The sequence below is a fragment of the Paracoccus sp. SSK6 genome (assembly GCF_039770665.1).
Taxonomy (GTDB): domain Bacteria; phylum Pseudomonadota; class Alphaproteobacteria; order Rhodobacterales; family Rhodobacteraceae; genus Paracoccus.
In genome coordinates, this window is sequence record NZ_JBDPNJ010000004.1 from 55,911 (window position 1) to 169,128 (window position 113,218).

Annotated in this window: 101 protein-coding genes, 2 tRNA genes and 1 riboswitch (2 of these 104 only partly in view); of the genes, 41 read left to right on the forward strand and 62 right to left on the reverse strand. The window is 67.2% G+C overall.

Annotated features, from left to right (window positions below; all coding sequences use genetic code 11):
- The 11 genes from iolD to AAIL68_RS04570 form a co-directional block, all read right to left on the reverse strand.
- On the reverse strand, window positions 1-1,819 hold the 5' portion of the coding sequence (gene iolD, locus AAIL68_RS04520; protein ID WP_347138360.1) for a 3D-(3,5/4)-trihydroxycyclohexane-1,2-dione acylhydrolase (decyclizing). It extends 20 nt beyond the left edge of the window; 1,819 of the gene's 1,839 nt are visible here — the first part of the coding sequence; the start codon lies at window positions 1,817-1,819; its stop codon lies beyond the left edge, outside the window.
- A gap of 62 nt (window positions 1,820-1,881) precedes the next feature.
- Complete coding sequence (gene iolC / locus AAIL68_RS04525) at window positions 1,882-3,804, reverse strand: 5-dehydro-2-deoxygluconokinase (protein WP_347138361.1); 1,923 nt, start codon at window positions 3,802-3,804, stop codon at window positions 1,882-1,884.
- A gap of 21 nt (window positions 3,805-3,825) precedes the next feature.
- Window positions 3,826-4,611: a TIM barrel protein gene (locus tag AAIL68_RS04530; RefSeq protein WP_347138362.1), complete on the reverse strand. Its 786-nt coding sequence runs from the start codon at window positions 4,609-4,611 to the stop codon at window positions 3,826-3,828.
- Between the two features lie 3 nt (window positions 4,612-4,614).
- Window positions 4,615-5,631, reverse strand: a complete 1,017-nt coding sequence (locus AAIL68_RS04535; protein ID WP_347138363.1) for a Gfo/Idh/MocA family oxidoreductase — start codon at window positions 5,629-5,631, stop codon at window positions 4,615-4,617.
- 8 nt (window positions 5,632-5,639) lie between these two features.
- Entirely contained in the window at window positions 5,640-6,536 is an 897-nt protein-coding gene (locus AAIL68_RS04540) for a sugar phosphate isomerase/epimerase (RefSeq protein ID WP_347138364.1), read from the reverse strand.
- Between the two features lie 96 nt (window positions 6,537-6,632).
- Window positions 6,633-7,562, reverse strand: coding sequence for a substrate-binding domain-containing protein (locus tag AAIL68_RS04545; protein WP_347138365.1), 930 nt, complete (start codon window positions 7,560-7,562; stop codon window positions 6,633-6,635).
- A 63-nt stretch (window positions 7,563-7,625) separates the two neighbouring features.
- A complete protein-coding gene (locus AAIL68_RS04550; protein ID WP_347138366.1) occupies window positions 7,626-8,645 on the reverse strand; it encodes an ABC transporter permease in 1,020 nt (339 codons plus the stop codon).
- A 13-nt stretch (window positions 8,646-8,658) separates the two neighbouring features.
- Window positions 8,659-10,197 carry a sugar ABC transporter ATP-binding protein gene (locus tag AAIL68_RS04555; RefSeq protein ID WP_347138368.1) on the reverse strand — a complete coding sequence of 513 codons (1,539 nt, stop codon included), beginning with the start codon at window positions 10,195-10,197 and terminating at the stop codon, window positions 8,659-8,661.
- A 62-nt stretch (window positions 10,198-10,259) separates the two neighbouring features.
- Window positions 10,260-11,201, reverse strand: coding sequence for a sugar ABC transporter substrate-binding protein (locus AAIL68_RS04560; protein ID WP_347138369.1), 942 nt, complete (start codon window positions 11,199-11,201; stop codon window positions 10,260-10,262).
- Window positions 11,202-11,451: 250 nt separating this feature from the next.
- Window positions 11,452-12,480 (reverse strand): LacI family DNA-binding transcriptional regulator, encoded by a 1,029-nt coding sequence (locus AAIL68_RS04565; protein WP_347138371.1) that lies wholly within the window; start codon window positions 12,478-12,480, stop codon window positions 11,452-11,454.
- An 80-nt stretch (window positions 12,481-12,560) separates the two neighbouring features.
- Window positions 12,561-13,571, reverse strand: coding sequence for a LacI family DNA-binding transcriptional regulator (locus AAIL68_RS04570; RefSeq protein WP_347138372.1), 1,011 nt, complete (start codon window positions 13,569-13,571; stop codon window positions 12,561-12,563).
- Window positions 13,572-13,677: 106 nt separating this feature from the next.
- Between AAIL68_RS04570 and AAIL68_RS04575 the strand changes: the two genes are divergently transcribed.
- From AAIL68_RS04575 to AAIL68_RS04600, 6 genes are all read left to right on the forward strand, one after another.
- Window positions 13,678-14,625: a TIM barrel protein gene (locus tag AAIL68_RS04575; RefSeq protein WP_347138373.1), complete on the forward strand. Its 948-nt coding sequence runs from the start codon at window positions 13,678-13,680 to the stop codon at window positions 14,623-14,625.
- Window positions 14,622-15,794, forward strand: coding sequence for a Gfo/Idh/MocA family oxidoreductase (locus AAIL68_RS04580; protein ID WP_347138374.1), 1,173 nt, complete (start codon window positions 14,622-14,624; stop codon window positions 15,792-15,794). Before AAIL68_RS04575 ends, AAIL68_RS04580 begins: the two co-directional genes overlap by 4 nt.
- A gap of 81 nt (window positions 15,795-15,875) precedes the next feature.
- Entirely contained in the window at window positions 15,876-16,067 is a 192-nt protein-coding gene (locus AAIL68_RS04585) for a hypothetical protein (RefSeq protein ID WP_347138375.1), read from the forward strand.
- Between the two features lie 111 nt (window positions 16,068-16,178).
- Window positions 16,179-16,601 carry a YsnF/AvaK domain-containing protein gene (locus AAIL68_RS04590; RefSeq protein ID WP_347138376.1) on the forward strand — a complete coding sequence of 141 codons (423 nt, stop codon included), beginning with the start codon at window positions 16,179-16,181 and terminating at the stop codon, window positions 16,599-16,601.
- Complete coding sequence (locus AAIL68_RS04595) at window positions 16,591-17,574, forward strand: YsnF/AvaK domain-containing protein (RefSeq protein ID WP_347138377.1); 984 nt, start codon at window positions 16,591-16,593, stop codon at window positions 17,572-17,574. The genes AAIL68_RS04590 and AAIL68_RS04595 overlap by 11 nt, the downstream gene beginning before the upstream one ends.
- Before the next feature lie 250 nt (window positions 17,575-17,824).
- On the forward strand, window positions 17,825-19,315 hold the full coding sequence (locus AAIL68_RS04600) for an HWE histidine kinase domain-containing protein (RefSeq protein ID WP_347138378.1): 1,491 nt from the start codon (window positions 17,825-17,827) through the stop codon (window positions 19,313-19,315).
- Window positions 19,316-19,473: 158 nt separating this feature from the next.
- Here AAIL68_RS04600 and AAIL68_RS04605 read toward each other — a convergent pair whose 3' ends face one another.
- Window positions 19,474-19,812, reverse strand: a complete 339-nt coding sequence (locus AAIL68_RS04605; RefSeq protein ID WP_347138379.1) for an HNH endonuclease — start codon at window positions 19,810-19,812, stop codon at window positions 19,474-19,476.
- 90 nt (window positions 19,813-19,902) lie between these two features.
- Here AAIL68_RS04605 and AAIL68_RS04610 point away from each other — a divergent pair, with 90 nt between their 5' ends.
- Entirely contained in the window at window positions 19,903-20,763 is an 861-nt protein-coding gene (locus AAIL68_RS04610; protein ID WP_347138380.1) for a hypothetical protein, read from the forward strand.
- 59 nt (window positions 20,764-20,822) lie between these two features.
- Here AAIL68_RS04610 and AAIL68_RS04615 read toward each other — a convergent pair whose 3' ends face one another.
- The 10 genes from AAIL68_RS04615 to AAIL68_RS04660 all read right to left on the reverse strand — a co-directional run bounded on the left by AAIL68_RS04615 (window position 20,823) and on the right by AAIL68_RS04660 (window position 41,287).
- Window positions 20,823-21,347 (reverse strand): PRC-barrel domain-containing protein, encoded by a 525-nt coding sequence (locus AAIL68_RS04615; protein WP_347138382.1) that lies wholly within the window; start codon window positions 21,345-21,347, stop codon window positions 20,823-20,825.
- A 159-nt stretch (window positions 21,348-21,506) separates the two neighbouring features.
- Window positions 21,507-21,638 (reverse strand): hypothetical protein, encoded by a 132-nt coding sequence (locus tag AAIL68_RS04620; protein WP_347138383.1) that lies wholly within the window; start codon window positions 21,636-21,638, stop codon window positions 21,507-21,509.
- The gene (locus tag AAIL68_RS04625) at window positions 21,625-22,284 is read right to left on the reverse strand and encodes a hypothetical protein (protein WP_347138384.1); all 660 of its coding nucleotides are present in this window, start codon (window positions 22,282-22,284) and stop codon (window positions 21,625-21,627) included. The genes AAIL68_RS04620 and AAIL68_RS04625 overlap by 14 nt, the downstream gene beginning before the upstream one ends.
- 20 nt (window positions 22,285-22,304) lie before the next feature.
- Window positions 22,305-28,757, reverse strand: a complete 6,453-nt coding sequence (locus tag AAIL68_RS04630; protein ID WP_347138386.1) for an RHS repeat-associated core domain-containing protein — start codon at window positions 28,755-28,757, stop codon at window positions 22,305-22,307.
- A 22-nt stretch (window positions 28,758-28,779) separates the two neighbouring features.
- Window positions 28,780-31,656 (reverse strand): leucine-rich repeat domain-containing protein, encoded by a 2,877-nt coding sequence (locus AAIL68_RS04635; RefSeq protein ID WP_347138387.1) that lies wholly within the window; start codon window positions 31,654-31,656, stop codon window positions 28,780-28,782.
- Window positions 31,653-33,698, reverse strand: a complete 2,046-nt coding sequence (locus AAIL68_RS04640; RefSeq protein ID WP_347138388.1) for a hypothetical protein — start codon at window positions 33,696-33,698, stop codon at window positions 31,653-31,655. Before AAIL68_RS04640 ends, AAIL68_RS04635 begins: the two co-directional genes overlap by 4 nt.
- A complete protein-coding gene (locus AAIL68_RS04645; protein WP_347138389.1) occupies window positions 33,695-35,041 on the reverse strand; it encodes a hypothetical protein in 1,347 nt (448 codons plus the stop codon). Before AAIL68_RS04645 ends, AAIL68_RS04640 begins: the two co-directional genes overlap by 4 nt.
- Entirely contained in the window at window positions 35,038-38,865 is a 3,828-nt protein-coding gene (locus tag AAIL68_RS04650; protein ID WP_347138390.1) for a hypothetical protein, read from the reverse strand. Before AAIL68_RS04650 ends, AAIL68_RS04645 begins: the two co-directional genes overlap by 4 nt.
- On the reverse strand, window positions 38,862-40,181 hold the full coding sequence (locus AAIL68_RS04655; protein ID WP_347138391.1) for a hypothetical protein: 1,320 nt from the start codon (window positions 40,179-40,181) through the stop codon (window positions 38,862-38,864). The genes AAIL68_RS04650 and AAIL68_RS04655 overlap by 4 nt, the downstream gene beginning before the upstream one ends.
- The gene (locus tag AAIL68_RS04660; protein WP_347138392.1) at window positions 40,178-41,287 is read right to left on the reverse strand and encodes a hypothetical protein; all 1,110 of its coding nucleotides are present in this window, start codon (window positions 41,285-41,287) and stop codon (window positions 40,178-40,180) included. The genes AAIL68_RS04655 and AAIL68_RS04660 overlap by 4 nt, the downstream gene beginning before the upstream one ends.
- 382 nt (window positions 41,288-41,669) lie before the next feature.
- Between AAIL68_RS04660 and AAIL68_RS04665 the strand changes: the two genes are divergently transcribed.
- The 3 genes from AAIL68_RS04665 to AAIL68_RS04675 all read left to right on the forward strand — a co-directional run bounded on the left by AAIL68_RS04665 (window position 41,670) and on the right by AAIL68_RS04675 (window position 44,262).
- Window positions 41,670-42,179 (forward strand): ferritin-like domain-containing protein, encoded by a 510-nt coding sequence (locus AAIL68_RS04665; protein ID WP_347138394.1) that lies wholly within the window; start codon window positions 41,670-41,672, stop codon window positions 42,177-42,179.
- A 93-nt stretch (window positions 42,180-42,272) separates the two neighbouring features.
- The gene (gene nadE, locus AAIL68_RS04670; protein WP_347138395.1) at window positions 42,273-43,346 is read left to right on the forward strand and encodes an NAD(+) synthase; all 1,074 of its coding nucleotides are present in this window, start codon (window positions 42,273-42,275) and stop codon (window positions 43,344-43,346) included.
- The gene (locus tag AAIL68_RS04675) at window positions 43,339-44,262 is read left to right on the forward strand and encodes an NAD(P)/FAD-dependent oxidoreductase (protein WP_347138397.1); all 924 of its coding nucleotides are present in this window, start codon (window positions 43,339-43,341) and stop codon (window positions 44,260-44,262) included. The genes nadE and AAIL68_RS04675 overlap by 8 nt, the downstream gene beginning before the upstream one ends.
- Window positions 44,263-44,355: 93 nt before the next feature.
- Here the strand turns inward: AAIL68_RS04675 and AAIL68_RS04680 are convergent, their stop codons facing one another.
- Both AAIL68_RS04680 and AAIL68_RS04685 read right to left on the reverse strand, forming a co-directional pair.
- Entirely contained in the window at window positions 44,356-44,514 is a 159-nt protein-coding gene (locus tag AAIL68_RS04680) for a hypothetical protein (protein WP_347138398.1), read from the reverse strand.
- A 71-nt stretch (window positions 44,515-44,585) separates the two neighbouring features.
- Window positions 44,586-44,798, reverse strand: a complete 213-nt coding sequence (locus tag AAIL68_RS04685; RefSeq protein ID WP_347138399.1) for a hypothetical protein — start codon at window positions 44,796-44,798, stop codon at window positions 44,586-44,588.
- Between the two features lie 15 nt (window positions 44,799-44,813).
- On the opposite strand from AAIL68_RS04685, the gene AAIL68_RS04690 reads away from it, so the two are divergent.
- Window positions 44,814-45,356, forward strand: a complete 543-nt coding sequence (locus AAIL68_RS04690; RefSeq protein WP_347138400.1) for a sigma-70 family RNA polymerase sigma factor — start codon at window positions 44,814-44,816, stop codon at window positions 45,354-45,356.
- A gap of 52 nt (window positions 45,357-45,408) precedes the next feature.
- Window positions 45,409-45,570, forward strand: coding sequence for a hypothetical protein (locus AAIL68_RS04695; RefSeq protein ID WP_347138401.1), 162 nt, complete (start codon window positions 45,409-45,411; stop codon window positions 45,568-45,570).
- 3 nt (window positions 45,571-45,573) lie between these two features.
- Here AAIL68_RS04695 and AAIL68_RS04700 read toward each other — a convergent pair whose 3' ends face one another.
- Window positions 45,574-46,146, reverse strand: coding sequence for a response regulator (locus AAIL68_RS04700; protein ID WP_347138402.1), 573 nt, complete (start codon window positions 46,144-46,146; stop codon window positions 45,574-45,576).
- Between the two features lie 271 nt (window positions 46,147-46,417).
- Between AAIL68_RS04700 and AAIL68_RS04705 the strand changes: the two genes are divergently transcribed.
- From AAIL68_RS04705 to AAIL68_RS04715, 3 genes are all read left to right on the forward strand, one after another.
- Entirely contained in the window at window positions 46,418-46,648 is a 231-nt protein-coding gene (locus tag AAIL68_RS04705) for a DUF2934 domain-containing protein (RefSeq protein ID WP_347138403.1), read from the forward strand.
- Window positions 46,649-46,827: 179 nt separating this feature from the next.
- A complete protein-coding gene (locus AAIL68_RS04710; protein WP_347138404.1) occupies window positions 46,828-47,313 on the forward strand; it encodes a DUF4142 domain-containing protein in 486 nt (161 codons plus the stop codon).
- Window positions 47,314-47,317: 4 nt separating this feature from the next.
- The gene (locus AAIL68_RS04715) at window positions 47,318-48,217 is read left to right on the forward strand and encodes a patatin-like phospholipase family protein (RefSeq protein ID WP_347138405.1); all 900 of its coding nucleotides are present in this window, start codon (window positions 47,318-47,320) and stop codon (window positions 48,215-48,217) included.
- 126 nt (window positions 48,218-48,343) lie between these two features.
- On the opposite strand, the gene AAIL68_RS04720 is transcribed toward AAIL68_RS04715, so the two are convergent.
- Window positions 48,344-49,573, reverse strand: coding sequence for an FAD-dependent oxidoreductase (locus AAIL68_RS04720; RefSeq protein ID WP_347138407.1), 1,230 nt, complete (start codon window positions 49,571-49,573; stop codon window positions 48,344-48,346).
- Between the two features lie 277 nt (window positions 49,574-49,850).
- On the reverse strand, window positions 49,851-50,315 hold the full coding sequence (locus AAIL68_RS04725) for an Lrp/AsnC family transcriptional regulator (protein ID WP_347138409.1): 465 nt from the start codon (window positions 50,313-50,315) through the stop codon (window positions 49,851-49,853).
- Between the two features lie 110 nt (window positions 50,316-50,425).
- Here AAIL68_RS04725 and putA point away from each other — a divergent pair, with 110 nt between their 5' ends.
- Window positions 50,426-53,821, forward strand: coding sequence for a bifunctional proline dehydrogenase/L-glutamate gamma-semialdehyde dehydrogenase PutA (gene putA, locus AAIL68_RS04730; RefSeq protein WP_347138410.1), 3,396 nt, complete (start codon window positions 50,426-50,428; stop codon window positions 53,819-53,821).
- A gap of 91 nt (window positions 53,822-53,912) precedes the next feature.
- Here putA and AAIL68_RS04735 read toward each other — a convergent pair whose 3' ends face one another.
- Together AAIL68_RS04735 and AAIL68_RS04740 are read right to left on the reverse strand one after the other, a co-directional pair.
- Window positions 53,913-54,698 (reverse strand): pyrroline-5-carboxylate reductase dimerization domain-containing protein, encoded by a 786-nt coding sequence (locus AAIL68_RS04735; RefSeq protein ID WP_347138411.1) that lies wholly within the window; start codon window positions 54,696-54,698, stop codon window positions 53,913-53,915.
- Window positions 54,699-54,770: 72 nt separating this feature from the next.
- The gene (locus tag AAIL68_RS04740) at window positions 54,771-55,403 is read right to left on the reverse strand and encodes a TetR/AcrR family transcriptional regulator (protein ID WP_347138413.1); all 633 of its coding nucleotides are present in this window, start codon (window positions 55,401-55,403) and stop codon (window positions 54,771-54,773) included.
- A gap of 149 nt (window positions 55,404-55,552) precedes the next feature.
- Here AAIL68_RS04740 and hpbA point away from each other — a divergent pair, with 149 nt between their 5' ends.
- Entirely contained in the window at window positions 55,553-57,589 is a 2,037-nt protein-coding gene (gene hpbA / locus AAIL68_RS04745; RefSeq protein ID WP_347138414.1) for an N-methyl-L-proline N-demethylase HpbA, read from the forward strand.
- 20 nt (window positions 57,590-57,609) lie between these two features.
- Here the strand turns inward: hpbA and AAIL68_RS04750 are convergent.
- From AAIL68_RS04750 to AAIL68_RS04795, 10 genes are all read right to left on the reverse strand, one after another.
- Window positions 57,610-57,685: transfer RNA gene (locus AAIL68_RS04750), tRNA-Phe, on the reverse strand.
- Between the two features lie 39 nt (window positions 57,686-57,724).
- Window positions 57,725-57,922 (reverse strand): DNA gyrase inhibitor YacG, encoded by a 198-nt coding sequence (gene yacG / locus AAIL68_RS04755; protein ID WP_347138415.1) that lies wholly within the window; start codon window positions 57,920-57,922, stop codon window positions 57,725-57,727.
- Window positions 57,922-58,971 (reverse strand): ribonuclease E/G, encoded by a 1,050-nt coding sequence (locus tag AAIL68_RS04760; RefSeq protein WP_347138416.1) that lies wholly within the window; start codon window positions 58,969-58,971, stop codon window positions 57,922-57,924. The genes yacG and AAIL68_RS04760 overlap by 1 nt, the downstream gene beginning before the upstream one ends.
- On the reverse strand, window positions 58,968-59,561 hold the full coding sequence (locus tag AAIL68_RS04765) for a Maf family protein (protein WP_347138417.1): 594 nt from the start codon (window positions 59,559-59,561) through the stop codon (window positions 58,968-58,970). The genes AAIL68_RS04760 and AAIL68_RS04765 overlap by 4 nt, the downstream gene beginning before the upstream one ends.
- A gap of 25 nt (window positions 59,562-59,586) precedes the next feature.
- Window positions 59,587-59,805, reverse strand: a complete 219-nt coding sequence (gene infA, locus AAIL68_RS04770) for a translation initiation factor IF-1 (RefSeq protein WP_036716789.1) — start codon at window positions 59,803-59,805, stop codon at window positions 59,587-59,589.
- A gap of 86 nt (window positions 59,806-59,891) precedes the next feature.
- On the reverse strand, window positions 59,892-60,953 hold the full coding sequence (locus AAIL68_RS04775) for a FliM/FliN family flagellar motor C-terminal domain-containing protein (RefSeq protein ID WP_347138418.1): 1,062 nt from the start codon (window positions 60,951-60,953) through the stop codon (window positions 59,892-59,894).
- A 62-nt stretch (window positions 60,954-61,015) separates the two neighbouring features.
- A complete protein-coding gene (locus AAIL68_RS04780; protein ID WP_347138419.1) occupies window positions 61,016-63,688 on the reverse strand; it encodes an ATP-binding protein in 2,673 nt (890 codons plus the stop codon).
- Window positions 63,678-63,959, reverse strand: coding sequence for a hypothetical protein (locus AAIL68_RS04785; RefSeq protein ID WP_347138420.1), 282 nt, complete (start codon window positions 63,957-63,959; stop codon window positions 63,678-63,680). The genes AAIL68_RS04780 and AAIL68_RS04785 overlap by 11 nt, the downstream gene beginning before the upstream one ends.
- A gap of 6 nt (window positions 63,960-63,965) precedes the next feature.
- Window positions 63,966-64,322, reverse strand: coding sequence for a response regulator (locus AAIL68_RS04790; protein WP_347138421.1), 357 nt, complete (start codon window positions 64,320-64,322; stop codon window positions 63,966-63,968).
- Between the two features lie 76 nt (window positions 64,323-64,398).
- Window positions 64,399-65,658 (reverse strand): short-chain fatty acyl-CoA regulator family protein, encoded by a 1,260-nt coding sequence (locus AAIL68_RS04795; protein ID WP_347138422.1) that lies wholly within the window; start codon window positions 65,656-65,658, stop codon window positions 64,399-64,401.
- Between the two features lie 175 nt (window positions 65,659-65,833).
- Between AAIL68_RS04795 and AAIL68_RS04800 the strand changes: the two genes are divergently transcribed.
- The 5 genes from AAIL68_RS04800 to AAIL68_RS04820 all read left to right on the forward strand — a co-directional run bounded on the left by AAIL68_RS04800 (window position 65,834) and on the right by AAIL68_RS04820 (window position 70,928).
- Window positions 65,834-67,231 (forward strand): short-chain fatty acyl-CoA regulator family protein, encoded by a 1,398-nt coding sequence (locus tag AAIL68_RS04800; protein ID WP_347138423.1) that lies wholly within the window; start codon window positions 65,834-65,836, stop codon window positions 67,229-67,231.
- Window positions 67,232-67,420: 189 nt separating this feature from the next.
- Window positions 67,421-68,716 carry a M23 family metallopeptidase gene (locus AAIL68_RS04805; protein WP_347138424.1) on the forward strand — a complete coding sequence of 432 codons (1,296 nt, stop codon included), beginning with the start codon at window positions 67,421-67,423 and terminating at the stop codon, window positions 68,714-68,716.
- On the forward strand, window positions 68,706-69,200 hold the full coding sequence (locus AAIL68_RS04810) for a polymer-forming cytoskeletal protein (protein ID WP_347138425.1): 495 nt from the start codon (window positions 68,706-68,708) through the stop codon (window positions 69,198-69,200). The genes AAIL68_RS04805 and AAIL68_RS04810 overlap by 11 nt, the downstream gene beginning before the upstream one ends.
- Before the next feature lie 155 nt (window positions 69,201-69,355).
- Window positions 69,356-70,204 (forward strand): fumarylacetoacetate hydrolase family protein, encoded by an 849-nt coding sequence (locus AAIL68_RS04815; RefSeq protein ID WP_347138426.1) that lies wholly within the window; start codon window positions 69,356-69,358, stop codon window positions 70,202-70,204.
- Between the two features lies 1 nt (window position 70,205).
- Window positions 70,206-70,928: an SDR family oxidoreductase gene (locus tag AAIL68_RS04820; RefSeq protein ID WP_347138427.1), complete on the forward strand. Its 723-nt coding sequence runs from the start codon at window positions 70,206-70,208 to the stop codon at window positions 70,926-70,928.
- Between the two features lie 260 nt (window positions 70,929-71,188).
- On the opposite strand, the gene AAIL68_RS04825 is transcribed toward AAIL68_RS04820, so the two are convergent.
- From AAIL68_RS04825 to AAIL68_RS04840, 4 genes are all read right to left on the reverse strand, one after another.
- Entirely contained in the window at window positions 71,189-71,983 is a 795-nt protein-coding gene (locus AAIL68_RS04825; protein WP_347138428.1) for a DUF2189 domain-containing protein, read from the reverse strand.
- 68 nt (window positions 71,984-72,051) lie between these two features.
- Window positions 72,052-72,546 (reverse strand): pantetheine-phosphate adenylyltransferase, encoded by a 495-nt coding sequence (gene coaD / locus AAIL68_RS04830; RefSeq protein ID WP_347138429.1) that lies wholly within the window; start codon window positions 72,544-72,546, stop codon window positions 72,052-72,054.
- Between the two features lie 75 nt (window positions 72,547-72,621).
- The gene (locus AAIL68_RS04835; RefSeq protein ID WP_347138430.1) at window positions 72,622-73,083 is read right to left on the reverse strand and encodes a CBS domain-containing protein; all 462 of its coding nucleotides are present in this window, start codon (window positions 73,081-73,083) and stop codon (window positions 72,622-72,624) included.
- 57 nt (window positions 73,084-73,140) lie between these two features.
- On the reverse strand, window positions 73,141-74,052 hold the full coding sequence (locus AAIL68_RS04840; RefSeq protein ID WP_347138431.1) for a LysR family transcriptional regulator: 912 nt from the start codon (window positions 74,050-74,052) through the stop codon (window positions 73,141-73,143).
- A 96-nt stretch (window positions 74,053-74,148) separates the two neighbouring features.
- On the opposite strand from AAIL68_RS04840, the gene AAIL68_RS04845 reads away from it, so the two are divergent.
- A complete protein-coding gene (locus tag AAIL68_RS04845; RefSeq protein WP_347138432.1) occupies window positions 74,149-75,648 on the forward strand; it encodes a CoA-acylating methylmalonate-semialdehyde dehydrogenase in 1,500 nt (499 codons plus the stop codon).
- 51 nt (window positions 75,649-75,699) lie between these two features.
- On the opposite strand, the gene AAIL68_RS04850 is transcribed toward AAIL68_RS04845, so the two are convergent.
- Both AAIL68_RS04850 and AAIL68_RS04855 read right to left on the reverse strand, forming a co-directional pair.
- Window positions 75,700-76,272: a VPLPA-CTERM sorting domain-containing protein gene (locus AAIL68_RS04850; RefSeq protein ID WP_347138433.1), complete on the reverse strand. Its 573-nt coding sequence runs from the start codon at window positions 76,270-76,272 to the stop codon at window positions 75,700-75,702.
- Window positions 76,273-76,328: 56 nt separating this feature from the next.
- Entirely contained in the window at window positions 76,329-76,568 is a 240-nt protein-coding gene (locus tag AAIL68_RS04855) for a hypothetical protein (protein ID WP_347138434.1), read from the reverse strand.
- Window positions 76,569-76,578: 10 nt separating this feature from the next.
- Here AAIL68_RS04855 and AAIL68_RS04860 point away from each other — a divergent pair, with 10 nt between their 5' ends.
- From AAIL68_RS04860 to AAIL68_RS04880, 5 genes are all read left to right on the forward strand, one after another.
- On the forward strand, window positions 76,579-77,709 hold the full coding sequence (locus AAIL68_RS04860) for a carboxylate-amine ligase (RefSeq protein ID WP_347138435.1): 1,131 nt from the start codon (window positions 76,579-76,581) through the stop codon (window positions 77,707-77,709).
- Window positions 77,710-77,786: 77 nt separating this feature from the next.
- Window positions 77,787-78,932, forward strand: a complete 1,146-nt coding sequence (locus AAIL68_RS04865) for an acyl-CoA dehydrogenase family protein (RefSeq protein WP_347138436.1) — start codon at window positions 77,787-77,789, stop codon at window positions 78,930-78,932.
- 2 nt (window positions 78,933-78,934) lie between these two features.
- A complete protein-coding gene (locus tag AAIL68_RS04870) occupies window positions 78,935-79,942 on the forward strand; it encodes a 3-hydroxyisobutyryl-CoA hydrolase (protein ID WP_347138437.1) in 1,008 nt (335 codons plus the stop codon).
- Window positions 79,939-80,805 carry a 3-hydroxyisobutyrate dehydrogenase gene (gene mmsB, locus AAIL68_RS04875; RefSeq protein WP_347138438.1) on the forward strand — a complete coding sequence of 289 codons (867 nt, stop codon included), beginning with the start codon at window positions 79,939-79,941 and terminating at the stop codon, window positions 80,803-80,805. The genes AAIL68_RS04870 and mmsB overlap by 4 nt, the downstream gene beginning before the upstream one ends.
- An 87-nt stretch (window positions 80,806-80,892) precedes the next feature.
- Window positions 80,893-81,204, forward strand: coding sequence for a hypothetical protein (locus tag AAIL68_RS04880; protein WP_347138439.1), 312 nt, complete (start codon window positions 80,893-80,895; stop codon window positions 81,202-81,204).
- Window positions 81,205-81,221: 17 nt separating this feature from the next.
- Here the strand turns inward: AAIL68_RS04880 and AAIL68_RS04885 are convergent.
- Window positions 81,222-81,295, reverse strand: a tRNA-Gly gene (locus AAIL68_RS04885).
- 41 nt (window positions 81,296-81,336) lie between these two features.
- Entirely contained in the window at window positions 81,337-81,789 is a 453-nt protein-coding gene (locus tag AAIL68_RS04890) for a nucleoside deaminase (RefSeq protein WP_347138440.1), read from the reverse strand.
- A 109-nt stretch (window positions 81,790-81,898) separates the two neighbouring features.
- Here AAIL68_RS04890 and AAIL68_RS04895 point away from each other — a divergent pair, with 109 nt between their 5' ends.
- Window positions 81,899-83,542, forward strand: a complete 1,644-nt coding sequence (locus tag AAIL68_RS04895; RefSeq protein ID WP_347138441.1) for a pseudouridine synthase — start codon at window positions 81,899-81,901, stop codon at window positions 83,540-83,542.
- A gap of 159 nt (window positions 83,543-83,701) precedes the next feature.
- Here AAIL68_RS04895 and AAIL68_RS04900 read toward each other — a convergent pair whose 3' ends face one another.
- On the reverse strand, window positions 83,702-83,878 hold the full coding sequence (locus tag AAIL68_RS04900; RefSeq protein ID WP_207102221.1) for a hemin uptake protein HemP: 177 nt from the start codon (window positions 83,876-83,878) through the stop codon (window positions 83,702-83,704).
- 116 nt (window positions 83,879-83,994) lie between these two features.
- Window positions 83,995-84,906: a zinc ABC transporter substrate-binding protein gene (locus AAIL68_RS04905; protein WP_347138442.1), complete on the reverse strand. Its 912-nt coding sequence runs from the start codon at window positions 84,904-84,906 to the stop codon at window positions 83,995-83,997.
- An 87-nt stretch (window positions 84,907-84,993) separates the two neighbouring features.
- Here AAIL68_RS04905 and AAIL68_RS04910 point away from each other — a divergent pair, with 87 nt between their 5' ends.
- The 6 genes from AAIL68_RS04910 (at window position 84,994) to AAIL68_RS04935 (ending at window position 88,607) form a co-directional block, all read left to right on the forward strand.
- A complete protein-coding gene (locus AAIL68_RS04910) occupies window positions 84,994-85,491 on the forward strand; it encodes a Fur family transcriptional regulator (protein WP_347138444.1) in 498 nt (165 codons plus the stop codon).
- The gene (locus tag AAIL68_RS04915; RefSeq protein ID WP_347138445.1) at window positions 85,488-86,255 is read left to right on the forward strand and encodes a metal ABC transporter ATP-binding protein; all 768 of its coding nucleotides are present in this window, start codon (window positions 85,488-85,490) and stop codon (window positions 86,253-86,255) included. Before AAIL68_RS04910 ends, AAIL68_RS04915 begins: the two co-directional genes overlap by 4 nt.
- On the forward strand, window positions 86,255-87,037 hold the full coding sequence (locus AAIL68_RS04920) for a metal ABC transporter permease (RefSeq protein ID WP_347138446.1): 783 nt from the start codon (window positions 86,255-86,257) through the stop codon (window positions 87,035-87,037). Before AAIL68_RS04915 ends, AAIL68_RS04920 begins: the two co-directional genes overlap by 1 nt.
- A 192-nt stretch (window positions 87,038-87,229) precedes the next feature.
- The gene (locus tag AAIL68_RS04925; RefSeq protein WP_347138447.1) at window positions 87,230-87,439 is read left to right on the forward strand and encodes a hypothetical protein; all 210 of its coding nucleotides are present in this window, start codon (window positions 87,230-87,232) and stop codon (window positions 87,437-87,439) included.
- Window positions 87,440-87,558: 119 nt separating this feature from the next.
- Window positions 87,559-87,957, forward strand: a complete 399-nt coding sequence (locus AAIL68_RS04930; protein ID WP_347138448.1) for a hypothetical protein — start codon at window positions 87,559-87,561, stop codon at window positions 87,955-87,957.
- A 374-nt stretch (window positions 87,958-88,331) separates the two neighbouring features.
- Window positions 88,332-88,607 carry a hypothetical protein gene (locus AAIL68_RS04935; protein ID WP_347138450.1) on the forward strand — a complete coding sequence of 92 codons (276 nt, stop codon included), beginning with the start codon at window positions 88,332-88,334 and terminating at the stop codon, window positions 88,605-88,607.
- A 3-nt stretch (window positions 88,608-88,610) separates the two neighbouring features.
- On the opposite strand, the gene AAIL68_RS04940 is transcribed toward AAIL68_RS04935, so the two are convergent.
- The 3 genes from AAIL68_RS04940 to acs form a co-directional block, all read right to left on the reverse strand.
- The gene (locus AAIL68_RS04940) at window positions 88,611-88,973 is read right to left on the reverse strand and encodes a response regulator (RefSeq protein ID WP_347138451.1); all 363 of its coding nucleotides are present in this window, start codon (window positions 88,971-88,973) and stop codon (window positions 88,611-88,613) included.
- 69 nt (window positions 88,974-89,042) lie between these two features.
- Window positions 89,043-90,839: an MFS transporter gene (locus AAIL68_RS04945; RefSeq protein WP_347138452.1), complete on the reverse strand. Its 1,797-nt coding sequence runs from the start codon at window positions 90,837-90,839 to the stop codon at window positions 89,043-89,045.
- 194 nt (window positions 90,840-91,033) lie between these two features.
- A complete protein-coding gene (acs, locus tag AAIL68_RS04950) occupies window positions 91,034-92,989 on the reverse strand; it encodes an acetate--CoA ligase (RefSeq protein WP_347138453.1) in 1,956 nt (651 codons plus the stop codon).
- A 215-nt stretch (window positions 92,990-93,204) separates the two neighbouring features.
- Between acs and AAIL68_RS04955 the strand changes: the two genes are divergently transcribed.
- Entirely contained in the window at window positions 93,205-93,681 is a 477-nt protein-coding gene (locus AAIL68_RS04955; protein WP_347138454.1) for a pyridoxamine 5-phosphate oxidase, read from the forward strand.
- 38 nt (window positions 93,682-93,719) lie between these two features.
- Here AAIL68_RS04955 and AAIL68_RS04960 read toward each other — a convergent pair whose 3' ends face one another.
- The 4 genes from AAIL68_RS04960 to queA form a co-directional block, all read right to left on the reverse strand.
- On the reverse strand, window positions 93,720-96,014 hold the full coding sequence (locus AAIL68_RS04960; protein WP_347138455.1) for a glycosyl hydrolase family 28-related protein: 2,295 nt from the start codon (window positions 96,012-96,014) through the stop codon (window positions 93,720-93,722).
- Window positions 96,015-96,203: 189 nt separating this feature from the next.
- Window positions 96,204-97,595, reverse strand: a complete 1,392-nt coding sequence (gene lpdA, locus AAIL68_RS04965) for a dihydrolipoyl dehydrogenase (protein WP_347138456.1) — start codon at window positions 97,593-97,595, stop codon at window positions 96,204-96,206.
- A 68-nt stretch (window positions 97,596-97,663) separates the two neighbouring features.
- Window positions 97,664-98,926, reverse strand: coding sequence for an MFS transporter (locus AAIL68_RS04970; protein ID WP_347138457.1), 1,263 nt, complete (start codon window positions 98,924-98,926; stop codon window positions 97,664-97,666).
- Between the two features lie 10 nt (window positions 98,927-98,936).
- The gene (queA, locus tag AAIL68_RS04975) at window positions 98,937-100,052 is read right to left on the reverse strand and encodes a tRNA preQ1(34) S-adenosylmethionine ribosyltransferase-isomerase QueA (protein ID WP_347138458.1); all 1,116 of its coding nucleotides are present in this window, start codon (window positions 100,050-100,052) and stop codon (window positions 98,937-98,939) included.
- Window positions 100,053-100,169: 117 nt separating this feature from the next.
- Between queA and AAIL68_RS04980 the strand changes: the two genes are divergently transcribed.
- Window positions 100,170-100,463 carry a (2Fe-2S)-binding protein gene (locus AAIL68_RS04980; RefSeq protein WP_347138459.1) on the forward strand — a complete coding sequence of 98 codons (294 nt, stop codon included), beginning with the start codon at window positions 100,170-100,172 and terminating at the stop codon, window positions 100,461-100,463.
- Entirely contained in the window at window positions 100,411-100,896 is a 486-nt protein-coding gene (bfr, locus tag AAIL68_RS04985; protein ID WP_347138461.1) for a bacterioferritin, read from the forward strand. The genes AAIL68_RS04980 and bfr overlap by 53 nt, the downstream gene beginning before the upstream one ends.
- 142 nt (window positions 100,897-101,038) lie before the next feature.
- Here bfr and AAIL68_RS04990 read toward each other — a convergent pair whose 3' ends face one another.
- The gene (locus tag AAIL68_RS04990; RefSeq protein WP_347138463.1) at window positions 101,039-101,713 is read right to left on the reverse strand and encodes an HAD-IA family hydrolase; all 675 of its coding nucleotides are present in this window, start codon (window positions 101,711-101,713) and stop codon (window positions 101,039-101,041) included.
- Window positions 101,714-101,829: 116 nt separating this feature from the next.
- Between AAIL68_RS04990 and glmU the strand changes: the two genes are divergently transcribed.
- Both glmU and glmS read left to right on the forward strand, forming a co-directional pair.
- The gene (glmU, locus tag AAIL68_RS04995; protein WP_347138464.1) at window positions 101,830-103,173 is read left to right on the forward strand and encodes a bifunctional UDP-N-acetylglucosamine diphosphorylase/glucosamine-1-phosphate N-acetyltransferase GlmU; all 1,344 of its coding nucleotides are present in this window, start codon (window positions 101,830-101,832) and stop codon (window positions 103,171-103,173) included.
- Window positions 103,173-104,990 carry a glutamine--fructose-6-phosphate transaminase (isomerizing) gene (gene glmS, locus AAIL68_RS05000; protein WP_347138465.1) on the forward strand — a complete coding sequence of 606 codons (1,818 nt, stop codon included), beginning with the start codon at window positions 103,173-103,175 and terminating at the stop codon, window positions 104,988-104,990. The genes glmU and glmS overlap by 1 nt, the downstream gene beginning before the upstream one ends.
- Window positions 104,991-105,260: 270 nt before the next feature.
- Here the strand turns inward: glmS and AAIL68_RS05005 are convergent, their stop codons facing one another.
- Together AAIL68_RS05005 and AAIL68_RS05010 are read right to left on the reverse strand one after the other, a co-directional pair.
- Complete coding sequence (locus tag AAIL68_RS05005) at window positions 105,261-105,734, reverse strand: 6,7-dimethyl-8-ribityllumazine synthase (protein WP_347138466.1); 474 nt, start codon at window positions 105,732-105,734, stop codon at window positions 105,261-105,263.
- Window positions 105,735-105,808: 74 nt separating this feature from the next.
- Window positions 105,809-105,940: riboswitch (FMN riboswitch) on the reverse strand.
- Between the two features lie 37 nt (window positions 105,941-105,977).
- Window positions 105,978-108,926 carry a PAS domain-containing protein gene (locus AAIL68_RS05010; RefSeq protein WP_347138468.1) on the reverse strand — a complete coding sequence of 983 codons (2,949 nt, stop codon included), beginning with the start codon at window positions 108,924-108,926 and terminating at the stop codon, window positions 105,978-105,980.
- A gap of 165 nt (window positions 108,927-109,091) precedes the next feature.
- Between AAIL68_RS05010 and AAIL68_RS05015 the strand changes: the two genes are divergently transcribed.
- Window positions 109,092-110,756, forward strand: a complete 1,665-nt coding sequence (locus AAIL68_RS05015) for a thiamine pyrophosphate-dependent enzyme (RefSeq protein ID WP_347138469.1) — start codon at window positions 109,092-109,094, stop codon at window positions 110,754-110,756.
- 266 nt (window positions 110,757-111,022) lie between these two features.
- On the opposite strand, the gene AAIL68_RS05020 is transcribed toward AAIL68_RS05015, so the two are convergent.
- The 3 genes in view from AAIL68_RS05020 to tatB are tightly spaced (each overlapping or abutting the next) and all read right to left on the reverse strand, a layout consistent with a single transcriptional unit that may run on beyond the window.
- Window positions 111,023-111,880, reverse strand: coding sequence for an ATP-binding protein (locus AAIL68_RS05020; RefSeq protein WP_347138470.1), 858 nt, complete (start codon window positions 111,878-111,880; stop codon window positions 111,023-111,025).
- On the reverse strand, window positions 111,877-112,725 hold the full coding sequence (gene tatC / locus AAIL68_RS05025; RefSeq protein ID WP_347138471.1) for a twin-arginine translocase subunit TatC: 849 nt from the start codon (window positions 112,723-112,725) through the stop codon (window positions 111,877-111,879). The genes AAIL68_RS05020 and tatC overlap by 4 nt, the downstream gene beginning before the upstream one ends.
- Window positions 112,726-113,218, reverse strand: the 3' portion of a protein-coding gene (gene tatB, locus AAIL68_RS05030; protein ID WP_347138472.1) for a Sec-independent protein translocase protein TatB. 14 nt of this gene lie beyond the right edge of the window; 493 of the gene's 507 nt are visible here — the last part of the coding sequence; the start codon falls outside the window, past its right edge; its stop codon occupies window positions 112,726-112,728.

Sequence of the window (113,218 nt, forward strand, 5' to 3'; positions counted from 1 at the left end):
GGGCGGCGTTTTCCAGATAGGTCTGATAGGCCTCGCGCAGCCGGTCCGTGCCGCCCACGGCGGGCACGGCCACGTCCCACCAGTGGCCGGCCTCGTCCGTCAGGCCATGGGCGGGGCCGTCCTTGGCGGTGGTGTCGATCACGATCACCGTGGGGATTGGGCGGTTCCGCGCGGCAGCGATCTGCGCCTCAAGCTCGGCGATGCCGCTGGCCTTGACGGCATGGGCGCCCATGGAGCCCGCATGGGCCACATAGTCGATCTGCGGCTGGTCCTCGACGTTGCAGTTTGCATACAGGTTGTTGAAGGGTTCGCCCCCGCAGACCTGCTGCAGGCGGTTGATGCAGCCGTAGCCCCGGTTGTCGGTCAGGACCACCGTGAAGGGGATCCGCCGCATCACCGCCGTGGCCAGCTCGCTGTTGGCCATCATGTAGCTGCCGTCGCCCACGAAGCAGATCACCTCGCGGGAAGGCAGCGCCAGCTTGATCCCCATGGCGCCCGCCACCTCGTAGCCCATGCAGGAATATCCGTATTCCATGTGGTATCCGCCCTGCGCGGGCTGCCACAGAAGCTTCAGCGCGCCGGGCATGGTGCCGGCGGCGCACATGGCGATGGCGTCGGGGGCGGCGCGTTGGACGGCGCCGATTACCTGGGCGTCGTTGGGAAGGTCGTTGCCCGGTGCGGGCGCGGCGCAATGGGCATCGACGGCGGCCAGCCAGGCGGCGCGCGGGGCGGGGTCGAACGCGGCCGTGTGGTCGCCAAGCGCCGCCGTCAGCTTCTCCAGCGCCACGCGGGCGTCCGACACCAGCGGCACCGCGCCATGCTTGGCCGCGTCGTATCCATGGACGTTGATCGACACGAGCTTGGCATCCGCCGCGAACATGGTCCGCGAGCCGGTGGTGAAATCCTGCAACCGCGTGCCGACGCCGATCACCAGATCCGCGTCCCGCAAGACCGCGTTGGCGGCGGCGGATCCATCCACGCCCGATGCGCCGAAGTTCATCGGATCGCCTTGCGCCAGCGCCGACTTGCCCGCCTGCGTCTCGGCCACCGGGATGCCGTGGCGGGCGGCAAAGGCCGACAGCGCCGCTTCGGCCCCGGAATAGATCACGCCCCCGCCCGCGACGATGGCGGGGCGTTTGGCCGCGCGGATCAGGTCCGCCACCTCGGCCAGTTCCTGCGCGTCGGGTTCCGGGCGGCGGATGCGCCAGATGCGTGGCTCGAAGAAGGCCTCGGGCCAGTCGTATGCTTCCGCCTGCGTGTCCTGGCAAAAGGCGAGGCAGACGGGCCCGCAGTTCGCCGGATCGGTCATCACCCGCAGCGCGCGGGGCAGCGCCGTCAGCAGTTGCTCGGGCCGCTGGATGCGGTCGAAATAGCGCACCACCGGGCGGAAGCAGTCGTTGGCGCTGACGGTGCCGTCGTCGAAGTCCTCGACCTGCTGCAGGACGGGATCGGGGCGGCGCGAGGCGAAGACATCGCCCGCGATGAACAGCACCGGCAGGCGGTTCACATGGGCCAGCGCCGCCGCCGTCACCATGTTGGTGGCACCCGGCCCGATGGAGCTTGTCACGGCATGGGCGCGGCGGCGCTTGCTGGCCTTGGCATAGGCGATGGCGGCATGGGCCATGGTCTGTTCGTTCTGGCCCCGCCAGGTCGGGAAGGCGTCGCCGATGCCGTGCAGCGCCTCGCCGATGCCCGCGACGTTGCCATGGCCGAAGATCGCCCAGCAGCCTTCGACGAAGCGCTCGCCATCTTCCGTCATCTGCACCGACAGCCAGCGGACCATGGCCTGCGCCGCCGTCAGCCTGATCGTTCCGCTCATCCCTGCACCTCTTGCCTGTTCCGTCATGGCGGAGCCCGTGTCGCCCCTGCTCAGCGGCCGGTTCATGCCGCCACCTGCGCGCCCGCGCGGGCCTTGTCCCAGATGCCGCAAAGGCGGCCATAGCGCCGCGCCATCTCGGCCACGGCCTCCTCATCGGTCAGGTCGCCGTCCAGCCAGGCGCGGGCCACCGCGCCGAAGATGGTCCGCCCGACCGCAAAGCCCCGCACCAGGGGATAGCTTGCGGCGACCGCGAAGCTCTCGGCCAGTTCCGCCTCTGGCGCATCGAGGCCCAGCACCACGATGCCGCGGGTGTTGGGGTCGTTCTCCTCGATGGCGGCGATGGCCTTGCGCCAAGCGACAGGCGAGGTCATCGGCTCCAGCTTCCACCAGTCTGGATACACGCCAGCCGCATAGAACTGCCGGATCAGCGTGGCGGTGGTCTCGTTGTCCACCGGGCCGACCTTCGACGGGATGATCTCCAAGAGGAACTCAAGGTCGTTGCGGCGTGCGGCCTGGAACAGGCGCTTCACCGTCTCCTCCTGCCCGGCGCGCATGGCCGCGTCGTCGTCCGGGTGGCAGAAGCACAGAACCTTGACCACGTTCTCGCGCGCCCAGCCTTCCAGGCCGCCGCAGTCGAGGCCCAGGTCCGGCTCCAGTTCCAGCGGCCGCGATCCGGGCCATTCGGCGGGCCGCCCGATCCAGAGGCCGGTGCCGGATGCCGCGTGCAGCGCGTCCCGCCCGATGCGGTTGTCGCAGAGGATGCCGTATCCCGCCTTGCCGCCCTGCACCTGCAATGCGGCCTTCAGGCACAGCTCCTTGAAGGCGCCGCCCTTTTCCAGCGTGTAACCCGGCATCTGTTCCAGCTGCATCCGGTGGTCGAAGGCAAAGACCCGCATCGTGGACCAGTCGCCCCCGGTGCGCCGCTGGCGGTTCGTGGCCCAGTGGACCTGTTCCAGTTCCGCGTCATTGCGCAGGTCGGGGCGGATGACGCCGCGCTTGAGGAAGAACTCCAACTCGGCCAGCGAGGGATAGGCGGGCGTGCAGCCGTGGCGGCTGACGGCCAGGGCGCCGCAGGCATTGGCGTATTCGAGGGCCTTCGGCCAGGGCTCGCCGTCCAGCCAGCCCTTCATCAGCCCGGAAAAGAAGCCGTCGCCCGCGCCAAGGACGTTGAACACCTCGATGGGAAAGCCGGGGCCGGTTTCGCCCTCATCCAGCGTGTCGGGAATGGCGCCGGTGAAGGCCACCGCGCCCGCAGCACCCCGCTTGCAGACCAGCGTGGCCGGCGTGATCGCGCGCACATTGCGCAGCGCCGTGATGGTGTCGGTCGAGCCGCCCGCGATGTGGAACTCCTCCTCGGTGCCCACGATCAGGTCGAACAGGTGCAGCGTCGCCTGCAGCCGGGCCGTCACCGCCGCGCTTTCCACGAAGCGGCTTTCGCCCGCGCCATGCCCCGCCAGACCCCAGAGGTTCGGGCGATAGTCGATGTCGAGCGCCGTGCGCGCGCCGTGCCTGCGGGCCAGTTCCAGCGCCTTGATGACGGCGGCTTCCGTGCGGGGATGGCTCAGATGCGTGCCGGTCGCCAGCACCGCGCGGGCCTCGGCGATCAGCGCCTCGTCGATGTCGTCCTCGCAGAGCGCCATGTCCGCGCAGTCGGCCCGATAGAAGATCAGCGGGAACTGCTCCTGATCCCGGATGCCCAGGATCACCAGCGCCGTCAGCCGCTCGGGATCGGTCGCGACGCCGCGCACATCCACGCCCTCGCGCACCAGCTGCTCGCGGATGAAGCGGCCCATGTGCTCGTCGCCCACCCGCGTGATGAGGCCCGAGCGCAGCCCGAGCCGCGCCGTCCCGCAGGCGATGTTGGTGGGGCTGCCGCCGATATACTTGCGGAACGACCCCATGTCCTCAAGCCGCCCGCCCACCTGCGCGCCATAGAGATCCACGCCCGCGCGGCCAATCGTCAGAAGGTCAAGGGTCTTGGTCATGGGATCGGTCCTTGTCTTGGGTCAAAGCTGCGCGGAAACGAAGGCCATGCTGTCCTTCAGCGCCCCCTTGGGGTCGGCGGCGTCGTGAACCTCGGGCGCGAAGGGCTCGAAGCTGAAGGGGCCGTCATAGCCCGCCTCCAACAGGGCCCGGATCTGGGGCAGGTTTTCCAGCCGGTCCTGGTCATCCACCAGCACGCGATGCGCGTCCAGCATGTCGGCCACCGACACGTCGGGATGGATCACGCCCGAGATATGGACGAGGCCGGTCCAGTTCGGGAAGAGCTCGGTTTCCCCCGCCAGATGGTGGTGGAAAGTGTCGTGGACCAGCTTGTAGGTGCCCTCGCCCCCCGCCGCCTGGATGGCGCGGATCGCCTCGGCCTTGGTCCGCAGGGACGAGATCGGGAAGCCCAGCGGTTCCACCAGCCCGGTCAGGCCGCGCGTGTCGAGGATCGTCTTCATGGCCCGCAGCGCGCCCACCGTGCGGTCGAACTCCACGGGCGTGCCGTCGTTCAGCGGGCACATGACAAGCGCCTTGGCCCCGCAGGCGGCGGCATAGTCGGCCATGTCCTCGGCCCGCGCGGGCAGGTCGCCCGCCCAGACATTGAAGGGATAAAGCGCGTTGATCGAGACGATGGTGACGCCCGCCTTCCCGGCCTCGGCCTTCACCTCGGCGGGATCCCAGGTGCCGACGATGTCGGGCAGGTCGTTGCGGATCTCGACCTCGGTCGCGCCAAGCGCGCGGGCGGTGGCGAAGAAGTCGGGCAGCGACAGTTTCGGCGCGGCGATGTGGTTCAGGGCAAAGCGCATGGATCAGCCTTGGGCGTAAAGGGCGGGGCGGTCGGGATAGGTGATGGCGATCATCTCGCCCTCGGCTTCCTGCGCCTTGACGCAGGCGTCAGAGGTGACAGCGGCCATGTAGCCATCCCAGGAGGTCGGGCCGGATGCCGTGCCCTGCGCAGCGGCCTTGAGGAAGTCCTGCAGTTCCACGTCATAGGAGGCCACGAAGCGGTCCTTCCAGTCGGTCAGGATCGGGTTTTGCAGGCTGGCGTTCAGGCGCGTCTGGATGGCCATCGGCTCGGGCAGTTTCGCAATGCCGTCCTCGCCCACGACCTCGCACTGGATGTCGTAGCCGTAATGGCAGTTCACGAAGATCTCGGTGTCGATCACCGTGCCCTTGGCCGTCACCAGCGTCACGATCTGCGGGTCGCGCAGCTTCGCATGGCTGCGCACGGCAGAACGCGGGAAGGTCACGCGGGCCGAGACATAGTCGTCGTCCAGCAGCCATCGGAACACGTCGATCTCGTGGATCAGCGTGTCGTGGATCGCCATGGGCGTGGTATAGGCTTCCGGCACGGTCGGGTTGCGATGCGCGGCATGGACCATGATCGGTGCCCCGATCTGCCCGTCCACCACCTTCTTCAGCGCAGCGTAGCCTTCGTCGTAGCGGCGCATAAAGCCGACCTGCACCAGCCGCTTGCCGTGCGCCACTTCGGCATCGACGATGCGCTTGGCGCCCTCGGCGGTCGTGGCCAGCGGCTTTTCGCAGAAGCAGGGCTTGCCGGCGGCAATGGCGGCCAGGACATATTGTTCATGCGTCGCGCCCCAGGAGGTGACCAGCACGGCATCGACCTGGTTGGATGCGATCAGGTCCTCGCCCGTCTCGAAGACCGTCGCATCGGGGGCGATGTCGGCGCGGGCGGCCTCGGCAGAGGCGCGGTTCACGTCCGACAGCGCGGTGATGGTGCCGCCCGACAGCACCTGGTTGATGCGGCGCGCATGGTCGCGGCCGATGGCTCCGGTGCCGATGACACCAATTCTGACGGTCATGTTGGGTCTCACTTCCAGTATTTTTCGACGTAGCGTTTGGTTTCCGACAGCATGTATCGGGCGCTGTCCTCGGCGCGGTCTTCCCAGGCGAAGACGCAGTTCGACAGCACGCCGTCGAACTTCATGTCGGCCAGCGTGGCGAAGAAGGTGTCCCAGTCGATCTCGCCCTGGCCGAAATCGGTGTGCTGGTGGACGCGCACCTTCGATCCGGGCGGGTTGACGATGTATCGCAGTTGCGAGGACTTGGTGTGGTCATAGGTGTCGGCAAGGCGGACATGTTCCAGCAGCCCTTCGGTCGCGCGCAGGTTCGCCACCATGTCGGGGCCGTAGAAGAAGGTATGCGGCGCGATGAAGGAGGCGCGCACCATGGGCGAATTGATGGTCTTGATGATGTCCACCGCCGGGGCGATTTCCTCAAGCCAGTCCTCGGGGTGGGCCTCCAGCGACAGCTTGATCCCCTCGCGTTCCAGGATCGGCACCAGCACGTCCATGGCGCGGAAGAAGGCGCCTTCGCAGGTCTCGGGGCGGTGCAGGCCGGAACGGTCGTTCAGGCTGCGGTCGGGGCTGCCACCGCGTCCGAATTCGCTGACGAACAGGGGACATTCCAGTTCCACGGCGAATTCGATGGCGCGCTTCCAGTTGTCGATCGCCACCTCCCATTCGTCGGGATAGGGGCTGGCCCAGCGATACATCGGCTGGATCGAGGCAAGGCCCACGCCGGTGTCGCGCAGCGCCTGCTTGAAGCTCTTGATCCGCTCTGGATACAGCTTCGGACGCGTCCACCAGGAAAAGAAGTCCGGGCGGGGCGACATTTCCACATGGTCATAGCCAAGCTCGGCCACCTTGCGGACGGTATCCTCCAGCGACAGGTGGCGGATCATGTGCGGGTCAAGCGTGTGTTTCATCGGGCGTCTCTGGAAAAGGTTCGCGAGGGCGGGACAGTGGGTGCCCCGCCCTGCCCTTGCCGCCATCCGCGGAGGAGAAACGGACGGCGGGCAGGATCATTTCTGGTAATCGGCCATGTTCTCGGGCGTGACGGGCTCGAAGGGGATCCAGTGTTCGGGTTCGATCTTTTCGCCCGCAGCGGCGGCGACGGCGGCACGCACCGCCTGCTCGCCCTGCCCCGTCGCGTTCTGATAGACGGTCACGTCCATCTGCCCGGCCTCCATCGCGGCAAGCCCGTCGGCGGTGGCGTCGATGCCCGCGATGACGATGTCGCCCTTGCCGGTGGTCGCGGCCAGCGCCTGCGCGGCACCGATCGCCATTTCATCGTTGTTGGCGACGATGGCGTCGAATTCCAGGCCCGCCGTCATCCAGGACGTGACCAGATCCTGGGCCTGCACGCGGTTCCAGTTGGCGACCTGCTTTTCGATGATCTCGACCTGGCAGTCAGGCTGGGCAAAGGCCTCCTCGACCATCCGGGTGCGCACCAGGGCCGCGTGGTTTTCCAGGGGGCCCATCAGGATCACGGCCTTGGGATTCTCGCGCCCTTCAAGCGCCTTGCAGACGGCTGCGGCCTCCAGGCGGCCCGCGTCGGTTTCCTGCGATCCGACATAGCCCGTGCCCTCTGGCATCCCGGTGTCCAGTTCGGCGGGCGGGTGATTCACATAGACCAGCGGAATCCCCGCCCCGGTCGCTGCGGCGGTGATGGCGGCGGTGCTGTCGCCATCGACCGCGTTCACGATGATCGCATCGACGCCGTTCGCCACGAAGTTCTGCACCTGGTTCAACTGCTTGGCCACGTCCAGTTGGGCATCCTCGACCGACAGGGTGACGCCTTCGGTCCGCTCGGCCTCGGCCCGGATGCCGTTCAGAAGGATCGTCAGGAACGGGTTGTCGAAGGAGGTCATGGTGACGCCGATCCGGGTATCCGCCATGGCGGGGGCGGCAAGCGTCAGGCACAGAGCGGTGGTGGCGATCAATCTGGTCATCGCGGTTTCCTTGTCGGACAAGAGGATGGGGGGGGCGGCCCGCGACGCAGGCCGCGCGGTGTTTCAGTTGGTCTTGCGGCGCTTGCGCTGCCGATGCACATCGGCCACCACGGCGGCCACGACGATCGCGCCCTTGATCATCTCCTGGTAGTAGGCGTCGAGCCGCAGGAAGGTGAAGCCCGAGATGATGACCCCGAAGATGATCATCCCGATGGCCGTGCCCAGGATCGAGCCCCGCCCGCCGTTCAGCGACACGCCCCCGATCACCGCCATGGCGATGGCGTCCAGTTCATAGGCCAGCCCCATCCCGGCCTGCGCGGTCTGGCCGCGCGCCGCCACCACCATCCCGGCAAGCGCCGCCAGCATGGCTGCGATCACATAGACCTTGACCAGGTGGCGCTCCACGTCGATGCCGGACACGCGGGCAGCCTGGGCATTGGCGCCGATGGCATAGGTGAACTTGCCATAGCGGGTGTATTTCATCGCCACATGGAAGATCGCGGCCACGATGATGAAGATCACCACCGGCATCATGCCCGATCCGATCCAGGCGAAGCCCTCGGTCGGGAAGCTGACCGGCTGGCCCTTGGTGTACCACTTGGCGAAGCCGCGCACCGTAACCATCGTGCCCAGCGTGGCGATGAAGGGCGGGATCTTGGTGTATGCGATCAGCCAGCCGTTGACGAAGCCCACGATGGCCCCGCAGCCAAGCCCGATCAGCAGGGGCACGATCATCGGCAGGTCGGTCAGCGCCGGATAGACCGCGCGGGCATAGGTGGAGACCTGGGCGAAGGACATCGCCACCATCGCCACCGCGCCCACCACGGACCCCGAGGACAGGTCGATCCCCCCCGAGATGATGACCTGCGTCACCCCCACGGCGATGATGCCGATCACCGACACCTGCAGGATCATGATCTTGAGCCGGTTCCAGGAAAACAGGAAGGACTGGCCCTGGAAGATCCAGCCCAGGATCTCGAACACAAGCGCGATGCCGATCAGGACCAGAAGGATGTTCACCTCGGTCGGCAGGCGGCGGGGCGGGCGCGCGGGGGCGCGGGCGGAAATGTCTTGGCTGCTCATGCAGATGGTTCCCTTACTTGGCCGCAAGCGACATGATCTTGACCTGATCCGCCTCGGCGCGGTCCAGGAAGCCCGACACATGGCCCTCGTGCATGACCATGATGCGGTCGGACATGCCCAGCACCTCGGGCAGTTCCGAGGAGATCATCAGGACGGCGACGCCCTGCGCGGCGAGTTCCGTGATCAGGCGGTGGATTTCGGACTTGGCGCCCACGTCGATGCCGCGGGTGGGCTCGTCCAGGATCAGGATGCGCGGCTTGGTCAGAAGCCAGCGGGCGATCAGCAGCTTCTGCTGGTTGCCGCCCGACAGGTTTTCGACCGTTTCCTGCAGGTTCGGCGTCTTGACGCGCAGGGTGCGGGCCATGTCCTCGGCCAGCCGGTTGACCTCATGCTGCTGGACAAAGCCGTTCCTGACATGGCTGCGGGTAATCAGCGCCGACTGGATGTTTTCCAGGCAGTCGAGCGTCAGGAAGCAGCCGGTTTCCTTGCGGTCCTCGGTCAGGAAGGCCATGCCGTGCGCCATGGCCTGGGCGGGGGTCTTGATGGTGACTTCCTGCCCGTCGATCAGGATCCGGCCGCTTTCGGCGGGATGGACGCCGAACAGCGCCTCGGCCACGTTCGACCGCTTCGATCCGACCAGACCGGCAAGGCCCAGGATCTCGCCCCGGCGGAGCGTGAAGGAGACGTCGTGGAAGACGCCGGGAAGCGTGAGGTTCTGCACCTCGAGGATCGTGTCGCCAATGGGGCAATCGACCTTGGGGAACATGTTGGTGATCTCGCGCCCCACCATCATGCGGATGATGTCGTCGCGGGTCACGTCGGAGGCGTTGTGCGTGCCCACATACTTGCCGTCGCGGAAGACGGTGAACTCGTCCGCGATCTCGAACAGCTCGTTCATCTTGTGGGTGATATAGACGATGCCGATGCCGCGTTCGCGCAGGTCGCGGATGATGGCGAACAGATGCTCCACCTCGCGCTCGGTCAGGGCCGAGGTGGGTTCGTCCATGATGAGCACGTCGGAATTGTGGGAAACCGCCTTGGCGATCTCGACCATCTGCTTTTGCGCCACGGTCAGTTCGCTGACCTGCGCGCGGGGGTCGAGGCTGATGTTCAGCCGCGCGAACAGGTCGGCCGTCATCTCGGCCATCCTGTTGTGGTCGATCAGGCCGAAGGCGCCCTTGGGTTCGCGCCGGATCCAGATGTTCTCGGCAACGGTCATCCAGTTCATCAGCGCCAGTTCCTGGTGGATCATCGAGATCCCCTGCTCCAGCGCATCCAGCGGCGAACGCAGCGCCACGGCCTGCCCCCGCAGCCGGATTTCCCCGGCATCGGGCTGATAGACGCCGGCGATGATCTTCATCAGCGTGGACTTGCCCGCGCCGTTCTCGCCCATCAGGGCGTGGACGGTGCCGGGGCGGATGCGCAACTGCACGTCGTCAAGCGCCAGCACGCCCGGAAACTCCTTGCGGATGCCGCTGATCGACAGGACGCCTTCGCTTTCGATGCTGGCCTTCACGCGGTCGATCGCCGCGGCCGTTCTTGGACTGACCATCGCCTGTCCTCCTCGCGATCCGATGATGCGCCGGGACGCCACCGCGCCCCGGCGCAAGGGCGTCAGTTCTTGGCCTGGTAATCCGCAAGGTTCGCAGGCGTCACCAGTTCGAAGGGCACATAGACCTTGGTTTCCACAGTCTCGCCGCGCGCCAGCTTCAGCGCCGTATCGACCGCACCCTGCCCCTGGCCCGCCGCGTTCTGGAACACGGTCACATCCAGGTCGCCCGCCTCCATCGCGGCCAGGGCGTCCTGCGTGGCGTCCACGCCGCCGATGACGATGTCGTCCATCGACCGGCCCGCCGATTTCAGCGCCTGGATCGCGCCGATGGCCATTTCGTCGTTGTTGGAAATCACCGCGTCGAATTCCAGGCCCGAGGTGATCCAGTTCGTCATCAGGTCGGCCGCCTGCGTGCGCGACCAGTTGGCTGTCTGCTCCTCGACGATCTGGATGAAGCCGCAATCGGGCGTTCCGATCACGTCCTTGATGTCCTGGGTGCGCATGCGCGCCGCCTGGTTCGACAGCTCGCCCATCAGCACCACGGCCTTGGCCTCGGTCTTGCCGGCTTCCTTCAGCAGGCGGCAGACCTCCTGGGTTTCCAGCGTGCCGGATTCCCTTTCGTCCGAGGCCACGAAGGCCTGCTTTTCAGGCAGGCTGTCCACGTTCACGGGTTCGCGGTTCACATAGACCAGCGGGATGCCCGCGTCGGCAGCGGCCTGCGACATGGCGACGGTGGCGTCGGTATCGACCGGGTTCACGATGATCGCGTCCACGCCCGAGGCCACGAAGTTCTGGATCTGGTTCAACTGCTTGCCCACGTCGTTCTGGGCATCCTCGATCTGCAGGGTCACGCCGTCCAGGCTGGCCGCGTGGTCCTGCATCCCGTTGCGCAGGACGGTCAGGAAGTTGTCGTCGAACAGGGCCATGGAAACCCCGATATTCTCGGCCTGGGCCGCCGTGCCCATCACCGCGCAGATCGCGGTCGCCGTCAGCAGTCGCTTCATGTCTTCCTCCCATTTGCGGTGCGCACCGCACCTTGTTCGTTACCGCCGCCAAACAGCGGGCCGCACGGGGCCGTCCTGCGAAAGCAGGGTCCGGCAGGTCAGGTCCTTGGCAGGCGGCGACGATTCTCCTCAGACCGTCGCAAGGGGAAGATCACGGAAGGCTGCCCTTCGGTCAATCACGGCATGATCCGCGAAACCATCATTCATGATGGAAAATGACGCCTTGCATGATGGTTTTACATCATGCGCGTCAAAGGCTTTCCGGCGTCCAGATCTGGAAAGGCAGGAAGCGTTGGCCGGGATTGTCCGTCAGCCCGTGTTCGCGGGCATGGATCATCAGGGCGATGGTTTCCTCGCAGACCTGGCGCAGGGGGGTGCTGATGACGACCGACAGGGTGCGGTCCTGCAAGGCCTCACGCGAATCCGGGGTCAGTTCGTTGACGACCAGGGTCACGTCGCCGGGCTTGCGCAATTCGCGCAGTGCGGCAATGGCGCCCTCCATGCCCCCACCCGCGCAATAGATGCCGACGATGTCGCTGTGCCGTTCCAGAAGTTCGGTCACGGCCTCATGGGTCAGTTGCCGCGTTTCCAGGTTGACCTGCGGGTTCAGCAGGTCGAATTCCGGCGCGTATTCGCGGAAATAGCTGCGAAAGCCGGTTTCGCGCAATTCATGGCCGTGAAAGCGGTGCCCGCCGATGAAGACCGCGACCTTGCCGGGCTTCCTGGCGATCTTGGAAATCAGCCAGCCTGCGGACCGGCCTACCTTGATATTGTTGGTGCCGACATAGCTTTCGCGCACGCCTTGGGCGAAATCCGACAGCAGGGAAAAGGTCGGGATGCCGCGTCCGCGCAACTCGCTGACGGCCGCCGTGACCTTGTGATGGTCCAGCCCCGTCGCCGCCACCGCATCGACCTTGCCCGCCATCGAGGCGAGCAGTTGCTCCAGTTCCCCCGGCAGGGTTGATTGCGCGAACCGCACCGTGACCCGCAGCCGGTGCGAGGTGACCTGCGCCGCCTGGTCCTGAAATTCGCGCGCGAAGTCCTGATAGAAGGGGTGGCGTTCCTTTTGCAGGATCAGCGCGACATGCAATTCGGGCAGTTCCGCCATCAGACGCGCGCGGATGGCATTGGCGCCATGGTATCCGATGCGCTGCGCGGCCTCCTGCACGCGCCGCGCGGTTTCCTCTCGCACCTTCAGGCGGCCGTTCAGCACGCGATCGGCGGTGGCAAGGCTGACACCGGCCTCGCGGGCCAGATCGGCAATGGTCGGACGGCGCATCGGCCCCCCTTTGGCTTGTGATGTGAACCGTCAGAGCCTTGAGGGTTTCACATCACGGGCAAGGGCGTCAAGGCGGAGTGTCAGACGCTTTCGGGCATGAAGATCTGGATCTCGGTCGCGATGGACCCGGCCTCGCCCTCCAGCCGACCGATCAGGCGGGCCATGGTTTCGACCGCCAGCCGCGCCTCCAGCACGGGCTTCTGGTCGATGATCGCCTGCACCTTGCGGGCTTTCAGCATCAGGCGGCGTTCGGGGGTCAACTCATGGGTGACGATGGCGATGGGGCGCGACTGCCGGATTGGTGCCAGCGCTGCGACCAGTTCCGAACAGCCGGTGGTGCACAGATAGATGCCCCGTAGGTCCGGGTTTGCCCGCGCCGCGCGCAGGGCCATGGCGGCGGCGGTGGCCTTGTTCTCGTGCGTCTCAAGCACGTCGCAGACACGGATGGCGGAGTGGCGTTCGGCCAGAACGTCGATGAAGCCGCCGCTGCGCGCGCCATGGCCCGGCATGTCGAAGCGGCCGATCAGGACCAGGGCCTCGCCCCCGCCCTGCCCGATCAGGTATCCCATCAGGTCGCCCGCCACGCGGCCCGATTGGCGGTCGTCGGGGCCGACAAAGGCGGCGCGGCCACGGGCGGGCACGTCGTCGGCCATGGTCACGACCGGGATGCGCGGGGGCAGCGATTCGATCGCCGCGACGATCTGGGGGGCGGCGGGCACGGTCAGGATCATGCCGTCGGCCCAGGCAGAGGCGCGGGCGATCTGGGCTGCGATGCGGTCGGGCTGCGCCGGGTCGATCTGTTCGACCTGGAACAGCAGGTTCAGGTCGCGGTGGATGGCGCGGGCCTGGTCGATCCCTTGGCGCAACTGGTCGTGGAAGGGATTGGACGGCGGCTGGATCAGGATGGCGATGCGCTTGACAGCCCTGGGCTTGATCACCAGGGTCCGGTCCAGCCCCAGGCGGCGCGCGGCCTGCAGGATCGCCTTTTCCTTGTCCACTGATACCCCGCCGCGCCGGTTCACCACCCGGTCCACGGTCGCCACCGACACGCCCGCGGCCTGCGCCACATCCTCCAGCGTCACTTTCGCCATGCTGTCCCCCTGCGGCGCGAGACTGGCGGATTGAGGGTTTCCCCTCAAGTCCTTCCTTCGCCTGCCGCGTCCTGCCGGATAATCCTGCGGGGGAGCGGAGGACAGCATGACCATCACCATCACCACCGCGCCCTGCTGCTGGGGCGTGGACGACGTATCGAACCCCAACCTGCCGGACTGGCGGCTGGTGCTGGAGGAAGCCGCAGCCGCCGGTTACGGCGGGCTGGAGCTTGGGCCCTATGGCTACATGCCGCTGGATGCCGAAGCGGTGTCGTCGGAACTGCGCAAGCGGGGGCTTTATGTTGTGGCGGGCACGATCTTCGACAACCTGGTCGATCCCGCCAATCGCGAAAGCCTGGAACGCCAGACACGCCAGATCTGCGCCGTGACCACCGCCCTGCCGAAGCCCCCGCTTGCGCCGGGCCAGCGGTTTCCCGCGCCCTATCTGACAGTGATGGATTGGGGCCATGACGCCCGCGATTACGCCGCCGGGCATTCCGACCGCGCGGTGCGGCTGGACGATGATGCGTGGGCGGGCATGGTCGCCAATATCCGTGCCATCACCCGCATCGCCCGTGACCATGGCGTGCGCGCCGTGATCCACCCCCATGCGGGCGGCCATATCGAGTTTGCCGACGAGATCGAGCGCATCACCCGCGACATCCCCGCCGAGGAAGCCGGGCTGTGCCTGGACACCGGCCATACCGTCTATGCCGGGATGGACCCGGTCGCCACGCTGGAAAAATACTGGGACCGGCTGGACTATATCCACTTCAAGGACATCGAGGCCGCGAAATTCGCCGAAGCGATGTCCCGCCGCATCCGCTTCTTCGATGCCTGCGCCGAGGGCGTGATGTGCCCCATCGGCGAGGGCTGTATCGACTATCCCGCCATCCTGGCCCTGCTGGACCGGCGCGGCTATGCGGGCTTCATCACCGTGGAGCAGGAACGCGATCCGCTGAACGCAGGCGGATCGCTGGCCGATGTCCGCAAGTCCCGCCGCTATCTGGAAACCGTGGGCTTTGCCCGCCCCGCCATGGAGACGACCCGATGATCAACGGCAACCGCCTGACGAAATCCGCGATCCGCTGGGGCATGGTGGGGGGCGGCAAGGGCAGCCAGATCGGCTATGTCCACCGATCCGCCGCCATGCGGGACGGGTATTTCGACCTGAAGGCCGGGGCCTTCGACCTGGACCCGCAGCGCGGCCGCGACTTCGGGGTGGAACTGGGCCTGGACCCCGACCGCTGCTATCCCGATTATCAGGCGATGTTCGCCACCGAAGCCGCGCGGCCTGACGGCATCCGCTGCGTGACCATCGCCACGCCGAACAACACCCATTACCCCATCACCAGGGCCGCGCTGCTGGCCGGGATCCATGTCATCTGCGAAAAACCCCTGACCTTCACCACCGCCGAGGCGCTTGACCTGCAAGCCATCGCGCAGGAGCGCGGCCTGGTCGTCGGCGTCACCTATGGCTATTCCGGCCACCAGATGATCGAGGAGGCCGCCCGCCTTGTGGCAGACGGCACCCTGGGCGAGATCCGCATCGTCAACCTGCAATTCGCCCATGGCTTCCACAGCGCGGCGGTGGAGCTGGACAACCCCGCCACCCGCTGGCGCGTCGATCCTGCCTTCGCCGGTCCCAGCTATGTCCTGGGCGATCTCGCGACGCATCCGCTGTATATCAGCGAAGTCATCTGCCCGCATCTGAAGATCAGGCGGCTGTTGTGTTCGCGCCAAAGCTTCGTCGCATCCCGCGCGCCCTTAGAGGACAATGCCACGGTGCTGATGGAATACGACACCGGCGCGGTCGGAACCTGCTGGACCTCGGCGGTGAACGCGGGCGCGATGCACAGCCAGAAGGTGCGGGTCGTGGGATCGAAGGGGTCGGTCGAATGGTGGGACGAACATCCCAACCAGTTGCGGCTGGAAATCCAGGGCGAACCCGCGCGCATCCTTGACCGGGGGATGCCCTATCTGCACCCGCAGTCGCTGGCCGACGACCGCATCGGCGCGGGCCACCCCGAAGGGCTGTTCGACGCCTGGGCGAACCTGCACTACCGCTTCGCGCTTGCGATCGAGGCGCATGAGGAGGGCGATCCGTCCCGCGTGGCCGACCTGCGCTATCCGGGCATCGCCTCCGGGGTCGAGGGCGTCCGCTGGGTGGAACATTGCGTCAGATCCGCCGACGCGGGCGGGGTCTGGGTCGATTACGCCTGAAAGGACGCGCCCGGCGCGCGGAAAGGGAACCATCGGGCGGCCATCCCCGTAAGGATCCAGATCGCTTACAGGAGATGGATCGTGGAAGAATACTGGATTTGCCGGCGCGACAATCCGCATTTCCGCCTGACGGAGGACGGGTCCGATTTCTCGACCAGTGCCGCGCCCATGGTGTTCGGCAGCCATGACGCGGCTTTCGACTACATGACGCGGGAAAACACCCGGCCGCCGCTGGAAGGAATGTCGCTGGAGATCGTCAGATCCGAGGCATGACGGAAAGGGCGCCGCCGGGCCGGGCGGCGCCTTTACGCATTTGCTAATCGCCCGTCGCGGAACGGATGCGCCCACACGGTCGTTTCTACCACGACCAGGGAAACGGGCACCATGACGGACGAACCTCATATCCTGCCGATCATGAAGGAAGAACTGTCGCTGTCCAAGCGGCAGCTTGTCAGCGGGCGGGTCCGAGTTAGCACGCAGACGGAATCCGTCGAGCAGATGCTGTCGGTGGACCTGTCCGAGACCGAGGTCGAGGTGGTTCGCGTCCCCATCGACCGCAAGATCGACCGGATGCCCGAGGTCGTGACCGAAGGCGGCCTGACGATCGTTCCCGTGGTTGAAGAAAGGCTGGTCGTGACGCGCGAGCTTTATCTGCGCGAGGAAGTCCATATCCGCCACATCGAGCGGCGGCAAACCCAGGAACTTCCGGTGACGACCCGCCAGCAGACCGTCCATGTCGAGCGCCTGCCCGCAGAGGAAGCGCCCGCAACCCATCCTATCGCAAAGGACAACCAAGATGACCTATGACAATGACCTCGGGACGACCGGCATGTCGGGTGGAACCTCGATCTCGGCCCTGTTCGACAGCCAGGCCGATGCCCAGCGCGCCGTGGACCGCCTGATCGGCCTTGGCGTTCCGCAGGCCCAGATCCGCATGGTGGATGGCGGCACGGACACCGACAGCACGGTCGCGCCCGCCGACCGCGAAAAGGGCTTCTGGGAAAGCCTGGAGGATTTCTTCTTCCCCGACGAGGACCGCTATACCTATGCCCATGGCCTGTCGCGCGGCGGTTATCTGGTGACGGTCAGGAACCTCGATTCCACGAACTACGAAGCCGCGCTCGACATCCTGGACGACGAGGGAACGGTCAACCTGGACGAGCGCGAGGCAAGCTGGCGCGCCGAGGGCTGGGGCGGCTACGAGGCCAGCCCCTATGCCGCCGGGCGGTCCACGACGACCACGGCAGGGTATTCGGACAGCGACTCCCTGGCATCCGGCACCTATACTGACACGGGCCGCGCCTATACGGACACGGGCGTCACGTCCGACCGCCTTGATGCGGACCGCCTCGCCTCGGACCGTCTTGAAAACGACGAGACGATCCCGGTGATCGAGGAACGCCTGCGCGTGGGCAAGCGCGACACCAGCCACGGCCGTGTCCGCGTCCGGGCCTATACGGTCGAGGAGCCGGTCAACGAAAGCGTCAGCCTGCGCGAGGAGCGGGTCGAGATCGAACGCCGCCCCGTGGATCGCCCCCTGTCGGCGTCCGACACCGCCTTCCGCGACCACACCATCGAGGCCGAGGAATACCGCGAGGAAGCCGTCGTGTCCAAGGAAGCCCGCGTGGTCGAGGAAATCGGCCTGCGCAAGACCAGCGACACGCGCGAGGAAACCATTTCCGACACCGTCCGCCGCACCGAGGTCGAGATCGAGGACGAGCGCGGCGGAACCGATAGGACGGGCCTTGACCGCACCGACATCGACCGCACGCGGGAGTGATCCGGTTTCCCGGCGATCCGGCTGTTGATAAAAGCTAAGGCCCGCCAAAAGCGGGCCTTTTCCTATGGACAGGCTTCGTTCCACGCGCAAAGGCGTGGGCGGGCCGTCCCTGCGGCAAGGATCCCGAATGGCTGGCCATGCAAAGGGACTCGCAAGTGCGGTCTTTCGCTTATAACGATGCATCCAGGTTGGACAGGTCCAGAACCGTCCCGACATGACGAGCCGAAGAATGGACGGATTGCGCAAGGCCATGATCCAAGACACCGGCCAGGTGTCGGCACTTCTGGGTGGCGGGGAATGCGGTGCCCTGCTGCGCGGGCTTGACTGGAACGACAATCCCCTGGGCCCGCCCGAGGAATGGTCCGACGAACTGCATGCCGTTGTCGGAATGGCCCTGGCCTCGGCCCAGCCGATGCTGATCGTCTGGGGGCCCCAGCAGATCACCCTGTACAACGACGGCTACGCGGCCATGTGCGGGCACCGCCACCCGCAGGCGCTTGGGCGACCGTTCAGGGAATTGTGGTTCGACATCTGGGACAGGATCCAGCCGATCATCGACGCGGCCTACGCGGGCATTAGCACATCGATGGACGACAGCGAATTCACGATGTATCGCAACGGCTATCCCGAAAAGGCGAACTTCGCGTTTTCCTATACCCCGGTGCGCAACCGCGCTGGCGAGGTGCTGGGCATGTTCTGCCCCTGCACCGAAACCACCGCCAGCGTCGCCATCCGCGATGCCGAACGCGTGGAACGCAGCGGCTTCCTGCAGGTGTTCGAGGTGGCGCTTGGCGCCGTCGCCCTGCTGAGCGGGCCCGATCACATCTTCCGCTTTGCCAATGCCGATTACCTGAAGCTTGTGGGGCACCGCGACGTGATCGGAAAATCCGTCCGCGCCGCCCTGCCCGAAGTCGTGGGCCAGGGCTTCATCGACATTCTCGACCGCGTTTACCAAACGGGTGAATCGCATGTCGGCCACCAGATCCCGGTCGAGCTGAAAAGCCATCCGGGCGCGGTCGCCAAGGTGCATCTTCTGGATTTCCTGTATCACCCGATCCGCGACGCCGAAGGCGCCATCAACGGCATCTTCGTCCAGGCCCTGGACGTGACCGAGCAGGTGGACGAGGAGCAGAAGCAGCGGATGCTGAACCGCGAGCTTGGCCACCGGCTGAAGAACCAGCTGGCCATGGTCCAGGCGGTCGTCAACCAGACCCTGCGGTCGGCCGAGGATCTGGATTCGGCCCGGCGGGATCTGAGCGAACGGATCCGCGCCCTTGCCGGGGCCCATGACATGCTGATCGAAGGCCGTGCCAGCAGGACCACGGTCGAGGAGATCGTCCGCAAGGCCCTGGCGCTGCACGATGACCGGGACGGCACCCGGATCCGCATCGAAGGCCCGGCGCTGACCATCGCGTCGCGCCCCGCGCTGTCGCTGTCATTGATCCTGCACGAGCTTGCGACCAATGCGACCAAGCACGGCGCCCTGTCCGCCGAGACGGGCTTCGTCACCGTCCGGTGGCAGGTCGCGCCCGCCGCTGAGGGCCCCGACCAGTTCGTCCTGACCTGGACCGAGGGCGGCGGCCCCCCGGTCACCAAGCCCGATCGTGTGGGGTCGGGGACGAACCTGATCAGCACGGGCCTGTCGGGCACCGCCACATGCGACGTGGCGATCGACTATGCCCCGGAAGGCCTGCGCTGCAGGATCACCGCCGATCTTCCCAGCTTCCAGAACGAGAACTAGGCACCTGGGCGCCCGGCAGGGGTTGGGGTGCTGCTCTTTCTGAACGCCCGCGCTCAGGCTCCTGACAAGCCGGTTCGCATCGACATCCGCCGGATCGGGCAAGTCCGAAAACTGTCCCCTGCCCGTCACGGAACAGCCCCGGTCAACCTTGCCGGCCTTTATCGCCTCTTGCGGCGGGTGCCGCCCGGGACGCGCGACAGGAATCCCGGCGGGCGGCGGCTGACCCATTCGGCGAAGGCGGCAAGCCGGGGATGGGCGCGCAGCGCCTCGGGCGTGTTGAAGCTGCGGGCGAGATCCTTTTCGCTGATCGCGGCATGGACCTCCTTGTGGCAGATGTGGTGCATCAGCACGACCGGACCCCTGGCCCCGCCCCTGGATCGCGGGACCAGGTGATGCAGGCTTTGCGGCACGTCGGGCGGGATCGGACGCAGGCAAAGGGGGCAGCGGGGATCGTCATCCATGCCCGCCATATGGGGATCGCCGGGGCGCGCCGCCATGGCCCGCAGCGTTCAATCTTTGTTCACCCTCCTTGAAATCCCGCCCCGCCTGTGGTCAGGCGGGCCAAACCACGCCATTCTTCGATTCCCATGAATGTTCTTGCTTCCCCCGCGCAAGCCTTCGTCCCGACCGATGGCCCTGCGCCGATTCTTGCGGGCTTTGAATGCGGCAGGCTGCACTGGAACGGCCACGACCTGCTGCATTCCACCAACCACCTGCCGGACGGGGCGATGGCCCATCACTATGCCGTGGCGCGGGACCAGGGCGTGGCGGGCGCGCGCGACGGGCTGTCCTGGCGGCACGACATCGCGGCGCGCGTCAAGGCAGTGCCCGAAGGCTTTCCGGTGATCTGGGATCTGGTCCATTTCGACGCCCCGCCCCGGCCTGCCCAGCATGCGGTAGCCTGCTGCATGGCGCTGCCCCCCGATGCCTGGGCGATCGCCGTCAACGAACCCTCGGTCGGGCGGCGGGTATCGGGCATGACGCCCAGGCGCGCGACGGACATGGCGCTGAAGATGATGGCGACCGCCGCCTGCCTGCCGGTGCGGCCCCGTTTCGCCACCTGCGATCCCTTCCACCACCTGCATCCCAATGTCTTCAAGGCGACCGACCGGCTGGTCGCCAGCGGCCATGTGCAGATGGTGGGCGTCAACTATTACCCCCACCACGCCATCGAGCCGCTGCACCGCATCCTGCGCGCGGTTGCCGACCGCTATCATCTGCCGGTGATGATAACCGAGACCGGCTGGCACCAGGGCCTGTCCGCCGCGCATCGCCGCTTTCCGCATGTGCGCGACCGCTGGAACTGGCTGGCCCATGTCCAGGCCGAGATCGCCCTGTCGGGCGTCCCCGTCGCGGGGCTGTGCTGGTATCCCTGGCTGGACATGCCCGCCTGGGACAACCCCGCCCATGGCCGCTGGCCCTGCGGCTGGCCGGGCCGCCAGGCGTGACCGCAAAAGGCCCGAGGCGCACATGCGCCTCGGGCCCAGATCGTTGCAAGGCCGCGGGGTCAGCCGCGATCGGGCCATTCGAATTCCGGCGCGTTTTCCAGCGCCTCGCGGTTGGCGGTGAAGACGATGAAATAGTCGTTTTCGGAATCGCCGTCGCGCAGCACCCGCAACTGTTCCATCGCCACGGCGACCGTTCTCTCGCCCATTCCCAGGAAGCCGCCGATATCCACCAGCACGGCCTTTACGTCGCCGGTGTCGCTGATGACCAGGTCGTTGATCTCGCCGATGTCGTCCCAGCCCTCGTCGATCTCGTTATAGGTCGCGGTAGTGTCCACGTCGGTTTCGGCGGCGTAAAGGCGCTTGCCGATAAAGGTTTCGGCCGACATGTCGGTCGGGGTCGCCGTATAGCCGAAGCCCGCATCCGCCGTTGCCGGTGCTGCCGTCGCCGGTGCCGTTGTCGTCGCGGCATCGGTGGCGGTGGTGGTTTCGGTCGTGGCAGGGGCGGCCGGTGCTGCCGTCGTTTGCGCCAGAACCGGGCCAGCAAGCATGGCGATCAGGGCGGTCGAAGTCAGAAGCTTGGTCATTGGTACCTCATTCAGCAAACCCGCAAGGGGAATGGCCTTTCAACAGGCAATGCGGGGACAAGGTTCCGACCTTTGGCGGATGGCGGGGCAAACCAATTCGTGAGCGGGCCTGTCCCGGCGCCTCGGCGCAGGCCGGATTCCGCACCTGCCAGACGGCTGTCAGCCAAGGTCGAACACCTGCTTCTGCCGGACAACCTGCACGCGGGCAGCGTTCCCGGCGGGCTCGGGCATCCCGCCATCCGCCGCATCGCCAAGGCGCCCAGCCCTTGCCCCGCCGTTATTCGCTTTCAAGCCGGGGCAGCCCGGAATAATCCTCTTGCCCGACCAGGAAGCCCAGGTCGATGGCGGCGGCAAGGAAGGCCGGATCGGCGGCCAGGTCGGCGAACTCGGCCTTCAGCACGCCGGACTTGTCGAAATAACGGTCGCGGAAGGCATTGCGGTCCAACCCGCGCCAGCCGGCATCCGCGCCGGGCTTGACCAGGCATTGTTCCAGCAGGGCCGGGTCGGCGCCCGTGGCGGGCAGGCGCGGGCGGGCAAAGTCGTCCGCCTTGATCCCCGGCACGATGCCCGCCGCGAACTGGGTGACGCAGCGCGGATCGCCCTCGCCTTCCAGGCGCAGGTCGAAGAAGGGCGGGCGCAGCCCCGGCTGGGCCAGATGCGCGAAGGCACGGATGCGGTTGACGGCCCGCAGCGCGTCCAGCGTGCCCACCTGCGCCATGTCGCCCGACGGGTCCAGCACCAGCCCCGTCCCTGCCCCGGCATCCGCAAGCTGCCGCGACAGCCAGTCCGCGTCGTGGCCCATCCAGTCCAGGAAATCCAGCGGCACGCTGACCGCGGGCGACAGGCGTTCCCCCATGTCCTGCGCCCCCATGGGTGCGGCGGCCAATGCGGCCAGCAGGGCCAGCCCGGCGATCCTTGTTGTTCGGTTGACCATCATCGGCCTCCTGCCCGTGGGCTTCAATAGTTGTTGCGCGGATTGATGTTCAGCATCCGCCGCAGGTCGTTTTCGGTGATGTCGTCGGCGCGCGGCGTGCCGCCCACCCCCACGGTGCGGACTTCCTCGTCCATCCGGGGGGCCTGCGGCACGCCGTTCAGCCCGGTATAGGGAACCGCGTTCATCCCCGAGATCTGGCCCGCCATGATATGCGAGGCATGGATCATCTCGTGCCCCAGCACGATGCCGGGATCCGCAGGCTCGCGCGACACGGTGCCTGTCTTGGGATCGAACTCGACCGAGGTGCGGGTCAGCGCCGCCGCCGGGTCATAGTGGATCACCGCATCGCCCGGCGTCTTGGTGGGGTCGATGCTGCGATCAACTACATCGGCGCCGGTCGCCCCCGCCTTGAACGAGATGGTGGTGGTCTGCGCGCTGTCGATCACGCGGCGGTTCAGTTCGCGCCCGGATTCGAAGTTGGTGCCCGGCACGAAGAAGTTCTTCACGTCCAGCCAGGCCCCGTGCAGCCAGCTCTGGCTCAGCTTGCCCGTGGCGCTGTCCACCCGCGCGGTCGGGTCGGTGCGCTGCAGGTCGCGTTCGACCTCGGCCCGATAGGCGGGCGTTCCGGCGATCACCGCGTCAAGCCCCGTCGGGTCCACATAGGACAGGGGGTTGTTGTTGGCATAGGCGAACAGCGAACAGGCGATGGTGTTGCCGGTGCAGCGTTCGGGATCGGTCAGGTACAGGGGATCAGGCGACACGAAGCGGCCCAGGTCGGGGTCATAGTAGCGCGCCCCATAGTAATAAAGCCCCGTCGCGTCATCGAGATACTTTCCCGTGAAGCGGTGATGCGTCGGCTCTCGCGGGGTTTCGCCCGCATGCGCGGCCAGGTGGTCGGCCCAGGCCGGGGCCAGCACCTCGGGCGCGTGTTCGGTGCCATAGGCGCGATACAGCATCTGTTCGACCGGCACGCCGTCCGGCGTCATCAGGTAATCGCTGCTTTCCAGGTGGTCGCGCAGGTAATAGAACCAGCGGCCCGTGCCATGCTCCATGCGCACCAGCCGCGCATTGCCCACCCGGACGAAGCTTTCGCCGCCCTGCGGCCCGACCTCGAAATCATGGGTGGGGAACAGGTAGAGCGTGGTTTCCCCGGCATCGGGGACCACCTGCTTGTAGATGCGCCGCCCGGTCTGGTCATAGCCGAAGAACACCGTCCCCTCCGCCGTGCGGGCCTGCAGCAGCCGACCATAGGCGTCGAAGACCGTAGCCGTCACCTTGGGCGATGCGGCAAGCTGGCCGAAGCCGTCGAAGCGATAGGCCTTGTCCGCGCTGCCCGCCGGGATCAGCCCGGTCTGGGCGTCGGCTGGCCGGGCAAGGTCGGCATCGGCGAATTCGCCGTTGCGCTTGAAGGTGCCCGCGTCGCTATAGGCGAAGCCGGCGGTCTGGCCGTAACGCTGGATCTCGGTCAACTGGTTGCGGAAGTCATAGGCGAAGCGGCCCGACCGATCGACATGGCCCGCCGCCGGATCGCCCCCCGCCAAGGCATCGTCGATGACGGTGATGGAACCGTTGCCGTTGAAGGTCATCGACAGATCCTGCAGGGGCCTGCCCGCAGCGATGCTTTCGATGCGGGTCATGTAGAGCGTCTGCGGATCATAGGTCATCTGCGTGAAGGCCCCGCCGCGATAGTCGATACGGGCGATGCTGCCTTCGGGATTGTAGGCGATGTTTTCGATGATCCGTTCGGCCTGGGCGAAATCGGGATGCTCGATGGTGACGGCGATCAGGTTTTCGTCCGCGCCCAGGGTATAGCGCGCCGAAAGCCCGCCCGGCCCGGTCGCCCCCGCGATGCGGCCGTCCAGCGTATGGCGGAACCCTTCGGCAAAGCGGCGCCCTGCGATCTCCATCTCGTTCAGGACCATGCGGCCGTTGGCGTCATAGCCGAAGCGCTGCACGGCGTCGAAGCGGCCGTTCGGATCGTGCGTCGTGACCTGCACCGGCTGGCCCAGGGGGGCCTGGATCGGCGCGGCAAAAGGCGCGGCCGAGGCGATCTGGACCGCGCGGTCGTAGCCGAATTCGACGCGCAACTGCCCGTCCTCGGATTCCGTCAGCTTGCGGTTCAGCCCGTCATAGGTGGTGGACAGGGTATGCGTCTCGCCATCCGCCGCAATCCGGGCGCGCAGCGTCTGGCGGCCGCGCGCGTCATAGAAGGCATAGTATTCGCCCATGCCGGGGACCGACTGGTATTCCGGGTCGCCGATGGAATTGAAGATCAACCGGCGCGGCTCGGTCTCTCCCGGCAGCCAGATTTCGCGCAGGTAGCCGAAGCTGTCGCGAAGAAAGCGGGTGGCGCTGCGGGTGCCGCGTCCGTCGCCGGTGACGATGGCCGCCACGCCGTTTTCGTTTTCCAGCCGCAATTCCTCGCTGGTGGTCTGGCCGTTGGTGTCGGGCCAGGTAATGATCCGGGCCGATCCCCAGGGCTCGTAGGACACCTGCGTGACCTTGCCCGCAGGGGTGTCGCTGCGCAGCAGGCGCCCCGCCCCGTCATAGCGGAAGCTTTCGCCCACGGCGCGGCCTTCCGGCACCGGAATGGCGCCCATGTCGAAGACCTTGCGCAGATCCAGATCCGCGACCCCGGCAAAATCGCGGGCGACGAAGGGCGTCCAGCGGAAGACCATCTTGTCGTTGCGGTTGAAGCGCGCGAATTCGTAAACCCGCACGCCGCCGCCGGTCACGTCCTCCAGCGTGGCGACCTGCTGGCCGCGCGGGGAATAGGCGGCAAGCTGGCGGATCCATTCGCTTTCGCCTTCGGGCGTGGACGCCGCGTCGGCATAGCGGCGGCGTTCCGTCAGGATCAGCGTCGGCCCGCCGTTTTCGCCGAAGCGATAGGCATAGCGCCGTTCCGCCCCGTCCGCCGCGCGTTCGGACACCTTGCGGGCCAGCGCGTCGTATTCATAGGCGACCTCCATCCCCAAGGGCGTCACTTCGGACGACACCAGCCCCGCGCGCGGCCCGTCGTAGCGGTTGCGTGTCACCTGATCCAGGGCACCGTCCCCACCCGCAAAGCGCGTATGGGCCAGCAGCAGGACGCCGGTGTCGTCGTATTCCGCCGCCTCGATCCGGCCCAGGGGGTCGGACATCGACGTGGTGTTGCCGAAGATGTCATAGCCCATCTCTCGGATCAGGCTGCGGATCGGCTGGTGATGATCCGCCAGCGAATCCGGCACCTGGTCCAAGCCCGAAAAGACCTCGATCTCGCGCCGTCCCAGGCGGCCGCCCCGCTCGGGCAGATAGTCCATCTTCTCGCGGCTCATCAGGCGGGTGCCTGCAAGGACGCGGCGTTCGGAGACCGCCTTGACGATGCCCAGCGGCGCCAGCGCCGCGCGGCTGGCCGCGTAATCGGACTGGATCACGCGGGTCAGGCCGGGCACCACCAGACCGTCGGGGCCGGGGATTTCCCGCAGGGTGGTGGTTTCCGTGGCGGGCAGGTTGAAGTCGTCGAAGTCGGCATAGGTTTGGGTCTTCAGCGCCGCCGCGCAGACGGGCTCGTCGCCCGGCTGCTGGGTCTGGTCAAGGCCCACGGCGGTGCTTTGCGCCTCGGAGGTCTTGCGGATCCAGGAGGTGCCGTCGTCGCGGTCCACCGCCTCCCAGTTCTGGGATTCGCAAGCCAGCATCTTGCCCGGGCGGGGCAAGGGCTGCGCCCGCGTGGCGGTGGACAGCGAATGAAGCGCGGGGGCCGAGGGGTCCAGTTCCACATTCGCCTCGGCGCTGGCGACCATCACCGCATCGGGCAGCAGCTCATAGGTGCGCCGGATGCGCAGCTTGCCCGCCAGATGCAGGTCGGCCGTCGCCTCGGCGAAGGTATAGTACTGCTCATAGGCGACGGAGGAGGTCTGGCTGGTCTCCTCGCCCGCGAATTCGTCGCCCCAGACGACCTTTTCCACATCGGAAAAGCCGATGAAGCGGCGGTTGATCGTGTCGTAGAAAGGGTTGTGGTAGTAATATTCCTCGGTCGTCACGTCGCGGCGGGCGGCGCCGGGCGCGCCTTCCGATGTGACCATCTGCTTGGCCAGCACCACCGGGAAATGCAGCGGGCGGGTGGGCATCCCGTTCGCGCGGTCGCGCAGCATCTCATCGACCGATGTCGCATAGCGCACGTCATGGCGCCGACCGGACGCGAAATCCACGACCGACAGCAGGTTGGCCTTGGCAAGCTGCACGCCCCCCGCGCGGTTGAAGTCGATCACCACGACCGCCTTGACCTCATCGCCCGATGGCTTCTGGAAGACCACGATTTCCGACTGGCCGTCGCCGTCCATGTCGGCCACGCGGCTGCGGAAGCTGGCGGCGGATGTGCCGACCTGGACGCGCAGGTTCAGCGCCAGGTCCAGCGGGCGGGGCAGGAAGCTGCCGTCGCCAAAGCCCAGCCAGACGCGCAACTGGTCGGTCCGTTCGCCCATGGATGCGAAATCCAGAATGCCGTCGCCGTTCACATCGACCGTCCACATGGTCTGCAGGCGGTCGTTCGGACGCATCCCGTCGATCGCGGCAAAGCGGCCCTGGCCGCAGACCGGATCGGCAAGCCCCGCCTCTCCGAACAGCAGGGTCGCGGCGGGGGCGAAAGGCGTGCCCTGGTTTTCATAGACGCACAGTCCCTGTTCCGCAGGCCGGATCGTCACAAGGTCGGGCAGCCGGTCGCCGTTCATGTCCTGCAGGCGGACGTTGTCGCGCCCCAGGATCTGGCCGTCCTGCGACGGAAAGGGGAAGGGCCGCGCGGTCACGCCGAAGGACACGGGGCGGCTGCCATCGGGCTGCAGGCGCGTCAGGTTCAGCATGATCTGCCACTGGGTCGCGCCGTCGTCGTCCAGCCGCGTGGTGACGATGTCGCTGCGCCCGTCCATGTTCACGTCCTGGAAGCGCGCATTGCCGCCGGTGAACAGGCTGGGCGAGATGCCGGGCAGCGCGATCCGGCGGCCGATATAGGCGAAGCTGCCGTCCGCCTTGCCGTCATAGACATGGACGGCGCCATCCTCGATTTCGACAATATCGACGAAGCTGTCGCCGAAGATGTCGGCGAAGTGGAAGCGGTCGTCGGCCAGCCGGGGTGCGATTTCGCGCAGCATCCCGCCCTCGGTGGTGCGGGACAGCATCAGCGGCTGGCTGGTGCGGAAGGCGTCGGCCAGATCGCCCTCGCCCAGCAGGACAGTGGCGCCGTCGTCGGTGGTGCGGACCACATCGACCAGGGCGTCCATGTTCAGATCCGCCAGCTCGAAGTTCTGCGGCGGGATGTCGCCCGCAAAGCCCAGGTTCGGCGCGTCATAGACCAGGTCGCGCCCGGCCAGTTCGGCGGAGGTCCAGGACGAATAATCGAAGCGGATGTCCGGCAGGCGCAGGGCCGTGTCGCCCAAGGGCGCGCCGCCCGTGTCGCCAAAGCGGTAAAGGACGCGCAACTGGTCCAGCACGTTGACCGAATTGGCGTCGATCAGCGGCGTCAGGTCGGATTCCGCCTGCGCTTGGCAATCGGGATGGGCGCGCACGGCAAAGCGCGACGGGTCATCCATCGCCCGGCCGATATAGCCCATGCACCATTGCTGATAGACCGTGTCGTCGAACCGCGCCGTCACCCGGCCATAGAGCATCGCGTTCTGCTGGCGCACGCCCGCCGCGTGGGACACAAGGGAGGGCCGCGTCTCGATCAGGTCGAAGTCATAGCGGCTGCGCCCGCCCGCGAAGGTGATCGCCGAGAGATAGCTGCGGTTGCCGTGGCGGGCGTATTCATAGCGGATCGCATCGCCGTCTGCGTTCAGCCGCATCACCATGGGCCAGCGGGTCACGAAGGGCTGCGGGCCGTCCAGCTGCCCCTCGGCCACGGCGGGGTCGCCGCTGAAGATCATCCGGCTGCCGTCGCCGTGGCGGACCTCGAAGCCCGACGGGATGGTCTCGGCCACGCGTTCGCCCGTGCGGCCAAGGCTGGTCACCTCGAAGGGGCCGGGGTGATAGGCGATCTCGACATGCTCCTCGGAAAACTCGGGGCGATAGCGCCAGACGCCGTTTTCCGCGCCCAGGAACACCAGCCGCGCGCCCGAAAGCGTCAGTTGGGAAAAGAATCCCCCGCCCGGACGCTGGCCCGGCACGGCGGTCCCCAGGTCGTCGTTGACCGTGACCGAAGGGACGCTGAAGCCCCAGCCGACGCCCAGGCCCGACCCGCTGTCGCCCGCGAACTGGTTATAGGTCAGCGCCACGTCCTGCGGCCCCCAGTTGCCGCGATCCAGCAATGTCGGCAGCGGCATCTGGAAATTGGCCGACCCGGTATTGGTGTTCAGGCCGAATGTCCCTTCCTCGCGCGATACGGTGCCGCCCGCCTGCGGCAGGTCGATGACGCTGGCGGCGGACTTGTCCTGCGAATGGGCGGGTTGTCCGGTGGCCAGCGTCAGAACGGACAGAGCGGTAAGGGCGGAACTGATGAAACGGGACATGGCGACCCTCCGGTCGAAGAATTCAGCGGTTGATGGCGATGCCACCCTCCCGCACGAAGATGCGTGGGTTGATTTGTCGGTCGATACAGCTGTTGGTCAGGTTGCAGGTCAGGAAGCGTTCGTTCGGCTGGACGACGATCTCGCCCCAGTTCTGGATCACGTCCACGCCGTGCAGGATCAATGGCGGCGTGCGGTTGCAGGCGGCGACCACCGATGGATCCATGAAGCCGAAGCTGACGCAAAGCGGGTTGCCGCCCAGATAGGTCCGGTCCAGCAGCCCAAAATGCACCGTGCCGATGCGGTTGTCGCGCAGGTCGATCCGGTTCAGCGGGCCGGTGCCGGCCAGCGGGGCCATCGTCTCGATCCGGTTGTTGCGCGCGCTGAGGCTGCCCAGGACCGCCATCCCCGACAAGGGCGACAGGTCCGTCACCAGGTTGTTGTCGAAGTCCAGCGACACCAGCGACCTGTTCATGGGCGGCAGCGCCGACAGGCGGTTGGTGGCGACGTTCAGCGTCTTCAGTTGCCCCAACCCGGTCAGGGGCCGCAGGTCGGTGACAAGGTTGTCGAACAGGTAAAGCTCTTCCAGGTTGGGGAAGAAGCGCACCGGGTCGATGTCGATGATGTTCTTCTTGTTGAGGTTCAGGCTGCGCCGGTCATTGGCCCAGACCTCGACCGCCGCGCAGTCGTCAGGCGCGACGCCCGATCCGGCCATCAGAGGGGCCAGCGCCTCCATGAAGGGGCGCAGGGTGCCCATGGCGATGGGATCGAAGCGGTTGACAAAGCACATGTCGCGCAGGTTTTCGTAGGCCAAGGGCAGGTCGCGCATCCGCACGGATTCAAGGTTCGGCAGTTGCGCAAGCGGACCGATCAGCCTGATATTGGTGCCGGAAATATCCAGCGACTTCAGGCGCGACAGCCCGGCGATGCCGTTCAGCCCGGCGATGGGATTGTTGGCCAGGGACAGCCGTTCCAGCCGCCCCAGCCCCAGAACGGTGCCAAGCGCGCCGATCTGGTTGCGGCCAAGCCCCAGGTCGGTTAGGTGCGGCAGCCCCGTCAGGCCGGTCACGTCGGACAACTGGTTGTTGCCCAGGCCAAGCGCGCGGACATTCTGCAGGATGCCGAAATAGGACAGCGTGCGCAGCCCGGCATTCGAGAAATCGCCCGCGTGCAGTTGCGCCAGTTCCTGCGCGGCGGGCTGGCAATCTGTCCGCCCGCTGCCCGCCAGAAGCGCCGTCACCTCCAGCATCTGGTCTTCGGACAGCAGGGGCTGGTCCTCGGCGGCGGGATTCTTGTGGTGGCGCATCAGGCAGGCGGACAGGAAATCGTCCAGCCGGACCGGGTTGTCGGAGGCGTCGAAGACCTGCAGTTTCAGCAGCGCGCCCACGGGGCGGATGTCGGTGATGTCGTTGCCCGCAAGCTTCAGTTCGACCAGTTCGGTCAGCCCGGCCAGGGGCGTCACATCGGCAATGGCGTTTCCGCTCAGATCCAGCCGCGTCAGATGCGTCAGCACCCCGAGGGGCCGGATGTCGGTCAGGATCTTCGACGACAGATCCAGCGCGGTCGTGGCCCGCAGCGCGTCGCTGGCCGTCTGGCAGGAACCGCCGCCCATGGCATCGACCACGGCGCGGATCGTCTGGCCAAAGGGCGTGGCGGCATCCCGGTCCAGGATGCACAGGTCCAGGAAATCCTGGCCCCCGGCCTGCACGATGGGATTGCCCGTCAGGTCGATGTCCAGCGTGCTGGGAAAGCTGCCAAGATGGGCGAAATCCTCGATGGCGTTCTGCGACAGATCCAGCAGGGTCAGGTTGCCAAGCGCGGTCAGCGGCTCGACCTGCGCGCCGGTCAGGCCGTTGCCGGACAGCGTCAGCCGGGTCAGCGCGACGAGGAAGCGCAGGGGCTGCAGGTCAGTCACGCCCGTGCGGTCCAGCGACAGGCTGGTCAGCAGCGGCAGCGCGGCCAAGGCGCGGATGTCGGTCACGGGATTGTCCGACAGATCCAGCCGCGTCAGTTGCGTCAGGGGCGCCAGCGCCGCCACGCTGGTCAGCCCGTTGCCGGACAGGTCCAGATGGCCAAGCGCCGTCAGCTTGGGCAAAGGCCGCAGGTCGGTGATGCGGTTGTCGGCCAACAGCAGCGTCTGCAACTGCGGCAGATGGGCCAGCGGTTCCAGCGACTGCACGTCCTTGCCGCCAAGATCCAGCGTGGTGATGGACCGCAGGAAGGCATCGGCCGCGTTGCAGGCCGCCGGATCGCCCATGGCCGAAATGCCGCCGGGCGTGGCGTCCAGCATCGCCATGACGGTCGCGGTCTGGGCCGGGGTCCGGTCGGCCTTGCGGCACCAGGCGGCAAAGCTGGTGGGTGCGGGCTGGATCGGATCGCCCGCGATGCAGGCAATGGTGTGGATCTTGCCCGCGAAGAAAGGCGTGGGATCGGCGGCGGTGGCGGCGGCAAGGTCAATGCCAAGCGCGGCCGCAAGCCCCGCGCATTCCGGCACATACAGGCGGTCGCCAAAGGTGGCAGCCCCCCGCTCGACCGGGAAATGCAGGTAATGGGTCAGCCCCGACGGCCCTTCGGCGGCATAGGCCTTGATGGGATAATCGGGGGCGGTCGGGCACAGGGCCGGGTTGTCGCCGGGCCGGGCCGCCACGATGACCGGATCCACGGCGGTCAGCACCTCGGACGGGACCGAGGTAAAGCCCAGGCCGCGGATCACCTTTTCCTCATCCGCCTGGGTGGCGCAGGCGATGCGATAGCCGCGCCCCTCGCTGATCAGCAGCGGGTAATGCAGGCGGTCGCCCGACAGGGCCGGATCCTCGAACAGGACCATGCGGGGCGGTTCCTGCGCCGCCAGCGGATGCGCGGCAAGCGCCAGAAATAGGCCAAGGAAAGCCGTGCGTGTCATTCCAGCACCTCCAGTCGGCCCGGCCCGCAGGCCGTGTGGGTGTTGTCCCGCGCCAGGTCGTTTCCCGGCAGCATCAGCCGCGAGGCCGAGGCCGCGTCGGCAAAGCTGACGGCGCAGCGGAACCCCGCGATGCGCGATATGGTCAGGTCGGCGCGCGCGGCGCGTTCAAGCTGCATCCCCGAACCCGGCGCGCCCGGCTCGGCCCCAAGGACGACCGAGCCGCCGTCAAGCAAGGCGCCGCGCAGCACCACCGGCGTGGCGGCAATGATCTCGACCTGCGACAGGCGGGTCATGGTCCCCGGCATCAGCAGCATCCCGAAGCGCCCCGCCGCCAGCCGCAGGGCGGCATCGGACCGGCCCGTCAGCAACAGCCGGGATGCAAGCGCCTGCACCGCCGTCGCCTGCGCGGTCACGGAACTGTCCGTGGCGTAAAGATCGGCCAGGCACAGGTTGATGCCGCGTTGCAAAGGCTGATCAGAGGCGTCGATGGTGGACCCATTCAGGACCAGCGCGCCGGACTGGACCTGGATGCCCAGGGCCTCGCGCGCGGCCGGGCCTTCGGGAGTGGGCGCCCGGCGCAGGTCGATGGCGGTCAGCACAAGGCGGGGAACGCCGGTTGCCGCGATCAGCGCATCGACAGGGGCCAGCACGCAGGATCCGTCGGATGCCGCCAGCCGCGACGGCGTGATGGTCAGGGTGCTGCGCGCGATGCCCGGCGCGGGGGCCAGTTCCACCTGCGCGAAGGCGGGGCCGGTCAGGGTCAGCGCGGTGGGCAGCGTCAGCGCAGCGGGCAGTTCCACCCGCAGCCGGGCGGCACCGGGACAGTCGGGACCGGGCGCCAGCATGGCGGGCGTCAGCGCCCCGCCCTCGGCCACGCGGCGCAGGCACAGGTCCGGTCCCGAGGCGCGACAGTCGAGGATCGTCGCGGCAGGCGCGGTATCGTCCACGGCAGCGGCTGCGGCGGCCTGCCAGTCGTCGCCGGGTTTGGCAACCATGCCAAGCGCCTGGGCCAGCCCGTCGCAGCCCACCAGCGACAGGCTGCGGCCTTCCGCATAGGTCATCACCTGCGCCACGCTGCCCAGCCGGTCCATGCGCGTGGCGGGCGCGGGCGGGTCGATGACGGTCACGCCCAGGTCGCTGTCGGGCGACAGAAACACCGCATGGCGATGCGCGTAATCAACGCAGCCGGTTAGGCACAGGTCGGCATAGAGCGCCACGCGCAGGGCGGCCACGGCCTCTCCGCCAAGCGCGGTCACGGGGGTTTCCGGGTCGGCGCCGATCAGGCGCGCCAGGGCGTCCTCCAGCCGCGCGGCCTCGGCCCCGCCTGCCAGCAGGGTGTCGCGCGTGTCCACGCCATCGACGCGCAGCACCGGAAGATAGCCGGCGGGCGCGGTCTCGGACGGGCGGAAGCGCAGGACGGGGATGGTGTCGCCCGCGCTGGCTTCGGACAGGAAGGTGTCGAAGCGGTGCAGGCTCCAGGCGCCTGCGGTTTGGGGTGTTGTCGGGATGGTGGTGCCCTGCCCCGGCTGCGCGTCGCCGCAATCCAGCACCAGCGCGGGGCCGTCGCCCAGGTCGGGCGGCAGGCCGGTGCCCAGCAGCACGCCGGGCAGTTGCAGCCGCGCGCGGATCGCGAAGACGGTGCGCAGGCCCGTGCAGCGCGACGGCAGCGCGGCATAGCCGGGGCCGCCCGGCATCGGCAGGTAATAGCGCCCGCTGCCGCCCGGATCGGCCCAGATGCCCGTCGCGGCGGGCCAATCGAGTGCAAAGTCGGCCTCCGAACAGGGGATGCGGGGGGCCGCGCCAAGGGCGAATCCTTCGGTCAGCGCGGCCTGCGTCTGTTCGGCGGGCTGAACGGTGTCGGCCAGGGCCAGCAGGTTGCGTGCCTGGGTGACGCCGGTGCAGCCCGCAAGCTCGACCGCCTGGGTGTCGTAGAGGGCGACGTAACGGTCCTGGCCCTCATCCGTCACATAGACGGCCAGACCCGGCGGCTCGGCCCCTGCCGCGCTTGCGACCAGCAGCAAGGGGGCAATGAGGCGCATCATGGCATCCCCGCCAGGCAGGCGGCGGCCTGCGCAGGGGCAAGGCCCGGCACGGCGAAGGCCGGATCAAGGCCCGCGTCGCGGCACATTGCGCCGATTTCGGCCGCATGGGGCGTGCCGTCGAAGGTCACGCGCAGGGTGCCATCCGCGACCGTGCCGTCGGGCTTCAGGCACAGGGGGTTCTGCGCCAGGGCCGGGCGGCGGCAGGCGCGGATCGTGTCGGGGCTGGCGCGGCGGCTGAGAAGCTCGCAGAAATAGATGCGGCACAACTGGTCGGTCAGCGCCCGGTTTTCCTCCCTGGCATTGGCAAGCCTGCGGATCTGCGCCACCAGATCCGCCGCCGTGCTAGCAAAGGCCAAGTCCGTGACGCGGGTGCCTTCCTCGGCCAGTTCGCCCGACCGTTCGGTGATCTTGGGGCGCAGGTTCACGTTCTCGGCGGTCATGAACAGCCCGCCTTTCCAGCGGTCGAATTCGTCCAGGATCGCCGTCGCCCGCAGGATGGCGCTGCGGTAATTGTCATAGATCGGCCCCATCTTCTCGTCGCGCGCCGCTTCATAGACGCGCTGCAGGGCGGCGTGTTCGGCGTTGACAGCGGCGGCTTGGGTCGCCAGTCCGGCAATCCCGGCCTCGGCCGTTTCCAGCAGCCCCTCGGCCCGGCGCAGCTTGCGCGAGAACATCGCCGTGATCGGGCTTTCGACGCCGCTGAAATGCCGCGCGATGGATGCGTCCGCCGCCTCGTCCACGAAAGTCGCGATCTCGGTATCCGTGAGGTTCGAGATCAACCCGCATTCCGCATCGAAATCGGGGGCAAGCGCGCCCGCATGGCAGGCCGCCATTTCGGAAAACCGCGCGTCCATGCTGCGCCCGGTCCCAAGCCCTTCGGCATATTCGAACAGCGCATGATCCCAGCGGATCGCGTCCAGATCGGCCTGCGCGCCGCGACGGTCGCGGCAGAACAGGGTGCGTTCGAACTCCGCCTGCCCGCCGGACGCACGGAAGGCCGCAAGGTGGCGGTCGGCCCCCGCGCAGCGCGCAAGGCCCGAGACCAGCGTGGCAAGCTGCTGGGGCACGGGCGGCAGGCCGCGCACCTGCGCCTCGTCCAGGGCGCGGATGGCGGCGTCCTCGTCATCGGCGCTGCGGTTTGCGCGGTGATACAGGCACAGCCCGCGTTCCAGCGCATCGGTCGCGGTGGGCTGGCGGTCGGGCGCGGCATTGGCGGGAAAGGCGCAGTCAGGCGCGTTCAGCACGCGGCCTTCGACCATGTAGCCGGCAAGGTTGTCCACGAACAGGTCGCGCGCCTGGGCCGGGACCGCACACAGCAGGACAAGGGCGAGTGCATGTCTCATGGCGCGCTCGCGAAGATGACATAGAGCGTGAAGACCGCGCCGTCGAAGGGGCAGTCCGACGGCATCAGCGACAGCCGATAGGCGGCGGCGACGGGCGCGCCCAGATAGGGCAGCGTGGACTGGCTGTCGTTGGGCGGACCCTGCGGGCGGGGGAAGCTGCGCACCTGGAAGCGGTCCTGCAGCCAGTAGCGGATGACCGAATTCACCTCGGCCTGGCTGTCGGCCAGGTTGAAGAAGGTCTGCAGCGCCAGCCGCTCCGGCCCGACCAGCAGGTCGGCGGACACTTCGCGCGAACCTTCGGCGACCGGGCGGAAGACGAAGCCCGAGCCGCGATGGGTCAGCGCAAAGCGGTTCCATTGCGCGCCGGTGCAGCGGTATTGCGTGCCCACGAAGGTGTCGATCAGGGTCAGGTTGCGCCTTTGGGCGAACTTGGGCGACCACAGCGCGAAATAGCCGTTCTCGCGCATCAGCGCCTCGGTCGAGGCGAAGGGGCTGATCTCGAAATCCACGGCCTCGGTCAGGGCCAGGCGGCGGGCGAAGCCGGAATTGGCGGGGATCACGATTTGGGCCACGTCGATGTTGATCTGGCGTTCGTCGAAGAACCGCTTTTGCACGATGTCGTTGACCAGGGCACCAAGCTGGGTGGCGTTGGTGACATAGACCTGCGGCACCTTGGTTTCCGTCCCGGTGACGGCGTTCACCACCACGAAGCGGCGGCGCATCAGGTGCAGAAGCTGGTTGGCCTGCTCGATGGCGCGGCGCTTGGCGGTCAGGTAATCGGGGATCCCCTTCATCAGTTGCGACAGGGTTTCCTGGTTGGCGATGAACAGGTTGCGCCGTTCGGCGGGATCGTCGATGCGGCTGACCAGTTCGGTCAGCTTTTCCTGCTCGGCCCCCACCTCGGCCAGGATCGAGCCTTGGAAGTCGATGATCTGGCCCTGCAATTCGCGGTTCTTCAGCGCAAGGCCGGTCGCCTCGTTCAGCCCGGCGACAAGGGTCTCGGTGTTCGCGGTCTCGCCCTGGATGCGGCTTTCGACAAAGCCCAGTTCGGCATCCGTCAGGGCCAGCATCTGCGCCTGCTGGCGGTCGTGCAACTCGGCGATGATGTTGGTCTGGGCGTCGGACTGGCTGGCCAGCCCCTCGACCGTGGCGCGGGCCTGATCGACGCGGGTGATGCGGGACCGCGTCTCGTCCACCAGCCGGGCGATGCGGGCGTTGTCATCGGCAAGCTGGGCCTCGTTCAGCCCCACCTTGTCCAGTTCCAGGTTCAGGACGGCGATGTCGTTCCGGTGGCGTTCGATGGTGCGCTGCTGGCTGGCGATCTGGAAGGACAGCAGGTCGTTTTCCGACGCCCGCAGATCCAGGGACGCCAGGTTGCGCGCGTGATCGGCGCGCAGCCGGGCCACCTGCTCGTCGATGGACAGCGCCTCGCGTTCGCAATCCACGGCGGCAAGCGAGCCTTGCAGCGCAAGCTGGCGCAATTCCTCGCGCCCCGAGGCAAGCTGGCCCGCCAGCTTGAAATGGGTGTTCTGCAGCGCGATGGCCTTGATGGCCTTCTGCCGGTCCAACTGCCGGTTGGCCTGGGCGATCTGCGTCAACTGGCGGTTCAGCGCATCGACCTGGGCCATGGTCGATTGCGTGACCTGGCCCACGCTGACGATGGTGGACAGGATCGTGCGCAGCGCGTTCACCGTGTTCAGCGCCGACTTGTCCACCTTGATCGAGGTATAAACCCCGCTGGCAAGCCCCGCCGCCGCGACCGTGGTTTCCGGCACCAGGGAGGCCGTGGCCAGCACCGTTTCGGCGATGGTCAGCCCCGTCTGCGCGGCGATCACGGTGCCGTTGAAGCCCGCCGCCCAGGCGATGACCGAGGTGATCTGGCTGTCGATCTGCCCGGCGGTCTCGGCATAGCTGGCGGCCTGTTCCTCCAGCGACGCCTTTTCGGCGTCATAAAGTTCACGCGCGAAGGCGGTTTCCGTCTGGGTGAAGCTGCCGCAGTCCACGCCCGCCAATTCGGCGGGCAGGTCGATGCCCGCATCGATCAGGTCGCTGCCAGGGATGATCGCCTGAAGGTCCGCGAAATCGGCGCTGCCCACCACGCATTTCATCACGAAGGCGCGGGCCTCGGACTGGGCGGTCAGCAGCTTCTGGCGCAGGCCGGGCTCTCCCCCGGTGCCGCACATCTGGCCGACATAGGTGGTCCGGGTGAAGGCGGGCGCGGGCACGGCGCAGGCCGTTTCGCCCGGAAGCGAAGGCGCGAAGGGCGTGGCGATGAGTTCGCCGATGAAGGCAAGCTGGCTTTCGATGGCGCAGATATCCTCGCGCGCGACGCGGCGGGTCAGGGCAAAGACCAGGGTGCGGCGCGTCTCGATTTCGGCAATGGTGGCCTCGGCCTCGGCGATGCCGTTTTCGGCGGTGGCGATCTGGGTGGCGATGATCGCGCGCTGGCGGCCAAGCTGTTCGATCTGGTTGCTGTTGCGCGCGGTCTGGCGGTCGTATTCGCTGATCTGGCTTTCCAGGGACGAAATCTGCAGATCCAGGTTCATCCGGGTCATTTCCCAACTGATGAGCCAGCGAAGCTCGTTCCGGCGCTCGGCGGCGGCTTCCTTGGACAGGACCAGCAGGTCCAACTCGCTGCGCTGCTGCAACTGGCGGCGCTGGTTTTCGAATTCCGCCAGCCGGGTGGACAGCGCGACTTCCAGCGACCGGATCTGCTGGCGATAGGCGAAGGTATCGACCTGCGCGCCGATGGCGTTCACCTGGGCCTGGACCTCGTTGGCAAAGACCTGCGCCTCGTGTTCCAGCTTGCCGATGCGGTGGGCGGCCAGGTTCACCTGCTGGCCGCGAATGGTACGCTGTTCGTCCAGGACGCGCGTGGCCTCGCCCAGCTTGCCCGCGTGCCAGCGTTCCAGGATCGCCTCGACCCGGCCCTCGATCACGTCCAGTTCCTGGCGCGTTTCGGCCAGGCGCTGCTGCAATTGTTCAAAGGGGATGGTGGTGAACTGCATGGGGTCGATGTCAAGGAACAGGTGACCCCGGCGCAGGCTTCCCATCCGCCGCGTCAGGTCGCTTTCCAGCAGGTCCAGATCGGCCCGCAGGTCGTCATAGGTCGCCTGTCCGGGCACATCCATCTGGGTTTCGACCAGGACCCACAGCGCGGCTTCGTAATTGGTGGAGGCCTTGGACAGGTTCGGCTGGCTGTCCACGCCCGCGCCCGGCGCGGCTTCCAGCGTTTCGGCGATCATGAAGTCAAGCTGCTTCAGCCGCGCCTCGGAGACGGTCTGATACCAGATGTCGCCGGTGTTCATCAGCAACTGCACCTTCAGCGCCGACAGCGACACCAGATCGCGCACGAAGGTGCGATAGCTGGCCTCGCCCCCGTCATCCCCGCCGCCGCCCTGCTGCCGGGCAAGAACGCGCAGGCCCCGGTCCACGACCTCGATCCCCAGCCGTCCCATCTCCTGCGCGGCCTGGGGCGAGAGCGGGCTGTCGTTGCGGGTCACGCCCGAGGCGCTGGACAGGAAGGGCAGTTCGGCCGCCAAAAACAGGCGGTAACGGCCAAGCTGCAGGTGGCAGTCCACATTGCAGACCTGGGCGATGCGGCCCACAGCCTCGTCCCCGCAGGTGGCTAGGAAGCCTTCCAGCTCGGCGGCGACATCGCCCATATAGGTCACGTCGGCGCGGAAATTGGCGATCTGCAGCAGCGTCGTCAGCTCTCCCGCGCGGTTGACGGCAGCCGCCGGATCCATGCTCTGGCAGGTTTCCTGGGCCTGCGACGGCAGGGCGGGCAGCAGGAACAGCAGCAGGGCGAAAGCGCGGATCACGGCGACACCGTTGCAAGATGGGTCTCGGAAATCTGGCGCACATGGCGGGCCAGTTCGGCGATCAGCGCGGTATCGGCATCGGGCGTCTGCATCCGGCCCACGGCTCCCAGGGCCGCGTTCAGGCAAGCGGTATAGGGGCCGCTGACCTGCGCGGTCAGCGCGCCGCTGTCGCGCGACATGTCCAGCCCGTCGTAAAGGCCCTGCAACGCCGCGCAGGGGGCGAGTTCCCCGGCAAGGGCGGGATCGCCGTCGTTCGGATCGGCCAGATGTGCCAGTTCGGCCAGGACCGCGCCGATCTGGCCCGTCACGGCGTCCATCCGGGCTCGGCCTTCGGCGAATTCGGCCAGTTCGGCCGGCTTGTTCAGCGACGACAGGTCGGTCGCGGCCAGGGTCTGCAGGGTCTGCGCGGCGTTCAACTGATCGTCCCGGACCAGCACCATGTTGGCCGCCGCATTGCCCAGCACCCGTTCCAGTTCGATGATCGCGGCCGAGGCAATGGTCACGTCCATGCGGTTGACCAGATCGGTGAAGGTCTCGGCCGAGGCGTCCAGCAGCACCAGCGTGTCGGACACCTTGGCGCGGACCTCGGCCACGATCTTCTCGCGCACGCGGGTTTCCACCAGCCGCACGGTTTCCGCCCTGCCCCGCACCGGCTGGATGGCGCAGACCAGGGCGGCCAAGGCGCCATCTTCCAGCCGCGCTTGGGCTGCGTCGCGCACGGACAGCAGGTCGCGCCATGCGGGCGGCAGGCGATCGGCGGCAATGCCCGACAGCGGCCCGGCGCTGATTTCGCGCAACCGGGTCAGGCGGGCGCATTTGCCGGGCAGGTCGCGGGCGGCGAAATAGAGCCGCGCCGTGATCAGCCAAGCCTCCAGCCCCGCCGCATACTGGCGTTCGGTCAGCCGGGCCAGATCATCGGCCGTGTCCGTGGAAAAGGGCGTGAAGGCGCGATAGCGGGCCAGATACATCTCGGACCAGGCAAGGCGCGGCATCAGCACCGCCGCATCCGCCGATGGCAGGGGCAGGACCGGAAAGACCCGCTGCTGCGTGCCGCCCCCGGTCGCGGTCTCGCCCAGGACGGTGCCGCCGAAGGGGATCCCCAGGTCGGGGGCAGGCGCGGCAGCGGGGTCGGGCAGATCGCCCGCAGGGGCAAGCGCGCGGTAAAGGTCAAGCTGCGGCGCGGCGCTGCCCAGGGTGCGGCCCCACAAGTCCCCCAGCTTGGCCGAGGAATAGCCGGGCCGCGTCACCTGTGCATGGGCGGCACCGATGCACAAAAGGGCGGCTATGGCCCAGCCGATATGACGCCACGCACTCATCGGCAGTACCATACGCGGCTGGCCGCGCCCGCCTGCTGGCAGATGCCGCTGCGCTGCCCATGGGCGGCCCAGTCGGCGCGGATCTGCGCCAGATGGTCCTGCGCGATCCGGCCCGGCGTGTCGGCCTGCACCTTGTCGCGCAACTGCCAGAAGGGCCGCGCCGGGTCGGTCGGCAGCAGGATGCCCACCATGTTGATGTGGAACGCCGATTCCTTCAGATAGGCTTCCGCCGCCGACACCGTTTCCGACCGGATCCGGGCGTAATCCTCGGGCGACACCCCGCCCAGGGCGGCGGCGAAGGCGTCCTCCTGGCGCTCGACCTCTCGCAGCATGTCGCGGGTGCGGGTCAGCAGCCCGTCCAGGATCGACGTATCCGCCACGACCTGCGCGCCGCTGCCGCTGACCGGGCCGAAGACATCGGCAAGGATCACCCGGATCGCGCCCAGATGGGTCGCCGCCGACCGCAGCTCAACCTGCCGTAACGCGATCCCGGTTTCCAGGTCCGACGCCTTGCTGACGAAACCGCGCAGCGCCAGTTGCAGCGTGCCGAAGGCGTCCAACGCCTCGGGCGGGGGCAGCAGGAACACGTCGCGGGAATAGCGGTCCGCCTGGCCTTGGGCGACGGTGGCGATGCGGGCGCGGGTCAGGGCGGATTCAGGGCAACCGGGCACCTGCCCCACATCGGTCAGCATCCGGTTGGCATGATAGATCTGGTCCATCTGCCGCAGCGTGCCGAAGGACTGGCTGCGGGTGAATTCCGCGTCCACCTGCGTCAGGTAATCGGCCAGGTATTCGCGCGCGAACTTGACCATCTCGCATTGCCCGCCCGCCGCGCGTTCGCGGATCTGGCGCTGGAAGAAGGATGCGCCCAGATAGTATTTCTGGTCTGCTGTGGGCTCCAGCGTCTCGGCGAAAAGGCCCGCGATGATGGTGTCGTATTCCCCGCAGGCATAGGTCCGCGCCAGACATTCGCCATCGGACCGGATGTCGCAACCCGCCAAGGCCGGGCCGCAAATCTCTTGCGCCTGTGCGGCGGACATCGAAAAGGCCAGAACAAAGGCCAACAGATACCGTGGTCCGCCAGCGATGCGACGGTTCCTGAACATGAAAGTCCCTGACGGTTTAAGGTTTTAAGAAGATGCAAATGATATTGGCCATAATATAGCACATTTAATGATCATGAAAAAATAAATAATGTGGATGATAATTATGCCTTTATCCTTCCTTTATCGCTTGAAAGGAAAATCGGGCGCAATGCAGCGCAGCGGTTGTGTCCCGGCAGGCCCTTTCCATGCCTGGAGTGAGTCCCGTCACCGCCTGCATCTGGCATCCTGGTTTGCGGCGGGCGCGGCCGGGAAGATCCGGTTTCGGTCCTGTTCCGGGCGCGGCCTTGGAACAGATGCCCGAAATTTTTGTTTCATCTGCTCTGGCCAGGATGCCGGCAGCTTCCGCTGGTCTGAACAGCCGTTCCAACAAAGGAAAAGAACCGTGACCAATCCCGCACATGATGTCTTTCTGGCTGGACTGCGCAATGCCCATGCCATGGAAAACCAGGCGCTTTCGATCATGCAGCCGCAGCTCAACCGGCTTGAACACTATCCCGAGGTCTCGGCCCTGCTGGACCGCCATATCCGCGAAACCGAAGGCCAGCTTCGCCGGATCGACGAGATCCTGGACAGCCTGGGCGAATCCGCGTCGGGGCTGAAGGACACCATGCTGTCCTTCAGCGGGTCGATGGCCGCCGTGACCCACAGCCTGGCCAGCGACGAGATCCTCAAGAACTCGCTTGCGAACTTCGCCTTCGAGCATTTCGAGATCGCGGCCTATACCGCGCTGATCACCGCTGCGGAACAGGCGGGCGGACAGTCGGCCATTCCCCTGCTGCAGCAGAACCTGGCCGAGGAGCGCGCCATGGCCGCTGACATCGAATCGGGCCTACCCGGCGTCGTGCGCAAGTATATCAGCCTGTCCGCAAGCGATCAGCGCGCCGATATCTGAGGGCTGCGGGCGCATGGGGAAGCCGGCCGCCAGCGGCCGCGCTTTCCCATCCGCGCAGAGTGTTCCACGCCAGCAAAGGGAAAGAGAGGGATCATGGCCTATTCCGAAATCCTGGCCTTGTCGCGCCAGGCAGCCGCCGGGGGGCTCAACCCGTGGTTCGACCACCGCCTGAAGGCGCAGATCGACCGGGGATTGTTCCTGTCCGAGGCGCAGCTTGAACAGGTGCGGGACAGGATCATCGGGCAGCTTGCCGATTATCGCCAGCAGGCGGGGATCGGCACCGCCGTCCTGGGCATGTCGGGCGGGGTCGATTCGGCGCTGACGGCGGCCCTGTTCAAGCAGGCGGGCTGGCGCGTGATCGGCTTCACCCTTCCCATCCACCAGAACCCCGAGGAAACCGAACGCGGGATCGAGGCCTGCACGGCCCTGGGGATCGAGCATTTCCACCTGGATCTTTCGGCCGAATACGGGGTCATGGTGGACGGCCTGGGCCGGCTTGACGCGGCGCTTCCCGACCAGGACACCGAAGCCGCCCGGACCCGGCGGGGCAATGTCCGCGCCCGCCTTCGGATGATCGCGCTTTACGACCAGGCGCATCGCTTCGGCGGCCTTGTCGCCAGCACCGACAACTTTTCCGAACTCGGCGCCGGGTTCTGGACCCTGCACGGCGACGTGGGCGACCTGGCCCCCGTGCAGGGCCTCATCAAGTCGTGGGAAATCCCTTGGCTTGCCCGCGCGGTCGGCGTTCCCGAAAAGACCTGGCGCACCAAGCCCACCGACGGCTTGGGCATCGGCAGTGGGGACGAGGCGCAGATCGGCGCCACCTATCTTGAATGGGACATCATGGTCTTTGCCATCGCCGACGCGCTGGAAACGGCGCAGGCCGCCGATGCCGGGCAGCTTGCGCAGGCCTTGGGGACCGGACAGGACGACCATGCCGGAAAGATCCTGACCACCGTCCTGGACCGGCTGCGCCGGACCTGGCACAAGCGGGTCAATCCGATCCGGCTTGACCACCCCTTGGCGGATCGCTTCGCCCTGATCGACCGCACGGACGAGATCCTGTTCCGCCCCCGCGTCCTGCGCCGCCCCGACGTGGATCCCGGCGGCCCCGAAGGCGGCCTGCGGGCCGCTGGCAATGGCGGCGGGAACGGCACTGATGGTTGAGGACACCTATGACTGCCTGGTGGTGGGCGGCGGCCCGGCGGGACTGACGGCCGCCATCTATCTGGCGCGGTTCCGGCGGCGGGTCGCCCTGGTCGATGGCGGCAAAAGCCGGGCCTTCCTGATCCCCCGGTCGCACAATCATCCCGGCTATCCCGACGGCATTCGCGGCGACGACCTGCTGGCCCGGATGCGGCAGCAGATGCAGCAATACGGCGTGCCCTGCCTGTCCGCCCAGGCAACCGATGCCGCCCGGCTGCCGGACGGCAGGTTTTCCGTCCAGGCGGGTCAGCCGATCGTCGCGGATCACATCATCCTGGCCACCGGATCGCGCGACCGTGTTCCCCCGCTGGAGGGCATCATCCAGCATATCCGCAACGGCCTTGTCCGCCAGTGTCCCGTTTGCGACGCCTATGAGCTGATCGACAAACCCGTGGCGGTCATCGGCACCCAGGACTGCGCGGCAGGTGAGGCGCTGTTCCTGTGCCATTACACGCCGCAGGTCACCCTGCTGACGCTTGGCGATGACCTTGCGGTGTCGGAAGATGTCCAGTCCAAGCTTGACGATGCCGGAGTGCGGATCGTCAGGGAAAGGGCGACGGCCTGGGATTTCCGCGATACCGGGGTGGATATCCGGTTCGGAGACGAACGGCTTGGCTTTGCCGCCGTTTATTCGGGTCTGGGCATCGTCCCACAGAACGCCCTGGCGCGCGACCTTGGCGTGGCTTTGGCCGAGGATGGGCGCATCCTGACGGATCCCCATCAGCACACATCCGTGGAAAAGGTCTTTGCCGCCGGCGATGTCGTGACGGGCTTGAACCAGATCGCGGTCGCCATGGCCCAGGGCGAGATCGCGGCGACGCGGGTCCACAGCCTGCTGCGGCTGCGCGAAGGACGGTGCCTGGCGGACAGCCTGTGAGGTGCCGCGCCCATCCGGTGCCGCGCGACCGGGCCGGGCGCGCGGCGACCCTCACCTGCCATCGCCGCAATGCCGATCCGGGTCGCGGGGGCTCTAATGCTTGTTGCGCGCAGCCTCCAGCGCCTCGGCAAGGCGGTGGGCCAGCAGCCTCAGCCGTTCGGGCACCGGCTCTGCCTCGACCATGGCACGCAGGTGGGACAGATCGCTGCCCGGATCGCTGTTTCGCTTTTCGTCGTCGCCCTGTCCGGTCATGCGCCCTTATTCCCTTCCGCCCATTCCTGATATTTCATGGTTCCCCTGGAACCAACAGATTGCATGGTGGTTCAGGCCGCCGTGAACCGACGACGGACAAATCCTTGTGGAAGGGGGATAAGCTCGATCATGGCTCGTGGCCGGTTTTCGGCCGCCGCCCGGCAGGCAGCGTTGCGCGTTTCATGTTCCTGTCCGTGCATGACCGGCGGCGGCCCCTTGACGAGAATGACGAGCGCCCTTGCAATCAGAAGAACGGCCCTTGCCCGCGCATCGGCCACCAGCATCAAACAGGAGGCCCGATGGCCCTGAAATCGGAAAACCTGACGGACGCCCCCCGGCGGCATGTCCCCCCGCCGATGGCGGTGGCCCCTGCCCCAAGCGACGATATCCTGCATCACCTGCCCGCCCTGCGGTCCTATGCCCGGTCACTATGCCGCAAGGCGCAGGATGCCGACGACCTGGTCCAGGAAACGCTGCTGCGCGCCATCGAATACGCCCACAGCTATCGGCCGGGCACCCATCTGCGAGCCTGGCTTTTCACGATCATGCGCAGCCGGTTCTACAACAACTGCCGCCGCGCCAGCCGGGAAATGACGGGCGGCGCCGATTGCGTCTCCGCCCTGCCCCAAAGCCAACCCAGCCAGGAATGGCATCTGCGTCAGGGCGAGATGCTGGCGATCGTGAACGCCATGCCGGTCCACTACCGCGAGGCCCTGGTCCTGGTCGCCGTGCTGGGGGAAAGCTATCTCCATGCCGCCGCGGTGCTGAACTGCGATGTCGGCACGGTGAAAAGCCGGGTGTTCCGCGCCCGCCAGATCCTGCGGAAATCAATGGATGGCTAGCCTTGGCCCCGGAAATCGGGAGGGGAAGATCTTTCAGGAACGGAGCGGACGGATGATGAAGGAACCCGAACAGGACAAAGACATGGACGCGGAACTCAGGAACTGGGGCCGCCAGGTCGAACGCGAGGCCGTGCCCGACCGGCTTCTGGACTTGGCGTTCCAGTTGCGCCAGGCCCTGGTTCAGGCAAGATCCGCCCCGCCAAGGCGGTCCTGACGGTCAGTGCAGGTAGGTCCGGCCCCGCAGGCGATATTCCTCGTCCAAGAGCGCCATCATGTAGGGGCGGATGTCGTCCGGTATCCGGCCTTCCCTGGTGTCGGCGATGGCCCGCAGCAACGCCGCCTCGACCAGCCGGTCGGCCGAGGCGCGGTCGGGCATGACGGCGCATGAGCGGTGGATCATGTCCAGCACGATCGTTTCCATGCTTTCGCTGTCCTGCGGGACATTCTGGCGGTGCTGCTGGTGCAGGTCATGCAGGATCGGATCGGCATGGCTGGGCTTGGCGTAAACGCGCTGCCCCTGAAAACGCGGCGGGATGACCTTGGGCCCATAGCCCGTCAGGAACACGAAGGGCACGTCGCTGCGGAACAGCGAATCCGCGACATCGAAAGATGTCTCGTCCCGGACCCTCACGTCCAGGATGGCGGCCTGGACGGTGCCCACGCGGCTGATCGCCTCGTGCACGTCGGCAAAGGGGCCGACGACCACATCCCCCGCCGCCGTGATTTCCTGCGTCAGCCGTGTCGCGGCGAAATAGTCGTCTTCGACAACAAGAATACGAAGAGAGTTCATTGTCATTGAAGGCTCCCAGCATGGCCGGTCGATAAAGGACCGCTTGCAAGCAATAAGCACGGCGATGCTATTCCGGTTCAACTTTATGTAAACCTCTGCAACCCATGCTAGTGGTTAATTTAAGTTAAGGGGGTCAAGGGGGCGCATCCTGCCGGCCGCAATTCCCTGTATGGAAAGGCCCTGCCCACAAGGGGATGCGCCGGTTCGGGCAGGTCGCGGGAACATTCCGCCGCCTCTGCTGTTCCGCGCCCATTCACAGGAGGAAAACGCCATGACCGACCATCCCGAAGACAAGATCCGGCAGCGCGCCTATCAATTGTGGGAGGAACAAGGCCGCCCCGAAGGCAAGCATGCCGAGCATTGGCAGCAGGCGACGGATGAATCCGCCGGTGGCGAGACCCCGCCGCACAGGCTGCAGGAAGACCCGGCCGAAGGGGACCGCGACACCATCGAACGGGAACTGGACCGCCAGGACAGCCCGGACAATTCTGCCGGGGCGTAAGACCGCCAGGCGATGCACCCTGCCCGAGGGGCCGCTCCGGCGGCTCCTTTCCGCGATGCGCCCGCTGCCGGTCACCGGCGGACCGACCAAAGGGGGACGCGCCATCAACAAAAAGCAACCCCCGGAACTATAGTGCCACCGGGCCGGTTTGCGCCCTGTCCCATGACAGGAGATCCAGGATGGACCGTAGAACCCTTTTCGCAGCCGGGGCCTTGGCCGCCATGATGCCTGCAACCGGGCCCGGTTTTGCGCAAACCGCGCCAGACAGGGAAAAGCAGCCGATCCTGCTGGCCGGAAACTTTGCCCTTCTGACCAGCCGCCTTGCTGCGGACCGGGCCGCCGACCCGGCGGTCAAGGCCTTTTCCGCGCTTGAGATTTCGGAACAGCAGGCCGTCGCGCAGGCTTTCGGCGCCGCCCCGTCCGAACAGTTGACGCCCGAACATGCCGCCATGCTGGAGGAACTGACCGCCTTGCCCGCAGGCCCGGAATTCGACATGAAATACCTGGACGGCCAATTGACTGGCCATGAACAATTGCGCGCCCTTCACGCAAGCTATGCCAAGGGCGGCAGCGATCCCCGCGCGCAAGGCGCCTCGATCGTGGCGGTCCCGGCGATCGATTCCCACCTGTCGATGCTTCGGGCGATCCGGCAGCGGATGGGCTGAGCCATTGGAGACATGGCTGTGCCTTGCCGGCGGGAACGCGCTTGGCGCGTTCCATGCCGGTGCCTGGCAGGCGATCGAGGCGGCGGGACTGCGCGTCACGCGCATGGCCGGCGCCTCGATCGGGGCCGTCATCGCCGCGCTGATCGCCGGAAACGCGCCGGACCGCCGTGCCGAGGTTCTGGAGGACTTCCTGTCCCGCATCGGCAAGCTGCGCCCCCTGGTGGGCAGGCGCAGCGCCGTCGCCCGCACGCTTGCCATGGGCCATTCCTCGCTTTTCGTGCCGTCATGGCCGGGCGCGCTGGAAATCCTGCCGGATATGCCCCCCGACCGGGCGCTGTTCCGGCGCCAGCGGATGCGGCGCCTGCTGGAAGACCTGATCGACTTCGACCGCCTGAATGGCGGCGACATCGAGGTGACGATGACCGCCCTGGATGCCGAGACGGGCGAGATCGTGGCCTTTCGCAACACCGACACCCCGCTGACGGCGGATCATCTCATGGCCAGCACTGCCCTGCCGGTCCTGTTTCCCCCCGTCACCCTCGACGGGCGGCATTTCTTCGATCCCGGCACTTGCGAGAACCTGCCGCTGCGCCCGCTGCTGGACCGTCCGGGCGACGCCCTGATCCTGGCCCTTGACCTTTACGAACTGCAAAAACCGCTCTCCCAGACAATGGACGGCATCGCCTGCCGCGCGCAGGAGCTTGTCTTCGCGGGCCAATCCGCCCGCATCATCCAGAACTGCGACCTGAGCGGCCGCCGGTTCCGGCACATCGTCCTGACCGATCCCCAGGACGATTTCGCGGGCAAGGCCTTCGACTATGGGCGGCGCAGGCTTGAACACCGGGCCAATCTGGGGCGCCAGTTGACCGAGGACGCCCTGCGCGACCTGGCGCCTGCCGCCTGAAGATCGGCGGTTGCGGCGCCTGCGAACCCTGAACCCATTGCGGCAGGTCGTTGCCCGCCCGTCCCCTCGGCGCCGCTTGGCCGAACCGGGTGACGCAGCGGGACAAGCCATGCAGGGGAAGATGCGTCACAGCATCCTTCGGAACCGCGCCGGGGAAAAGGGCGCAAGGTCGATGGGGGGCGTGGCGCCTGTCGCAAGATCGGCCACGATCCGCGCGGTGCCCGCCGATTGCGTCAGGCCCAGATGGCCATGGCCGAAGGCGCAGAGGACGTTGGCTTGGCCGGGCAGCGGGCCGATGGCGGGCAGGCTGTCGGGCAAGGACGGGCGGAAACCCATCCATTGCGTCCCGCCCGTGGTTTTCAGCCCCGGCAGGAAGGCTGCGGCCTTGTCCAGCATCGCCTGCGACCGCCGGAAATTCGGGGGCAGCGTCAGCCCGCCCAATTCCACCGCGCCGCCCACGCGGATGCCCGTGGACAGCCGCGTCACCACGAACCCATGACCGCCGAAAGTCACCTGGGTGCGCAGGTCGAAGGCATCGCCCGGCAGCGTGGTGTTGTAGCCGCGTTCGGTTTCCAGCGGGATGCGCACCCCCAGCGTCCGCGCAAGACGGTGAGAGAACGCCCCCGCCGCCAGCACCACCCTGCCCCGCATCCGCCCCGTGTCGGTGACGACGCCGTCATCCGTCAACGCGGTCGCCTGGGTGATGACGATCCGCCCGCCGTTCGCGCGGAAACGCTGGGCCAGAGCCAGGACATAGTCACGCGGGTCGGCGATGGAAAACCAGCCGGGCGTGAAGGTGCCATGGGTGAAGCGCGGCGACAGGCCAGGCTGGATCCCGGCCATCTCCTCGGGCGTCATGTGGCGGAAGTCGATGCCGTGATCGGCGCGCGCCTGCCATCCGGGCAGCGAGGCATCGAATTCGGCCTGCCCTTCATAGACCTGCAGGTTCCCCTCCTTGCGCAGCATCGCCCGCGTGCCGGTGGCCTCCAGGAAGGGCTCAAGCTCGGCCCTGGACAGGTCCATCAGCGCCGTCTGCGCCGTGGTCGAGGCCGCGACGCGGGCGGGCGAACAGGCCCGCCAGAAGCGGAGCATCCAGGGCGCGATCCGCAGCGCATAGGCCGGCGGCACCGACAGCGGCCCCAGCGGATCCAGCAGCCAGCGGGGCGCCTTGCGCAGGATGCCGGGCGAGGCGAGCGGCAGGATATCAGTAAAGGCGAAGGCCCCGGCATTTCCCGCCGAAGCCCCGGCGGCGGGGCCTTCGCGGTCGATCACCGTGACCGGCACCCCGCGCGCCTGCAAGGCCAGGGCAGAGGACAGGCCGACGACCCCGGCCCCGATGACGATCATGTCCGGCATGACGGCCCCGATGCGAACAACTGTTCCGGTGGTGCGATTTCGGCGCCCCTTGAGGCCGCGTGGTCAAAGCCCTCGCGGGCGAACTTCATCTCATCCGTGACGCAGATCATCGTCATCTCCTCTTATGCTGGCATCCGCAGCGTGCCCAGCACTGTCACCTCGTCGAACAGCATATATCCGGGCGGCATGGCAAGGGCGGGCGAAGCGCGGCGCGGACATTCCGCGACCCCCTCGCATGGGCATCGGAAAGGCCCCGGCCTCCTCCAGGACGCGTCCCTCAGCCCATCGTAAAGGTCTGTTCCACCACGGCTTCCATCGAGACATAGCTTGACGTGTTGCTGATATGGGGCAGGCCCGAGATCTTCTCGGCCATGATGCGCCGGAAATCGGCCATGTCGCGCGAGCGGACCTTGACCAGATAGTCGAAGCCGCCTGCGATCATGTAGCATTCTTCGATCTCGGGGATGGCGCGGACGGCGGCGTTGAACTGCTGCAGCGCGGCCTCGCGGGTGTCGCTCATGCTGACCTCGACATAGGTGACATGGGTCAGCCCCAACCTTACGGGCGACAGAATCGCGCGGTATCCGGTGATGAGGCCGATCTCCTCCAGGTGCCTGATGCGCAGGGCCACGGGGGTCTTGGACAGGCCGACCTTGCGGGCCAGTTCGGCGATGGGGATGCGGGCGTTGCGGGTCAGTTCGGCAAGGATCTTGCGGTCAAGGGCATCCAGCCTGACATCCATCCTGTAAAAGCCTTCTTGAATGTTCCAATCGACCAGTCTTGGCCCGATCTTCAGGCACACGGCCTAGGCAATCTTTGATATTCCTGCCGGATCAGTCAAGGAGACAGGCCATGGCCCCCGTCAGCACGCGCGTCTTTTCCACCGAAGCCAAGTTCGCGGACGAGGCGCCGCTTCTGGAACGCCTGACGGCGCAGGCCGCCCTGTCCCCCGACGCCCGCGCCGCCATCAGCGCCCGCGCCGCCGATCTGGTGCGCCGCATCCGGGCCGAGGCGCGGCCCAGCCTGATGGAGCATTTCCTGGCCGAATACGGGCTCTCCACCCGTGAAGGCGTGGCCCTGATGTGCCTGGCCGAGGCGATGCTGCGCGTGCCCGACAAGATCACCATCGACGCGCTGATCGAAGACAAGATCGCCCCGTCCGACTGGGGCAGGCACCTGGGCGAGGCGTCGTCCAGTCTGGTCAACGCATCCACCTGGGCCCTGATGCTGACGGGCAAGGTTCTGGACGACGACCAGGCGGGCACGCTGCGCCGCATGGTCCGCCGCCTTGGGGAACCCGTGATCCGCACCGCCGTGGGCCGGGCGATGAAGGAGATGGGCCGCCAGTTCGTGCTGGGCCAGACCATCACCGATGCCCTGGACCGCGCCAGGACGCGCGAGAAGCAGGGCTTCACCTACAGCTACGACATGCTGGGCGAGGCGGCGATGACCGGGGCCGATGCTGCCCGCTATGCCCGCGCCTATGCCGAAGCCATCGCGGCCATTGCCAAGGCCTGCGACAAGGGCTCGGTCGAACAGAACCCCGGCATCTCGATCAAGCTCTCCGCGCTGCATCCCCGCTACGAGGTCGCGCAGGAAGCCCGCGTGATGCGGGAACTGGTGCCGGTGGTGCTGCGGCTGGCGCAGGCGGCGAAGGCCGCGAACATGGGCATGAACATCGACGCCGAGGAGCAGGACCGGCTGGTGCTGTCGCTGAAGGTCATCGAGGCGGTGCTGCCCGACCCCTCGCTGGCCGGATGGGACGGCTTCGGCGTGGTCGTGCAGGCCTATGGCAAGCGCGCGGGCCAGACCATCGACTGGCTGCACGATCTGGCCACGCGGCTGGACCGCCGCATCATGGTGCGCCTCGTCAAGGGCGCCTATTGGGACAGCGAGATGAAGCGCGCCCAGGTGGACGGCCATCCGGGCTTTCCGCTGTTCACCAGCAAGGTCGCGACCGATGTCAGCTATATCGCCAATGCCCGCAAGCTGATCGGCTACGGCGACCGCATCTATCCGCAATTCGCCACCCACAACGCCCATACCGTCGCCGCGATCCTGGAGATGGCGGGCGATACCCGCTTCGAATTCCAGCGCCTGCACGGCATGGGCGAGCGGCTGCATGACATCGTGCTGCGGGAAACGAAGGGCCGCTGCCGCATCTATGCACCCGTCGGCGCGCATCGCGACCTTTTGGCCTATCTGGTGCGCCGGTTGCTGGAAAATGGCGCGAACAGCAGCTTCGTGAACCAGATCGTCGATGAAAGCGTCAGCCCCGAGGAGGTCGCGCGCGATCCCTTCGACGCGCTTGCCACGGCCAAGGCCCCCGCGTCCCTGCTGGCGCCTGCGGATCTCTATGGCGCGTCACGCCGGAACTCGGCTGGCTTTGATCTCAGCGACGAACAGACGCTGGCCCGGATCGATGCGGCGCGCGACGTGGCCCTGTCCGATGTGGTGCCGCTGACCGTGTCGCAGCCGACCGGCACGGTGCAGGACGTGGTGAACCCCGCCACGGGCGAGAAGATTGCCACCGTGATGATGGCCGATGCGGAAACCGCCGCGCGCGCCATCGACGATGCCCGCCTTTGGGACGCACCCGCTGCGAAACGCGCCGCTGTCCTGCGCCGCGCCGCCGACCTTTATGAGGAAAACTTCGGCCCGATCTTCGGCGTCCTCGCGAAGGAGGCCGGCAAGACCCTGGCCGACGCCGTGGCCGAACTGCGCGAGGCGGTGGACTTCCTGCGCTATTATGCGACCGAGGGCGAGGCGAACCCCGGCACCGCGCGCGGCATCGTCGGCGCGATCAGTCCCTGGAACTTCCCGCTGGCGATCTTCACCGGCCAGATCGCCGCGGCGCTGATGGCGGGCAATGCGGTGATCGCCAAGCCTGCCGAGGCGACGCCCCTCATCGCGGCTTATGGTGTCCGCCTGCTGCACCAGGCAGGCGTGCCCCTGTCGGCCCTGCAACTGCTGCCGGGGCGCGGCAGCGTTGTGGGCACGGCGCTGTCTCAGGATCCACGTGTAAAGGGCGTGGTCTTCACCGGCTCGACCGCCACCGCCCAGACCATCGCGCGAACCATGGCCGCGAACCTGGCCCCCGGCACGCCACTGATCGCGGAAACCGGCGGGCTGAACGCGATGATCGTGGACTCGACTGCGCTCCCCGAACAGGCGGTGCGCGACATCGTGAACGGCGCTTTCCGGTCCGCCGGGCAGCGCTGCTCGGCCCTGCGCTGCCTCTATGTGCAGGAGGACATCGCCCCGCATGTGATCCCGATGATTCAGGGCGCGATGGACGAGCTGGTGGTGGGCGACCCCTGGGATCTGGCAACCGATGTCGGCCCGGTGATCGACACGGGCGCGCGCGACGATATCGCGGGCTATGTCGCCGCCAACGGCAACCGCGTGATCCACAAGCTGGACGTGCCCGCGCGCGGCACCTTCATCCCGCCCACCATGCTTCGCGTCGATGGCATCGCCGATCTGGAACACGAGATCTTCGGCCCCGTCCTGCATGTCGCGACCTTCCGGGGCGACAGGCTGGACCAGGTGGTGGCCGACATCAACGCCCGCGGCTTCGGCCTGACCTTCGGGCTGCACACCCGCATCGACTCGCGTGTGCAGGAAATCAGCGACGCCATCCATGTCGGCAACATCTATGTGAACCGCAACCAGATCGGCGCGGTGGTGGGGTCGCAACCCTTCGGCGGCGAGGGCCTGTCGGGCACCGGACCCAAGGCGGGCGGCCCGCGCTATGTGCCGCGCTTCTTCGCGCCGGAGGCACCAGAAGCGTCAGGCACCTGGCAGGGTCAGGCCGACGAAGGCCGCATCCGCGCCCGGCTTGCCGCCCATGTATCGCGCAAGATCGACGAACGCCTGATGCCCGGCCCCACCGGGGAACTGAACCGCCTGACCGCCCATACCCGCCCGCCGGTCCTCTGCCTCGGTCCTGGTGCCGAAACGGTGGCAGCCCAGGTCGCCGCTGTAAGAGCCCTTGGCGGTGACGCGGTGGGCGCAGACGGCCCCCTGGCGCCCGAGACGCTGACCCGCCTGCCCGCCATGGCCGCCGTCCTGTGGTGGGGCGACGAGGCGCAGGGCCGCGCCTATGCCCGGGCGCTTGCCGCGCGTGACGGAGAGATCGTGCAGCTTGTCACGGGCCTGCCCGACCTGGCCCATGTCGCCCATGAACGCCACCTTTGCGTGGACACCACCGCCGCAGGCGGCAACGCGGCGCTGCTGGCGGGGTAAGAGGAAGGGCCGCCTTGCCCTTTCGCAGCCCCGCGCCATCCGGCAGGCGTCGCCAAGATGCACCGGCGCAGGCTGCCCGGCTTGGCCGCGATCATGGCTCGGGCGCCGCCATCGCCTGGGCCTTTTTCGTTGCGGCCTCAAGCGCGCTGCGGATGGCGGCGGAAAACCCGCCCGCTTCCGCCGCATCCAGGCCTGCGGCAGTGGTGCCGCGATAATCGCGATAGGCGGCAAGAAGCGCGGGCGCGTCGGCGATGCGGCCCGCCAGCATGGCGGCGCCCCCGCAAACGGCGGCCTCGGTCGCGCGCCAGGCGATGGCCTCGGGCACGCCCCGGTCGGTCATGAAGCGGGCCATGGCCACGGCCATCAGGGCAGGATAGGCCGCACCCGATCCGGGCAGCGCGGTCATCAGGTCGATCTGGGCCTCCTCGGCGATCTCGTCCGACGTGCCGATGGCCGACAGGATCGCCGTCACCGTCCGGCGATCCTCATCCGTGACGCCGCCGTCGGCCCACCAGGGCGAATACGAGGCGCCGATCCCGGCCGCGGCATTGGGCATGGCGCGGACGATGCGGCCGCCGCAGGATGCCAGCCGATCCGCGCCCACCCCGGCCATGAAGGACAGGACCAGCCTGCCTTCGGCGCGCAGGCTCAAGGCGGGCCAGTCCTCCGGCCTGACCGAAACGACAATGACATCCGACAGCGCGGCCAGTTCCGCGCCGTCCCGCGCCCACCTGACCCTGTGCCCGTGATAATCGCCCCGTGCCCCGCTGCGATTGGCAAGGACCAGATCGCCGGGCGAGACGATCCCCAGCGACAGCAGACGGCCCCCCAGGGCCGATCCCAGCCAGCCTGTCGCGCCGATGATGCCCAGACGCATGTCCCCGCTCCCCTCCCCATATGACCGCCGCAAGGCTCCTTGCTGCATGGGAAAGCGTGCTGCCCCCACCCGTCACGCCTGCCGACGGCGGATCCCGGCATTGAAGCGGGCGATTTCTCGCGCCTCCGCCTCTCGCCCCGAATAGATCTTCACATACAGGGGAATGCGCTGAAGGCGCGTCTCGATGTCTTCGCTGGTCTGCATGGAGATATAGCCGATCTGGACCAGATAGATGGTCCTTGCCCGGACATCGGCCTCGGCCGGGTCATGCCCCCAGCGCGCCATCATCCCGCGCAAGGCGCGAAGCCGCGCGTCGTCGGCGGCCCGTACGCGGGACGCGACCCCTTCATCCTGCAAGGCCCAGCTGCGCACGGCGAATTCCAGGCGCGCGTCAAAGACATCGGCCGACAGAAAGCAGGCCAGCACGTTCAGCATCGCCTCGGACAGGCTTTCGGCATAGTGGGTGGTCGCATCCACCAGCGGCCGGGTAGTGCGCGCCTCCCAGCCGTCGATCAGCGCGGCCAGCAGCGCCTCGCGATCCTCGAAGAACCAATAGAAGCTGGTGCGCGACAGCTTCAGCCGCTTGGCCAGCGGCAGGATCTTGACCGCGTCGATGCCGCCCTCGATCAGCGCCTGATAGCCGGCCTCAAGCCAGCCTTCACGCGATCCGCGCCATCCGCTTTCCGGTGCTTCAACCTGATCCATGGCCTTGTCGATAAGCAATCCTGTCCTGCCCGGCAAGCTGAATGTGCAATTCTGGATGCATTACGTTCACTGATGGCTTCATAATTGACATATGTGAACATTCCGACAAATATCCCGCCAGCACATCTTCCACCCCATGCAGGCAGGCCATGTCGAACGATCCCCTCCTCCAGCCCTTCCAGCTCAGGCACCTGACGCTGCGCAACCGGATCATGATCACCAGCCACGAACCGGCCTACCCCGAGGACGGGATGCCCAAGGACCGCTACCGCGCCTATCATGTGGAACGCGCCAAGGCGGGCGTGGCGCTGACCATGACGGCGGGGTCGGCATCCGTGTCGCGCGACAGCCCGCCGGTCTTCAACAACATCCTGGCCTGGAAGGACGAGGTGGTGGGCTGGATGCGCCAGCTTGCCGACGAATGCCACGACCACGGCTGCGCGGTGATGATCCAGCTGACGCATCTGGGCCGGCGCACCCGCTGGGACAAGGCCGACTGGCTGCCGGTCGTCTCGCCCAGCCACGAACGCGAGGCCGCGCACCGCTCCTTCCCGAAGAAGATGGAGGACTGGGACATTGCCCGCATCATCGGCGATTACGTCGATGCCGCCGAACGCATGAAGGCTGCGGGCCTGGATGGCCTGGAACTCCAGGCCTATGGCCACCTGATGGACCAGTTCTGGTCGCCCTTGACCAATGATCTGGACGGTCCCTATGGCGGCGATCTGGACAACCGGCTGCGCTTCACCTTCGACATCCTGCGCGGCATCCGCGAACGCTGCGGACCGGATTTCATCGTCGGCGTCCGCTATACCGGCGACGAATGCCTGCCCGGAGGCTTCGATGCGGGCGACGGCATCGCCATTTCGCAGAAGCTCAAGGACAGCGGGCTTGTCGATTTCCTGAACGTGGTGCGCGGCCATATCGACACCGACGCGGGCCTGACCGACGTGATCCCCGTGCAGGGGATGCGCAACGCTCCGCATCTGGACTTCGCGGGCCAGATCCGGGGGGCCACGAACTTCCCCACCTTCCACGCCGCCAAGATCCCCGACGTGCCGACCGCGCGCCATGCCATTGCCGCCGGTCTGGTGGACATGGTCGGCATGACCCGCGCCCATATCGCCGACCCGCATCTGGTCCGAAAGATCGTCGAGGGCCGCGAGGACGACATCCGCCCCTGTGTCGGCGCGAACTATTGCCTGGACCGCATCTACCAGGGCGGCCTCGCCTTCTGCCTGCACAATGCCGCCACGGGGCGCGAGGAGACGATGCCCCACACGATCCCGCCCGCAGCCACGAAGAAGCGCGTCACCATCGTCGGTGCCGGCCCCGCCGGCATGGAGGCCGCCCGTGTCGCGGCCGAGCGCGGCCATGCCGTAACCGTCTTCGAGGCCGCAGGCCAGCCCGGCGGCCAGATCCGCCTGACCGCGCTTCAGGAACGGCGGCGCGACATGATCTCGATCATCGCCTGGCGCCTGGCCATGTGCGAAAAGCACGGCGTGACCTTCCGCTTCAACACCTTCGCCGAGGCCGATGACGTGCTGGAGACCCGTCCCGACGAGGTCATCATCGCCACCGGCGGGTTGCCGCATACCGAGGTGCTGGTGGAAGGCAACGACCTTGTCGTCTCGGCCTGGGATATCCTGTCGGGCGACATGAAGCCGGGTCAGAACGTGCTGGTCTATGACGACGCGGGCGATCATGCCGCCCTGCAGGCCGCCGACCTGATCGCCGCGACGGGGGCCAGGGTGGAAATCGTCACCCCCGACCGCGCCTTCTCGCCCGAGGTGATGGGGATGAACCTGGTCCCCTACATGCGCAGCCTGCAAGTGCGCGACACCACCTTCACCGTGACCTGGCGCCTGCAATCCGTGACGCGTGACGGCAACCGGCTGCACGCCGCCTTGGGCAGCGACTATGGCGCCATGACGCGCGAGCGGATCGTCGATCAGGTGGTCGTCAACCACGGCACAAGGCCGCTGGACGAGCTTTACTTTGATCTGAAGCCGCTTTCCTCGAACAGGGGCGAGGTCGATTACGAGGCGCTGACCACCGGCGGGCTGCAAGAGGTGCGGACCAACCCGCAAGGCAGCTTCCGCCTGTTCCGCATCGGCGACGCGGTGGCGGCGCGCAACACCCACGCCGCGATCTATGACGCGCTGCGGCTGGTGAAGGATTTATAGAGGCGACAAGTGAAGGGAGATGGTGCCCGGAGACGGATTTGAACCGCCGACACGCGGATTTTCAATCCGCTGCTCTACCAACTGAGCTATCCGGGCAACCTGTCGCACCGTTCGGCGCGTGGCGTGACGCGGTGTTTACGGGCGCTTGTCGCCACTGTCCAGTCCCCCGCCAAGGTTTTTTTCATCCGCGTCCGACGCCACGTCGTCAAGCGGCTGGCCAGGGATGACATAGGCGCCGCGCAGCCAGCGGCCCAGGTCGATATCGGCGCAGCGCTTCGAACAGAACGGGCGGTATTCCGGCACGCTGGCCTTGTTGCAGATCGGGCAGGCCATCACGCATCCTCTTTCGCAAGCCGCGACAGGGGAACCCGGTCGCGTTTGCGGTTGATCTCGTAAAGGCCCATGGTGGTCCAGCCGATCAGGGATGTTTCCGCGCTTTCGCCCTTGAAGGCGGCGCGCAGCACCTGGTCCAGGGTGGCCCGGTCGCGCTTGGGCACGGGCGCGAAATCCACGACCACTTGCCCGCCAAGCCCGCGCAGGCGCAACTGGCGCGGCAGGTCGCGGGCAAGGGCGATGTTGGCCTTCAGCGCGGCGGCTGGGCTGGTATCGTTGCCGGTGTTCACGTCGATGGCGACCAGGGCGCGGGTCGGCTCGATCACCGCATGGGCGCCGCCGGGCAGCGGGATGTCGGGCGAAAGAAGCGCATCGACGGCTTCCAGCACACCGCAGCGGGCAAAGCTGTCCTCGCCCTCCTCGACCGCGTCGGGTTCGGGATCCGCCCATTCCATCCAGGCCTGTTCGTGCGGGGATGCCGCGCCCAACAGCAGTTCGGGCTGCCCTACCTGCTCGGCCAGGATCCGGGCGGAGAGATCCAGAAGCCCACGCAGTTCATCGGCAATGTCGTCGGCAGGGGCCAGTTCGGCCAGGCTGCGGAAGATGATGCCGGTGCCTTCAGGCGGTGAGGCGTCTGCCCCCAAGGCCTCCAGTTCGGCGCGCGTTTCCTCATCCCGGATGCGGCGCGAGACGTTGATGCCCGGCGCGCCCGGCGTCACCAGCACATGGCGGCCCCGGAACAGGATGCGAGAGGTCAGCGGAATGGCCTTGCCCTCATCCGCGACGCCGGTGACCTGTACCAGCAGGGGCTGGCCCTCGCCAAGGCCCGAGCGGTCGCGCAGATAGCCCCGCTGGCAGTCCGGCAGGCGGACGAAGACGCCGCCCTGCCCCTTCATCAGCCGTTCGACCACGCCCCGGCAGATGTCGCCGGGCACCAGGGAGGCAAGGTCGCTGGCATCGACCAGCAGGTCGGTCAGGCGGCCGTCTTCCAGAAGCGCGGCGGCCTCGGCCCCGAACAGTTGGCCCAGAACGACCTGGCGTCCCTTCATGGCGTGGTTTCCTTCATGATGATGCCGCTTGCCGCCAGCATCGCGGCGGTCTCGGACAGGGGCAGGCCCACGACCGACGAAAACGATCCCTGGATCCAGGGGATGAATGCCGCCGCAGCGCCCTGGATGGCATAACCGCCGGCCTTGCCCTGCCAGTCGCCGATGTTCAGATAGGCTTCCAGTTCGGCCGCGGCGATGGGCCGCATCCGCACGGTGGTTTCCACCAGCCGCTCGCGCGTTTTGCCTGCGTGGCGGATGGCCACGGCGGTCAGCACGCGGTGGCGGCGGCCGGACATGAGGCGCATGAACTCGGCCGCCTCGGCGCGCGAGGCGGGCTTGCCCAGGATGCGCCGGCCGACCGCCACGGTGGTGTCGGCGCAAAGCAGGACATCATCGGGGGCAAGGTCGAAGGCGGCGGCCTTGGCCAGGGCGATGCGGCGGACATAGTCGCGCGCACCCTCGCCTTTCAGCGGGGTTTCGTCGATGTCAGCCTGGCGGACGTCATCGGGGACGATGCCGATCTGGGCCAGAAGCTCCAGCCGGCGCGGACTGGCCGAGCCGAGGATGAGGCGCGGGCCGGGCCGCGGCATGGGCGCGGTCACAACGGCGCCCACATCACTTGAAGCGGTAATTGATCCGTCCCTTGGTCAGATCATAGGTGTTCATTTCCACCTGAACCTTGTCGCCGGCAAGGACGCGGATGCGGTTCTTGCGCATCTTTCCTGCCATATGCGCGATGATCTCATGGCCGTTTTCCAGCTCGACCTTGAACGTCGCATTAGGCAGGAGTTCCTTCACGACGCCAGGAAATTCGAGCATTTCTTCCTTGGCCATGACTACTCCATTCTGATCGCCCCGCCTGATTCGGGACGGGGGTTAGATGCGACCGGAAGCCCCGGATTTCAAGTGTAAAGAATGATTCACGCGCCTGGGGCCAGTTGGACCGGCGCTTTGTCCCCCGCCGACTGCGGGTCGGCCGCGGCGCGGAACGGATCCTTGTCCGACAGATCGGCGGGCGGCAGGATGGGGGTGGCGGCGACCGGAACGGTCGGCCGTTCGGCGGCGGGCCGGGAGGGATCGTGCAGGCGCAGCGCATGGCAGCCTTCGGATTCGCCCAGCTTGCCGGTGGCCAGCAACTGCCCGTCGCGCGTTTCCAGCCGCGCCTCGGCCAGGGTGACGCGCGGCAGGGGCAGCAGCTTGCCGGGGACCAGGGCGCGCAATTCGCCGAGCGTCACCGTGCGGCGGCAGAGGACGCCCACAACCTCGACCGGGGCGGCGGTCATCGCATGGGCCAGCGTGGCGCAGTTGGCGGTGGCCGGCGCTGGCGCGGGCAGCGCGCGTCCTGCATCCGCCATGCGCGTCTCGGCCCTGTGCGGCAGGGCGATCAGGATCGTGCCGTCGCGCGTCTCGGCCCCGCCGAAGCGCAGATCAAGCGACAGGCTGCGATAGGGCCGATCCTCCAGCATCAGGACCAGGGGGCGGGGGTCGTCCAGATGGGTGGCATAGCGATAGCCGCTGACCGGGCCGAAGCCTTCGACCGCCGCCATCTCGGTCCCCAGTTCCGTCATCAGCGCATTGACGAAATCGACGCAGATCGCGGCATCGCTGCGGGTCAGGCGGCGGCGTTCGGCCGGGCGCGCGGTGACGCGGCCCAGGGCCTGCACCTCGATCAGCGCGGTCACGGTGTCGAAGGACATGGCCATCATGCCGATCTGGTCGCCCGGTCCCTGCAGGACCACCAGCAGCGACTGGTCGGGCAGCAGTTCGGGCAGTTCGGCCAGCGTGGCGGCGCCAAACCTGATGTCGATGGGAAGCACGGGCAGGCGGTACAGCCGTTCGGCGGCGCGGCCGACCGCGTTGGCTGCGGCCCGCGCAGGCGACAAGGGCTGCGGCTGCGGCAGCCGCGCGGGCTTGTCCGCACCGCCCTGGGCGCGCGCCTGCAAAAGCGCCCACAGTCGTCCCGCCTGTCCCCGTTGCGCCATGACAAACCCCGAATCGCCCGTTCCCTGCCCCGCACCCTGGCAGCAAGCGGTTGACAAAGCGTTTACGCGCGCTGCAGCCCCGCATTGACCGGGACCGGCGGGCGGCGCGGCAGCACGATGCGGAAGGCCGCGCCCCCCTGGCCGGGCAGATAGGTGATTTCCCCGCCCAGGTTTGCCATGATCTCGCGGCAGATCGCCAGGCCCAGGCCCGCGCCCCCTGCCCGCGCGGGATCGTTCAGGCGGGCGAATTTCTCAAAGATCAGCGCCTGGCGTGCGGCCTCGATCCCCGATCCGTTGTCGATGATGTCGATCTGCGCCGCCCCGCGCAGGCTGCGCCGGACGCGGATCGTCAGCAGCGGCGGTTCGGCGTCGCAATATTTGCGGGCATTGCTGATGACATTGATCAGCACCTGCAGCAGCCGGTCGGCATCGGTGACGATGGCCACATATTCGGACAGCGGTTCCCGATCCACGCGAAAGACGCGTTCAGGCCGCGTGGCCGAGGCTGCGGACAGCGCGCGGTCGATCAGGTCGTGCAGGTTGGCGGGCGTGATCGACAGTTGCGCCTGCCCGCTTTCCAGCACCGACAGATCCAGCAGGTCGTCCAGCAGCCGGGTCAGGCGCCCGGCCTCATCGTAGATGATCTTGGCGAAGCGGTCGCGGTCGGCAGGGGGCAAATCGGGCATGCGCAGGATTTCCGAGAATGCCCGGACCGAGGTCATGGGTGTGCGCAATTCATGGCTGATCTGGCCCAGGAAGGCGTCCTTCTGGACCGACAGCGCGGTCAGCTTGTCATTCGCTTCCCGCAACTGCCGCGCGGTGCGCGCCAGTTCGGCGGTGGCGTTTTCCAGGCGCTGCGTTTCCTCCTTGGCGCGCCGCGCCTCGGTCGCGACCTGCATCAGGTCGGACACGGTCAGTTCCGCGCCCCCCGCCACGCTGTCGATCATCGCGTGCGCCGTGGCCGCCCCGATGGAGCCCGCCAGCCGCCGTTCCAGCCGGGTCAGAAAGCGCGGCGTGAGGTCGGGCAGATAGCCGGACTTGCCCTGGAATGCGGCCTCGGCCTGGAAGAAGCGCAGCGCGTCCTCGGCCCCCCAGACGCGGCGGGCCATGACCAGCAGGGGCTCGGCCTCGCCCCCGCTGCGCGCCATGCGGCTGTGGCGGACCGGATCGACGGCGCTGACGAAGGACAGGCCCTGCAGGCGCTCGACCGGATCGGGCATCCCGAAGATCGACAAGCCGATGAAGGCCAGCGTGTTGACCGTCAGCGACAGGAAGATGGCGAAGGCCAGCGGATCGGCGTTGCCGGGCACGGGCGGCGTCCCGATCCCGACCGAGGGCAGGAAGATCATCGCCAGCCACAGCAGGAATCCGCAGCCCACCCCGGCATAGGCGCCCTGCCGGTTCGCGCCCCGCCACAAAAGCCCGCCGATCATCGCGGGCAGCACCTGCGCCATGCCGGTGAAGGCCACCAGCCCCATCGAGGCAAGCGCCGTCGTCCCCCCGGTCGCCCGGTAATACACCCAGCCCACGGCCATCACCGACAGGATCGCCAGCCGCCGGGCGTTCAGCACGAAGCCGCGCAGATCCTCGGGGTCGTCCCCTTGCGGCTTGCGGCGCAGGCCCAGCCACAAGGGCACCAGCCAGTGGTTGGAAATCATCGTGGACAGCGCGATGGTGCAGACCACCACCATCGACGTGGCCGCCGAAAAGCCGCCCAGGAAGACCAGGAAGGCCAGCCAGTTCTGCCCCGACGCGGCGGGCAGCGTCAGCACATACAGGTCGGGATTGGCGTCGGTGGGCAGAAGCTGCTGGCCCATGATCGCGATGGGCAGCACGAACAGCGACATGGCGAACAGATAAGCCGGAAAGGCCCAGCCTGCCGTGGCAAGGCGGTCCTCGTCCGCGGCCTCGACCACCAGCACCTGGAACATGCGCGGCAGGCCGATGACGGCCGCGCCCGACACGATGATCAGCGCGGTCCAGCGGTCGGGACGCAGGATCCAGCCCGGATCACCCGCGCGCTGCGCGATGCGCGCCAGCATGTCGCCGGGACCGTCCGCCAGTCCCCAGACCACGAAGACGCCAAGCGCCAGAAAGGCCAGCAGCTTGACGATGGCCTCCAGCGCGATGGCGGTGACGACGCCGTGGTGGCGTTCGTCGGCGGCCAGGTTGCGGGTGCCGAAGACGATGGTGAACAGCGCCAGCCCCGCCGCCACCCACAGCGCCGTGCCCCCGCCCCCGGCCATGGGCCCGGTCATGGGCCCGGTCATGGAAATATCGGTCAGGCTGTCGGTCGCGAAGACCTCGAAGGACAGGCTGACCGATTGCAGTTGCAGCGCGACATAGGGGGTGGCCGCGATCACCGCGATCAGCGTGACGATGGCGGCCAGCCGGTTCGACTTGCCGAAGCGCGCCGAGATGAGGTCCGCGATCGAGGTGACGTGGTGCATCCGCGCCACCCGCACCAGGCGGCGCAGCCCCCACCAGGCGCCGGTGAAAACGACCGTCGGCCCCAGATAGATCGTGGCGAATTCCAGCCCCGAGCGGCTGGCGTAACCCACCGCGCCATAGAACGTCCAGGCCGAGCAATAGACCGACAGCGACAGCGTATAGACCGCCGGATGATCCAGCCAGCGCACGCGCCCGCGCGACGCCGCCCGGTCGGCGGCGAAGGCCACGCCGAACATCAGCGCGACATAGGCAAGGCAGCCCGCGACAAGCGCCTCAAAGGGCATGGTCGTCGTCCTGCGCGATGGCCTGGCTGGCTCGCAGGGTCGCGGCGTCGGCGCGGCGCAGGGCGCGGTGCAGCGCCCAGATGGCCCCGATCAGCGCGGCCCAGATGCCGAACATCCAGACGGTGCCCGCGGCAAAGCTGACCTGCGCGGGCATCCACCAGACCGGCACCAGGATCAGCCCCGCCGCCAGCACCGGCAGCACGCGCGCCGCGTCGCCCAGCCGCCTGCGGCGGAACGAGGCGCGTTCAAGGAACAGCGGCCGGTCGGGCATGGCCTGTCAGTTCAGCATCCGGCGCACCACCGCGCGCAGTTCGTCATTGGCAAAGGGCTTGGCCAGCACCGCATCGGCCTGAGGCAGTTGCAAGGATGCCTGCCCGCGCGCGGTCAGCATCAAGACCGGCGTGGCCGCAAGGCTGGCATCATGATCGCCCCGCAGTTCCGCCAGGATCTCGGTCCCCGAGCGATGCGGCAGCATCACGTCCAGGATCACCAGGCGCGGCTTGGCCCCGCGGATCGCCTCGATCCCGCCCAACCCGTCGCCGTGAAGCGCCACCTGCCAACCCTCGCGGGTCAGGATGAAGCGTACGGCCTCGGCAATGTTCGGTTCGTCCTCGATCATCAGGATGTCGAGCATACCGCCGGGGCCCCCTCTCCCTTTGGGCATTTGATCCGATAATGGGTGGCGGGGCGGCGGCTGTCAAAGCCTGTCTTCAGGCGGTGGCCAGGATCGACGGTTCGCGCCGGGCCACGCATTCGGCGCGCGGGCAGATGCGGCAGGCAGGACCGATCAGCAGGTCCGGGCGGGCGGGCGATCCGGGTTCCTCGGGCAGGATCAGCATCTGCGCGCGGGTCAGGACCGGGCCGCCCGTGCCCAGCGGCTGGTGGCGGGTCGCCAGCGACAGGGTGCGGAAGCGGCGGCCCGACGGCGCCTCAACCAGCCTGGCAATCGCCGTCTGGGGGGCGGCGAGCGCCTGGAACAGCGGCCACAGGGGGCAGGCATCGCCGGGCCGGGGCAGCGGAAAGCCGGGCGCGGGGCGGCGCAGCGTCAGCGCCCCCGATCCGTCGCAGACCAGCAGCCCGGCGGCTTCGAAGCCCGTGGGCTTCAGCACCGCCAGCCGCCGCATCACCAGATCCAGCGGGGCGCGCAGCCGGTCCGCCATGCGCAGCGGGTCGGGATCCTCGGCCACGGCCTCGGCCAGGGCGATGTCGGGCAGGGCCGCGCGCTCCTCCTCCATCCGCTGCCGATGGGCCCGCGCCATGGCCCGCGCGGCGTCCGAGGCCAGGTCGCCCGCCTCCTCCACCGGCGGCGCACCGGCGGCAAGCCAGGCCTCGACCTCCTCCTGCGGGGTATAGATCGCGCCCTGCGTGTCGAAGCTGTCCAGATAGGCGACAAGCGCCTGCGCGGTGGATGACAGGCGCAGGCTGTCCGCGTCCAGGTTCGCATGGAACCGTTCGCGCCAGTCAGGCGGGATCTCGCCCCCCTCGGCCAGGATGGATGCGGTAGAGCGGACCGAGGTGACCGCCGACAGAACCTCGTGCAGCGTGGTCAACAGATAGGGATCCTGCGTCATCCGGTCGGACAGCGTGACAAGCTGGCGTTCCAGCGCATCGGCCCGGCGCGCGGTGGCGATCAGCGCCGACGACCAGCCGGGAAAACGGGCCAGCAGTTCGGGCGCCTGGTCCAGTTCGGGGGCCACATCATCGGGCAGGCGCACCGCGGCCTCTCGCAACGCGGCGATCTGGGCTTCCTCGCGCCCCTCGGCCAGTTCGGCGGCAGATACCTCAAGCGCGGCGGCAAGGCGGCTGACCAGGTGGTCGCCCACTGGACGGCGGTTGTGTTCGATCAGGTTCAGATAGGCGGCCGAGATCCCCGCCGCCCGCGCCACATCCGCCTGCCGCCGCGACAGCGCCAGGCGGCGTTCGCGGATGCGGGTTCCGGTGAGGATGCGGCTGCCACCACGCTGCTTCATGGTCCGATCAAAGCCCGGCGGCGCGGATCGCGCAAGCGGCAACGATATCTTAGGCTTTCTGCGCCAGGGTGCGTCCATGACCCCGACTCACCCTGCCCCCTTCCCCCCGATCACGGCCCTTGCCTGGGCCGCTTTGCAAAGGCTAGTGCAGCTTTTGCAAATGGGGGGACTCATCATGGCCACGCAGAAGATCTATGCAGGCACCTCGCTGCGCGAAACGCGCGGGCGCAGCGGATTGACGCAAAAGCGGTTCGCCGACCGGCTGGGGGTCTCGCTGCCCTATCTGTCGCAGATGGAAAATAACCACCGCCCGATCTCGGTCGGCGTGCTGCTGCGGCTGGCGCAGGAATTCGGGGTTGATCTGTCCACGCTGGCGGCGGGCGACGCCGAACGCATGGTCATCGACATGCAGGAGGCCCTGGCCGATCCCCTGTTCGACGCCGCCCCGCCGCTTGCCGACCTGCGCCTGGCCGCGACCAACGCGCCGGTGCTGGCGCGGGCCTTCCTGGACCTCTACCGCGCCCACCGCCAGGGGCAGGAACGGCTGGCCGCCCTGGACGAGGCCATCGGCGCTTCCGGCCAGAACGCGCTGTCCACCCCGTGGGAGGAGGTGCGCGACTTCTTCCATTACTGCGACAACTATATCGACGCCGTGGACCGCGCGGCGGAACGCTTCGCCTGCCCGGCGGGCCAGCGGCTGGATCCGTGGGACGCGGGTGTCGCTGCGCTGGCGCAGCGCGGCATCCGCGTGACGCGCACGGAACTGCCCGCCAATTCCGTCTTCCGCCGGATGGGGACCGAGGTTCACATCAACGCCGCCGCCGAACGCCCGACGCAGATCTTCCAGTTGCTGCACCTTGTGGCCCTGGAACGACAGGCGGACCTGCTGGACGCCACGCTGGATCTGGCACGCTTCCGCAGCCAGACGGCGCGGGACGTGGCGCGCGTGGGCCTTGCCAACTATTTCGCGGGCGCGGCGCTGATGCCCTATCGCGCCTTCCTGTCGGCGGCGCAGGCCGAACGCCACGACCTGGAACGGCTGTCGCATCTGTTCGGCGCATCGCTGGAACAGGTGGCGCACCGGCTGTCCACCCTACAGCGGCCCGGCGCCAAGGGCGTGCCCTTCTTCTTCGTCCGCGTGGACCAGGCGGGCACCATCACCAAGCGCCATTCCGCGACCCGCCTGCAATTCGCCCGCTTCGGCGGCGCCTGCCCCCTCTGGAACGTCCACCAGGCGTTCGAGCAGCCGGGCCGCTTCCTGCGCCAGCTGGCCGAAACCCCGGACGGGGTGCGATACCTGCTGATGTCGCGCGACGTGTCCAAGCACGCGGGCGCCTTCAACGCCCCCGTCCGCCGCTTCGCCATCGGCCTGGGCTGCGAGGTCGCCCATGCCGCCAGTGTCGTCTACGCCGACGGCCTGGATCTGACCAAGCCCCGCGCCTTCGAACCCATCGGGATTTCCTGCCGGATCTGCCCCCGGCCCGATTGCCACCAGCGGTCGGTGCCGCCGATCGACCGCCCCCTGCACATTCCGATGGACCGCGACGGACCCCTTCCTTATGAAATTTCCTGAAGCTCACCCCCATATCTTGATTGCATCGGCGGATTTTCGCCCGTCAAGGCAGGCTTCCGCGCATCAAGGGAACCGGGACGCCTGCCCCTGTTGCCAGGAAGGCACACATGCGGTTTACCCGCTGCGAACTGGAACCAGATCGCCCGACTCAACCTGGGCGCGACGTCGGGGGACATGAATTTGCCGCATGTGACGAACCGCCTGAATGCCTCGCTCGAACGGATCCTGCCCGAGAAACGCCTGTTCCTGCGCTCCGACGACGACACCCGCTTTGTCCGCCTGCGTCCCCTGACCCAGCTGGCCGCCCTCGGCGGCATCACCCTGGCCTTCGGCTGGACGCTGGTCGCAAGCTCCATTCTGGCCATCGACGCGATGGGCGCGGGATCGTCCCGCGACGGGATCATCAGTACCCAGGCCGCGTTCGAGCAGCGCCTGACCCAGTTGTCCCAGGAACGCGACGCCCGCGCGGCCGAGGCACTGGCCGCGCAAAGCCGCTTCACCGCCGCGTTGGAGCAGGTATCGCAGATGCAGTCGCAACTGCTGTCCTCCGAGGAACAGCGCCGCGAATTGCAGGCCGGTCTGGACGTGGTCCAATCCTCGCTGCGCGATGCCTTGGCCGAAGGAAAGGGCGGGCAGCAGGCCCTGGCCGACGCGACCGGCACCGATGCCGCGACCGATCCCGCCCGCCGCGCGGAGGTGACCGCGGCCCTGGATATCCTGACCGGCGAGTTGCGCCAGGCCGCCGACGAACGCGCCACCGCCATGCAGGAGGCCGAGGAGGCCCGGCACGCCGTCCAGGAACTGTCGGTCGAGCGCGAGCAGATCCTGGCGCGCAACGACGAAATCCTGACCCAGCTTGAAGACGCCGTCACCGTCTCGGTCGAGCCGCTGGACCAGGTCTTCCGGTCCGTGGGCATGAACCCCGACGACGTGCTGGCGACGATCCGCGAGGGCTATTCCGGCCAGGGCGGGCCGCTGACGCCCATGGGCCGCTCCACGCGCGGCGATGCGGCACTGACCAACAGCGAGACGAAGGCCAACCAGATCATCGTCACGCTGGACCAGATGAACACCTATCGCATCGCCATGGAAAAGCTGCCGCTGGCGATGCCGGTGAAGCAGTCCTTCCGCTATACTTCGGGCTTCGGGCGCCGCTGGGGTCGTGCGCATGAGGGCGTGGACATGGCCGCGCCGGTCGGCACGCCGGTCCATGCGACGGGCGACGGTATCGTGATCCATGCGGGCCGTCAGGGCGCCTATGGCAACCTCATTAAGATCCAGCATGAACTGGGGGTCGAGACCCGCTTCGGGCACCTGTCGCGGATCAACGTGAAGGTCGGCCAAAGGGTGTCGCAAGGCGAACTGATCGGTGCTATGGGCAATACCGGACGCTCGACCGGGCCGCACCTGCATTATGAGGTGCGGATGAAGGGTCGGGCCGTTGACCCGATGAGCTTCATCAAGGCTGCAAGCAATGTTCAGTAAGACCCGCGTGACCGAAAAACCGCAGACGCCCCCCGCCTCGGGCGCCGCGACCAGCAACCCCGACGCGCCCGCCGCCCCCAGCCATGACCGGGCCGAAGCCCCGGTGACGGCGCCCGCGCGCCGCACGGCGCCGTCGGTCCTGTCGTCCGACCTGACGGTGGTGGGCAATATCCGCACCGAAGGCGACATCCAGATCGAGGGCACCGTCGAGGGCGACATCCGCGCCCATCAACTGGTGATCGGCGAAAGCGCCACCATCCGTGGAGAGATCGTAGGCGACGAGGTCGTGGTGAATGGTCGCGTGGTGGGCCGCGTGCGGGGCCTGAAAGTGCGCCTGACCGCCACGGCACGGGTGGAAGGCGACATCATCCACAAGACCATCGCCATCGAATCTGGCGCGCATTTCGAAGGCTCGGTCCAGCGGCAGGAAGACCCCCTCGCCAACGGCCCGACCAAGAAGCTGGCGCCCCCCGCATCGGAATAAGCATACGGCATGACCGAACGGCCCGCCCTTGCGCGGGCCTTTTGCATGGCTGCGCCCGACTTTCGCCCGTCGCCGCATAAAGCATCTGGCAATCGGGCAAAATCAAGGCCCGCCACATGGTCTAGCCTGTGCCGGTCACAGCAGGGGGAGAATGCATGAAACTTGTACGCTATGGCGAAAAGGGCGCCGAAAAGCCGGGGCTTCTGGACGGCGACGGCCGGGTGCGCGACCTGTCGGGCCATGTCGCCGACATCGACGGCGCCTGCCTGACCCGCGCGGGGATTGCGGCGCTGCAGGCGCTTGACCCGGCCTCGCTGCCGCTGGTCGAGGGCACGCCGCAGCAGGATCTGCGCCTTGGCGCCTGCGTGGGCGGCGTGGGCAAGTTCCTGGCGGTCGGGCTGAACTATGCCGACCATGCCGCCGAGGCCGGGATGGACGTGCCCACCGAGCCGATCCTGTTCACTAAATGGACAAGCTGCATCGCCGGGCCCGACGACGACCTGCACCTACCGGAAGGATCGACGGCGACCGATTGGGAGGTCGAGCTGGGCATCGTCATCGGCGATGGGGGGCGCGACATTCTGATGGACCGGGCCGCGGACCATATCGCGGGCTATTGCGTCATCAACGACATCAGCGAACGCGACTGGCAGTTGCGGCGCGGCGGCACCTGGGACAAGGGTAAGGGCCATGACGGCTTCGGCCCCATCGGGCCCTGGCTGGTCACGGCCGATGACATCCCCGACCCCCGCGCGCTGCGCCTGTGGCTGGAGGTGGACGGCCACCGCCATCAGGACGGCACCACCGCGACGATGGTCTTCGGGCCCGAGGAGATCGTATCCTACACCTCCCGCTTCACCACGCTGCAACCGGGGGACGTGATCGCCACCGGCACGCCGCCGGGCGTCGGCATGGGGCAAAAGCCGCCCGTCTATCTGAAGCGCGGGCAGGTCATGCGGCTGGGTATCGACGGTTTGGGCCAGCAGCGGCAGAAGGTGATCTGACATGGAAAAGGCGCGATCCATCATCATCACCGGCGCGGGCAGCGGCATCGGGCGGGCCACCGCGCGCCGCTTCCTGGCGGCGGGCTGGCGGGTCGCGCTTCTGGGCCGCAAGGCGGATGCGCTGCGGGAAACCGCAGGCGGCGCCCCGGCGCTGATCCTGCCCTGCGACGTGACGGATGAATCCCCCGTGGACGCAGCCTTCGACCGCTGCCACGCAGAATGGGGGCGGCTGGACGTGCTGTTCAACAATGCCGGGCGCGGCGCGGATCCGGCCACGCCCGACACCATGGACCCCGGCACCTTCCGCGACGTGGTCGCGGTCAATGTCACGGGCATGTTCCTGTGCGCCCGCGCGGCCTTCCGGCTGATGCGCGCGCAAGACCCGCAGGGTGGGCGGATCATCAACAACGGATCCATTTCCGCCCATGCGCCGCGTCCGGGATCGGTCGCCTATACCACCTCGAAACACGCGGTGACGGGGCTGACCAAGGCGCTGTCGCTGGACGGGCGGCCCTTCGGCATCGCCTGCGGGCAGATCGACATCGGCAATGCCGCGACCGAGTTGCTGACCCAGGTCAGCACCAATGCGCCGGACGCGGAACCGCTGATGAACGTGGCGGTGGTGGCCGATGCCGTGCTGCACATGGCGGGCCTGCCCCAAGGCGCGAATGTGCAGTTCATGACCGTGATGGCCACCAACATGCCCTTCATCGGGCGGGGTTAGAGCCAATCGACATTCAGCGACACAGGAAATTCCCCACACGGGCGGGATCAGGAAACGCATGCGTTTCCCCCGTCCGCGTGTGACGGTGCCATCAGAGACGGTGCCATTCCACGACCCCGGTAGGCCGGCGCCCGCCGGGAGCGGGGCGGGCGCTGGCCAGGCCTTGGGGCCCGGCGGCTTAGATGGCACTGGCAGCGCCTGGCGAAGGCGATGGCCTTCGCCAATCGAAATGGAACGCCGGAATTGACTGTCGATCCATCCTAGCCCGCCATCACCCGGCGATAGATGTGCCAGCTTGCGTGCCCCAGCACCGGCAGCACCACCAGCAGCCCCAGGAAGCCCGGCACGATGGCCACGAACAGCCAGATCGCGATCAGCGCCGCCCAGACGGCCATGACGCCCAGGTTCTCGGCCACCGCCTGGCAGGAGGTGATGATGGCGGTGATGAAATCGACCTCGCGGTCCAGCAACAGGGGCAGGCCCACGACGGTAAAGCTGAACAGCACGGCGGCGAAACCCGCGCCGATCATCGTGCCCAGCACCAGCATGACAAGGCCCCGGCCCTGCAGCAGCACCTCGGCCGAGGTGGTGATGTGGGTCAGCGCCGACACGCCCATGAACAGCGCAAAGACCGTGTGCGCGACAAAGACCCAGAACATGAACAGCAGCAGGATCACCATCGCCATCGACGGGATCTGGCGCTGGCGCTGTTCGAAGACCACGCGCAGGATGCGGCTCGTGTCCAGGGGCTCGCCCGATTCAATCCGGCGGCTGACCTCGTAAAGCCCGACGGCGGCGAAGGGGGCGATCAGCGGGAAGCCCAGGATGAAGGGGATCAGCCACCAGTCCTGTCCCGATGCGAAGGCGACCGAGGCCAGGGCCCAGCCGCCCAGAACATAGAAGGCCGAAAAGGCCAGGCCAAAGACCGGCGCGCGGCGGAAATCGCGCCAGCCCAGGGTCAGCGCGTCGGACAGGTCCGACAGCTTGATGTGGCCGGGATCAGGCAGTTCGTCAGGCAGGGTGCGGTCGCGCGCGGGCAGGTCGGATCGGGTCAAGCATCCCTCCGGTCAAAGGTTTGGCGCGTTCAGGGGAATGCTAGCAGCCGCGCGGATCGCCGCAAGCCTTATCCGCGATAACGGCTTTCCAAGGCCTGCTGGACCGAGGGGGTCACGAATTTGGACACGTCGCCGCCAAGCCGCGCGATTTCCTTGACCAGCTTGGATGCGATGGCCTGCCGCCGGGCGTCGGCCATCATGAACACCGTCTCGATGCTGGCATCCAGCGCGCGGTTCATGCCGACCATCTGGAACTCGTATTCGAAATCGGCGACCGCGCGCAGGCCGCGCACGATCACGGATGCGCCCACGTCGCGGGCGCAGTCGATCAGCAGGTTCTCGAACGGGTGGACGACGATCTCGCCCCCGGTGCGGCTGGCGATCTGGTCGCATTCGGCCTGCACCATCGCCACCCGTTCCTCAAGATCGAACAAGGGCTTCTTGTCGCGGTTGATGGCGACGCCGATGACAAGGCGGTCCACCAGCGCCATGGCGCGCTGGATGATATCGACATGGCCCAGCGTGATCGGATCGAAAGTGCCGGGATAAAGACCGATGCGCATCAACGGCGTCCTTGTGCTTGCCTGCCGTGCAGGAAAAACCGATTGCTGCCGGAATTGCAAGCAATTGCGGGGCCTTCAGGCGCCCATGATCATCCCGGTCAGGGCTTCCTTCTCGGCAGCCAGTTCCTTCAGCCGCCCGCTGACCGCGTCGCCGATGGACACCACGCCCAGCATGTTGCCGTCGCCATCGACCACCGGCAGGTGACGGAAGCGGCCCTGCGTCATCCGCTCCAGGATGACCATCGCGTCGTCGCCCATGGTGCAGGTCTGGACGTTGCGGGTCATCACCTCGGCGATGGGGGTGGACAGCACGTCGGGGCCATGCGCGCCAAGCTGGCGGACGATGTCGCGTTCCGACAGGATGCCTTGGGGCTTCCTGCCGTCATCGGACACGACCACGGCGCCGATCCGCTTTTCGGACAGCATCCTTGCCGCCTCGGCCAGGGTCGCTTCAGGACGGATGGTCACGATCGTCTGCGCCTCGATCCCCGGCTTGCCCGAGGTGGATTTCATCGACAGCATCTGGTTGACAAGCATCGGGCGTCCTCCTGGGGGCTTTTGCAACCCCCATCATTTTCAGCAAATCGTCATGCGTCAAGTGCGACGAAGGCTTGGCGCGGCAAGCTGCGATTCCAGCCGCGCGACCTCGGCCCGCAGCCCTTGCGCCAGCAGGTCGGCCAGCAGCGACAAGCGCCGTGACGCGCGGTCGTCGGCATGGCGGATCAGCCAGAAGCTGCGCTTCAAGGCGATGCGGTCAGGCAGAACCAGTTCCACCCCCGGCGCGAAGGGGATGGCGAAGTCGTGGACGATCCCCACCCCCGCCCCCGCCCGGATCGCCTGCATCTGCACCGAGACCGAGTTCGACGTGATCGCCGCCGACTGCACCCCCGTTTCGGACAGGTAATCCAGTTCCCGGTCGAAGATCATGTCGGGGATATAGCCGATCATCCGGTGGCCCCGCAGATCCGACAGGTCGCGGATCGGCGGGGCGGCGCGCAGGTAATCTTCATGCGCGGCCAGGTGCAGGTGATAATCCGTCAGCCGCTGCACCGTCAGCCGTCCCGTGTCGGGAGGCGAGACAGCCACGGCCATATCGGCTTCCCGCTTGGTCAGGTTCACCACGCGCGGCAGGGCGACGATCTGGATCTCCAGCCCCGGATGGGCGGCGCACATGTCGCGCGCCACCTGCGGCAGCAGGTAATTCGCGCAACCGTCCGGCGCGCCGATGCGCAACTGGCCGGTCAGCCCGGCCTCGTGACGCAGGGCCTCGGATGCGGCATTGGCGCCTTGCTCGGCGGCCTCGGCGGGGGCGACCAGGCGCGCCCCCTCGGCCGTCAGGGCATATCCCTGCGGGGTCTTGGCGAACAGCGCGGCGCCCACAGCACTTTCCAGCCGCGCGATCCGCCGCCCGATGGTGGAGGCGTCCATGCCCAGCCTGCGCCCGGCCCCTGACAGGCTTTCCGCCCGCGCGACCGCCAGAAAGATGCGCAGATCGTCCCAATCCATGTGCAGCCTTTGCATTACTGCAAAACGTCTTTGCCACCCTTCCTCTTTATCCGGCAAATCCGCAAGGCTAGGGTTCGCGCAACCAAGGAGGATGCGATGAAAGAGATTCACCACTGGATCGACGGCAAGGAATACAAGGGCAGCTCGAGCCGTTTCAGCGATGTCTTCAACCCCGCCACGGGCGAGGTTCAGGCGAAGCTGTCGCTGGCCACCAAGGCCGAGCTTGACCACGCCGTGGAACGCGCCGCGAGTGCCCAGGTGAAATGGGGTGCCACCAACCCGCAACGCCGCGCCCGCGTGATGATGGAGTTCGTGCGCCTCATCAACCGCGACATGGACAAGATGGCCGAGGTGCTGTCCAGCGAACACGGCAAGACCTTCCCCGACGCCAAGGGCGACATCCAGCGCGGGCTGGAGGTGATCGAGTTCTGCATCGGCGCCCCCCATCTGCTGAAGGGCGAATTCACCGACAGCGCCGGCCCCGGCATCGACATGTATTCCATGCGCCAGCCGCTGGGCGTGGTCGCGGGCATCACCCCCTTCAACTTCCCCGCGATGATCCCGCTGTGGAAGATGGGCCCCGCGCTTGCCGCCGGGAACGCGATGATCCTGAAGCCTTCGGAACGCGACCCGTCGGTGCCGCTGATGCTGGCCGCGCTGCTGCAGGAAGCGGGGCTTCCCGATGGCGTGCTGCAGGTCGTCAACGGCGACAAGGACAGCGTGGACGCGATCCTGGACAACCCGACCATTCAGGCGGTGGGCTTTGTCGGATCGACCCCGATCGCGCAGTACATCTATGAACGCGCGGCGGCGACCGGCAAGCGGGCGCAGTGCTTCGGCGGCGCCAAGAACCACATGATCATCATGCCGGATGCCGATCTGGACCAAGCCGCCGACGCGCTTGTCGGCGCGGGCTATGGCGCGGCGGGCGAACGCTGCATGGCGATTTCCGTGGCCGTTCCCGTGGGCGAAAAGACCGCCGACGCGCTGATCGAACGCCTGATCCCCCGGATCGAGAAGCTGAAGGTCGGACCTTATACGGCGGGCAATGACGTGGATTACGGCCCGGTCGTGACCAAGGCCGCGAAGGAGAACATCCTGCGGCTGGTCCAGTCGGGCATCGACCAGGGCGCGGAACTGGTCTTGGATGGCCGCGACTTCAACCTGCAGGGCTATGAAAACGGCTTCTTCGTCGGCCCGCACCTCTTCGACCGCGTGACCCCCGACATGGACATCTACAAGACCGAGATCTTCGGCCCGGTCCTGTCCACCGTCCGCGCCGGATCGTATGAGGAAGCCATCGGCCTGGCGATGAGCCATGAATACGGCAACGGCACCGCGATCTATACCCGCGACGGCGACACCGCGCGCGATTTCGCCAACCGCATCAATATCGGCATGGTGGGCGTCAACGTGCCGATCCCGGTTCCGCTGGCCTATCACACCTTTGGCGGCTGGAAGAAATCGGGCTTTGGCGACCTGAACCAGCATGGTCCCGACGCCTTCCGCTTCTACACGCGGACCAAGACGGTGACGGCCCGCTGGCCGTCGGGCATCAAGGAAGGCGGGGAATTCAACTTCCGCGCCATGGACTGAAACAACGAAGGGCGGGGTCGAAACCCCGCCCTTTCTTGTCTTTCCCGCCGGTCAGACCTGCTTGCGGCGGCGCACCAGGGCGAAACCGCCAAGGCCCGCGATCAGCAGGACGCCCGCGGCAGGCAGCGGCACCGGCGCCACGTCCAGATCGTCAAAGCGCAGGTTGCCCCTGGCACGCCCGGTCCCCTCGGCGCCCAGCGACAGGTCCACGATCTTCAGGAAGTTGATATGTTCGAAGATCGCGTTGTCCGCCAGATTGGCCACATAGCCCTCGTTCACCTGGACAAGCGCCGAATCGAGCATGTCGCCCAGGGCAAAGGTCATCGACCCCTTGTCCGTCACCAGCTTGAAGGGGCTTGCCGTCGAAATGATGCTGAACCAGAGGCTCTTGAGATGGAAGGCGCCGCCATCGACCCGCTTCATCGTCGTGTCGCGAAAGGCGTTTTCGGCGCCACAGGGCTTGCTGGCCTTGTTTGCACAGGACGCCCGGAACACGCGGAGCTTGTCAAAGACAAAGCCATCCTCGACATAGTTGGTGTGGGTGCCAAGCGTGGCCTGGTCGAAATCGATGACAGCAGCCGATGCGGCAAAGGCAGGCAGGATCATCATGGCGGCAAACGCCATTTTCCGAAGTATTTTAATCGTACACTCAAATCGTTAACAACACCTGAACAATGACTTTATGAATTCGGTTGCCAAAAAGAAGCTTTTTGTTTCGGTAGCCGCAGCGTTAAGCAATTGATTTTCCCGCAACAGTTGCAAAGCCTGATTGCCCGGATGATTGCAGGCGAAAGGGCTGTTTGACTTTCATGGCAAAAACATGACTGTTGCATAAAATCCGCACCTTTCGGAAATTCGGCGCCTGGCCGCCCGGCGCTGCGCGGGCCTGCGGTGTTCATGTCACTGCGGTAGATCAGCATCAGGAAATCCATGTCCGAAGACCCCGATTTCACCCTTGGCATCGAAGAAGAATACCTGCTTGTCGATCCCGCAACGGGCGATCTTGCCCCTGCCCCCGACGTCCTGATGGCCGAATGCAAGGCGGCCCTGGGCGACGCCTTCAGCCCCGAATTCCTGCGCTGCCAGGTCGAGGTCGGAACGACGGTTTCCGCCACCATCGCGGATGCGCGCGGGCATCTGGCGCATCTGCGCCGCACGGTGGCACAGGTCGCGGGAAACCATGGGCTGGCGCCCATCTCGGCCTCGTGCCACCCGTTCGCGGACTGGCGCGAACAGCACCACACCGACAAGGACCGCTACAACCAGTTGTCGCGCGACATGGGGGCGGTGTCGCGGCGGATGCTGATCTGCGGGATGCATGTCCATGTGGGCATCGACGATCCCGCGCTGCGCATCGACCTGATGAACCAGATGACCTATTTCCTGCCGCATCTGCTGGCGCTGTCGGCATCGAGCCCGTTCTGGCAGGGCGGCGACACGGGGCTTGCGTCCTATCGCACCACCGTCTTCGGCGGGATGCCCCGGACCGGCCTTCCCCCGCAATTCGGCAGTTGGGACGATTTCGACCGATCCGTCCGCGCGCTGACCGACGTGGGGGTGATCGAGGACAGTTCCAAGATCTGGTGGGATCTGCGCCCCTCGTCCCGGTTCCCGACGCTGGAGACGCGGGTCTGCGACGCCTCGCCCCGACTGGACGACACGATCACGCTGGCCGCGCTGATCCAGGCGACAGTGCGGATGCTGTGGCGCCTGTCGCGCCGGAACCAGCGGTGGCGGCAATACGACAGCTTCCTGATCGCCGAGAACCGCTGGCGCGCCACCCGCCATGGCATGGCCGAGGGGATGATCGACTTTGGCGCGGGGCGGATCATCCCCTTCGCGGAGGCGGTCGAGGACTGGCTGGCGCTGATCGCCACGGATGCCGACGCCCTGGGCAGCCAGCCCCAGGTCGCGCGCACCCGCGACATCGTGGCCGAAGGGGGTTCCGCCGCCCGCCAGCGTGCCGTCCTGTCGCGCGCCATCGCCGCGGGCGCCACGCAGGACGAGGCGATGCGCGAACTGGTCCGGCATCTGGTGGGGGAATTCCACCGGGATCTGTGACCCGGCTTGCCAAGACGCCGCACACAGGGCAATGAAACGCATGTTCAATTCGCGATCGTCCGGGGAGGGATGAGGGCATGGACTTTGCCTTGACCGAGGAACAGGGGGCCATCGTCGATCTGGCGCGCGACTTCGGCCAGGACCGCATCGCCCCCCATGCCCGGCAGTGGGAGGCCTGTGGCACCATCCCGCGCGATCTGTGGGCAGACGTGGCGGCGCTTGGCTTTGGCGGGCTGTACGTGGCCGAGGAATACGGCGGGTCCGCCCTGTCGCGGCTGGACGGAACGCTGGTCTTCGAAGCGCTGGCGATGGCCTGCCCCTCGGTCGCGGCCTTCCTGTCGATCCACAACATGTGCGGCGGAATGATCGACAAGTTCGGCTCCGCCGATGCCAAGGCGCGCTGGCTGCCGGGCCTGTGCAGCATGGAAACGGTCTTCAGCTATGCCCTGACCGAACCCGGCAGCGGATCGGACGCAGCCAGCCTGCGCACGCGGGCCGAACGGACCGACGGCGGCTGGCGGCTGAATGGCACCAAGGCCTTCATTTCCGGCGGGGGCTATTCGGACGCCTATATCGCCATGGTCCGCACCGGGGGCGAAGGCCCCAAGGGCATCAGCGCGGTGATCGTGCCGGACGGCACCCCCGGCCTTTCGTTCGGCGCGCCCGAGGACAAGATGGGCTGGCGCGCCCAACCCACCGCGCAGGTCCAGTTCGACGACTGCGACATTCCGGCGGGCAACCTGCTGGGCCAGGAAGGGCGCGGCTTTGCCTATGCCATGGCGGGCCTGGACGGCGGGCGGCTGAACATCGCGGCGACCGCGCTTGGCGGCGCGCAGGCGGCGCTGGATGCGACGCTGGCCTATATGGGCGAACGCCGCGCCTTCGGCCAAAGCCTCGACCAGTTCCAGGCGCTGCAATTCCGCCTGGCCGAGATGGAAACGGCGCTGCAATCGGCGCGCGTCTTCCTGCGCCAGGCGGCGTGGAAGCTTGACACCGGCGCGCCCGATGCCACCAAGTTCTGCGCCATGGCCAAGCTGCACGTCACCGACCGCGCCTTCGAGGTGGCGAATGGCTGCCTGCAACTGCATGGCGGCTATGGTTATCTGGCCGATTACGGGATCGAGAAGATCGTGCGCGACCTGCGCGTCCACCAGATCCTGGAAGGCACGAACGAGATCATGCGCCTGATCGTCGCGCGCGCGATGCTGGCCGAACGGGGGTAGAATTGGACGACCTGAACATCCGCAAGACCGGCCGCGCCGGGCGCATCACCTTCACGCGGGCCCGCGCGCTGAACGCGCTGAGCCACGAGATGGCCCTGGCGATCCAGGACACGCTGGACGCCTGGCGCGACGACCCGCAGGTTGAATTGGTCATCATCGACGCCGAGGGCGAACGCGCCTTTTGCGCGGGCGGCGACATCGCGGCGGTCTATCGCGCCGGGCTTGCGGGCGATCACGCCCTGGGGCAGCGATTCTTCGCGGACGAATACCGCATGAACGCGACCATCGCCGATTATCCGAAGCCCATCGTGGCCTTCATGCAGGGCTTCGTGATGGGCGGCGGCGTGGGCGTGGGCGGTCATGCCAGCCACCGCATCGTGGGCGACACGACCCAGATCGCCATGCCCGAATCCGGCATCGGCCTGATCCCCGACGTGGGCGGCACCTGGCTTCTGTCCCGCGCGCCGGGCCGGATCGGCGAATACCTGGCGCTGACCGGCGCGCGGATGGGCGCGGGCGATGCGATCCACGCGGGCTTTGCCGACACCTATCTGCCGGAAAGCGAATGGCCCGACCTGATCGCCCGGCTGGAGGCCACGGGCAACCTGTCCCTGATCGAAGGCCAGGATCCCCCCACCGCTCCCCTGAAGACCAGCGACCTGTCGGCCTTTGCCCAGGAGACGGTGGCCGACATCATCGACGCCCTGGAACAGGCGGGAGACGCGCAGACCCTGAAGATCCTGGCAGGCAATTCGCCCCTGTCGATGGCGGCGGGTCTGGTGATGGTGCGCGCCGCGCGGAACGACGCGCGGATGCAGGAGTCGCTTGCCCGCGAATACCGCTTCACCCATCGCGCCACCGAAGCCACCGACTTCCTGGAAGGGGTGCGCGCCCAGATCATCGACAAGGACCGCAAGCCCAGATGGATGGCCGATGCCAGCCCTGACAACGTGGCGGCCCTGCTGGCGCCGCTTGGGATGCATGAACTGAACTTGGGGGAGATGGCATGAAGATCGCATTCATCGGGCTTGGCAACATGGGCGCGCCGATGGCGCTGAACCTTGCGCGCGCCGGGCACCAGGTCACGGGGTTTGATACCGCCGCGCGGCCCGAGGGCCTGACCCTGGCCGACAGCGCGGCAGCGGCGGCGTCGGATGCGGACGTGGTCATCACCATGCTGCCCAACGGGCAAATCCTGCGCGCGGTGGCCGATCAGGTGATCCCGGCCATGAAGGCCGGCGCCGTCTTCTGCGACTGCTCCACCGTCGATGTGGACAGCGCCCGCGCGGTGGCCCAGCAGGCGCAGGCGACGGGGCTGGGGGCGCTTGACGCGCCTGTCTCGGGCGGGATCGGGGGGGCGCAGGCCGGGACGCTGACCTTCATGGTGGGCGGATCGGACGATGCCTTCGCGGCGGTCCGGCCGCTGTTCGACATCATGGGCCAGAAGGCCGTCCATTGCGGCGCGTCGGGCGCGGGCCAGGCTGCCAAGATCTGCAACAACATGATCCTGGGCGTGACCATGATCGCCACCTGCGAGGCCTTCGCGCTTGCCGACAAGCTGGGCCTGGACCGCGCGAAGATGTTCGACGTGGTCTCCACCTCCTCGGGCTATAGCTGGTCCATGAACGCCTATTGCCCCGCCCCCGGCGTGGGGCCGAAATCGCCCGCCGACAACGATTACAAGCCCGGCTTCGCGGCCGAGCTGATGCTGAAGGATCTGGACCTGTCGCAGGCCGCCGCGTCCTCGGCCGGGGCGCAAACGCCGATGGGCGCCCTGGCGCAGCAGCTTTACCGCGAGTTCGTCGAGCATGAGGACGGGCGGGGCCGCGACTTTTCGGCAATGTTGCCACGCTTCGTCGAAAAAAACGGCTGAACGCGCGGGAACTTTCGCGGATCGGGGAACCCACGTCTGGACCCTTGGGTTTTCCCGGCATAACCGACAACGCCGAATGAGACGACCATGACCCTCCAGCCAGCCGTGATCGCGACCGCCCTTGCGGCCGCCATCGTGATCGCGCTTTCAGGCGATTACGACCTGCAAGCGCAAGGCACGCCCCAAGGCGAGGTCAAGGTCAAGGTGCGCAAGCTGACGCCGGGCGATGTTCTTGACGCCAAGGACGTGGATTTCATCGAACGGCCCGGCTTCTATGGCCTGGGCTCCGATCTGCGCGGCAGCCGCTATGCCATCATTGACGGTTATCTGGTCCGCGTGGACCCCGACAGCCTGCAGGTGCAGTCGGTGCTGCGCAGCAACGTCCGCTCGATCGACTGATCTTTCAGGAAAATGGTTGGAGCGGGTGATGGGAATCGAACCCACGTATTCAGCTTGGAAGGCTGCTGCTCTACCATTGAGCTACACCCGCATGGGCGGTGGTATAGACAAGGCGTGCGCGCTGCGCAACCGTCATCGACGGGTTTGAAAGAACCCCTGCAGCAGCGCCCGCGCCTGATCCGCGCCAAGCCCGTCATAAACCTGCGGGCGGTGATGGCATTGCGGATGGTCAAAGACCCGCGCGCCATGTTCCACCCCGCCCATCCGCACGTCGCTGGCCCCGTAATACAGCCGCCCGATCCGCGCGGCGGAGATGGCGGCGGCGCACATCGGGCACGGCTCCAGCGTGACCCACAGGTCATGGCCGGGCAGGCGTTCGGACGCGGCCAAGCGGCAAGCCTCGCGGATCGCCAGGATCTCGGCATGGGCCGTCGGGTCCGACAGTTCGCGCGTGCGGTTGCCCGCCGCCGCCACGACGCGCCCGTCCGGGGCCACGACCACCGCGCCCACCGGCACCTCGCCCCGAAGGGCGGCGGCCCTTGCCTCGGCCAGGGCCAGCGCCATATGTGAGGTAAAGCGGCTCATCCGCCGCTTGTCGCAAGGGTGCGGCCTTCGTGCAAGCAGCCCTTTCCACCACCCCGCGCACCCGCTAGAAGCGCGGCTTTGCCACCGCAGCGATGCGCAGGAGATCGCCATGACCGAAGACACCACCCCCGCCCCCGAACAGACCCCCGCCCAGACCCCCGACCGCATCGCCAAGGTGATGGCCCGCGCGGGCGTCGCCAGCAGGCGGGATGCGGAACGCATGATCCTGGAAGGCCGGGTGACGGTGAACGGGAAAAAGATCGACAGCCCCGCGCTTGACGTGCTGCCGACCGACCGCATCACCGTGGACGGCAAGAAGCTGGACGAGCCGCAGGAAACGCGGCTGTGGCTGTATTACAAGCCGGTCGGGCTGGTGACCTCCGAATCCGACGAGAAGGGCCGCCAGACGGTGTTCGACGCCCTGCCCCGCGACCTGCCCCGCGTGATGACGGTCGGGCGGCTGGACCTTACGTCCGAAGGGCTGCTGCTGCTGACCAACGATGGCGAATTGAAGCGGCGGCTGGAACTGCCCTCGACCGGCTGGCTGCGCCGGTATCGCGTGCGGGTGAACGGCACGCCCAGCGACATGACCTTTGCCCCCCTGCGCCGTGGCGCGACCATCGACGGCGAGGAATTCGCCCCGATGGAAATCAAGCTGGACAGCCAGCAGGGTGCGAACGCCTGGCTGACCGTCGGCATCCGCGAGGGCCGGAACCGCGAGATCCGCCGCGCCATGGCCCATGTGGGCCTTCAGGTAAACCGGCTGATCCGCATCGGTTACGGTCCCTTCAAGCTGACGGGCATGGAGAAGAACGAGGTGGTCGAGGTCAAGCGCCGCGTGTTGCGCGACCAGCTTGGCGGGCTGCTGACGGGCGAGGAAACCGCCCCCAAGGAGCGCGAGATGCGTCCCCGTGGCGCGGAAGGCCCGCGTGGCCCGCGCCGCGAGGAAGGCGACGCCCCGCGCCGCAGCTTCCGCTCCGCCGGCGGAGAGGAAGGCGAAAGCCGCTTTGCCCGCAAGCCTTCCGGCCCGCGCGGCGACGGGGACCGCCCTGCCCGGTCTTGGGGCGACAAGCCCGGCAAGCCGCGCTTTGCCCGCGAAGATGACCGGCCGCGTTTTGGCGGCAAGCCCGGCGCAAGGGAGGATGGCGACCGCCCCGCGCGGCCCTGGTCCGGCAAGCCCCGCGCGGAAGGGTTCGAGGATCGCCCCCGCTTCGGCAAGCCCGCGCGCGACGGCCAGGGGGACAACTGGCGGCGCGACGGCGACAAGCCGGGCTTCAAGGCGCGCGGCGAAGGCCGCCCGGACGGCGACCGTCCCTTCAAGCCCCGCCGCGACAGCGACCGGCCAGAAGGCGAACGCGGCTTCAAGCCGCGGGGCGAGGGCAAGCCGGGCGGTGATCGTGGCTTCAACAAAGGCAAGCCGGGTTTCGGACCGCGCAGCGAAGGCCGCACTGATGGCGACCGCCCCTTCAAGCCCCGCCGCGACGGCGACCGGCCAGAGGGAGAGCGGGGCTTCAAGCCGCGTGGCGACAGCAAGCCGGGTTTCGGGCCGCGCGACGGCAAGCCTGCGGGCGAACGCGGCTTCAAGCCCAGGGGCGAGGGAAAGCCCGGCGGTGATCGGAAGTTCGGAAAGCCGGGCGGGCCGAAACCGGCGCGCGGCGGTTCGGGTGACGGCGGCGCCCGGTTCACCGACAAGCCGCGCGGGCGTCCTGGCGGCAAACCGGGCGGCAGGTCTGGGGGCAAGCCGCGCGGGTGATCCCCGCCCGCCTGCGCCCTGAAGCATTTTCAGCAAAGTGGATGCCGGTTTTGCGTCTGAAAATGCGCAAGACAGCCGCCTACGGCATTCCGGCGATTCAGGGAATTGCCGGAATGCCGTAGGGGCCGCGCGCCAGTGTGACCCCGAGGTGAAGGAGGGTTACTTCGTCAGGATCAGCTTGCCGGCGCGGGTGATGCGCAACTGATAGATCTGCTCGTCCAGGATGATGAGGGCCTGGTTGCCGCCCCGCGTCAGCGCGGTCGCGTCATGCTGCGGAATACGCGACAGGACGCTGGTCGCGGGTTGCTGGAAATCGGCGGGGCGTGCTGCGGTCATGGTCAGCCTCTTGGTTCAAGCCTGCGGTAAGCCGAAATCTGACGAATTCCGTCTGGAATGTCAAAGTAAAAGAGTCGGAAATCTGTAGACGGCGCGAAGCCGCCCTTTTCCGTGGCCTACTGGCCTGAAAGGCAATCCGCCAGCGACGCTGCCATCCGGGTCATGATCCCGGCGTAAAGATCGGCCCCTACAGGAAGGGCACCGCCTTCGGGGGACAGTTCGTCGCCCATGCGCACCTTTGTCCCTTGGATCATGGTTTCGACCAGCTTCGGATCGCTGGCATATTCGGGGAAGGCGCAGACCGCCCCCGTTGCCGCGATCTCGTCCCGGATCTCGGCCAGCCGCGCGGCCGAGGGCGTGCTGGCATCCCCAAGCGACACCGCGATGGCCGGGCGCAGGCCATAATGATCGGTGAAATAGCCATAGGCGTCGTGGAAGACGACAAAGCTGGCTCCCTTGTGGGGCGCAAGCCGCGCCTGGAGGTCGGCGTCCAGATCGGCGATGCGCTGCGCCGCGACTTGCGCATTCTGCGCATATTGCGCGGCATTGTCGGGATCGGCCTTTGCAAGCGCATCGGCAATCGCCGCCAGCCATGCCTGCGCATTGGCCGGATCCAGCCAGGCATGGGGATCGGTGCCGCCGTGATCGTGGTCGGGCTCGTGCCCGTGATCGTGGTCGTGCCCGTGATCCCCGCCATAGCTGCGCAGACGGGTTCCGGGCACCTCCAGCAGGCGAAGCTGCGCCGCCCCCCCGGCCAGCGAGGCGGCCGAGCGGTCCAGCCAGGGCGTCAGCTCCGGCCCGGTCCAGACCAGCAGCCCGGCATCCTGCAAGCTCCGCGCGTCCGAGGGGCGCATCTGGTGGTGATGGGCGCTTGCCCCCTGCGGCAGCAGAACCTGCACCTGCCCGCCCGCGCCCAGAACCTGCTGGACCAGCGACCCGGTCACCGGCGTATCGACCACGACGGGCGGAGTGTCGGCCAGGGCCGGGCTGGCGGCCAGAAAGGCCAGTGCGGCAAGCATGATGCGCATCGGATGTCCCTTGTTCATTGATTGCAGGCCCATTCCTATCCATGTTACAAGATAACAAGTCAACCGTGATGTAATAAAGTAACGACATTGGCCAGCAACAACACCACCCCGGCATTCGCCCCCCACGACCACCGCGCCTGCGAGGCGCGCGCCTTGGACAAGGCGGCGGAACGGCTTGCCCAGCAAGGCGGCCGCATGACCCCCGTGCGTCGGCGCACGCTGGAGATCCTGTTGGAATCGCACCGCGCAATGGGCGCCTATGAGGTGCTGGACCGCCTTGCCGCCGAGGGCTTCGGCCGCCAGCCCCCCGTCGCCTATCGCGCGCTGGAGTTTCTGGTCGAACACGGCCTTGCGCACCGCTTGCAGCGGCTGAACGCCTTTGCCGCCTGCCTGCATCCCGGCCATGACCACGCGCCCGCCTTCCTGATCTGCCGGGGCTGCGACACGCTGGCCGAACTGCCCGCCGCCCCGGTCCGCGCCGCCCTGTCGGATCTGGCGGCCCAGACCGGCTTTGCCGTCGAACGCGTCACCATCGAGGCCCTGGGCCTCTGCCCCGCCTGCGCCGGGAAGGAGACGGGCGCATGAGCGCGCTGATCGAGGCCCAGGGCCTGACCATCCTGCGCCCCGGCAGCCATGAGACCGTGCTGCAAGGCGTCGATTTCCGCATCGCCGCGCAAGAGATCGTCACCGTGGTCGGGCCGAACGGATCGGGCAAATCCTCTCTGATCCGCGCGCTTCTGGGGCATATGCCGCTGGCGGCCGGGCATGTGACGCGCAAGCCGGGCCTGCGCATCGGCTATGTCCCGCAGCGGGTGCAGGTGGACACGACCATTCCCATGACCGTGCGCCGCTTCCTGTCCCTGCCCCGCCGGATCCCTGACGACGTGGCCGCGCAAGTCCTGGCCCGCACCGGGGCCGAGGGCGTCGGGCCGCGCCAGTTGACCCAGCTGTCCGGCGGTCAGTTCCAGCGGGTGCTGCTGGCCCGCGCGCTGCTGCACGACCCGCATCTGCTGGTTCTGGACGAACCCACGCAGGGCCTGGACCAGCCCGGCATCGTCGTCTTCTACAAGCTGATCGAGGATGTGCGCCGCCAGACCGGGGCGGCGGTGCTGATGGTCAGCCACGACCTGCTGGTGGTGATGCGGGCGTCCGACCGGGTGATCTGTCTCAACGGCCATGTCTGCTGCGAGGGCACGCCCCAGCATGTCAGCACCGCCCCCGAATACCGCGCCCTGTTCGGCGCGGACTCCGAAGGCACCCTGGCGCTTTACCAGCACCATCACGACCATGACCACGACCACGGCGGTCCCCATCACCACCACCACCATCACCACGCCGAGGCATCCTGATGCTGGACGATTTCTTCCTCCGCGCCATTCTGGCGGGTCTTGGCGTTGCGGTGGTGGCGGGGCCACTGGGCAGCTTCGTCGTCTGGCGGCGCATGGCCTATTTCGGCGATTCCACCGCCCATGCCGCGATCCTGGGGGTGGCGATCAGCCTGGCCTTCAACGCCTCGGTTTACGCCGGGACGCTGCTGGTTGCCCTGGCGATGGCCCTGGCGGTCTCGGCCCTGGTCACGCGCGGGCAGGCGATGGACACGATGCTGGGGGTGCTGTCCCATTCCGCGCTGGCCATCGGCCTGGTGGCGATCAGCTTCGTGCCCCAGGCGCGCTCGGATCTGTCCGCCTATCTGTTCGGCGACATCCTGGCCGTGGGCCGGGGCGATCTGGCGCTGATCTGGGCGGGTGCCGCGATGGTCCTGTCCCTGCTGGCCTGGCGCTGGCAGCGGCTGCTGACCGCATCCTTGAACGAGGAACTTGCCATGGCCGCAGGCATCGACCCCCGTATCGAGCGGATGGTCCTGTCGGTGGCCCTTGCGGTTGTGGTCGCGCTGTCGATTCGTGTGGTCGGATCGCTGCTGATTTCGGCAATGCTGATCGTTCCGGCGGCGACCGCCCGCGGATTGTCGCGCACCCCCGAATGGATGGTCGGCAATGCCACGCTGATCGCCGCTTTCGCGGTGCTCGCGGGGCTGTCGGCCAGCCTGCATCTGGACACGCCCGCAGGCCCCTCGATCGTCAGCGCCGCAGCCGTGATTTTCGCGGTTTCACAGGCTTTCCGGCGCGGTTAGTGCAGGATTGCCACACCCTTGGGGACCGCCGATTTTCATGCGGAACCAGGCGTTCCAAAGGGTGTTGGCCAATATGCAACAGTCGGCACAAGCCAGCGACGGATTTGAATCAATGCAGCTTTCAAACTGTGCGGGATTGTGTAACTGTCGCCTCGATGTTGCCGGTGACGGCAGCCTTCAACGAAACGGAGCATGATCATGACCAAATTCGCTACCTTCGCTGCCGCTCTCGGCCTGACCGCTACCTCGGCTCTGGCCGGTGGCTATGTCGCCCCCGTCGTCGACGTTGAACCCGTCGTCGTGGAAGAAAAGCCGGCTTCGACCAACGCTGGCCTGGTTGTCCCGGCCCTGCTGCTGCTGGGCGTCATCGCCGCCGTTGCTTCGGACGACGACGACAGCTGATTTCTGAACGGAACTTCGGGTCCGTCAGGTTTGAAGGGCTGGCCTTTGGCCAGCCCTTTTCCGTTGGACGCCCTTCTGGCGCGGGGTTAGCATGACCGGGGCAACATGCGGAGTTGGTGATGCGCCGGTTTCTGATCCCTGTCCTGCTTGCCCTGCCGGGGTCCGCCCTCGCCCAGACCGCGACCGAGGATGGCCTGGGCCTGGTCGAACGCGGCCTTGGCATCATCGCCGAAAACCTGTGGAACGAATTTGGTCCCGACCTGAACCGGCTGGGCCGGGACATGGGCGGCGCCCTGTCGGACCTTGCGCCCATGCTGGAGGATCTGGCCGTCCTGGTTGACGACCTGGGCAATTATCAGGCGCCGGAAAGGCTGGAAAACGGCGACGTGCTGATCCGCCGCAAGCCCGGCGCGCCGCCTCCGCCGCCCATCGGGGAATCGCTGGGCGGTCCCCGCGATGCCGTTCCCGCGCCGCCTGACATCCCTATTGATCCCGATCAGCCGGAAATCCCGCTCTAGGGGGATCGGCATTCAGCAGCTACAAGGGCGGTGCAGCCCGCTTCCCTGACCGGGCGGGACCAGCAAACGCATGCGCTTCCTCCGCCCGCTTGATCGGGTGCCACCAGAACCCTCGCCATCCCGCGACCAAGCGAAACCAGCGCCCGGAAAAAGGTCCAGTGGACCTTTTCAGCGACGAAGGGCGAAGCCTCGGCAAGGCGGGCGCTGGCCGGGCTTTGGAAGCCCGACGATAGGGGTGGATAGGGCATCACGTGGCGAAGGCGATGGCCTTCGCCAGATCAAGGATGGCGCAGGGATGAATGCCTATCCTCTTTCAGGCGGCTGGACGGCACCGCGCCTGGCGGTCTAGGCTGCGGAAAAGACAAGGGGATTGGATGATGGCGGATCTGCTTGCGGCCCAGGCGACGGATGTGTTCCGCATTGGCCTGATCATTGCGCTGCTGCTGACGACGCTGCGCAACCGTCCGCTGACGGGGATGCTGCTGCCGCTGATCGCGGGCGCGGTCTTCGTGGCCGTCATCATTCCGCTGACCGGCGCCACCGCCCGGCCCGAGCCGATGGCCACGCAGGTGCTGGCGGGGCTTCTGGTGAACGCGGTCTATATCGGCATCGGCTTGGGCGCGTGGTCGCTGTGGCGGGGGCGCAGATAGGGTTCAGCTCAGCAGCCGGGTCATCTCGGCCCGCAGTTCCGACAATTCGAACGGCTTGGCGATGAAGCCGTCCGCGCCAAGGTCAAGGCCGCGGCGCCGTTCCACCACCGATCCGCGCGCGGTCATCAGCAGGATGCGCACCCCCGACAGGCATGGATCGGCGCGTAGAAGCTCGACGATCTCGTATCCAGACATGTCGGGCAGCATCACGTCCAGCAGGACAAGGTCGGGGCGTTCGCGGCGGATGGCGGCCAGGGCGGCACCGCCTTCGGACAGGCGGGAATGGGCGTGTCCGTCGCGGGAAAGCAGGAATTCCAGGGCGATGGCGATGTTGTCCTCGTCCTCGATGACAAGAATCCGGGCCATGGGCCGCGCCTTCCCGATCTGAAACGGTGATGGCGGGCCGGGATCGCCCCGGCCCGCCCTTGTGCAGGATCAGACGTTGTCGTCCGCGAAGATGTTCTTCTTGTGGGTGCCGTTCGGCACGAAGAGAGTGCCGATGATCACCGTCATCACCGCGATCACGATGGCATACCACAGGCCCGCATAGATGTTGCCGGTCTGGGCCGAGATCGCGAAGGCGGTCGCGGGCAGCAGGCCGCCGAACCAGCCGTTGCCGATGTGGTAGGGCAGCGACAGGCCGGAATAGCGGATGCGGGTCGGGTAAAGCTCGACCAGCTGCGCGGCGATCGGGCCATAGACCATCGTCACCAGCACGATCAGATAGGTCAGGATCAGCACGATCTTGATGTTCTGGCCGTTGAAGATGTCGAAGAAGTGGTCGGCCTTGGCGACGGTGGTGTTGTCGGCCGCCACCAGCGGATAGCCGGCAGCCGTCAGCGCCGCGTTGATCTCGGCAGTGAAGCGGTCCTTTTCGGCCTTCAGGGCGTCGCCCGTCAGCGTGTTGCCGTCATAGGACTGCACCACGGTGTCGCCGACCTTGACCGAGGCCACGGTGCCCGCCGGGGCATCGACCGTTTCCTGGACGTTGACCGAGGACTTCGACAGCGTCGCCTTGACGATATCGCAGCTGTTGTTGAACTGCGCGGTGCCGACCGGGTTGAACTGGAAGGAACAGTCGTCCGGCGACGCCGTCACCGTGACGGGCACGTGCTGGGCCGCGGCCAGTGCGGGGTTCGCAACCGCCGTCAGCATCGGGAACACCCACATATAGGTGGCCGCCGCAAGCGCGCAGCCGCCCAGGATGATCGGCTTGCGCCCGATCTTGTCGGACAGCGACCCGAAGAACAGGAAGCCCGCCGTGCCCAGGATCAGCGACCAGGCGACAAAGACGTTGGCGCTGAACTGGTCCACCTTGACGACGTTCTGGATGAAGAACAGCGCGTAGAACTGGCCCGAATACCAGACCACGGCTTGCCCGGCGGTCAGGCCCAGCAGCGCGATCAGGGCGATCTTGCCGTTCCTCCAGTTGCCGAAGGCTTCCTTCAGCGGCGCCTTGGACTGCGCGCCTTCTTCCTTCATCTTCTTGAAGGCGGGCGATTCGTTCATCTGCAGGCGGATGTAGAGAGAGATCAGCAGCAGGAAGACCGACCCCAGGAAGGGAATGCGCCAGCCCCAGGCCTTGAACGGCTCCAGCATGACCTGCGCGCCGGTGGCGTCCAGCAGCGGCTGGCCGTCCAGGCCCAGTTGCGGCACCGCCGGATAGTTGCCGTTGACATAGGACGTGACCAGCAGGATCACGATCAGCGACAACAGCAGGCCCAGCGTCGCGGTGGTCTGGATGAAGGCCGTGAAATAGCCCCGCTGGTTCGACGGCGCATGTTCGGCCACATAGACCGCCGCGCCCCCGTATTCGCCGCCAAGCGCCAGGCCCTGCAGCATCCGCAGCGCGATCAGGATGATCGGCGCGGCGATCCCCCAGGACGCGTATCCCGGCAGCAGGCCCACCAGGAAGGTGGAAAAGCCCATGATCAGGATCGTGGCCAGGAAGGTGTATTTCCGCCCGATCAGGTCGCCCAGGGCGCCGAAGACAAGGGCGCCGAAGGGACGGACCAGGAAGCCCGCCGCGAAGGCCAGCAGCGCGAAGACGTTGCGCGTCGATTCCGGGAAGGCCGTGAAGAACTGCGCCCCGATGATCGAGGCCAGCGAGCCATACAGATAAAAGTCATACCATTCGAAGATCGTGCCCGCGGACGAGGCCAGGATGACCTTCTTTTCCTCGGACGTCATGGGACGCGAACGGGTCGTCGCGTCGGGCGATGCGTAAGCCATCAATCCTCCTCCTGTTGAACCAGCCGGTGCGCTGGCGTTGGATCCCGACGGTCAAGCCTTCTCCGGTCGCATTCTCCGGCAGGAGAACGCGTGAGGGGGATTGCTCGTCAGGGGGTCTGGCGGCACCCGGTCCTCCTTCCCGGAGGCCGCCCTGTCATTGCCGCAGGCGGGCCGGCAACGGCCCGCTGCAAGAATCAGCCCCGGTTCATCCGGTTGGCGATCAGGTCGTCAACCACCTCGGGTTCGGCCAGGGTCGAGATGTCGCCCAGGGCGCCATAGTCGTTTTCGGCGATCTTGCGCAGGATGCGGCGCATGATCTTGCCGGACCGGGTCTTGGGCATTCCGGGCGCCCACTGGATCACGTCGGGCTTGGCGATGGGGCCGATTTCCGTGCGGACCCATTTCTCCAGCTCGCCGCGCAACTCGTCGCTGGGCTGCACGCCGTTCATCAGCGTGACATAGGCATAGATGCCCTGCCCCTTCAGCGGGTGCGGGTATCCGACCACGGCAGCCTCGGCGACCTTCTCATGGGCGACCAGGGCCGATTCGACCTCGGCCGTCCCCATGCGGTGGCCGCTGACGTTGATCACGTCGTCCACGCGCCCGGTGATCCAGTAATAGCCGTCCTCGTCCCGGCGGCAGCCGTCGCCGGTGAAGTAGTATCCGGGATACTGCTGGAAATAGGTTTCCATGAACCGCTGGTGATCGCCCCAGACGGTGCGCATCTGACCGGGCCAGCTGTCGGCGATGCAGAGCACGCCCTCGGCCGGATTGCCCTCGACCACCTTGGCGGATTCGGCTTCCAGGATCACCGGCTTGATGCCGAAGAAGGGCAGCGTGGCGGACCCGGCCTTGGTCTCGATGGCGCCGGGCAGCGGCGTGATCAGGTGGCCGCCGGTTTCGGTCTGCCACCAGGTATCGACGATGGGGCAGCGGCCCTTGCCGATATGGTCGTTGTACCAGTTCCAGGCCTCGGGGTTGATCGGCTCTCCTACGGTGCCCAGGATGCGGATGCTGGACAGGTCGTGCTTCTCGATCGGCTCGGTCCCCTTGGCCATCAGCGACCGGATCGCGGTCGGCGCGGTATAGAACTGCGTGACCTTGTGCTTGGCGCAGACCTCCCAGAAGCGGCCAGCATCGGGCCAGGTCGGCACGCCTTCGAACATCACCGTGGTCGCGCCATTGGCCAGCGGGCCATAGACGATATAGCTGTGGCCCGTGACCCAGCCCACGTCCGCCGTGCACCAGAACACGTCGCCGTCCTGGTAGTCGAAGGTGTACTGGTGCGTCATCGCGGCATAGACCAGATAGCCGCCGGTCGTATGCACGACCCCCTTCGGCTTGCCGGTCGAGCCCGAGGTGTACAGGATGAACAGCGGATCCTCGGCCCCCATCGGGCGGGGCGGGCAATCGGGGCTGGCGGTTTCCATCAGCGCCTTCACGTCCACGTCGCGGCCCTGGATCCAGGTGGTCTGGTCGCCCGTATGCTTGACCACAAGGCAGCGCACCCGGTCGGAACAATGCAGCAGCGCCGCGTCGGTGTTCGATTTCAGGTTGGTTCGCCGCCCGCCGCGCGGGGCGGTGTCGGCGGTGATGACCACCTTGGCGCCGCAGTCGTTGATGCGGTTGGCCAGCGCGTCGGGCGAGAAGCCCGCGAAAACGATGGAATGGACCGCCCCGATCCGCGCGCAGGCCAGCATGGCATAGGCGGCTTCGGGGATCATCGGCAGATAGATGACGACACGGTCGCCGCGCATGATGCCCTGGGACAGCAGCACATTGGCAAAGCGGTTCACCTTTTCGGACAGTTGCGCATAGGTGATGTGCTGCGCGGGCGTCGCGGGATCGTCAGGCTCGAAGATGATGGCGGTCTGGTCGGCGCGCTTGGGCAGGTGCCGGTCCACGCAGTTGACGGACGCGTTCAGGATCCCGTCCTCGTACCACTTGATCGAGACATTGCCGAAGGTGAAGTCGGTGTTCTTCACCACGCTGTAGGGGTGGATCCAGTCCAGCCGCTTGCCTTCGCGGCCCCAGAACGATTCGGGGTTCTGGATCGATTCGGCATAAAGGCGGGCGTAATCCTCAGGGCCGCACAGCGCGTTTTCGAATCCTGCCGGAATCGGATGCTTTTCAATCGTTTCGGTGGTCATCTTCCCTCCTCGCTTCGCTGGCCGGCCGCTTGGCACAGGCTGCGTCCAGCAGGCTTCCTGCCGTTCCCCAAGGAGATGTTAATCACATTTCCGGTTTTCTGTTAAGTCATTTCATTCAAACAATAATTCTGATAACTAATTCACTGATTTCCCACTGAATCTGTTAAGACTTCACAAATCTTGCAAAGCACGCGGTTGCGCGGCAGCGTTCGGGCATGACCAGGGATCCGATCCGCGCCACCAGCGACGACGCCCGCCAGACCGCGCGGCAGATGCTGGCCGCGATGCGCCATGCGGTGCTGGCGGTGAACGACCCGGAAACGGGCCACCCGCATCTGTCGAAGATCGCCTGCCAGATCGACGCGGGCGGCGTGCCGGTGGCGCTGCTGTCGGGACTGGCGGTCCACAGCCGCGCCCTGGCCACTGACCCCCGCGCGGCGTTGCTGGTGGAAGCCCCGGGCGACCGGGGCGATCCGATGACCTGGCCGCGCCTGTCGCTGCAGGTCGTGGCGCAGGGGGTCGCCGATCCCGCCGGGCTGCGCGACCGCTGGCTGCGGGCGCATCCCAAGGCGGCGGTCTTCATCGACCTGCCCGATTTCCGCTTCTGGAGGCTGATGCCGCAGGCGGGTTTCCTGAACGCAGGCTTCGGCGCGGCGTTCCGGTTGACGCCCGCCGATCTTGGCCTGTCCTGAAAGAAAACCGCCGCGACGGTGCGCGGCGGTCCGGTTCCTTACTGCGGGCGGTCCATCCGGGCATAGATCGAGACCTTGCCCTTGGCGCCCGTCGGCCAGTTCAGCCGGATCTGGCGCTTGGTCGTGCCGACCTCGGTCTGGACCCAGGGGGCGGCGTCGATGCGCGCCCCGCTGGCATTGACGATGGCCGATTCCGCGATCACCGACTGGACCGACTTGGCCCATCCCTTGAAGGGCAGCCCGTCGATCACCGGCAGGGTCCAGCTTGTCGCGGATGATGTCTGGTTATGCTGCAGCATCAAGGGGTTCGAGACATAACTCTTGATGCCGTTGAAGGTGTTCCCCTCGAACTGCAGGTTGCGCATGTTGTTGTAGTTCAGATCCGCGATCGAGGTGTCCACGCGCTCGATCCGGTCGATGTCGCCGTAAAGCGCCTTGAAGACGTTGCTGGTGACCGTCAGCCCGTGGATGAAATGGCCGGTGCCATAGGGCTTGACCGTCAGCCAGGTGAACCAGGCGGCGGTGTTGGAACACAGGCAGGTGTTGCCGTTGATGGTCAGCCCGCCAAAGCTGTATTCGGACCCGGTATAGTTCGGCTGCTCGCTGTGTTCGTTGGTCCATTCGATGGACGCGTTGTCGATATAGTTGCCGTTGATCGTCGTCTGCACGTTCGGGCGCGTCAGCACCAGCCCGGCATAGCGCAGCCCCTCGCCCGAGCCGTCGCCCTGGAACCAGTGGTTGCCGGAGATCAGGTGGCCGCCGCCATTCGCCACCATGAAATGCGCGAAGCGGACAAAGCGGTTGTCGCGCATCTTCACGTCATTGGCGTTGACGTTGATGGCGATGGTGTTGCGGCTCTGGGCGGGCAGGTCCATCTCGTTCGACAGGAACTGGCAGCGGTCCACCAGCATGTCCTGGCAGCCCCGCCCGATGGACGTGATGCCCCGGTCCCTGGGCTTGGTCATGTAGCAGTCGCGCAACGCGATCATCTCGCCCTTGGGGGGCAGCATGATGCCGCTGGCGATGCCTTCGCAGTTCAGGTCCAGATCGACGAAGTTCAGCCGCGCCAGTTGCCCGACGCCCGAAAAATCGAACAGATAGCGATAGCGTTCGAAGGTATAGCTGCGCGTGCCCGACCCTCCGTATAACGGCTGGGACAGGGTCAGCGTGCGGGCGCTGACGTTCTTGTCGTTCACATAAACCTCTCGACCGACGCCGGGACCGATGACGCGGCTGCCGATCTCGATGGCGGCGACATTGGCGACGTTGGACAAGCGCAGCGGCTGCGCGGCGTCATAGGTCGCGGCACTGGTCCATTTGCCGCTGTCCCAGGCGGTGCCCGCCTTGGCGGTGATGCTGCCGTTGCAGATCACGCGGCGGTTGGAAAACCCGACCAGATCCGGCGCCAGCGCGTCCACGACCAGCGGCTCCTCCAGATCGACGCGGCGCCCGCAGAGGTCCAGCGAGACATGGTCGGTATAGCCGAACAGCGCCTGCAGAGCCTTCTTCATGCCCAGCGTCTCGCTGCCGAAGGCGTCGGCATAGGTGGGGAAATCGAAGCTTTGCAGGAATGACACGCGCGTCGCGTCGGGCGTGCGGATGGTGCCCTTGAAGCGGATGGGGCTGTCGATGCCCAGGTCGCCGCTGATGAAGAACGTCCCTTCCGGCACCAGGACCGACCCGCCATTGGCCGCCTTGTCCGCCGCGACAAAGGCCGCGCGGTCGTTGGTGACGCCATCGCCCTTGGCGCCATAGTCGCGCACATCCACCCAGTCGATCAGCGAAGAGATGAAGGCCGCCGTCACATCCTCGATGCGGATCGATTCGATGCGGAAGGCCCCGCCATTGGCGCCGACCAGATCCAGCCCGAAATGCCCATAGACCGGCGCCGTACCCCAGGCCATGTCCACGCCGCGCCGGGAACCCACGCCGACGATGGCGCTGACCTCGACCACCTCACCATAGGCGGTCAGGGGCACGGTCGGGCCCACCTCGACCAACCCGTTCACATGGGCGCGCGATCCGTTGCCTGCCCAGCCGGCGATGCGCGCGGAACACAGCGCGCCCGCCACCGCCTTGATGCGGGCCGAGACGCGCAGATAGACGCCGGGGATCATCGGCGTCTCGCCCATGAAGCGGATGCTGGTCGTGGTCTGCTGCTTCATCACCTCAAGACAGGTGCCGAAGTCCTGGTCCGCCGGGACCAGCGCGCCATTGTCGGCCGAGCCCCAGGTGGCGCTTCCCGGCGTGCCGTCCGTCCGGGACCAGGCATTCAGCCCGCCCCGGAAGGCAGGCGGCATCAGCAGAAGCCCGTTGGTGATCGCGATGTTCATAAACTGTCTCCTTCAGCCGCGGCAGGCGCACGGGTGAAGGAATAGTTACGAAACCGTTAATGCAGCCTTGACGGGGGGGGCGTTGCAACCCCGCATGGCGCAACGGGGCGGATCCGTACGACAGCCGCAGGGTGGGGTTTCACCCCACCATGCCCGGCCAAAGGTGGGGTGGAACCCCACCCTACCGCCCTAGAAGTGGATCGCCCTGCCATAGGCGTCCAGAACCGCCTCGTGCATCATTTCCGACAGGGTCGGGTGCGGGAAGACCGTTTCCATCAGGTCCTGCTCGGTCGTCTCAAGCTGGCGGCCGATGACATAGCCCTGGATCAGTTCGGTCACCTCGGCTCCGACCATATGGGCACCCAGCAATTCGCCGGTCTTGGCGTCGAAGACGGTCTTGATCATGCCCTCGGGTTCGCCAAGCGCGATGGCCTTGCCGTTGCCGACGAAGGGGAACTTGCCGACCTTGACCTCATGCCCCAGCTCCTTGGCCTTCGCCTCGATCAGCCCGACCGATGCCACCTGCGGGTGGCAATAGGTGCAGCCCGCGATGCTGGAGGGCTTGACCGGATGCGGATGCCCGCCCGCGATCAGTTCGGCCACCATCACGCCTTCATGGCTGGCCTTGTGCGCAAGCCAAGGCGCGCCCGCCACGTCGCCGATGGCGTAAAGCCCCTCGACGCCGGTGCGGCAGTATTCGTCGGTCACCACATGGGTGCGGTCGATCTTCACGCCCAGGTCTTCAAGCCCCAGGTTCTCCACGTTGCCGACGATGCCCACGGCGGAGATCACCGTGTCGAAATCCTGCGTCTCGGTCTTGCCGCCCGTTTCAATATGAGCGGTCACGGTGCTGCCCTTGCGGTCCAGCTTCTTGACCGTGGCCTTTTCCAGGATCTTCATACCCTGCTTGACGAACTGCTTTTTCGCGAAGGCGCTGATCTCGGCATCCTCGACCGGCAGCACGCGGTCCATCACCTCGACCACCGTGGTATCCGCGCCCAGCGTATTGAAGAAGCTGGCGAATTCGATGCCGATGGCGCCGGACCCGATCACCAGCAGCTTTTTCGGCATATGCGGCGGCATCAGCGCGTGCTTGTAGTTCCAGACCAGCTTGCCATCCGGTTCCAGCCCCGGCAGTTCGCGCGCCCGCGCCCCGGTCGCCAGGACGATGTTCTTGGCGGTGACTTCCTCGGTGCCCTTGTCGGTTTTCACGCTGATCTTGCCAGGGGCAACCAGCCGCGCCTCTCCCATGATGGTCGTGACCTTGTTCTTCTTGAACAGGTGGCCGATGCCGCCGGTCAACTGCTTGGCGACGCCGCGCGACCGCTGCACGACCTTTTCCAGGTCGAAGCCGATGCCCTCGGCAGACAGCCCGAAGTCCTTGGCACGGTGCATCAGGTGGAACACCTCGGCCGAGCGCAGCAGCGCCTTGGTGGGGATGCAGCCCCAGTTGAGGCAGATGCCGCCCAGGTGCTCGCGCTCGATACAGGCCACCTTCAGGCCCAGCTGAGCGCCCCGGATCGCGGCGACATAGCCGCCCGGCCCGGCACCAATCACCACCATATCAAAATTCTGGGCCATAGGTTTCCCCTGTCAGGTCACGATAGTTCAGCGTTAAACCAATCGCGCGGAAGGGACAAGAAGGCCAGTTACGCAGCGTCAGAAGGCCGCCGCTGCGCAGGATCGGACTGCTTCTCGTCCAGGGCCGCCTCGACCGCGATGGTCGTGGCATTGGGGGTGATGACGGCGAAATTGCCCTGCTCCTCGGGCGTCAGCGCGCGGCGGCGGGTCGCGCGCCAGCCGGCATAGGCGGTCAGCATCGCCAGCAGGACGGCCATATAGACCCAGAAGCCGTCAGGCCCGATGACCTCCATCAGCCAGCCGGTGATGATCGGCCCGCCCATGGACCCGATGCCATAGATGAACAGAAGCCCGGCCGAGGCCGCCGCCATGTCGGCCTGATCCAGGTAGTCGTTGGTATAGGCCAGAAGCAGCGCGTAGATCGGGTTGGCGATGCCCCCCATCAGCGCCCCCGCGATCACCAGGCCCAGGGTGCCGGGCTGCATGGCGATCACGACCGCCCCCGTCACCGCGCCCGCCGCCGCCAGCATCAGCACCAGCTTGCGCCGGTCATAGCGGTCGGAAATCCAGCCGATGGGGTATTGCAGCACCAGCCCGCCCGCATAGCTGGCCGCCACGAACAGCGAGATCTGCGCGACCGACAGCCCGATGGTGGCCCCCCAGACGGACGACATGCCCGACAGGACGGCAAAAACCCCGCCCATCAGGAAGATGCCCACGCAGCCCAGCGGCGAGGCGCGGTAAAGCTGGGCGAAGGACATGCGCTTGATGGTCTGGAACTGCGGCGCGGGCCGCGCCGACAGCAGGATCGGCATGAAGGCGAAAGACACCAGCACGGATGCGATGATGAACAGCGTGTATCCGCCCGGATCGGAGGTGTTCAGCAGCGCCTGCGCCGCCACGATCCCCAGCAGTTGCACGATCATGTAGGCCGACAACGTCTGGCCGCGGTTTTCATTGGTGGACCGCGCGTTCAGCCAGCTTTCCGACGTGATATAGACCCCGCAGAAGCAGAACCCGATCACGCAGCGCAGAGCCGTCCACCAGATCCAGTTCGGCTCGACCGAATAAAGCACCAGGACCGAGGAGATCATCGACCCGAGCGCCGCGAAGACCCGCACATGGCCTACGTTCTTAATGAGGCCGGGCACCGTCAGGCTGCCCAGCAGGAAGCCCGCGAAATAGCCCGACATGACCACCGACATCTGCAAGGTCGGGATCCCCTCCAGCCCGCCGCGGATGCCCAGCAGCGTGCCCTGCATCCCGTTGCCGACCATCAGCAGCAGGATTCCCAGGAACAGCGGCCATGTCGTTCGCAGCACGGAAAGCATTTTCAGCCTCTCACGGGGTCGGGCGGTCCGCCTTCATCTGTGGCCCATCCTGCGAAAAGGGGCCAGCCGGAAAGCGACCCTGCGGGATCAGCAGCGACGCATCGCCATAGCTGAAGAAGCGGTATCCCGCCTGGACCGCATGGGCATAGATGTCGCGGATCCGGTCCTGTCCCATCAGCGCCGAGACCAGCATAAGCAGCGTCGATTTCGGCAGGTGGAAATTGGTCATCAGCCCGTCCGTCACCCGGAATTGATAACCCGGATAGATGAAGATGTCGGTCGTCCCCTCGAAGGGCCGAAGGGTGCCATCCTCCTGCGCCGCCGATTCGATCAGCCGCAGCGCGGTCGTGCCGACCGGGATCACGCGGCGGCCTTCCGCCCTGGCGCGGTTGATCGCCTCTGCCGCATCGGCGCTGACCTCGCCCCATTCGGCGTGCATCCGGTGGGTGGTCACATCCTCGACCTTGACGGGCAGGAAGGTGCCCGCGCCGACATGCAGCGTGACATGGACGAACTGGACGCCTTTCGCGGCCAGTTCCTCCAGCAGCGCAGTGTCGAAATGCAGGCTGGCGGTCGGGGCGGCGACGGCGCCCTGGCGCGCGGCCCAGACGGTCTGGTAATCCTGAGCGTCCTGCGCGTCCGGCGCCCGCAACGCCGCGATATAGGGCGGCAGCGGCATCGCCCCCACCTGCTGCAACGCCGCGTCGAAGGCATCGCCCTGCGCGTCGAAGCGCAGCAGCAACTCGCCTTCGGCGATCTCGGCCACCTCGGCGGACAGGGCCTCGCCAAAGCGGATCACCTCGCCCGCCCGCAGCTTGCGCAGGGGTTTCGCCAGGGCGCGCCAGCCATCGGCGGCGGGTTCCAGCAGCGTGACCTCGATCCGGGCCGTGGCCTCGCCCTGCGGCGTCGGGCGCGTCCGCGTGCCGGTCAGCCGCGCCGGAATGACCTTCGTGTCGTTCAGCACCAGCACGTCGCCCGCCCGCAGGATATCCGGCAGGTCGCTGACGCGCCGGTCGGCGATCGCGCTGCCCTCGGCCAGCAGCAACCGGGCCGACGTGCGCGGCCGGGCCGGTCGCGTGGCGATCAGCGAAGGGGGCAGGTCGAAATCGAAATCGGACAGTTTCATGGCCGCGCTTCTGCGCCCGCCCCGCTTCCTGGTCAAGCCGGACGGTCACAAAGTAAAAAAGTCACCTTTACAATTCCGACTAAATCGCTACGTTTCCCGCACCACAGGAGTCGCGCGATGATTGTCTGCCACTGCACGCAAATCTCGGACCATGAAATCAAGGCCGCGATCGACTGGATGCGGGCCGCCGATCCCCAGACCATCATCACGCCGGGCAAGATCTATCACGCCCTGGGCAAGCGCGCCGATTGCGGCGGATGCATGCCGCTCTTTCTGGACACCATGCGTCACTGCGATAATCTGGGCGTGGCCCCGCCGATTTTGCGGGCGAAATCAGATGTTGCAAAGGACACCCACCATGAAGGGCGACGCAAAGGTCATCGACTATCTCAACGCGGCGCTGCGGTCTGAACTGACCGCCGTCAGCCAGTACTGGCTGCACTACCGCCTGCAGGAGGACTGGGGCTTCGGCCATATCGCCGACAAGTCGCGCGCCGAGTCGATCGAGGAGATGCACCACGCCGACCGGCTGATCGCGCGAATCATCTTCCTGGAAGGTCATCCGAACCTGCAGAAACTGGATCCGCTGCGCATCGGCCAGACCCTGAAGGAAACGCTGGAATCGGATCTGGCCGCCGAACACGACGCCCGCACCCTGTATCTTGAGGCGCGCGAATATTGCGCCAGCGTCAATGACCAGGTGTCCAAGTCGCTGTTCGACGACCTGATCGCGGACGAGGAAGGCCATATCGATTTCCTGGAAACGCAGATCCAGCTTTACGAGACGATCGGCGCCCAGAACTATGGCCAGTTGAACGCCAAGCCCGCGGACAAGGCGGAATAAAGGCGGATCACTGACGGGTGGGCGGTGCCTGCAGAAAGGTTGCCGTTCCATCCGTAGGGTGGGGTTCCACCCCACCTGTTCTGGGGCATGGTGGGGTGGAACCCCACCCTACATCCCTTCCACCAATGTCGATCAGCCCTGCCTATCCCAGCCAGCGGCGCGCAAGGTCGGGCAGTTCCTCGAAATGCCCGATCAGCGCGTCAGGGGCGAGGCGCGAGATCGCCTCGCCTTCGGGGCCGAAGGACACAAGCGCCACCCTGACCCCCGCCGCCGCCGCCGTCTTGCGGTCGGTCTCCGTATCGCCCACCAGGAAGGACGCGGGCACGCTGCCCCCTGCCCGTTCCACCGCCGCCTGATAGGGGCGCGGATCGGGCTTCCTGACGGGCAGCGTATCGGCGGCGATCATGGACGCGAAACGGTCCCGCACCCCAAGCGCGTGCAGCAGGGTTTCGGCCAGGGCGCCCGGCTTGTTGGTGCAGACGGCCAGGATATGGCCGTCGGCCTGCAGCCGGTCCAGCGTGTCCTCGACCCCCGGATACAGCGTCGTGTGGACGGCGATGTTTTCGCCGTAATGGCTCAGCAGCCGGGGATAATCCTCATCCTCGGCCCCCGGCGGCAACAGCAGGTCGCCCGCCATCCTGCCATAGCCCGCGCGCAGCATGGCCCGCCCGCCATGAAAGGCCGTCAGGGCGTCGGCCACGGGATCCAGGGCTACGTCCATGCCCCGCGCCGCAAAGCAGGCATTCGCCGCCGCGATCAGGTCGGCCGAGGTATCGGCCAGCGTGCCGTCCAGATCAAAGACCACCGTTCCCGCCATGCGCCTGTCCTTTCCGCAACGATCCGACACCAAAGGTGAACGCGCAGGGCTTCCCTGCACGCGCAGTCCCGATTAGAACGCCGCGCAAAGAATTTGAACACATGAATGGGACAGGCATGGCGGGCAACTCAACAGCAATCGTGATCCTGGCGGCAGGCCAGGGCAGCCGGATGCAGTCCGACCTGCCCAAGGTGCTGCATCGCCTGGCAGGCGCGCCGCTGGTCGGCCACGCCCTGGCCGTGGCGCGCACGTTGGAACCCGAACAGGTGATCGTGGTCGCGGGCCATGGCGCGGATCTGGTGACCAAGGCCGTGGGCAGGATCGACCCAGATGCGCGGATCGTCCTGCAATCCGAACAGCTTGGCACCGGCCACGCCGTCCGCCAGGCCCTGCCCGAACTGGAGGGCTTCGAGGGCAAGGTGATCGTCCTTTACGGCGACACCCCCTTTATCGGAGAGGACACGCTGGCCGCCCTTGCCGCGCATCCCGCCGACCTCGTGGTGCTGGGCTTCGAGGCCGAGGATCCGGGCCGCTATGGCCGCCTGATCGTGACCAATCGCGGCCTGGAACGGATCGTCGAATACAAGGACGCCGATGCGGCGACCCGCGAGATTGCGCTGTGCAATTCCGGGGTGATGGCGCTTGACGCGTCCCTGCTGCGGCAGTTGATCGTGCGGCTGACGAATGACAACGCATCGGGCGAATACTACCTGACCGATCTTGTGGCGCTGGCCCGCGCGGAAGGCCGCAGCACCGATGTCGTCACCTGCGACGAATCCGAGACCCTGGGCATCAACACCCGCGCCGAGCTGGCCGGGGCCGAGATCGCCTTCCAGGACCGCGCCCGCCAACGCGCGCTTGAGGATGGCGTGACGCTTTGCGATCCCTCGACTGTCTGGTTCGCGCTGGACACGGTGATCGGGCGCGATGCGGTGATCGGCCAGAACGTGGTCTTCGGCCCCGGCGTGACCGTCGAATCGGGGGCCGAGATCCTGCCCTTCTGCCACCTGGAAGGCTGCCATGTGTCTTCGGGCGCGACGGTCGGCCCCTTTGCCCGCCTGCGCCCCGGCGCGGAACTGGGCGGCGACGTGCATGTCGGCAACTTCGTGGAAATCAAGAACAGCGTCCTGGACGAGGGCGTCAAGGTCGGCCACCTGACCTATCTGGGCGACGCCCATGTGGGCGAGCATGCCAATATCGGCGCGGGCACCGTGACCTGCAACTATGACGGCGTCGGCAAGCACCGGACCGAGATCGGCGCCCGCGCCTTTATCGGCAGCGATACGATGCTGGTCGCGCCCGTGCGCGTGGGCGACGATGCCATGACCGGATCGGGTTCGGTCATCACCGAGGACGTGCCCGACGGCGCCCTGGCGCTTGGCCGCGCCCGCCAGACCACGAAACCCGGCCTTGCCACCCGCCTGATGGCGTCCCTGCGCGCGAAGAAGGAGGCCCGCTGATGTGCGGCATTATCGGAATCCTGGGATCGCATGAGGTTTCCCCTCAACTGGTCGATGCCCTGCGGCGGCTGGAATATCGCGGCTATGACAGCGCGGGGGTGGCGACCGTCGATGCCTCGGGTCGGTTGGACCGCCGCCGCGCGGTGGGCAAGCTGGTCAACCTGTCGGACAAGCTGGTCCATGATCCCCTGCCCGGCCATGCCGGCATCGGCCACACTCGCTGGGCCACCCATGGCCCTGCGACCGAGGTGAACGCCCATCCCCACCAGTCAGGTCCGGTGGCCGTCGTCCACAACGGCATCATCGAGAACTTCCGCGAATTGCGCGAGGAACTGGCAAGCCTTGGCATCCAGCCGCAGTCGCAGACCGACACCGAAACGGTGGCGCTGTGGACCGCGCATTACATGGAGGGGGGCGCCTCCCCGGTCCAGGCCGCCCGCAAGACGCTGGCCCGGCTGCGGGGCGCCTTTGCCCTGGCCTTCCTGTTCGACGGCGAACAGGATCTGATGATCGCCGCCCGAAAGGGCAGCCCGCTTGCCATCGGCCATGGCGATGGCGAGATGTTCCTGGGATCGGACGCCGTGGCGCTGGCGCCCTTCACCGACCGGATCACCTATCTGGAAGACGGCGACCACGCCGTCCTGACCCGCGCAGGGGTCCAGATCTTTGACGCCGAAGGCAACCAGACCCACCGGACCGAGGCGCGCATCGACACCGGCGCCACCGCCATCGACAAGGGCGGCTATCGCCATTTCATGGCCAAGGAAATCGCCGAACAGCCGGTGGTGATCGGCGACGTGCTGAGCCATTACGTCAAGGACGACCGGATCGTCCTGCCCGATGGCATGGACTTCCGGGACGTGGACCGCATCAGCCTGATCGGCTGCGGCACCGCCTATCTGGCGGGCAATGTGGCGAAATACTGGTTCGAGCAGCTGGCGGGCCTGCCCTGCGACATCGACGTGGCGTCCGAGTTCCGCTATCGCGAGCCGCCCTTGTCGCCCCGAAGCTGGTTCATCGCCGTCAGCCAGTCGGGCGAGACCGCCGACACGCTGGCCGCACTGCACTACGCCAGGAACCATGTGGCCCGGACCGTGGGGCTGGTGAACGTCGGCACCTCGGCCATCGCGCGCGATTCCGACATCGCCCTGCCCACCCGCGCGGGGATCGAGGTCAGCGTGGCCTCAAGCAAGGCCTTCACCTGCCAGTTGACGGTGCTGGCGATTCTGGCGCTGAAGGCCGCGCGCGACCGCGGGCGCATCGACGATGCGGCGCTTGCTGCCCATCTGGCCGACCTGCGCAGCATTCCCGGCCTGATGGGACAGGCGCTGGCCCTGTCGGACGATTGCCGCAACCTGTCCGAATGGCTGTCGCAGGCCCGCGACGTGCTGTTCCTGGGGCGGGGGGCGCTTTATCCGGTGGCGCTGGAAGGCGCGCTGAAGCTGAAGGAACTCAGCTACATCCACGCCGAGGGCTATGCCTCGGGGGAACTCAAGCACGGGCCGATCGCGCTGATCGACCGCGACGTGCCGGTGGTGGTGCTGGCGCCCCATGACACTCTGTTCGAAAAGACCGTGTCGAACATGCAGGAGGTGATGGCCCGCCACGGCCCGATCCTGCTGGTGTCGGACGAAGCCGGGCTGTCCGCCGCAAGCCACGGGGTGCAGGCCACGCTGCGGATGCCCTCGGGCGGGGGGCTGTTCCAGCCGATCCTGTATGCGATCCCGATGCAGTATCTGGCCTATCACACGGCGGTCGCCAAGGGCACCGACGTGGACCAGCCCCGCAACCTGGCGAAATCGGTGACGGTGGAGTAAGGGATCCTCGCCTGAACGGGCGGAACAAGGAAACGCGGCAGCGTTTCCCTCGCCCGCGTGACCGGGTGCCATCAGAAACGGTCCCGCCCAAGCCCCCCGATAGGCCGGCGTCCGCCTCGGTGGGCGTAAAGCGCCCGCCGTAGGCGGGGCGGGCGCTGGCCGGGCTTTTGAAGCCCGGCAGGATTTGTGGCACAGCCAGCGCGTGGCGAAGGCGATGACCTTCGCCAGCCACAGGATGGAAGGCGCGCGGGAGCCCCGTGCGCCTTTTCCTTATGCCACGTCCGCGCGTCCTTCGGCGGCGATGCGCGCGTCCAGTTCCAGGATCTGGTGGACGGCCTGCGCGGCCTCGGCACCCTTCTTGACGAAGTGGTCGCGGTAAAAGCCCGTCAGCAGATCCGTTTCCTGGTAATTATGCGGCGTCAGCGAGACCGAGAAGCAGGGCACGCCGGTTTCCAGCCCGGCATTCATCAGCCCGGTGACAACGGCGGTGGCCACGAAATCGTGGCGATAGATGCCGCCGTCCACGACCAGGGCGGCTGCGACCACGGCGTCGTATTTGCCGGTCTGGGCCAGTTTCTTCGCCAGCAAGGGCATCTCGAAGGCGCCGGGCACGTCATAGGCCACGACCTGGGCGCCGGGCATCAGGCGCTGCTGTTCGGCCAGGAAACCTTCATGGGCGCGGTCCACGACATCGGAATGCCAGCGGGCCTTGATGAAGGCGATACGGGGGGTCTTGTGGGTCATCTTTCAGGAACCTTACGTTAGCTTGCGTATGGTCCCAGGACATGAGCCATGACCGTGCCTTGGGGCGGCGCGGCCACGGTTCTCTTTCATCCAGACTATACTGTCGGCCCCGGAGTTTCACCGGATCTGCTGACCCCTTCGTTGCCGAAGGGCGCTCGCGGGCTGTGACCGCCGGTGGGGAATTGCACCCCGCCCTGAGAACGACCTTTAGATAGCACGCGATTCCCCCTTCGCCAAGGGGGCCTAGCCGATCCGGGCCAACGCGCCCTCGACCGCGCCGCGCAACTGATCCTCGCCGTAGGGCTTGCACAGCAGCACCGTCTGCGCGGGGCATCCAGCGGGCAGGCTGCTGTCGCCCGTGGCATAGACCACCGCCAGCCCCGGCTGGATCTCGACCGCACGCTGCGCAAGGTCGTTGCCGTTCATGTCGGGCAGGCCCAGATCGGTCAGCAGCAGGTCGAAGGCCTGGCTCTCCAGGCTGGCCAGCGCGGGCGCCGCCTTGCCCGCCTGGGTGACGGCATGGCCCATCTCCTCCAGCATGATGGCGGTGTCGGCGCGGATCAGGGCATTGTCCTCGACCAGCAGGATTCGGACCGGGCGGTCCTTGGCGGGCACCGGCTGCGGCGCGGGCTGCGCCGCGCGCAGGGCCTCGGCCGCCTGATGGGCCTGCCGGGCATTGGCGATGACATGGCGCAAGCGGCGGGCCAGCGCTTCGCGCGGATAGGGCTTCGACAGAAGCTCGACCCCCGGATCCAGCCTGCCGCCATGGACGATGGAATTTTCCGTATAGCCCGAGGTGAACAGCACCCCCAGCCCCGGCAGGATCTCCTGCGCGCGCCGGGCCATGTCGCGGCTGGTCAGGCCGCCGGGCATCACCACGTCGGTGAACAGCACGTCGATATGCAGCCCGCTTTCCACGACCGCCAGCCCCGCCTGCGCGTCCCGCGCGGTCAGCACCTTGTAGCCAAGCGAGGTCAGAAGATCGACAACGGTGGTGCGCACGGCCTCGTCATCCTCGACCACCAGGATGGTCTCGGTCCCGCCGGTGATGGGGCCGTCGAACAGCGGCGCATCGGTTTCCTCGTCGCTGTCGGATCGCGGCAAATAGATGCGCACGGTCGTCCCCTCCCCCAGCTCGCTATAGACCGACACATGGCCGCCCGACTGCTTGACGAAGCCATAGACCATCGACATGCCCAGGCCCGTGCCGCGCCCCTCGGGCTTGGTGGAATAGAAGGGATCGAAGATCCGCTCCAGCACGGCGGGCGTCATGCCGCAGCCGGTATCGGTTACGGCCAGCATGACATAGTCCCCCGCCGCGACATCGCCCGCAGCCTTCGCATAGGCGTCATCCAGTTGGGCATTCGTCATCTCGATGGTCAGGCGGCCGGGGCCGTCCATCGCGTCGCGGGCATTGATCGCCAGGTTCAGCAGCGCGCTTTCCAGCTGCGCCCGGTCCACGCAGATGTTCCACAGGTTCGAGGGCACGATCACCTGTACCTCGATCGCCTCGCCCAGGGACCGGCGCAGCAGGTCGTCCATCTCGGTCACCAGGCGGCAGGGCTGGATCACCCTGGGCTCCAGCGGCTGGCGGCGGCCGAAGGCCAGAAGCTGGCTGGCAAGCTTGGCGCCGCGCGCGACGGCGGACAGCGCGTTTTCGACCCGCTGACCCGCCTTGTCGTTGCCCTCGACATCCTTGGACAGCATCTGAAGATTGCCCGCGATCACCTGAAGAAGATTGTTGAAGTCATGCGCCACCCCGCCGGTCAGCTGACCCATCGATTCCATCTTCTGGGAACGGTGCAGCGCCTGTTCGGTCTTGCGATGCTGTTCGATCTCGTCGCTGACGCGGGCTTCCAGCGTTTCGTTCAACTGGCGCAACTGATCCTCGGCCCGCTGCCGGTGAGCGATCTGGCGCTGCAGATCCTCGGCCTGGGCCTGAAGCTGCGCCTCGGTCATGCGCTGTTCGGTGATGTCGGTATGGACGCCCACCCATTCGGTGATCGCCCCTTCGGCGCTCAGCGTGGGCACCGCGCGGATCGCGAAGATGCGGTATTCGCCATCGGCGCAACGCACCCGATGTTCCCATTCATAGGTCGAACGGGCCGCAAGCGCCCGGCGCCAGGCTTCGATCGTGCCGGCCCGGTCGTCGGGATGAACGGTGTCGGCCCAGCCGTATTCCTGGTATTCGTTAAAGCCCTGGCCCGTCAGCGCCGCCCAGCCGCGCTGTTCGCCGATCATCCGGCCATCGGCGGTGTTGGTCCACAAGACGCTGTGGATCGCCTCCACGGCAGCGCGGAAGCGGTCGTTGCTGTCGCGCAACTGGATTTCGGTCCGCTTGCGATCCTCGATGTCGATCAGGATCATGTAGACGCCGTCGATCCGCCCCTCGCCCGACTTGCGGGGAAGGCAGCGCATCTCGAAGGCGCGGGGGCCCTTGCCGGGCAGGCGGACGGTCGCATCGACATTCACCGTCTCGCCCGCAAGGGCGCGGGCCAGCATCTCCTCGGTCAGGGCGCCCTGCTCGGGTCCGAGGATGTCGGTGATGCGCTTGCCGATCACCTGGTCATGGGTGACGCCGAACACCTCAAGGTAGCACTGGTTGGCAAAGCGGAAGAACAGCGACCGATCCAGGAAGCCGACCAGGATCGGCAGGGCATCGGACAGGTGGTAGAGTTCCGCCTGGCTTTCCGCCAGGGCCTCTCGCGCGCGGACGATATCGGTGATTTCCAGCACGGTGCACAGCACGCCATCGACGCGGCTGCCTGTCTCGTCATGGATCGGGGTATAGAACAGGTCGAAGACCACGTTTTCCGGCGTGCCGTTGCGGTTCAGGACCAGCGGCTGTTCGCGGAAGGACTGCACCTCGCCCCGGAAGCCGCGTTCGAGGATCTGGCGGTTCCAGTCCCAGACCTCGGGCCAGATGTCGGGCACGGTGCCGCCCAGGGCGGTCGGATGATAGTTTCCGGCGATTTCGCGATAGCCGTCATTATAGATCATCACATGGTCCGGCCCCCACATCAGCACCTGCGGGATCGGCGAGTTGACCAGCGAATTGACCTTGATCCGCAGATGCCGGGGCCACTGGTCGATCGGCCCCAGCGAGGTTTTCGACCAGTCGAACCGACGCACCAGTTCGCCGCAAAGACCGCCGCCGACGGGCCATGGACGGGGAAGCTGCTGAGTCGTCATGTCACACCGTGCCGGTCAGAAGGGTCGCCGGAACCTAGGCACGGACAAGGCCGCCCGCAAGCGGCGACGTGGTGTTCGCACATAAATTGCCTTTGGAAAAAGGGCGCTAGACTGGCGTGCCTTGCGGATGAAGGCTAGGGTTTCCGAAACGCAACGGGGGGCGGCATGGAACGGAATGGCGGGGTCTTGCTGGTGGATTGCCTGATGGCGCTTGGCGCGACCAAGGCCTTTGGCGTTCCCGGCGAAAGCTATCTGGCGGTGCTGGATGCGCTGCACGACACGGCGGGACGGCTGGACTTCGTGCTGTGCCGGCACGAAGGCGGCGCGTCCTTCATGGCCGCCGCCTGGGGCAAGCTGACGGGTCAGCCCGGCATCTGCATGGTGACACGGGGACCGGGCGCGACCAATGCGGCCATCGGCATCCACACCGCCATGCAGGACAGCGCGCCGATGCTGGTCTTCGTGGGCCAGGTCGGGACCGACATCACCGGGCGCGAGGCCTTCCAGGAGCTTGATTATCCGGCGGTCTTCGGCGGCCTGGCGAAATGGGCGGTCCAGATCGACCGGGTGGAGCGCATCCCCGAGATCGTCGCCCGCGCCTGGAAGACCGCCACGACCGGACGCCCCGGCCCCGTGGTCATCGCCCTGCCCGAGGACGTGCTGACGGGCCTGACCGACACCCCGCCCCTGGCCGGCCCGGCCTGGATCGCCGAACCCGCGCCCCTTCCCGCCGCCATGGACAGGGCGCTGGGGATGCTGGCCGATGCGCAACGCCCGCTGATCCTGACCGGCGGCAACAGCTGGACCCCGTCCGGCAAGGCCGCGCTGCAGACCTTTGCCGAGGCCTCCGACATCCCCGTCCTGGCCGCCTTCCGCTTCCAGGACAGCTTCGACAACCATTCCCCCGTCTACGCGGGCGAGGCGGGCGTGGGGATGCCGCCCCATGTCCGTCGCCTGATCGCGGAATGCGACCTGCTGCTGGCCGTCAATGTCCGCTTCGGAGAGATGACGACCGACGCCTACAGCCTGCTGTCGGTGCCCCAGCCGGAACAGGCGCTGATCCATGTCCATGCCTCGACCGCCGAGATCGGGAAGATCTACCAGCCGCGCCTTGGCATCACGGCGGGCCCGAATGCCTTTGCCGAAAGGCTGCGGCCCGTGACCGGCCCCTGGGCCGACTGGCGCAGGGGCGCGCGGGCGGGATACCTTGCCTCGATGCAGGCGCCCGCGCAGCCATCCCCGGTGGACATGGTGGCGGTGATGGACCACCTGCGCGAGGTGCTGCCCGAAGACGTGGTCATCACCCATGGCGCGGGCAATTTCGCGGTCTGGCCCGACAAGTTCCTGTCCTATGGCCCCCAGGCGCGGCTGCTGGCCCCGCAATCGGGCGCCATGGGCTATGGCCTGCCCGCCGCGATTGCCGCGAAGGTGGCCGATCCGTCGCGCACCGTGGTCTGCTTCGCGGGGGACGGCGATTTCCAGATGACGGGCGCGGAACTGGCGACCGCCATGCAGGCGGGCGCGCAGCCCATTGTGCTGGTCCTGAACAACGGCATCTATGGCACGATCCGCGCGCATCAGGAACGCACCTATCCGGGCCGCGTGTCAGGCACGACCATGCAGAACCCCGATTTCGCGATGCTGGCGCAGGCTTACGGGCTTCACGCCGAACGCGTGGCCGCGACCGCCGATTTCCCGGCGGCGTTCAGGCGCGCCCTGCAATCGAAAACCGGCGCCGTGCTGGATCTCGACATCTCGCCCGAGGCGCTGACGCCGCGCCAGACGCTGTCCCAGATGCGGGACGCCGCCCTGGCGAAACAGCCGGGCTAGGCCGGATCGGCGTTCATACCTGCACAGCCCTGAATCTGGCGAAGGCCATCGCCTTCGCCACGCGTTGCCGGTGCTACCCCATACCGCCGGGCCCCAAAGGCCCGGCCAGCGCCCGCCCCGCCCCCAGGCGGGCGCTTCACGCCCCCCTTGGGCCGGGCGCCGGCCTTCCGTGGTCGCGGGACGGCGACGTTTCTGATGGCACCGTTCCACGCGGGCGGGGAAACGCATGCGTTTCCTTGTCCGCCCGTTCATGAACCCCGATCCGCCTAGACCGCGATCCCATGCCGCCCGGCCAGGTCGGTGAAGAACTGCCAAGCCACCCGGCCCGACCGACCGCCGCGCGTGGCCTGCCATTCGACGGCCTCGGCGCGCAGCGTGGCGGGGTCGATGGTCAGGCCATAAGCCGCGCAGTAGCCGTCGATCATCGCCAGGTATTCGTCCTGCGAACAGGGGTGGAAGCCCAGCCACAGCCCGAAGCGGTCCGACAGCGACACCTTTTCCTCGACCGCCTCGCCGGGATGGATGGCGGTGGCGCGTTCGTTGTCGATCATGTCGCGCGGCATCAGGTGGCGGCGGTTCGAGGTGGCATACAGGATCACGTTGCCGGGACGCCCGCTGATGCCGCCATCCAGCACCGCCTTCAGCGACTTGTATTGCGTGTCGTCATGGCTGAAGGACAAATCGTCCGAAAACAGCAGGAAGCGCTTGTCCCGCGCCTTTCCCAGGATCGCCAGCAGCCGCGCGACCGATCCCAGGTCGTCGCGCGCGATTTCCACCAGAACCAGCGGCAGGCCCTGCGCCACGGCCTCGGCATGGACGGCCTTGACCAGGGACGACTTGCCCATCCCCCGCGCGCCCCACAGCAGCGCGTTGTTGGCGCCGAAGCCGCGCGCGAATTGCAGGGTGTTGTCCAGCAGGATCTGCTTGGCGCGGTCGATGCCGATCAGTTGCACCAGATCGACGCGGGCGACCGTCTCAACCGGCTCCAGCCGGTCGGGATCGGGATGCCAGACATAGGCCGCGGCCTCGGTGAAGGTCGGCGCGGGAACGGGCGGCGGGGCCAGCCGCTCCAGCGCGGCGGCGATGCGGGCCAGCGCGTCGGTGTCGGACAGGTCACGCATCATTCGTCATCGTCCAGAAGCCCTTCGGCGCGCAGTTCGGCATCACGCTTCTTCTCGATCCGCCGCACGATCTGGATCGAGATCTCGTACAGCCCGTAGATGACCGAGAACAGCACCAACTGGCTGCCCACGTCGGGGGGCGTCAGGCAGGCGGCCAGCGTCAGGATGATGATGATCGCATAGCGCCGCGTCCCGGCCAGCGTCTCGGCCGAGACCAGCCCCGCCCGACCCATCAGCGCCAGCGCGACCGGCAACTGGAAGGACAGTCCGAAGGCCAGGATGAAGCGCGTCGTCAGGTTCAGGTATTCGCTGACCGATCCCTGGAACACGATCCCCGCCAGATGCGACGATCCCTGTGCGGTGTTCGGATCGTCCGGCAGCGCCAGCGGCCCCTGCTGGAAGCCCAGGAAGAAGGAAAACACCATCGGCAGGATGACGTAATAGGCAAAGGCCGCGCCAAGCGCGAACATCGCGGGCGAGGCGACCAGGAAGGGCAGGAAGGCGCGCTTTTCGCTGCGGTAAAGGCCGGGCGCCACGAAGCGCCACAACTGATAGCCGATCACCGGGAAGGCCAGGATGAAACCGCCGAAGAAGGAAATGCGGATGGCGACAGTGAAGCCTTCCTGCAGCTTCAGCAGGATCAGGCCGCATTCCTGGCCCCGGTTCTCCAGCGCGGCGCAGATCGGACGCGTCAGGAAATTGTAGATCGGGTTCCAGACGACATAGCACAGGATCATCGCCACCACGAAGGCCAGCACGGACCAGATGATCCGGGTGCGCAACTCCTTCAGGTGCTCGATCAGCGGGGCCGAGCTGTCGTCCAGTTCGTCAACGTCTTGGGTTGCCACTTAGCGGTCCTTCATGTCCGAACGGCGGACCCCGGCGATGCGGCGCGGGCTGTCGGCCGCAGCCGCGACGGGATCGTTCGCCGCCTGCATAGCCGCAGGTGCGGCAGGCATTGCGGGCGCAGGCTCGGGCACGGCTGGCGCATCGGCGGGGCGGCTGTCGGCCGGGGCGGCGGGGGCCGCCGGATCCGGCTTGGCACGGCTGGATTTGTCCAGGCTGGCCTTGGGATCCCATTGCTCGAACCGCGTGGCGGCGCGGTCAAGCGCATCCAGGCCCAGCGACTTCTTCGAGGTCAGGTGCTGCAAGTCCCTGAGATCCTTCGTCACGTCGCCGATGCCGGCACCCTTGGCCGCATCCTCCATCGCGCTTGTGAATTCGCGCGCCATGGACCGCGCCCGCGCCGTGATCCGGCCCAGGGTGTGAAACAGCTTCGGCAAATCCTCGGGGCCGATGACGATCAGCGCGACAACGCCGATCAGCAGCAGCTCGCTCCAT

Excerpts from the sequence above, each read along its gene's own strand:
- yacG (WP_347138415.1), bottom strand. The coding sequence starts at position 57,922 with ATGGCCTGCCCGATCTGCAACAAGGCCAGCGTGCCGGAATACCGCCCG.
- AAIL68_RS04735 (WP_347138411.1), bottom strand. The coding sequence starts at position 54,698 with ATGCGTCTGGGCATCATCGGCGCGACAGGCTGGCTGGGATCGGCCCTG.
- AAIL68_RS04810 (WP_347138425.1), top strand. The coding sequence starts at position 68,706 with ATGTTCAGTAAGACCCGCGTGACCGAAAAACCGCAGACGCCCCCCGCC.
- AAIL68_RS04860 (WP_347138435.1), top strand. The coding sequence starts at position 76,579 with ATGTCCGAAGACCCCGATTTCACCCTTGGCATCGAAGAAGAATACCTG.
- AAIL68_RS04540 (WP_347138364.1), bottom strand. The coding sequence starts at position 6,536 with ATGAAACACACGCTTGACCCGCACATGATCCGCCACCTGTCGCTGGAG.
- nadE (WP_347138395.1), top strand. The coding sequence starts at position 42,273 with ATGGCCTATTCCGAAATCCTGGCCTTGTCGCGCCAGGCAGCCGCCGGG.
- AAIL68_RS04695 (WP_347138401.1), top strand. The coding sequence starts at position 45,409 with ATGATGAAGGAACCCGAACAGGACAAAGACATGGACGCGGAACTCAGG.
- AAIL68_RS04690 (WP_347138400.1), top strand. The coding sequence starts at position 44,814 with ATGGCCCTGAAATCGGAAAACCTGACGGACGCCCCCCGGCGGCATGTC.
- AAIL68_RS05005 (WP_347138466.1), bottom strand. The coding sequence starts at position 105,734 with ATGACCCACAAGACCCCCCGTATCGCCTTCATCAAGGCCCGCTGGCAT.
- glmU (WP_347138464.1), top strand. The coding sequence starts at position 101,830 with ATGGCGGGCAACTCAACAGCAATCGTGATCCTGGCGGCAGGCCAGGGC.
- AAIL68_RS04625 (WP_347138384.1), bottom strand. The coding sequence starts at position 22,284 with ATGATGGTCAACCGAACAACAAGGATCGCCGGGCTGGCCCTGCTGGCC.
- AAIL68_RS04900 (WP_207102221.1), bottom strand. The coding sequence starts at position 83,878 with ATGACCGCAGCACGCCCCGCCGATTTCCAGCAACCCGCGACCAGCGTC.
- AAIL68_RS04605 (WP_347138379.1), bottom strand. The coding sequence starts at position 19,812 with ATGGCGGCGCGCCCCGGCGATCCCCATATGGCGGGCATGGATGACGAT.
- AAIL68_RS04660 (WP_347138392.1), bottom strand. The coding sequence starts at position 41,287 with ATGTTCAGGAACCGTCGCATCGCTGGCGGACCACGGTATCTGTTGGCC.
- AAIL68_RS05020 (WP_347138470.1), bottom strand. The coding sequence starts at position 111,880 with ATGATGCGTGACCTGTCCGACACCGACGCGCTGGCCCGCATCGCCGCC.
- AAIL68_RS04600 (WP_347138378.1), top strand. The coding sequence starts at position 17,825 with ATGATCCAAGACACCGGCCAGGTGTCGGCACTTCTGGGTGGCGGGGAA.
- AAIL68_RS04945 (WP_347138452.1), bottom strand. The coding sequence starts at position 90,839 with ATGGCTTACGCATCGCCCGACGCGACGACCCGTTCGCGTCCCATGACG.
- AAIL68_RS05015 (WP_347138469.1), top strand. The coding sequence starts at position 109,092 with ATGGAACGGAATGGCGGGGTCTTGCTGGTGGATTGCCTGATGGCGCTT.
- AAIL68_RS04780 (WP_347138419.1), bottom strand. The coding sequence starts at position 63,688 with ATGCCCTTTGAGGCGCTTGTCGCGGGCTGCCTTGCCTATGTCGCGCTG.
- AAIL68_RS04865 (WP_347138436.1), top strand. The coding sequence starts at position 77,787 with ATGGACTTTGCCTTGACCGAGGAACAGGGGGCCATCGTCGATCTGGCG.
- AAIL68_RS04925 (WP_347138447.1), top strand. The coding sequence starts at position 87,230 with ATGATCATGACCAAATTCGCTACCTTCGCTGCCGCTCTCGGCCTGACC.
- bfr (WP_347138461.1), top strand. The coding sequence starts at position 100,411 with ATGAAGGGCGACGCAAAGGTCATCGACTATCTCAACGCGGCGCTGCGG.
- AAIL68_RS04990 (WP_347138463.1), bottom strand. The coding sequence starts at position 101,713 with ATGGCGGGAACGGTGGTCTTTGATCTGGACGGCACGCTGGCCGATACC.
- AAIL68_RS04800 (WP_347138423.1), top strand. The coding sequence starts at position 65,834 with ATGGCCACGCAGAAGATCTATGCAGGCACCTCGCTGCGCGAAACGCGC.
- AAIL68_RS04705 (WP_347138403.1), top strand. The coding sequence starts at position 46,418 with ATGACCGACCATCCCGAAGACAAGATCCGGCAGCGCGCCTATCAATTG.
- AAIL68_RS04820 (WP_347138427.1), top strand. The coding sequence starts at position 70,206 with ATGGAAAAGGCGCGATCCATCATCATCACCGGCGCGGGCAGCGGCATC.
- AAIL68_RS04850 (WP_347138433.1), bottom strand. The coding sequence starts at position 76,272 with ATGGCGTTTGCCGCCATGATGATCCTGCCTGCCTTTGCCGCATCGGCT.
- AAIL68_RS04835 (WP_347138430.1), bottom strand. The coding sequence starts at position 73,083 with ATGCTTGTCAACCAGATGCTGTCGATGAAATCCACCTCGGGCAAGCCG.
- infA (WP_036716789.1), bottom strand. The coding sequence starts at position 59,805 with ATGGCCAAGGAAGAAATGCTCGAATTTCCTGGCGTCGTGAAGGAACTC.
- AAIL68_RS04685 (WP_347138399.1), bottom strand. The coding sequence starts at position 44,798 with ATGCTGGTGGCCGATGCGCGGGCAAGGGCCGTTCTTCTGATTGCAAGG.
- AAIL68_RS04915 (WP_347138445.1), top strand. The coding sequence starts at position 85,488 with ATGAGCGCGCTGATCGAGGCCCAGGGCCTGACCATCCTGCGCCCCGGC.
- AAIL68_RS04880 (WP_347138439.1), top strand. The coding sequence starts at position 80,893 with ATGACCCTCCAGCCAGCCGTGATCGCGACCGCCCTTGCGGCCGCCATC.
- AAIL68_RS04920 (WP_347138446.1), top strand. The coding sequence starts at position 86,255 with ATGCTGGACGATTTCTTCCTCCGCGCCATTCTGGCGGGTCTTGGCGTT.
- AAIL68_RS04590 (WP_347138376.1), top strand. The coding sequence starts at position 16,179 with ATGACGGACGAACCTCATATCCTGCCGATCATGAAGGAAGAACTGTCG.
- AAIL68_RS04700 (WP_347138402.1), bottom strand. The coding sequence starts at position 46,146 with ATGAACTCTCTTCGTATTCTTGTTGTCGAAGACGACTATTTCGCCGCG.
- AAIL68_RS04725 (WP_347138409.1), bottom strand. The coding sequence starts at position 50,315 with ATGGATGTCAGGCTGGATGCCCTTGACCGCAAGATCCTTGCCGAACTG.
- AAIL68_RS04930 (WP_347138448.1), top strand. The coding sequence starts at position 87,559 with ATGCGCCGGTTTCTGATCCCTGTCCTGCTTGCCCTGCCGGGGTCCGCC.
- AAIL68_RS04555 (WP_347138368.1), bottom strand. The coding sequence starts at position 10,197 with ATGGTCAGTCCAAGAACGGCCGCGGCGATCGACCGCGTGAAGGCCAGC.
- AAIL68_RS04940 (WP_347138451.1), bottom strand. The coding sequence starts at position 88,973 with ATGGCCCGGATTCTTGTCATCGAGGACGAGGACAACATCGCCATCGCC.
- AAIL68_RS04680 (WP_347138398.1), bottom strand. The coding sequence starts at position 44,514 with ATGACCGGACAGGGCGACGACGAAAAGCGAAACAGCGATCCGGGCAGC.
- AAIL68_RS04905 (WP_347138442.1), bottom strand. The coding sequence starts at position 84,906 with ATGCGCATCATGCTTGCCGCACTGGCCTTTCTGGCCGCCAGCCCGGCC.
- AAIL68_RS04955 (WP_347138454.1), top strand. The coding sequence starts at position 93,205 with ATGACCAGGGATCCGATCCGCGCCACCAGCGACGACGCCCGCCAGACC.
- AAIL68_RS04580 (WP_347138374.1), top strand. The coding sequence starts at position 14,622 with ATGATCAACGGCAACCGCCTGACGAAATCCGCGATCCGCTGGGGCATG.
- coaD (WP_347138429.1), bottom strand. The coding sequence starts at position 72,546 with ATGCGCATCGGTCTTTATCCCGGCACTTTCGATCCGATCACGCTGGGC.
- AAIL68_RS04845 (WP_347138432.1), top strand. The coding sequence starts at position 74,149 with ATGAAAGAGATTCACCACTGGATCGACGGCAAGGAATACAAGGGCAGC.
- AAIL68_RS04630 (WP_347138386.1), bottom strand. The coding sequence starts at position 28,757 with ATGTCCCGTTTCATCAGTTCCGCCCTTACCGCTCTGTCCGTTCTGACG.
- AAIL68_RS04560 (WP_347138369.1), bottom strand. The coding sequence starts at position 11,201 with ATGAAGCGACTGCTGACGGCGACCGCGATCTGCGCGGTGATGGGCACG.
- AAIL68_RS05010 (WP_347138468.1), bottom strand. The coding sequence starts at position 108,926 with ATGACGACTCAGCAGCTTCCCCGTCCATGGCCCGTCGGCGGCGGTCTT.
- putA (WP_347138410.1), top strand. The coding sequence starts at position 50,426 with ATGGCCCCCGTCAGCACGCGCGTCTTTTCCACCGAAGCCAAGTTCGCG.
- AAIL68_RS04550 (WP_347138366.1), bottom strand. The coding sequence starts at position 8,645 with ATGAGCAGCCAAGACATTTCCGCCCGCGCCCCCGCGCGCCCGCCCCGC.
- AAIL68_RS04760 (WP_347138416.1), bottom strand. The coding sequence starts at position 58,971 with ATGAAGGGACGCCAGGTCGTTCTGGGCCAACTGTTCGGGGCCGAGGCC.
- AAIL68_RS04775 (WP_347138418.1), bottom strand. The coding sequence starts at position 60,953 with ATGGCGCAACGGGGACAGGCGGGACGACTGTGGGCGCTTTTGCAGGCG.
- AAIL68_RS04890 (WP_347138440.1), bottom strand. The coding sequence starts at position 81,789 with ATGAGCCGCTTTACCTCACATATGGCGCTGGCCCTGGCCGAGGCAAGG.
- AAIL68_RS04635 (WP_347138387.1), bottom strand. The coding sequence starts at position 31,656 with ATGACACGCACGGCTTTCCTTGGCCTATTTCTGGCGCTTGCCGCGCAT.
- AAIL68_RS04935 (WP_347138450.1), top strand. The coding sequence starts at position 88,332 with ATGATGGCGGATCTGCTTGCGGCCCAGGCGACGGATGTGTTCCGCATT.
- AAIL68_RS04895 (WP_347138441.1), top strand. The coding sequence starts at position 81,899 with ATGACCGAAGACACCACCCCCGCCCCCGAACAGACCCCCGCCCAGACC.
- AAIL68_RS04535 (WP_347138363.1), bottom strand. The coding sequence starts at position 5,631 with ATGACCGTCAGAATTGGTGTCATCGGCACCGGAGCCATCGGCCGCGAC.
- AAIL68_RS04595 (WP_347138377.1), top strand. The coding sequence starts at position 16,591 with ATGACCTATGACAATGACCTCGGGACGACCGGCATGTCGGGTGGAACC.
- AAIL68_RS04545 (WP_347138365.1), bottom strand. The coding sequence starts at position 7,562 with ATGACCAGATTGATCGCCACCACCGCTCTGTGCCTGACGCTTGCCGCC.
- AAIL68_RS04530 (WP_347138362.1), bottom strand. The coding sequence starts at position 4,611 with ATGCGCTTTGCCCTGAACCACATCGCCGCGCCGAAACTGTCGCTGCCC.
- AAIL68_RS04970 (WP_347138457.1), bottom strand. The coding sequence starts at position 98,926 with ATGCTTTCCGTGCTGCGAACGACATGGCCGCTGTTCCTGGGAATCCTG.
- AAIL68_RS04610 (WP_347138380.1), top strand. The coding sequence starts at position 19,903 with ATGAATGTTCTTGCTTCCCCCGCGCAAGCCTTCGTCCCGACCGATGGC.
- AAIL68_RS04720 (WP_347138407.1), bottom strand. The coding sequence starts at position 49,573 with ATGCCGGACATGATCGTCATCGGGGCCGGGGTCGTCGGCCTGTCCTCT.
- lpdA (WP_347138456.1), bottom strand. The coding sequence starts at position 97,595 with ATGGCCCAGAATTTTGATATGGTGGTGATTGGTGCCGGGCCGGGCGGC.
- AAIL68_RS04565 (WP_347138371.1), bottom strand. The coding sequence starts at position 12,480 with ATGCGCCGTCCGACCATTGCCGATCTGGCCCGCGAGGCCGGTGTCAGC.
- AAIL68_RS04740 (WP_347138413.1), bottom strand. The coding sequence starts at position 55,403 with ATGGATCAGGTTGAAGCACCGGAAAGCGGATGGCGCGGATCGCGTGAA.
- AAIL68_RS04575 (WP_347138373.1), top strand. The coding sequence starts at position 13,678 with ATGACCATCACCATCACCACCGCGCCCTGCTGCTGGGGCGTGGACGAC.
- acs (WP_347138453.1), bottom strand. The coding sequence starts at position 92,989 with ATGACCACCGAAACGATTGAAAAGCATCCGATTCCGGCAGGATTCGAA.
- AAIL68_RS04785 (WP_347138420.1), bottom strand. The coding sequence starts at position 63,959 with ATGCCCGACCGGCCGCTGTTCCTTGAACGCGCCTCGTTCCGCCGCAGG.
- hpbA (WP_347138414.1), top strand. The coding sequence starts at position 55,553 with ATGTCGAACGATCCCCTCCTCCAGCCCTTCCAGCTCAGGCACCTGACG.
- mmsB (WP_347138438.1), top strand. The coding sequence starts at position 79,939 with ATGAAGATCGCATTCATCGGGCTTGGCAACATGGGCGCGCCGATGGCG.
- AAIL68_RS04765 (WP_347138417.1), bottom strand. The coding sequence starts at position 59,561 with ATGCCGCGGCCCGGCCCGCGCCTCATCCTCGGCTCGGCCAGTCCGCGC.
- AAIL68_RS04795 (WP_347138422.1), bottom strand. The coding sequence starts at position 65,658 with ATGAAGCAGCGTGGTGGCAGCCGCATCCTCACCGGAACCCGCATCCGC.
- AAIL68_RS04855 (WP_347138434.1), bottom strand. The coding sequence starts at position 76,568 with ATGCTGATCTACCGCAGTGACATGAACACCGCAGGCCCGCGCAGCGCC.
- AAIL68_RS04675 (WP_347138397.1), top strand. The coding sequence starts at position 43,339 with ATGGTTGAGGACACCTATGACTGCCTGGTGGTGGGCGGCGGCCCGGCG.
- AAIL68_RS04815 (WP_347138426.1), top strand. The coding sequence starts at position 69,356 with ATGAAACTTGTACGCTATGGCGAAAAGGGCGCCGAAAAGCCGGGGCTT.
- AAIL68_RS04790 (WP_347138421.1), bottom strand. The coding sequence starts at position 64,322 with ATGCTCGACATCCTGATGATCGAGGACGAACCGAACATTGCCGAGGCC.
- AAIL68_RS04615 (WP_347138382.1), bottom strand. The coding sequence starts at position 21,347 with ATGACCAAGCTTCTGACTTCGACCGCCCTGATCGCCATGCTTGCTGGC.
- AAIL68_RS04980 (WP_347138459.1), top strand. The coding sequence starts at position 100,170 with ATGATTGTCTGCCACTGCACGCAAATCTCGGACCATGAAATCAAGGCC.
- queA (WP_347138458.1), bottom strand. The coding sequence starts at position 100,052 with ATGAAACTGTCCGATTTCGATTTCGACCTGCCCCCTTCGCTGATCGCC.
- AAIL68_RS04645 (WP_347138389.1), bottom strand. The coding sequence starts at position 35,041 with ATGAGACATGCACTCGCCCTTGTCCTGCTGTGTGCGGTCCCGGCCCAG.
- AAIL68_RS04570 (WP_347138372.1), bottom strand. The coding sequence starts at position 13,571 with ATGGCGAAAGTGACGCTGGAGGATGTGGCGCAGGCCGCGGGCGTGTCG.
- iolC (WP_347138361.1), bottom strand. The coding sequence starts at position 3,804 with ATGACCAAGACCCTTGACCTTCTGACGATTGGCCGCGCGGGCGTGGAT.
- AAIL68_RS04840 (WP_347138431.1), bottom strand. The coding sequence starts at position 74,052 with ATGGATTGGGACGATCTGCGCATCTTTCTGGCGGTCGCGCGGGCGGAA.
- glmS (WP_347138465.1), top strand. The coding sequence starts at position 103,173 with ATGTGCGGCATTATCGGAATCCTGGGATCGCATGAGGTTTCCCCTCAA.
- AAIL68_RS04640 (WP_347138388.1), bottom strand. The coding sequence starts at position 33,698 with ATGATGCGCCTCATTGCCCCCTTGCTGCTGGTCGCAAGCGCGGCAGGG.
- AAIL68_RS04655 (WP_347138391.1), bottom strand. The coding sequence starts at position 40,181 with ATGAGTGCGTGGCGTCATATCGGCTGGGCCATAGCCGCCCTTTTGTGC.
- AAIL68_RS04710 (WP_347138404.1), top strand. The coding sequence starts at position 46,828 with ATGGACCGTAGAACCCTTTTCGCAGCCGGGGCCTTGGCCGCCATGATG.
- AAIL68_RS04960 (WP_347138455.1), bottom strand. The coding sequence starts at position 96,014 with ATGAACATCGCGATCACCAACGGGCTTCTGCTGATGCCGCCTGCCTTC.